Here is a 115343-nt window from a genome sequence, read left to right as displayed (position 1 = left end):
AGAAGCCGTTGTAGCGTGCAACGGCGCCGAGCACGACGAGCACGAAAAAGATGGACGTCAGATAGAAGGTGCCGATCAGGAACGCCAGGTTGGCGATCGCGCCGATACCGTATTTGCCGATCGTAAAGGCCATGGCACCGAAGGCACCGATGGGAGCGAACTTCATCAGCAGCGCAACCATGCGGAAGATCGGCGTGGTCAGTGCCTGCAGGAAGTCGGTAACCGGGCGGCCGCGTTCGCCGGCGGCACCGAGCGCGATACCGAAGACCACCGAGAAGAACAGCACCTGGAGAATATCGCCCTTGGCAAAGGCGCCGACGATCGTATCCGGGATGATGTTCATCAGGAAGCCGACGACCGAGGCATCATGGGCCTGCGCCGCATAATTGGTAACGGCCTTGGTATCCAGGGTTGCAGGATTGATGTGCATGCCAGCGCCCGGCTGCACGACGTTGGCAACGATGAGGCCGACGATAAGCGCCAAAGTCGAGAAGGTCAGGAAGTAGATGAACGCCTTGCCGACGACACGACCGAACTTCTTCAGGTCCGACATACCGGCGATACCGGTCGTGACCGTGAGGAAAATAACGGGCGCAATGACCATGCGCACCAGCTTGATGAAGGCATCGCCGAGCGGCTGCAGCGATGTGCCGAGCTGCGGATAATAATGGCCGAGCAGGATGCCAGCAGCAATGGCGGTCAGAACCTGCACATAAAGATGCCGGTAAAAGGGAAGTTTCGCGCGCGTTTCGGCGGCGGCGATGGGAGCAATCATGATGTCCTCCTTTAAGCCCAACCGATTTCTCGGCCCTCCGGGCGACGACTAGAATTCAACAGCCTCCGACTGTTAGGCTTTTCACTGCAACGAGCGTGCCAAATGGGAGGACCAGAAGTAACTATTTGATTTTTCAAGATTTAAGAACCCGCCGCGATAACACCCCTCACAACATGTGCGAAAATCCGCACATCCCGAATTGCGGCGCGCGCGAAATCGTGCACAATATGAGGAATGCTGCAGCGCCCGACCACGGAACGATTTCTGACGCCAGAGCAACTGGGCCGCCGCTCCCGCCGGGTCTGGTTTGTCTTTGCGTTCTTGTGCGCAGCCGTCATCGCAGCCGCCTTGTACGGCGCCAGCTTCTACGGCCGCCTCTCCGCCATCGAGACTTTGCAGAGGCAAGGACATACGGATGCGAACCTCAAAGTGGCTCTCTTGCGGGCGGTGCTTGAGCGACCCCGTGCGCTGCCCCTATTGTTGGCCGACGATCAGCAGGTGCGCGATGCGCTTGCCGGGCGACAGGCCGATGATGTCGCCGCCCTTGACCGCAAACTGGAAAGCCTGGTCTCTGGAACGAGCGCCGCGGTTCTCTATGTCACCGGCCGAGATGGCGTCGCGATGGCCTCCAGCAACTGGCGAGAGCCGCTGAGCTTCGTCGGCAACGACTATTCGTTCCGAGACTACTTCCGCAAAGCCATGGAGACGGGAACTGCGGAACACTACGCGCTTGGCAACGTCAGCAATCGTCCCGGCCTCTATATCTCCCGGCGCGTCGGTGACGCCGATTCCGCGCTCGGCGTCGTCGTGGTCAAGATGGAGTTCGACCAGCTGGAGGCTGATTGGAGCGAGACCGGACGCCCGGCCTATGTCACCGACGAGCGTGGCGTCGTCCTGATTACCAGCCTGCCCTCCTGGCGTTTCATGACGACAGCACCATTTTCGCGTGAAGAGGCCGCGACCATCCGCAAGAGCCTGCAATTCGGCGCAGCGCCCCTTTCGCCGCTGCCGATCAGCCGTCCGCAAGCAGTAGGGCCGGATGCGGCCATTGTACGCGCCGTTTTGCCCGGCAGCAGCGCCGCCGAGTATCTGCGGCTGACGACCACGATCCCATCGACACCCTGGCAGCTCGGCTACCTGATCCCGACCGATCAGGCGGTCGCATCGTCCGTAAGGGAGACACGCTTTCTCACCTTGACCGTCCTGCTGCCGATCCTGGCGTTCGCCGCTTTTCTCCTGCGCCGCCGCGACGTCTCCGCCATGCAGATCGCCGTCAGCAGGATCGCCCGCGAGGAGTTGGAGCGGCGCGTTCTGGAGCGCACCGAGGATCTCAGTCGCGCCCGCGACCGTCTGGAAGCGGAAATTGCCGACCATCGTGCAACGGAGGCGAAGCTCCAGGGCGTGCAACAGGATCTCGTGCAGGCCAACCGTCTCGCCATTCTCGGCCAGGTCGCAGCCGGCGTCGCCCATGAGATCAACCAGCCGGTCGCGACGATCCGCGCTTACGCGGAGAATGCACATATCTTCCTCGACAGGCAGCAGACCGCGCCGGTCAAGGACAATCTGTCCGCCATCGCGGCGCTGACGGAGCGCATCGGCGCCATCACCGAAGAGCTCAAGGCATTTGGCCGCAAGGGCAGGACCGCGCCGGAGCCGGTGGACCTCAGAAGCGCGATCGAAGGTGCGGTCATATTGCTGCGAAGCCGGTTCGCCGGCCATCTCGATGCTCTGAAGATCGAGCTGCCGCCGGTGGGGCTCACCGTCGTCGGCACGCGGATCCGGCTGGAGCAAGTCCTGATCAACCTCTTTCAGAATGCCCTGGAAGCCCTCGAGGGCCAGGATCGGGCAAAAGTCGAGGTCTCGGTGCATGAGACATCCGATGATGTCGAAATTGTCGTCTCTGACAACGGCCCTGGCATTCCAGCGGCAATCCTCGACTCGCTGTTTACGCCGTTCAATACCTCGAAGGAAAAGGGTCTGGGCCTCGGCCTCGTCATTTCCAAGGATATCGTCGTCGACTATGGCGGCCACATCGAGGTCGAAAGCAACGCTGACGGCACCCGTTTCACCATCCATTTGCGCAGGGCCACGACATGAACGACAGTTCCCCGGTCTTTCTCATCGACGATGACAAGGATCTGTTGAAAGCGACGAAACAGACGCTTGAGCTCGCGGGCTTTGCCGTTTCCGCTTTCGCAGCAGCAGGCGATGCTCTCGCCGCACTCGATCCCGGCTTCGCCGGGGTCGTCGTTTCCGATATCCGCATGCCGCAGATGGATGGGCAGGAGCTCTTCGCCCGCATCAGGGAGCGCGACGCCGATCTCCCGGTTATTCTGGTGACCGGCCACGGCGACATTCCGATGGCGGTGCAGGCGATCCAGGACGGCGCCTACGATTTCATCGCCAAACCCTTCGCCACGGACCGGCTGGTGCAGAGCGTGCGGCGCGCGGCCGAAAAGCGCCGGCTCGTGCTGGAAAACCGCTCGCTCCGTCTCGCCGCCGAGCAGGCGCAGGGCGATCTGCCGCTGATCGGCCAGACCCCGGCCATCGAGCGCCTGCGCCATACATTGCGGCAGATTGCCGATACGGATGTCGATGTGCTCGTGACAGGCGAAACGGGGAGCGGCAAGGAAGTCGTGGCAAGCCTGCTGCATCGCTGGAGCCGCCGCGCGAAGGGCAACTTCGTCGCGCTCAATTGCGGTGCCTTGCCCGAAACCGTGATCGAGAGCGAACTCTTCGGCCACGAGCCGGGCGCATTCACCGGCGCGCAGAAGAAGCGCGTCGGGCGTATCGAGCACGCAAGCTCGGGAACGCTGTTTCTCGATGAGATCGAGAGCATGCCGCCGGCGATACAGGTGCAGATGCTGCGTGTGCTTGAAATGCGCGAGGTGACCCCGCTCGGCACGAACGAGGTGCGCCCCGTCGACCTACGCGTGGTGGCGGCGGCGAAAGTCGATCTCGGTGATCCCAGCCAGCGCGGTGATTTTCGCGAGGATCTCTATTATCGCCTCAACGTCGTCACCCTCTCCATTCCGCCACTGCGCGAGCGGCGTGACGATATCCCCCTGCTGTTCGGCTATTTCGCGGAGCGTGCCGCCAGCCGCTTCAAACGCGATGCGCCGGCCATTTCCGCCGCCGTGCGCCGCCATTTGCAGCAGCACGATTGGCCGGGAAACGTTCGCGAACTGGCGCATTTCGCGGAACGTTTCGTGCTCGGTCTCGAGACGACGGCAATGCCGAAATCGGGCGACGCGCCTGCCACGGATTCCGGACTATCGCTGCCCACCCGGGTCGAGCGCTATGAGGCGGAACTCATTCGCGAGACGCTGTCGCAAAACAATGGCGACGTCCGCCGCACCATCGAAGCGCTCGGCATCCCCAGAAAGACCTTCTACGACAAGCTGCAGCGGCACGGCATCGTCAGGGGCGAATTCGCCGGCTTTGACGGGGATGACCGGCGGAGCTCATAGGCCGCCTGGCGGATGACAGGCTATGCGCTTGCGACCCGCATCGGCGCAACATCGCGCTTACCCGATTGCCGGGCCGCCATGTCGGCCGTTCGATCGAGAACCGTCATCGCCTCGGCAATCAAGCCGGCAAGCGCTTCGGTACTTTCGCAGGCCGCGACGATCAGCGGCGCACTCAGGCAGATTCTAAGCGCACTTGCCGGCATATCGCCAAAATCGGCACAACGAACGGGTTGACCGAGGCGCACCGCCGCCAACCCGCCCTGTTCGACGGCCAAGCCCTTGTAGACATCAGCGGTTTCCGTTGCCGTCAACAGGCCTTCATGGTGAGGATGGCACAGGTAGAAGGAGAAAATCGAAGGGATCTCATCCCAACGAAGAACTGACGTTTCCCCCCACAGATGGCTCCGATCCAACGGCCGGCTGTCCAGGAGTTCGAAGGCAGGATCGCTCCTGAGCCGGATGGTTACCGCTCCGGCGAAGGCGGAGAGAATCGCAATCACCTTCTCCTCGGGAAGACCGGCAAAGCGTTCGAGCTCGAACAGGGCCGCCTTCCAGCGCAACAATAGACCGAAATTGGCGCGATCCGGCAGCGATTCGCGTGCTGCCCAGCCTTCCGGCCACTCCGCCTTGCCGCAATAGTCGGCAAGTGCCGCCGGCACGGTGCGATGCCTGAAACGCTCCGAGATTGCCGGCGGGCACAATAGCGCGCCGCTGAAAATCGGCCCGGCCAGGAATTTCGAACCCGTCACCGCCACCATGAAATCACGGGCGAGATAGGCACGAATCGTTGCCGCCGACAGCCGGAACTGGCAGGCATCGATCATGATGTCGAGCACGGCGCCGAAACGCTCCTTCAGGCGCAGGACCGTTTCCAGGCTCGGCGCCAGCAAGCTGGTTTTCGACACGTCCGTCACGACAAGCAGGCACCGGAGGCCGGCCGCGCGGGCAAGCTCGATCAGCCCCCGCAGTTCCTCCTCGACCTCCTCGTCCGTGCGCAGGGAGCCGTCCTTGTTGCGGACGGCTACGGTCGTATTCCGCGTCGCCTCGCCGAGCTGCAGCTCCTCGCCCTTGGCGACGGCCCGTTCACTGCTGACACGGTTCATGAAATGCCGTCCGGACGAGGCAGTCATCACGCCGCTGCCCGTTTCGTTGCCCATCAGCGTGATCGTCATCAGCGCGCGGTCATCCTCGCGCGCCAGAAGTGCCGCGGCAAAGAGATGGATGTCAGTGCCCGAAGTCGCCAATATTGCATCGACGCGCGCCTGCCCCGCAGCCTGATTGAGGTCGAGCAGACGCAGCAGATCATGGCGAACCCTGCCAATCTCGCGCTCATAGATCTCCGTGGCCGAAGCACTTTCCATTTCGCGCAGCAGGTCGGCATAGTAGGCGCCGACCGTGGAAAACGCTGCGGCAGAAATGGTCGAGGCCGTTGACGAGCCGAAGGCGAGGTCGCGCGGACGAGGCGACGGGCCATGGCCATACATATTGAGGCCGGTAGCCTCATCGCAATCCAACCGCTCGTCGCCGCCCGAGATCAGACTTCTTAGAAGAGCCTCCTCTCCTTTGCCGGATCGCTGCAACGGCGCGCCTGCGGCCACGTTCCTGTCCAGGGCACGGTCGTCAACGATTTGCGGCATGGAGAAGCATTCCTCTGGCATCCTGTTCGGAACGCTTTGCATGGGTGCATCGCGCTCAAGTCTGCCGACAGAACCCTGCCAGCAGCCGCACATTAGGCCAAACAAGATGGAGCGAGGCTGACTTGCCGGGCATAATCACCCGGCATTCAGGACCGAACAAAACAAAAAACTCGCGGCTTTTGGGCCGCGAGCTCATGACGATCGAAAGTAAATGGAATGTCAGCCGGCGGGCGCGATCTTGTCCTGCGTCTTCGTGTCGAAATCGCTGGCGTCATGGCGCTCGCGCAGCTGTTCGGAAGGATCGCCGGACATGCGGTTGACCATGCGTCCGCGCTTGACGGTCGGTCGTGCGAATATCTGCTCCGCCCAACGCTGGACGTTCTTGTAATCCTGCACCTGCAGGAATTCGGCTGCTCCGTACTGCCAGCCCTTGGCCAGGCCGCCATACCATGGCCAGATTGCCATATCCGCGATCGTGTATTCGCTGCCGGCAATATATTCGCTTTCGGCCAGACGACGGTCGAGCACATCGAGTTCGCGCTTCACTTCCATGGCGAAACGATCGATCGCATATTCGATCTTCGTCGGAGCATAGGCGTAGAAATGGCCGAAACCGCCGCCGAGATAGGGCGCGCTGCCCATCTGCCAAAACAGCCAGGAGAAACATTCGGCTCGAGCCGGCTGTTCGGTCGGCAGGAAGGCGCCGAACTTTTCGGCGAGATAGGTCAGGATCGACGCCGATTCGAAGACGCGGATCGGCTTGGGGCCACTGCGGTCGAGCAAGGCGGGGATCTTCGAATTGGGATTGACCTCCACGAAACCGCTGCCGAACTGGTCGCCCTCGCCGATCTTGATCAGCCAGGCATCATATTCAGCGCCGCTATGACCAAGCGCCAGCAGCTCTTCGAGCATGATGGTGACCTTCACGCCATTCGGCGTTCCGAGCGAATAAAGCTGGAGGGGATGACGACCCACCGGCAATTCCTTTTCGTGGGTCGGCCCCGCGATCGGACGGTTGATATTGGCGAACTGGCCGCCATTCGCCTTGTTCCAGGTCCAGACTTTCGGCGGCGTGTATTCGGCAGAACCGGTCATGGGCATCCTCTCGTTTTCAGTGAATCGAATTGAGCGTGGTCATCGATGTAGCGCGCTACTTCTGTCGCACATAGTAGCGGCTGTTCATTTTTACGAGAGGAGCACGAGCTGCTTTTTGGATGGCCCTGGATAAAACGAAAAAAGCCTGCCGCGGGAGGAGGTGCGGCAGGCTTTCGACAATAAATGAACAGCGCACGGGAGGAGTAGTGGCGCTGTTCGCGCAGACGACCTTGGGAGGAGGAGTAGGGCGCCTGCAAAGCGAAGGGATGCGGGAGGAGGTGCATCGCTTCGATGAAAATCATAATACCTGGCTTTTGCTCACTTCATAGGCATTTATTTGCAAGGCAGTTATGCGCTATGCGAAAAGCGGAAAGCTCGACCGCATAACATTTCGGCATACAAAACAGTGACAGCCGTCATGCGGACAAAACAAAAGCGCCTGCTCGGGAGGAAGCAGGCGCTGGCAACATGCAGATTGCAGATCAGCGTTTCGAGCCGTTAGCCCGCGATGGCTGCACGGGCAACATTGCGGATTTCGCCGCGATCGATACCCAGGTCATGCAGTTCGCGCGTGGACATGCGGCCCAATTCGGCGACCGTCTGACGGTACTTGCGCCAGTTGTTGAAAGAGCGTGCTACGTTCATGATGATCCCCTTTCCTCGGGCATTCGAAGCTGAGCTGCCGTCCTTGGCGCTCCATTCGCTTCGATGAGAAACATATAGTGGAAGCCCCTCGCCTTTTGCAGCGCCAAGGCTTCACTGCACCCATGCATGAAGTGCATGGGTTGATGCAGAACCCGCAAGGCTGTTCCGGCACGGCCCCCAATGTCTTTGCGATTTATTGATGACAGGGCAGCCTTTGTCTGCGAAAACAACGGCATTGAGAGACAGGGGCGTCTGCTATCCGGCAGGCTGAGAAGCACCCTTTGAACCTGAACCAGATCATGCTGGCGGAGGGAGTCGCTCGGGGTTCTGCAACATCCTATGCCGCCCCTCGCGTCTCGCCCGCCCGAAAGGGGCGATATGCAAGACCAAACCACTGCCGGCACTCTGTTCGGCGCCATGCGAGCGAATCCGCCGCTGGTGCAGTGCATCACCAATTTCGTGGCGATGAACATCGCCGCCAACGTGATGCTTGCCGCCGGCGCATCGCCGGCCATGGTCCATGCCGAGGAAGAAGCGGCCGAGTTCGCCGCCATCTCCGCCGCGCTGACGATCAATATCGGCACGCTGTCGGCCGAATGGCTTGTCGGCATGCTGTCGGCCGCACAATCGGCAAGACAGGCCGGCAGGCCCTGGGTGCTCGATCCGGTCGCTCACTATGCGACCGCATTCCGGCGCAGGGCAGTCGCGCAATTGCTGGACCTGCAGCCGACGGTCATTCGCGGCAACGCGTCCGAGATCATCGCGCTCGCCGGAGGCGTCAGTCGCGGCCAGGGCGTCGATAGCCGCGATCCCGTCGAGTTGGCCGAGCAATCGGCCAGGCAACTCGCCGAACGGCATGGATGCGTGGTTGCCGTGACCGGTGTCACCGATTTCGTGACAGATGGCCACAAGGCGCGACGCATAGAAGGCGGATCGCCGCTGATGCCGCAGGTCACGGCCCTCGGCTGCTCGTTGACCTGCCTGGTCGGGGCCTTTGTGGCGACTGCGCCCGATAATCCCTTCGATGCGACGGCGGCGGCCCTTGCCGTTTTTGCCGTTGCCGGGGAACAGGCGGGAACCGTCGCCGATGGGCCTGGCTCCTTTTCCTGGCGCTTCCTCGACGCGCTGGCCGCCCTCGATGCGGAAGCGCTCACCGCCAAAGCGAGGATCATGCTCGCATGAAAAACTTCGACCTTTCGCTTTATCTCGTTCTCGATCCGATACTCTGTGCGGATTTCGGCATGGTCGAGACAGCCCGTGCGGCGGTCGCCGGCGGTGCGACCATCGTGCAACTGCGTGACAAGCATGCTTCAACCGCAGCCATGATCGATACCGGCCTTGCCCTCAAGCGGGCGCTGGCCGGAAGCAAGGCCCGCCTCATCGTCAACGACGATGTCGAGGCCGCCATCGCCATCGGCGCCGATGGCCTGCATATCGGGCAGGAAGATCTGGATGCCGACACCGCCCGCCGTATGATTGGGCCGGAGATGATCCTCGGTCTCTCGGTGGAGACGGAAGCTCTGGCCTCGGCCGTCGATGCCGAGATCGTCGACTATGTTGGCGTCGGCCCCGTCTTTGCCACGCCGACCAAGCCCGACCACAAGCAGCCGATCGGCTTTGACGGCCTTGCCCGCATCATCAGGCTCTGCCCGGTTCCTGTCGTCGCCATCGGCGGTCTCAAGGCCGAACACACAGCCGATGTCCTGTCGGCCGGAGCGGACGGACTGGCCGTCGTCTCGGCAATCTGCGGGAAGGCCGATCCCATAGCCGCCACGGCCCTTATCGCCGAAGCCGTCAAGGAGGCGCGCAGATGATCCGCAACGTCCTCTCCATCGCCGGCTCCGATCCTTCCGGCGGCGCCGGTATCCAGGCCGATCTCAAGGCCTTTTCGGCACGCGGCGTCTATGGAATGGCTGTCCTGACGGCATTGACTGCCCAGAACACGCAAGGCGTTTCCGGCGTCCATCCGGTGCCACCGCAATTTGTCGCCGATCAGATCGAAACCATCTTTGCCGATATACGCGTCGATGCCGTCAAGATCGGCATGATCGCGAATGCTGGGATCGCCGAAGCCGTTGCCGACATTCTGGCGCGACATCGCGATGTTCCCATCGTGCTCGACCCGGTGATGATCGCCAAGGGCGGTGCCGCCCTGCTTGCAGCGGATGCCGTTGACGTGCTCACCCGACGGCTGTTGCCGCTGGCGACGGTGCTGACGCCGAACCTGCCGGAGGCGGCTGCCCTGCTGCATGAAGCCGAGGCGAAAAGCCGCGAAGACATGGCGCGTCAGGCGCACGCTCTCGCCGATCTCGGCACGGCGGCAGTCCTCGTGAAGGGCGGCCATCTCGAAGGTGATGAAAGTCCGGACATATTGGCAAGCGCTGACACCCTCACCTGGTTCGAAGCCGAGCGGTTACCAACGAAGAACACGCATGGAACCGGCTGCACGCTGTCCAGCGCAATTGCGGCCGAGATCGCTAAGGGCTTGCCGCTGCCGCAAGCCGTTGCCTCCGCCAAACGGTACCTCGCAGGCGCGGTTACAGCCGCAGGGCAGCTTTCGGTCGGCAGCGGCCATGGCCCTGTCCAGCATTTCTACGCACTTTGGTCTGACATGGAAGGAATATCGAAGTGAACCTGCCCCTCAACGAACAAGTCGTCATCGTCTCCGGCGCCGGACGCGGTTTCGGCGCCGCGATCGCAGCAGCCTTCGCCCGCGAAGGCGCCAAAGTTGCCGTCAACTACCGCACCAGCCGGGAGCCGGCGGAGGTGCTTGCAGCACGGCTTGGCGACCACGCAAAGGCGTTTCGAGCCGACATCCGCAGCCTCGACGAAACAAAACAACTCGTGGCAGACGTGACGGCCCATTTCGGAGCCCCGACCACGATCGTCCACAATGCGCTCGCCGATTTCAGCTTCAATGGCGACGCGCGTTCGAAGTTGGACGCACTGAGTTGGGCCGAAATGGCAACGCAGCTCGAAACCGCTCTGCAGGGTGCACTCAACCTGATACAGGCTGCGCGGCCGGCGATGGTGGCGGCGGGCTTTGGCCGCATCGTCACGATCGGCACCAACCTCTTCCAGAATCCGGTCGTGCCCTATCACGATTACACGGCGGCCAAGGGGGCGTTGTTGTCGCTGACGCGGACGGCCGCCGCCGAACTTGGCCCGCTCGGAATTACCGTCAACATGGTCTCCGGCGGCCTGCTGCGCACCACGGATGCCAGCAGCGCCACGCCCGAAGCGGTCTTCGACATCATCGCAGCGAACACGCCGCTGCGCCGTGTCACTACGCCTGAGGATGCTGCCGACACGGTTCTATTCTTCGCAAGCCCTTGGGCGCGCGCCGTCACCGGACAGAACCTGATCGTCGATGGCGGGCTCGTCTTCGGATAATGATCCGCAGCAAAGCGGCGCGCCGGCCGGCGATCAGAACTCCACTTCCAGTTCGATGATCTCGTCCGGCTCAGCCACGGCCCCTTCGGTCCACTCCCGCATCAGCGGCCAGGCAAGCACTGTCTCGACATAGGCGGCCAGCCTCGGTTCCAGCTCCACTGCATAGGTGCGGAAGCGCGTGCAGACCGGCGCATACATCGCATCGGCGACGGTCGGCGCCTTTCCGAACAACCAGGGACCGCCGCTTGCGTCGAGGCAGTCGGTCCAGATCGTCTTCACCCGCTCCACATCGGGGCGTGCGCCCGAAAATATCTTGAAGCTCGCATGCCGCGCCTTGAGATTCATCGGCAGGGCCGAGCGCAGATTATGGAAGCCGGAGTGCATCTCGCCCGAGACGGAGCGGCAGAGGGCACGGGCAACCCGCTCAGTGGGCCATAGCCCCGCCTTCGGAGCGATTTCGCTCAGATAGTCCGCGATCGCCAGCGTGTCCCACACGGTGACATCCTCATGGGTCAGTCGCGGCACGAGAACCGATGGCGATAGAAGAAGAAGCTCCTGGCGGGCCTCATCGTTCATTTCCACCAGCATTTCGGTGAAATCCAGGCCGGCCATGCGGCATAGCAGCCAGCCACGCAGCGACCAGGAGGAATAGTTCTTCGAGGAAATCGTCAGTGTCGCCTGCGTCATCGCGATCCAATCCGTGCCGGACAAATAATGGTCTGCCATAACAATCTTCTCGCATAGCGCGGCATATTGCACTAGCTTTTTTGCACTGCCGCATTTCTCTGGCAGTGCGGGAGACGTCGGCCATGCTCTATCAAGCCTATCAATTCCAGGATGATCTCATTGCGCCCCTGCGCGATCTGGCGCGGCGCCTGCAAATATTCTCCGCGCCGATGTTCTGGGGACCGGCGGGCGAGATGGGGCAGCACTTTTCTGCCGCGCTGGAAATGATCTCCCGCTACGAGATCACCCACAAGCGGCCCGACTTTGCTATCGACGTCGTCAGGGTGGGAAATCGCGACGTACCCATCACCATTGAAACCACGCTCGATCTGCCCTTCGGCAAGCTTCTGCGCTTTGCCGCCGATATCGATACACCGCGACCGAGGATCCTCGTGGTCGCGCCGCTTTCCGGGCATTTCTCCACGCTCCTGCGCGGCACGGTGAAAACCCTGCTTCGCGACCACGATGTCTACATAACCGACTGGGCGAACGCCCGCGATGTGCCCGTCTCCGCCGGACTTTTCGGCATGGACGATTATGTAGACTACATCATCCGCTTCCTGGAGAAGATCGGCCCGGGCGGGCACGTCCTTGCCGTGTGTCAACCCTGCGTGCAGGTACTGGCGGCGGTTGCCGTCATGTCGGAAGACGGGCATCCGGCGACGCCTCGGACCATGACCTTGATGGCCGGTCCGATCGATCCGCGCGAAAGCCCGACCGAGGTCAACGAGCTTGCCGTGTCCAAGTCGCTCGCCTGGTTCGAAAATTCGCTCATCAGCAATGTGCCGTGGCGCTATTCGGGCGGCGGCCGACGTGTCTATCCTGGCTTCGTGCAGCTCGTTGCCTTCATGGCCATGAACATGCAGCGCCATCAGGACGCCCATCGCAAGCTCTACGAGCATCTGGCCAAGGGCGAGACGGCCGAGGCCGCCAAGATCAAGACCTTTTATGACGAGTATTTTGCCGTACTCGACATGACCGAGGAATTCTATATCGAGACCATCGACCGGGTGTTCCAGAAAGCCGAGCTGGCGACGGGAGATTTTACCTATCGTGGCCAAAAGGTCGATCCCGGCATGATCCGCAAGACGGCTCTTTTAACGGTCGAGGGCGGACGCGACGACATCTGCGCCCTCGGCCAGACCTCGGCCGCACACGATCTCTGTCGATCGCTGCGGCCGCATCTGAAACGGCACCATCTTCAGGCCAATGTCGGACACTACGGTGTATTCAACGGCCGCCGCTGGGAAACGGAAATCTATCCCATCGTCCGGAACATGATCCTCGCGATGGAATAGCGCAGCCGCTCAAGCCCAACCCAGGGTCAGAACGCCGAAGAGAATGACGACGCCCAGCACGATGCGGTAGATCACGAAGGGCCAGGTGGAGAAGCGTTCCAGGAAGCGCATCAAGCCCCAGATCGCCACGAAGGACGAGATGCTGCCGACAATAAGCCCGACGAGCAGCACCGACCACGCCTCCATTGGAATATGAGCCTTGTAGAGCGTGAACAGCTCCTTCAGCCCGGCAAGAGCGATGGCGGGAAGTCCGAGCAGGAATGAAAACCGCGCCGCTTCGTCGCGCTTCAGGCCAAGGAAGAGTGCGCCTGTCAGCGTGGAGCCCGAACGAGAGACCCCTGGAACGAGGGCGCCGACCTGAGTGATGCCGACGAACAGGGCATCCATCAGGGTCATCTGTTCCATGTCCTTCGTATGTCGGCTGTAGAGTTCCGCGACGGCCAGAAGAATGCCCATGACGAGACAGGCGAGACCGATGACCCAGAGGCTGCGAAACGACGTGCCGCAGGCATTGAGCGAAGACGATAGCAGCAGGCCGGCAATGACGATCGGGATGGTGGCGATGATGATGGCAATCGCAAGCCGCATCGCGGGCGAGCGCCAATCTCTCTGCCTGATGGCATCGAGCGATCCGAAGGTGACATAGCGGACATCGCTCCAGAAATAGGAGATGATCGCCGCCAGCGCGGCAAGCTGCATCGCCGCCGAGAACGCCGAGCCCGGATCCTGCCAGCCAAGCAAGGCCGGCACCAGGCGCATGTGGGCCGTCGAGGAGACCGGCAGCAGCTCCGTCAGCCCCTGCACGACGCCCAGAAAAGCTATTTTGGCATAACCCAGGGCGACGAAGCCCGTGTCCACGCCCTGCGTACAAACATCAGCCACGTTTCGATATCCTCAGCTCTTAAGTGGGGGGCTTAGCGCCGGAAGGGCGCGATGAACTTTGCTGCGAAACAGTTTTCCGACGCGTTATCGGTGGCACATGTCGAATGCATTACCGATCTCGCGCTCAGAATCGAGGCGACGATAGTCGGGCAGGCTGAACCCTATCTGAAATTATCAGCTTTATTTTCCAAAGTCTGATGGAATTCTAGCTATCGTCCTCGGGCAGCGACTGCATGTAGCGGATGATGCCATAAAACACGATGCAAAGGACGACGGCGCCGATCACATGATGAAGACCATGCAGAATGTTGTGATGATGCCTGACCAGCAGGGAAAGCAGATTATAAAAAGCTATGGCGAGCACCGTCATGACGGGAGCCAGGACAAGCGCCATGTTCCGATGAATAAAATTGATCATCACACACCTCTTCTACATTTCGGCAGATACTACGAAGATTGAGGAAAAATTGCGACAAATATACGGGCCCACACGAACCGTAAATGGCGGGCGTCCTGAAGAAAAAGCGCCTATTTGGTATAAAGGGCGCGCGACCGCTCCAGATGCTTCAATACCGCCGCCTCCGCGCCATCCGCATCGTTTTCGGCGAGCCGTCCAAGGATTTCCTCGTGCTCGACCAGGGTGAACTTTTCCTTGCCCGTCCAGATCAGCATGTCCGTATGGTAGGTCTTCAGCCAGGCCAGCATGGCTTCGCTGACGGCTGCGAAAATCGGGTTGCCGGAAATCTGCGCGATGCGCGTATGAAACTGCATGTCGGCTGAAATGAACTCCTCGGCATGACCGAGAAAGGCGCGCTGCCGTTCGATGATCTCCTGGAGATCGGCAATATCCTTTTCGGTTGCGCGCACCGCTGCCTCGCGCGCCATGCCGCGCTCGAAGAAAATGCGGGCGCTCTTCAAATGCTCCAGCGAATCCGTCGATTGCGACAGCATGATTTTCGCCGTCAGATCGACCTGCCGGAAGAGTGACTTGGCGGTGAGTTGCAGCACTTTTGCCCGCTCACCATGGGAAATGTTCACCAATCCCATATTGGCAAGTGCCTGCATCGCCTCGCGGATCGCCGGACGCCCAACACCGAAACGCTCCATAAGGACGCGCTCGGATGGCATTTCGTCGCCCGGCTTGAGTTCTCCCGATGTAATCAACCGTTCGAGCCGATCAAATACTTCGTCGGACAGCTTTCGACGTACAATTTGTTCTACTGGCTGGCCCATGGAACCCCGCTTGCTCAAAGCTTTTCTTTCCTTATGCATTTTTGCCTGCCGTCGAGAAAGCCCATACGGAACAACCTGCCGGCTAACGAGCAAAAAAATCGTTGCAGAAGTTGGGATACTCATTATACCACTTCACCAGTTTACGCCACGCGAAAATCGTCGGCGAAAGGAGCAGTCAGTCCCTATGACCATCACCATCACCTACCGTATCGAAACGTCAGGCAGCATCGAGGCGATGGCCCGCAAGATTGCCAGCGATCAATCGACCGGCACGTTCGTGGCGGTGCCTGGCGAGACAGAAGAGCTCAAATCGCGGGTGGCCGCCCGCGTCACGGCGATCCGCCCGCTTGCCGACGCCGAGCGACCGACATGGCCGGAAGCTGCCGAAGGTCACGGCCGCATCCGCCGTGCCGATGTCGATATCGCCTTTCCGCTCGATGCGATCGGCACCGATCTTTCGGCGTTGATGACCATCACCATCGGCGGCGTCTACTCGATCAAGGGCATGACCGGCATCCGCGTCGTCGACATGAAGCTGCCGCAAGCCTTTCGCGACGCTCATCCAGGCCCGCAATTCGGCGTTGCCGGCAGCCTGCGGCTGACCGGCGTCAGCGGTCGTCCGATCATCGGCACCATCGTCAAGCCGGCACTCGGCCTGCGGCCGAAGGAAACGGCTGACCTGGTCGGCGAATTGATCGGCTCGGGCGTCGATTTCATCAAGGACGACGAGAAGCTGATGAGCCCCGCCTACTCGCCGCTAAAAGAGCGCGTCGAGGCGATCATGCCGCTCATCCTCGATCACGAGCAGAAGACCGGCAAGAAGGTGATGTACGCCTTCGGCATTTCGCACGCCGATCCCGACGAGATGATGCGCAACCATGATCTCGTGCTGAAGGCCGGCGGCAATTGCGCCGTTGTCAACATCAATTCCATCGGCTTCGGCGGCATGAGCTTCCTGCGCAAGCGCTCCGGCCTGGTGCTGCACGCGCATCGCAACGGCTGGGACGTCTTGACCCGGCACCCCGGCGCCGGCATGGATTTCAAGGTCTATCAGCAGTTCTGGCGTCTGCTTGGCGTCGACCAGTTCCAGATCAATGGCATCAGGGTCAAATATTGGGAGCCCGACGACAGTTTCGTCGAATCCTTCAAGGCCATCAGCACGCCGCTCTTCGATCCATCCGACTGTCCGCTCCCCGTGGCGGGTTCCGGTCAGTGGGGAGGCCAGGCTCCGGAGACCTATCGGCGCACCGGCCGGACCACGGATCTTCTCTATCTTTGCGGCGGTGGCATTGTCAGCCATCCGTTCGGGCCTGCGGCCGGCGTTAGGGCCATCCAGCAGGCCTGGCAGGCAGCTGTTGCTGACATCCCGCTTGATGATTACGCCAAGAACCATCCGGAGCTTGCCGCCTCGATCGCAAAATTCAGTGACGGCAAGGACGCCTGACAGCAATGCCCAATCTTCTTCTCAGCTATTATGGCGACGACTTCACCGGTTCGACCGATGTCATGGAGGCGCTTGCTTCCAACGGTGTCCCGACCGTGCTGTTTCTCGGCATTCCGAGCGCAGCCATGCTGGAGCGTTTCAAGGATTGCCGCGCCATCGGTGTCGCAGGCACCAGCCGCAGCGAGACGCCGGAATGGATGGACGAGCATCTGACGCCGGCGTTCGCATGGCTGAAAAGCCAGGGCGCGGGGATCTGCCACTACAAGGTCTGCTCAACCTTCGATTCCAGTCCGAAGGTCGGGAATATCGGCAGGGCGATCGAGATCGGAAAGATGCTCTTCAACCAGCCTGTCGTACCGGTCATCGTTGGCGCGCCGCAGCTCAAACGCTATACAGCCTTCGGTCACCTCTTTGCCGCCTATCAAGGCCGGGTCTTCCGCATCGACCGCCATCCGGTGATGAGCCGGCATCCGGTCACGCCGATGGACGAGGCCGATCTTACCGTGCATCTGAGCAAGCAGACCTCCCTCCCCGTCAGCCTTGCTGATCTCGCGACCATCGTGGCGGCAGACGCGGACGAGCGGATCGACAGGCTTGTAAAGGGAGATGACGGCATCCTCCTCATGGATGTTGACAGCACGGAAACGCAGGCAGCCGCAGGCCGTCAGCTATGGCGCCTTAAAAACAAGGGCGGCTCCTTCGTCGCCGGCTCCTCAGGCGTCGAATATGCCCTTCTGAACGCCTGGCGCGACGAAGGATTGATCGGACCGAAGCCGGACTTCCAGCAGCCTGGCAAAGTCGAACGTCTCGCGGTCGTCTCCGGCAGCGTATCGCCGACGACCGAACGCCAGATCCGCCGCGCGGTGGCCGACGGCTTCGACGGTATCGGCGTCGATCCGCTGGAACTGGTCGGCGAAGACGCCGAACGCGCCCTGGAGAAGGCAGCCAATGCCGGCATTGCGAGCCTGAAGGAAGGCCGCAGCGTCATTCTCCATACGGCACTTGGCCCCTCGGCCGACCGGGGTGGCGATATCGATCGAATTCCCGGCGCGCGGCACCGCCTCGGGCAGGCCCTCGGCATTCTTCTACGGCGGCTGATCGAACAGGAAGGTCTCGGCCGTGCCGTCATCGCCGGCGGCGATACGTCAAGCCACGCATTGCAAGAACTGCGCGTCGATGCACTGACCACCTTGCTGCCATTGCCGCAGACGCCGGGATCGCCGCTCTGCACGGCGCACGGCAACCACGCACCGACCAACGGTCTGCAGATCGCGCTCAAGGGCGGCCAAGTCGGAACCGATGATTACTTTGCGCAGATCCGCGATGGGAGAAGCTCGTAGCCCGCATGCCATTTTTTGACTTAGCCAATGGCATACTCATTGACTCATCATACCACTTACGATACCACGCCTTGAAAGCAAACGAGGTATTATCATGACTGCAATTGCTCTTTTCGGTGCTGGCGGCAAAATGGGCTACCGGCTCGCCAAGAATCTGAAAGGCTCGCGTTTCGACGTGCGCCACGTCGAGGTCGGCGACGCCGGCAAAGCGCGGCTGAAGAATGACCTTGCCATCGATTGCGTACCGGCGGACGTAGCACTCGACGGCGCCGATGTGGTCATTCTTGCAGTTCCGGATACGGCGATCGGCAAGGTCGCCGCCGGCATCGTCGACAAGCTCAAGCCCGGAACGATGGTCGTCGCTCTCGACGCCGCCGCCCCCTTTGCGGGCCATCTGCCGCAGCGCGAGGATCTCACCTATTTCGTCACCCATCCATGCCACCCGCCGATCTTCAACGACGAGACGGACATGCAGGCCAAGAAGGACCATTTCGGTGGCCTGTTTGCCAAGCAGCACATCGTCTCGGCCCTGATGCAGGGGCCGGAGACCGCCTATGCGCTCGGCGAGGAAATCGCCAAGGTCATCTGGGCACCCGTCATGCGCTCGCACCGCGTGACCGTCGAGCAGATGGCGATGCTGGAACCGGGCCTTTCCGAGACGGTTTGCGCCTCGCTGCTCGTCGTCATGCGTCAGGCCATGGATGAATGTGTTTCCCGCGGCGTTCCGGCGGAAGCCGCCCGCGACTTCCTGCTCGGCCATATGAATGTGCTTGGCGCAGTCATCTTCAAGGAAGTCGACGGCGTCTTCTCCGATGCCTGCAACAAGGCAATCGAGTTCGGCATCCCCGCCCTGATGCGCGACGACTGGAAGAAGGTTTTCGAACCGCAGGAGATCGCCGAAAGCATCCGGCGCATCACCTGAGGAGATCCTGGGGAGGGCGTCAGTCCTCCCTTCATCACCTTGTCGGGAACGGTGTTTGTTTCGTATTTGGGAGGAGACCATGAAACTGAGTGACATTCATGCGAATGGCACAGGCTGGCTGAAATGACAGAGCTCGGGGGCGCGTTGATCGGTTGCGGCTTCTTCGCGGTCAATCAGATGCACGCATGGCGAGACGTCAAAGGTGCTCATATCGTTGCGATCTGCGATCGCGATCCGGAGCGACTGAAGATCGTCGGCGAGCAGTTCGGCATCGAACGGCGCTATACGGATGCGGCCGCGCTCTTTGCCGACGGTGGCTTCGATTTCGTCGATATCGCGACGACGGTGCAGAGCCACCGTACCCTGGTCGAAATGGCAGCCGCGCACAAGATCCCGGCAATCTGCCAGAAACCCTTCGCAAAGACGCTTGATGATGCCAAGGCGATGGTCGATGCCTGCTCCCGAGCCGGTATCCCCCTCATGGTGCATGAGAATTTCCGCTGGCAGACACCCATTCAGGCCGTGAAGAACGTCCTGCTATCGGGCACGATCGGTGAGCCCTTCTGGGGCCGCTTTTCCTTCCGCTCAGGCTACGATGTCTTTTCCGGCCAACCCTATCTCGCCGAAGGCGAGCGTTTCATCATCGAGGATCTCGGCATCCATACGCTGGATATCGCCCGCTTCATTCTCGGCGATGTCACTTCGCTCACAGCCCGCACGAAGCGGGTCAATCCGAAGATTAGGGGTGAGGATGTCGCGACCATCCTGTTAGACCACGAAAGCGGTGCGACATCGATCGTCGATGTCAGCTATGCTACCAGGCTCGCAATCGAACCCTTCCCGGAAACGCTGATCGAGCTCGACGGCCCGAAGGGAACGATCCGGCTTTCGCAAGGCTATCGCCTCGAAGTCAACGGCCCCGACGGCATGACCGTCTCTGATTCTTCGCCGCGGCTTTTATCCTGGGCTTCGCGCCCCTGGCACAACATCCAGGAGAGCGTGCTGGCGATCCAGCAGCACTGGGCCGACCGTCTGGCGGATGGCAGCGAGACCTCCACATCCGGGGCCGATAATCTCAAGACTTTCGCGCTTGTCGAGGCGGCCTATGAGAGTGCCGCCAGCGGTCGCGCCGTCGATATCCAGGCAATGCTGCGATGACGACCGGGATCGACCCGTTTCAGCTCTATGGAACGCGCGAGACGGACACGCCGCCGGTGCGGCTGACTGCCGGCAGGCTGGCTGTCGACTTCAAGGACGGCAATCTGCGTACCATCAAGTACGACGGCGCTGAAGTGCTGCGCGCGGTTTCCTATCTTGTCCGCGACCGCGATTGGGGCACTTACGCCCCGTCTATCAGCGACCTACAAATTGATCAGCGTCTGGACGCCTTCGCCGTCAGCTATGTCGCGCGCTGTGCCGGACCTGGCGACACGGAGCTTGCAATTGATGTGCGGATCACCGCTCAGGCGGGTGAACCTCTGATCTTCGAGGCCGAAGCCCTTTCTCGAACCGGCTTCGCGACGAACCGCTGCGGCTTCTGCATTCTCCATCCGATCGTCGGCGTCGCAGGCATGCCGGTTTCGATCGAGCATGTCGATGGCCCCAGCGAGGAGACGCAGTTTCCCGATCTCATCGCGCCGTGGCAGCCTTTCAAAGACATGCGCGCGATCACACACCGCGTGACCCCAAGCGTGACGGCAGAATGCCGCATGGAGGGCGACATCTTTGAAATGGAGGATCAGCGCAACTGGTCGGATGCGTCCTACAAGACTTATGTCCGTCCCCTCGCCTTGCCTTGGCCCTATCGCATATCGGTGGGTGAGCCCATTCGGCAGCGGATCGTTCTCAGTATCCGCGATAGGGGGCACCCATCGATCGCTCCAACATCGCGTTCCGCGGAAAATGGCTCCATCACACTTTCGAGCGGTAGCAGAAGCGGCGTCATGCCACCGATCGGGCTTATCATCACGCCGCAGGAAGCGAAGGCAACGCTTGCGGCCCGCGACAGGCTTGCCGAGATCGGCCCGCAGGAACTGCTGTTCCATTTCGATCCAGACGCCGGCCATGGTGCCGATGCCTTCAAATCCTTCGCTGCCGTCGCCGCGCTTCATTCCGGCGGCTCGACGCTGGAAATTGCATTACCCTGTCGACAAACACCGCTTGCCGAAGCAACGCAGATCGCGAGCCGGATGCAAGCGGCAGGTTTCAATCCCGATGCGATCGTCATTTCTCCTTCCGTCGACCGGCAATCGACACCACCGGGCAGCGAATGGCCGGAATGCCCACCGCTGGAAGAGGTCTATGCCGCCGCACATGCAGCCTTTCCCGGCATGCGTCTCGGCGGCGGCATGCTGAGCTATTTCACCGAGCTCAATCGCAAGCGGGTTCCAGCCGGTCCGCTCGATTTCATTACGCATTGCACCAATCCGATCGTGCATGCGGCTGATGATCTCAGCGTCATGCAGACGCTTGAAGCATTGCCGTTCATTACCCGCTCCGTGCGCGCCATCTACGGCAACAAGCCCTATCGCATCGGCCCTTCGACCATACCCATGCGCCAGAACCCCTATGGCAGCCGCACGATGGACAATCCGGATGGCGGACGCATCGCCATGGCCAACACCGATCCCCGGCACAGCGCCCGTTTCGGCGAAGCCTTCGCTTTCGGCTATGCCGCCCGCGTGCTCGATGTCGGATTGGAATGCCTGACGCTCTCCGCACTGACCGGACCTTTCGGCCTCATCGCCGGCAAGAGCGAACCGTCCCCGGCCGGCGCCACCCGCCCGATCTTCAACTCGGTCGCGACGCTGGCCCGCCTTGCCGGCAGCCAATGGCGCGAATGCATATCGTCCGAGCCGACCTCAGTGCTTGCTTTCGTCACCGCGCGAACCGGTGAGCGGCGGCAACTGCATCTGGTCAACGTCACCCCCGCACCGCGCCGGATCGAACTTGGACCCTTCCGTTCCGTTGACCAGCCCAAAAGCGATGCCCTCACGCTCGGAGCCTACGCGGTCACTTCGGCGACTTTGACGGATTGACGTGAACCCGCAGACGCGCATGTTAGTCCCAACAATCGCAGTGATTTGGGAGGACCGGCGTGAAGACGAAGAAACTGATCAACGAGGGTGCGGCCGCCGTCGACGAGATGCTGGCCGGCATTCTGGCAGCCCATCCCCGCCACCTTCGCGCTCTGGAAGGGTCGCCCCGTTCGATCGTCGCCAAGCATGGGCCGCGGCCCGGCAAGGTCGGCATGGTCATTGGCGGCGGCTCGGGACATGAGCCGAGCTTCCTTGGTTTCGTCGGCAAGGGACTTGCCGATGCAGCCGCGATCGGCAACGTCTTTGCCTCGCCGCCGCCCGACCCCATCATCGAATGCGCCAAGGCCGTCGACGGCGGCGTCGGCGTGCTGTTCCTCTATGGCAACTATGCCGGCGACGTCATGAATTTCGACATGGCGGCCGAGATGGTTGCCATGGATGATGTGGAGGTACGCACCGTCGTCACGACCGATGATATTGCTTCTGCCCCGCCGGAGCAGAAGGAGCGCCGGCGCGGTGTCGCCGGCAACGTCTTCGTCTTCAAGGCGGCAGGTGCGGCTTGCGATATGATGTATGGCTTCGACGAGGTCGAACGCGTTGCGCGATGGGCCAATGAGCGGACTTTTACGATGGGTGTCGCGCTTTCTCCCTGCTCCCTGCCGCAGACCCGGAAACCCAATTTCGAACTCGGGGCCGATGAAATGGAGATCGGCATGGGCATTCACGGCGAGCCGGGCGTTGCGCGCGGCCCGCTGAAGCCGGCGGATGAAGTAACGAGCGAGCTGGTTGGTAAGATCCTTCACGAAATGAAGCCCGCCCGCGGCGACCGCGTTGCCGTGCTCATCAATTCGCTGGGCTCGACGCCCCTCATGGAGCTCTACATCCTGATGCGCAAGGTGAAGATGATGCTCGATGAAGCGGGCCTAGTCATCCATTTGTCGCTGGTCGGCAATTACTGCACCTCGCTGGAAATGGCCGGCGCCTCGATCACGCTGATGCATCTCGATGACGAACTCCAGCGACTGATCGATCACCCCTGCGATTGCGCCATGTTCCGCTCCGGTGAGGCCCTGCAATGACGACTGTGACGGTTGAGGATCTGAAAGCGCTGTTTACCCGCATCGCCGAAGCGATGACGCGCGAAAAGGATCGCCTGTGCGAGCTGGACGGCTTAATCGGCGACGCCGACCATGGTATCGCCATGGAACTCGGATTTGCCGCTGCCGCCAAGGCAGTTTCAGGGCTGGATGCAACGACGGCCGATCCGACGCTCGTGTTCAACACGGCCGCCAAATCCTTTCTCAATGCTGTCGGCGCCTCTTCCGGACCGCTCTACGCAACCGCGCTGATGCGCGCCGGCGCATCAGCGAAGGGAAAGTCATCGCTGAACGACGACGATATGGTCGAGATCTTCACGGCTTTCGCCAAGGGGATTCAGGACAGAGGCAAGGCGGAGGTCGGCGAAAAGACGATGGTCGACGCATGGGCGCCTGCCGCGATAGCCTGCCGAGCCGCGCGTGACCGAGGCCAGCCGCTTGCCGCTTGCCTGACCGCCGCCTTGGAGGCTGGGAAAGCGGGAGCCGACGCAACCAAGGAGATGATCGCCGCCAAAGGCCGCTCGTCCCGGCTTGGCGATCGCGCCTTGGGACACATGGATCCTGGAGCCGCTTCGGCGGTGGTGATCATAGCGTGCCTTCATATTCATTTCACGTCATAATGATGATGAGCTCATCATACCAGTTGACATGCTGATATCTATTTGCCAAAACCGCCCTCAGCTTAGCTCGGAGGAGGATTGAAGATGGCTATCAGTTGGAAATATGCGCGTTGGTTCGGCGCGGCTACGATTGCCGCGGCAGCTCTGGTGGGGACCAATGCCGCCGCGGAAGACCTGACGCTGTGGACGCTGAACTTCGACAATGGCGGCGCCAACACCGCCCTCAAGAAGGTGGCAAGCGACTTCGAAGCCGCCAATCCCGGCACTCATATCCAGATCGTCCAGCGTGGGGTCGATGAACACAAGACCGCCCTTCGCGTGGCGGCCGGTTCCAGCAAGGGTCCGGATATCTATTTCAGCTGGGCCGGTCTCGGTCTTGGCGGCGAATATGTGAAGGCCGGCCTGTCGCTGCCGCTGGACAAATATTACACCCAGTACAAGTGGAGCGACGAACTGCTTCCTTCGGCGGCCGCCTTTGCCGACCTCTATCCGGGCGGCAAGCATGGCGTTCCCTTCACCTTCAAGGGTGAGGCCATCTACTACAACAAGAAGCTCTTCCAAAAGGCCGGTATCACTCAGGAGCCGAAGACCTACGAAGAGCTGCTCGCCGACGCGGAGAAGCTCAAGGCTGCCGGAATTCCTGCCTTCACCTTCGGCGGCTCCGTCAACTGGCATGTGATGCGCCTGATGGACGTACTGCTCGAAACCAAATGCGGCGCCGACAAGCATGACGCGCTAATGGCCATGAAGACCGACTGGAACAAGGAGCCTTGCGCCACCGACGCCTTCACCGAATTCGCCAAATGGACCAGCGATTATACGCTGAAACCCTTCATGGGGATCAGCAACCAGCAGTCTTACACGCTGTTTGTCGCCGGCCGCGCCGCGATGATGCTGGAAGGCGACTGGCTTGTCAGCCAGCTGAGCGGCAGCGGCGTCAATCTCGACGATTACGGCGTCGTGCCGTTCCCGACGAACACCAACCGGCTCTACGGCTTTGCCGAATACAACTACGTCAGCACCAAAAGCAAAAGCCCGGACCTTGCCGCCAAGTTCCTCGACTACTTCCTGTCGACCAAGGTCCAGCAGGATCTCGTCGGGCAGGTCAGCTCGATCTCGGTCAACAAGAACGTTCAGTATGCCAACCAAAAGCCGCTCGAAGCAAAATGGCTGGATATCTTCAAGACCTACGGCAAGGTCTACATGAACGGCGACCAGGCCTTCCCGCTCGATGTCACGACGGAGTATTTCCGGGTGATCAACGATGTCGCGGCCGGCAACATCAAGCCGGCGGATGCGGCCAAGCAGCTGCAGACCTTCATCTCGGGCCGCACCTAATCTTCGAGGGAGGCCGCCGCCCCGATCACCGATCGCGGCGGACGGCTTCCCTCACCTTCGTGCCATGCGCCAGCCGTCGCCGGGAGCAATCAGAATGTCACTCCGAAACCGAACCCATGATCCCCGCGTCCAGGCGCTGATCCTGCTCGCTCCGGCCATGCTGATCTATGTGATCTTCGCACTGTATCCGATGCTGAACGTGGTGGTTCTGAGCTTCCAGAAGTGGAACGGGCTTGCCCCGCAACGCCCCTTCGTCGGTCTTGCAAATTATCAATATATCTTCACGCAGGATCCCGTCTTCTGGGTCGCCTTCAGGAACACGGTTATCTGGACGATCATGTGCGTGATCTTCCCGCCGATGGTGGGGCTTCTGCTGGCGCTCAGCCTCAACCAGAAGCTCTTCGCCCGCAACACATTTCGCGCCATCTTCTATTTGCCCGTCATCATCGCGCCGATCGCGGTCGCGACCATGTGGAAGTGGATGTATGATCCGTTCTTCGGCCTCTTCACCGAGATCCTGACCTCGTTGGGGCTGCAGAGCTGGATACAGGACTGGCTCGGAGACAAGAGCGTTGCGCTCTACTCCGTCTTCGTCGCTTATCTCTGGCAGTCGGTCGGTTTCTCCATGGTCCTGTTTCTCGCCGGCCTGCAGAACGTCTCGCAGACGCTGGTCGAAGCTGCACGCATCGACGGCGCAGGTCGTTGGAACATCTTCAGATACGTCACGCTTCCCGCACTTCGCACGACGATCACCATCGTGCTGGTGCTGTCCGTAATCTCATCGCTCAAGGCTTTCGACATCGTTTATGGCCTGACCGGCGGTGGACCGGCGCAATCTACACAGATGCTGGCGCTCTGGGCTTTCACGCAGGCGATGCAGATCTTCGATTTTGGCCGCGGCGCTGCGATCTCCGTCGTCCTGCTGCTGATCACCATCGCCGTCGTCATCCCCTATCTGCGCTGGACGCAAAAGCATGAGGAGGCCGAGCAATGACGGCAACATCGGCGACCTCCATGTCCGACGGCTTCGAGACCGTTGCTGTCGCAAAGCCCAAACGTGACCCTATCCTGATCGCGTTATGGATCACGCTGCTCGTCGTCGCGCTGATCTGGCTGGCGCCCTTCATTTTCATCCTCTTCACCTCGCTGAAGACGCAAGCAGCGGTTACCAGCACGGGGGCTTTCATGCCGCCGACCAATCCTGCCTTCGAGAATTATTCGAACGCCTGGGGACGCGGCAATTTCGCCGGCGCCTTCCTCAACAGCGCCATCATCACCGTCATCAAGGTGCCGCTCGGCCTCATCCTGTCGGCCATGGCGGCCTATGCTCTCGCCAAGATCCGCTTGCGATTTAGCAAACTGTTGCTGCTTCTCGTCGTCTTCGGGACCATGATCCCCTTTCAAGTCATGCTGGCGCCGCTGTTCACGCTCGTCAATTCGCTTGGCCTGATCGACACCTATCCCGGCGTCATCCTCCCCTATATCGCCTTTGGCGTGCCCTATCAGGTCTTCATCCTGCACGGCTTCTTCAAAGGCATCCCGAAGGAGCTGTCCGAGGCCGCACTGATCGATGGCGCCAGCCACTTCACCATTTTCCGCCGGATATTTCTGCCGGTCTGCCTGCCAGTGCTCGCGGCCCTGCTGATCCTGGATTTCGTCTCGACATGGAATGAATTCGCCATGGCGCTGGTGCTGCTGCAGGACCAGCACATGTGGACGCTGCCGCTCGGGCTCATGTCCTTCCAGGGGCAGTTCTCCAACGATTACGGGCAGTTGAACGCGGCAATCGTCATGACCGTGCTGCCGGCAACCATCGTTTATCTGATCTTCCAGCGCTACTTCGTCTCCGGGCTCACCTCCGGCGCGGTCAAGGGCTGAACGGTCAAATCATCCATACATATCGAGGAGAACATCATGTCCAACGCGTCCGTCGAAAAATGGGGTGTCTTCGAGGCGGCCTTCAACGGCCCTTCGGGCGGCAATCCCTATCTCGATGTGGCATTCGATGCCGTCTTCAGCCAGCACAGCCGCGAGATCCGCGTGCCGGGCTTCTATGACGGCGACGGCGTCTATCGCGTTCGCTTCATGCCGGACAATGAAGGCGAATGGTCGTTCCGCACGCGTTCGAAGAGTACAGAACTCGATGGCAAGACCGGCTCGTTCGTCGCCACCAAGCCTTCGGAGGGCAATCATGGCCCGGTGCGCGTGCGCAACAAATTCCATTTCGCCTATGCCGACGGCAAGCCTTTCCTGTCCTTCGGTACCACCTGCTATGCCTGGACGCACCAGCCGCTCGACATGCAGGCGCAAACGCTCGAGACCTTGAAGCAGGCCCGTTTCAACAAGATCCGCATGGGTGTGTTCCCCAAGGACTATCCCTACAACGTCAACGAACCGCTTTACCCCTGCTTCGAAAAGGGTACTGATGGCAAAGAAGATTTCGACAGGCCTAACCCGGTCCTCTTCCGCCATTTCGAAAAGCAAGTCGGAGCCCTGTGCGATCTCGGCATCGAAGCCGACATCATCATGTTCCATCCCTATGACCGCTGGGGCTATGCCGACATGTCGGCCGAGCAGGATTTCCGCTACGTCGCCTATCTCGCCGCCCGTCTTGCCGCCTATCGGAATGTCTGGTGGGCGCTTGCCAACGAATATGATTTCCTTCTCGACACCAAGCCGATGTCGCAGTGGGACCGCTACTTCCACATTCTCGAAGAGAACGATCCCTACGGTCACCTGAAATCTATCCACAACGGCGAGCAGACGATGAATTTCGATCATCGCAAGCCTTGGGTCACGCATACCTGCATCCAGAACTGGGATGTGAAGCGGACCCAGGAATGGCGCGACGCCTACGGCAAGCCCGTCGTCAACGACGAGCCGGAGTATGAAGGCAACATCATCCAGTCCTGGGGCAATCTGACCGCGCAGGAACTGGTCCATCGCTTCTGGATCACCATGACACGCGGCGGCTATGCCGGCCACGGCGAAACCTATTCGCATCCGGAAGACCTCATCTGGTGGGCCAAGGGCGGCGAGCTTCGCGGCGAGGCATGGAAGCGCATCGGCTTCCTGCGCGAGCTGCTGGAACAGGACGTCGTCAACGGCCTCGAGCCGATGGCGGGTGCCGGCGAATGGCCATGGACGCGCGTCTCCGGCGCTCGTGATGGCGATGTCAGCTACATCTATCTCGGTGAACACCAGCCGATCATCTGGTCGACGGGCCTGCCGAAGGACGGCACGGACTATGACGTCGACATCATCGACACATGGGAAATGACGATCAGGCCGGCCAAGAAGGTGGAGGCGCCGATCCCTCACCCGACACGGCACGGCGCGATCGTGCGCGGCGGCAAGGCGGATGCGGCTTTCGGCGTGGAATTACCGGGCAAGCCTTGTCAGGCGCTGCGTATCCGGAAGAAGCATTGATCCAAGGGAAGAATTTCATGTCCGGATTGACCATCAAGAACGTCAGGAAGTCCTACGGCGCCGTCAATATCATCCATGGCGTCGATGTCGAAATCTCGGACGGCGAATTCGTCATTCTTGTCGGGCCGTCGGGCTGTGGCAAGTCGACGCTGCTGCGCATGATCGCGGGACTCGAAGATATTACCGGCGGCGAGATCTCGATCGGCGGACGGGTCGTCAACGACCTGCCGCCGAAGGATCGCGACATCGCCATGGTGTTCCAGAACTACGCGCTCTACCCGCAGATGACGGTCGCGGAGAACATGGGCTTTGCGCTGCAGCTTGCCGGCGCCAAGCGCGCCGAGATCGACCGGAAGGTCGGCGAGGCCGCGAATATCCTCGGGTTGCAGCCGCTGCTGGGTCGCAAGCCGGCACATCTTTCCGGCGGTCAGCGCCAGCGCGTCGCCATGGGCCGCGCCATCGTGCGCGATCCGAAGGTCTTCCTCTTCGACGAACCGCTCTCCAATCTCGATGCCAAGCTGCGCGTGAAGATGCGCGCCGAGATCAAGGCCCTGCATCAACGCCTGAAGACAACGATCGTCTATGTCACGCACGACCAGATCGAAGCGATGACCATGGCCGACAAGATCGTCGTGCTGCAAGGCGGCAAGGTGGAACAGGTCGGCTCGCCGCTGGAGCTTTACGATCGTCCGAAAAATGTTTTTGTCGCGGGTTTTCTCGGCTCGCCGGCGATGAACTTCCTCGAAGGCCGGATCACCGGCGGCGCGACGCCGGCGCTCACCCTGCCGTCCGGAACCCGCATCCCGCTGGCGCACGTCCCGGCCCAGGCAGACGCCCGAGACATCATCCTCGGCATCCGTCCGGAAGACATAGCCTTTGCGAGCGATGAGGGCATCGCCGCGACCGTGAGCGTGATCGAGCCGACCGGTTCCGAGACCCATGTCGCGCTTGAGCTGGAAGGCAGGGAAATCACGTGGGTGATGAGGGAACGCGCCGAGCTTACGCCCGGCCAAGTCGTGCAGATTTCCCTGAAGTCGCCGAACCTTCACTTCTTCGACAAGGTCACCCAGCAGCGCTTGTGAACTATCTGGGCCACTGCGCGCGCATCATCGCGACGTGCGCTTGCGGGCGTCGCTCATGACCAGGAAGACCCGTTTGATGAACGCATCGCCGTCGAATTGCCGCGCAGCGCCCTCGGCAACATGTTCGGGGCGATCGAATATGAAGGCTTCGAGATTGACGACGGGCAATTTCAATCTGGTTCGCACCTCGCCGATCATTGCCGTATGCGTGATCACCAGCTGACAACCGTTCGGCTCGAACCATTCCTGGATACCGGTCGCCGGCATGGACGCCACCGTCAGCCCCTGCTCCGACAGAACAGAACCGATGCGGGAAGCAACCTGCTGATTATCCAGACAGATCAGCACATCGGTTTGGGACTGGGACGACGAATAGTCTGAAAGCATCGGGCGGCCTCTCGTTCAAGCTGAGGCGAATATACCGATTCGGATGTAACGCGGTATTATAAGTTGTTACATTTTGTTGCAGGACAGTGGCTGCCCTGAAAAGCGGTGTTTGTCCGCGAAAAATTACGCGGCAAATTTTAAAAATATGCCGCAACATAACCACACACACGCGATCCCGGAAGGCTGGTTTCCTACGCTCATCGAGATGGAAACAAAAAGGGCCTGCTTTGCGAGAGAACCGCGATGAGGAATCAAGCTGTGCCACAGGCGTGCGCGGCACGCTGATGGGTACGCGCCGCTTTCTCACCAGACGCCTCTGCATCTATGGGTCAGCTGTCTTGCCTGCAATGCCGCCTTCAGCCTCATCGGGGCCGGCCCCCGTCAGTTCATAATCTTCAATCTGCTGACATTGCCGGCATTTTCGGCGAGATCTTTTCAAGACACGTCCCTTCGGGCCGCTGAAAGCCGTCCGTCTCGCCACAAAGCGAGCCAATCAGCGGCAGCCTGTAGACCGCTGATCGGATATCTGATGGACTTGCTCGTCGCATGCTACGCCATGACCGTGTTCGTCGACAATCTGGCGACGGGATCGAGTGTGCTCGGCAGCTTGCGCTGATGCCAGAGAATGCGGCCGGGCTATCTGGAAAAACGCTCCGGCCGGAAATCGGCCAGAAGCGGGTGGCGCTTGCCGGTCGCGATCTCGTCGGCAAGCAACTCGCCGGCAATCAGGCCGAGGGTCGCGCCGCTATGGCTGAAGGCGACGAAATAGCCCGGCAGCGCCTGCAGCTCTCCGAAGACCGGCTCGCCGTCGCCGGGAATGGGCTTGGGGCCGACGCCGTAATCGCCGATTTCGAGCTTAGGATTGCCCTCCAGCACCTTGGAGGCTTCCTGCAGCAGACCTTCGAGCGTCGAGAACTTGATGTCGTAACTGCCGTCCGCATTCACGATGACTTCCTCCTCGGACCATGCAGAATCCAGCGCGAAAGCACCATCCGGCGTGGGCCGGATGGCAACGCGGGGCGTATTGAGCACGGCCTTCAGCGCGTGATCGATCGGCTTCGTCCTGACCAGAAGCGCAATCGGCGTCCCATCGCCGATATGCTGGCCGGCCTCCGCGACGATCGCCGGCACCGCGCCGCCTGCAGCAAGCAGCACCGCATCGGCCTGCCAGCGGGTTCCGTTCGATGTGGTGACACCGCGGACACGGCCGTCCTCGACGTCGATCGTCGCGCGACCGGCATCGGTGACGATTTCGCCGCCCAGCGCCACAAATTCCTCGGCGAGAACGCCGATCAGCAACGGCAGATCGACCCAACCCTCGCCCGGATTGAAGATTGCGCCCTGCGGTGTCACCGAGCGCGCATCGACGCCCGGCGTCGTCCCGGCGATGTTTTCGGGGGCAAGCAATTGCGCGTGATAGCCAAGGTCACGCTCATAGTCGAAGACCGCGGCGATCTCGTTACCGGCATCGTCGGCATCCCAGGTCAGGCCGCCGTCGAAGCGCAGCCATGCGGCATCCGGATATTTGGCAGAAAGCGTGCGATAGCGATCGATACCGGCAAGACGCAGCCGATGATAGGCGTCGGAGCGACGACGCGACGAGTTGAGCCAGGCAAGCGAGCGGCCTGATGCACCGTTTGCCAGCGGGCCGTCGTTGATGATGGTCGTGCGAATACCGAGCCGCGCAAGATGAACCGCTGTTGAAACCCCGAAGATACCGCCGCCGACGACAATGACTTTCGAAGGACGAGTGGGAGCATGCATGTTGAGTAACCTTGTCTACAATGGATGTTGCGATCGAAAGGCTGCCGAAATTCTCGCCAGCCCTGCTTGTCAGAGAACCTCGGCGAGGAAGCGCTTCAGCCGCTCGCTTCGGGGATTGTCGAAGATCTGCCCAGGCGGGCCTGCCTCGACGATGCGGCCCTCGTCCATGAACACGACCTGATCGGCGACCTTGCGGGCAAATCCCATCTCGTGCGTGACGACAGCCATCGTCATGCCCTGACGTCCGAGATTGGCCATCAGATCGAGAACGCCCTTGACCAGTTCCGGATCGAGCGCGCTCGTGACCTCATCGAAGAGAATAACCTCGGGATCCATGGCGAGTGCGCGAGCGATCGCAACGCGCTGCTGCTGGCCGCCAGATAGGCTCGCCGGCCGGTGATCCTTGCGTCCGGCGAGACCGACCTCCGTGAGACGCATCTCGGCGATCCGACGTGCCTCGCCTTTCGGCATCCTCTTGATCTTGGTCAGCGACAGCATGACGTTTTCAAGCGCGGTATGATCGGGAAACAGATTGAAATGCTGGAACACCATGCCGACGCGACGACGCAGGCTTTCCGGCTTCATCGCCAGGATGCTTTCGCCGTCCAGCAGGATGTTGCCCCCCTTGGGTTCGACAAGCCTGTTAAGGCATCGCAGCAGTGTCGATTTGCCGGAGCCCGACGGGCCGATAATGCAAGTCACCGTGCCCTTGGCGATATCGAGGTCGACGCCCTTCAAGACATCGAGATCGCCATAGGACATGCTGAGATCGCTGACCTTGACGGCTCCCCCCGTGAAACGCGCCGCACCGGCACCGTTTGCGGGCTGCGTACCCGACGCTGCCGCCAGTTCAGTGACTTCGACAAGCCCGCTGGCGGCACCCGAGCCCTGACCCTGCCGCCCGAGGCGCAAACGCGCATCGATATAGTTGACAAGATGGGTGAGCGGGACGGTGATCACCAAATAGAAGACGCCTGCAAGTAGCAGCGGCGAGAGATTTCCGGTCACGACTGCCTGGTCCTGGCCGACGCGGAAGATCTCGCGCTCCGCCGCCAATAGCCCAAGAAAGTAGACCAGGCTCGAATCCTTAACGTTGCCGATGAACTGGTTGACGAGGGCCGGCAGGACGCGCCGCACGCCCTGCGGAATGATGATCAGCCGCATCCCTTGCCCGTAGCTCATGCTGAGCGCTCGGCAGGCCTCCATCTGGCCGCGTTCGACGCTTTGAATGCCGGAACGGAAAATCTCGCCGATATAGGCGCCTGCAATCAGGCTGAGCGCGATGATCCCTAACGGAAATGGCGATGGGCCGAAGAGGGCGCGGCCCATGCGTGCGAAGCCCTGACCGATGATCAGGATCGTCACGATTGCCGGCAGGCCGCGAAAGATGTCTGTATAAATGCGCGCCGGCAGGCGCAGCCATCGCGATTGCGAGATGCCCATCACCGCCAGCACCATCCCGATGACGACTCCGAGCACTGTGGAGGCCGCCGCCAGGATCAGCGTGTTCTTCAAACCGACGGTGATCATGCTCGGCAGGACTTCCGCCATCGCATCCCAATCAAGGAAGCTGCGGCGGAGATTTTCTAGCCAGTCCATTCAATTCCCCATGAAATTCTCGAGAGCAGGCGGATGCTCCGCCCGGCAGGCCGGGCGGAGCGCGGCCTTACTTCTTGGGAAGATACTGGTCCGGCATCGGCGAACCCGGGAACCACTTTTCGTAAAGCGTCTTCCAGGTGCCGTCCTGCATCGCGTCATGCAGCCCCTTGTTGAGCGCCACACGGAAGGCATCATTGCCCTTCTTGACGACGAAACCTGCCGGCGCGTCGAAGGACGGAATGTTCACGGCGATCTTCAGCGCGGGATAGCGTTCGCCATATTGCTTGGCGGCTTCATAATCGAGGAAATGCGCAGCGACGGTGCCGTTGTTGAGTGCCGCGACCGCCGAATTATTGTCCGGGAACTTGACCAGGTCCGTTCCGGTAAAATTCTTCGTTGCATAGATCTCCTGCAAGGTGCCCTGCACGACGCCGAGGCGCTTGCCCTTGAGGCCGTCGGCGTCCTTGATCGCGGCGTCGGAGGTCAGAACCGAAAGATAGCCGGCGAGGTAACCGTCGGAGAAATCCACCGTCTTCTTGCGTGCCTCGGTGGTTCCGATCGCCGCGACGGCGACGTCGAAACGCTCATTGGCAACCGATGGCAGCAGGGCCGAAAACTCCTGACCGGTGAAGGTCACCTTGTCCTTCGGAAAGCCCATGCGCGAGACGACGTTGAGGAACAGTTCGATATCGAAGCCGCTGAACTGACCGTCGGCCGTGGTAAAGGCATAGGGCTTGGAGTCGCCCATGGTGCCGACGCTGATGACGTTCGGATCGATGAGATTATAGGGATTGTCGGCCGCGACAGCCGGGCCGACGCTTGCCGCGACGAGATAGGCCAGCACGCCCGCGCGCAAGGGCGCCGCGATGGCTGAGAAGATGCCAGATATTTTCATGTTCGTTCTCCGCTCTGAAAGGATGCTCTTATCGGCATTCATGCATGCTCCGCCCACATCCCTGATCGACTATCAAAAGGGATATCTGGACAAGAGACCGGTCTCAAATATAAAGAGACCGGTCTCACCAGATATTTGTTAACTTGAGATTGACCTCCCGTCAACAACTCTTGTAGTCGTCATCCCATGGAAGAACCGCTTGCTTCGAAACGCTCCGTTACCGTCGCCGATGTCGCCAGGGCGGCGAAGGTCTCGAAGGCCACCGCAGCGCGTGTTCTGGGCGGCTACGGCGTAGTCAGCGACAAGATTCGCGCGCAGGTGACGGCGGCGGCCGCAGCGCTTGAGTATCGCCCCAACGAACTCGCCCGCAGCATGACGACGGGCAAATCCGGCATCATCGGCGTGGTCGTCGGCGATATCGAGAACGCCTTCTTCAGCCTCGCCGTGCGCGGCATCAGCGACGTCGCCCGAATGGCCGGCTTCAATGTCATCATCGCAAATTCCGGAGAAGAGCTGGAGGCGGAGAAATCGGCGGTGGATCTGCTGATCGGCAAGCGCGTCGATGGCCTCATCGTCACGCCGGCGCGATGCGACCGAATGGAACACCTGCGGGACATACGCCGCGTCGGAGTGCCGCTTGTGCTGTTTGACCGAAGCATTCCGGAGCTTGGCGTCGACTCCGTGACCGGCGATGACTTCGACGCGGCCGCCACCGCCACACGCTACCTGCTCGACGCCGGGCATCGCCATATCGCTTATATATCGGCCATGGACGCCGCTGACGAGCGGCTTACCGACAGCCGCGAACTTTCCAACTCCGCAGTGCGCGAGCGCGTGGAAGGGGTGCTGAAAGCGCAGGCTGCCGCGGGAATTGAAGACCCGCAGCGCTATGTGCGGCTCGGCGCCACCGATCAGGCGCGTACGGATGCAGTCGTCAAACACCTGTTGCAAGAAATGCCGGTGCCGACCGCGCTCGTCGCATCCGACAGTCTCGTCGGCCTCAGGGTATTCAAGTCGCTGCAAGCCCTCGGACTGTCCATACCCGCCGATATCTCGATGATTTCCTTCCTGGATGCCGATTGGACGACCGTCACCACGCCGCCAATCACCGTCGTCGACCAGCCGGTCTACGAGATGGGCAAGAAGGCAGCCGAAAGGCTGATTTCAAGACTGAACGGCAGGGATATGCCGGTCGAGCGCACTGCCGTCAAAACGAGCCTGATCAAGCGCGGATCGGTGGCCTCGCCGCCTCACAGCAGCGAGCAATAGCGCAGCGCATCATAAATGGCGGCATGGATATTGCGGCTCGCGATCGCATCGCCGATACGGATCAGGTCGAATGCACCCGCTTCGTTTTTCGCCGGCAGCGGCGCACGACGCGCAATCAAGGCCGGATAGTCGATTGCGCCGAGGTTGCGCGACAGCGGCTTCAGCTCAAGGTAAAGTTCGTCATTGGCGACGGTGCCATGCTCGACCACGACCTGGGAAACACGGCGCTCCCACAGCGTCTGTTCGGAAAAATCGGACCCCAGAACCGCAACCAGCGCATTGCCGTCGCGGCGCACCGATTTCAGCCGCGTATTGATGGTGACCCGGACATTTTTCTCGGCGAAGGTCTTCGCATAGGGCACATGGTTCATGCCGCCCATTTCCGGCGCGAAGAAACGCTCTGGCGAGACAAGCTCCAGTTCGGCGCCGCTATTGGCGATGACCTCGGCGGCCGACATGCCCGGATGCCCGCCATTGTCGTCGTAGAGCAGGACCTGCCCCTCGGGCTTCACGGCGCCGGCCAGAATGTCCCATGAAGACGTGACAAGGCCATCGCCACCGTCGAGTTCGGGCGACTGTGCAATGCCACCTGTCGCCACGACGACGAGATCGGGCTCGAATGCCATCACCTCATCCGCCCCGGCATAGACGTCGTAATGGATCGTGACGCCGAGCCGCTCCAATTCGGACAGCCGCCAATCGATGATCCCGATCATCTCCTTGCGGCGCGGATTGCGGGTGAGGAGATTGACCTGACCGCCGGCCTTCCCGCTTGCTTCGAGTACATCAACCGTATGGCCGCGCTCGGCGAGGACACGAGCCGCCTCCAGACCGGCTGGGCCGGCACCGATGACAACGGCCTTCCGCGACACCGCTGCCCGTTCGATCTGATGCGGCATCTCGGCCTCGCGGCCGGTCGCCGCATTGTGAATACAGAGCGCTTCGCCGCCTTCATAGATGCGATCGAGACAGTAGGTCGCGCCGACGCAAGGGCGGATGCGGGCTTCCTGCCCCGACATCACCTTGTTGACGATATGCGGGTCGGCAATATGGGCGCGTGTCATGCCGACCATATCGAGCTTGCCCTCCGCAATTGCATGGCGGGCCGTCGCGACATCGCCGATGCGGGCAGCGTGAAAGACCGGGAACTTGGTCGCCGCCCTCACCTCGCCGGCAAAATCCAGATGCGGCGCCGACGCCATTCCCTGGATAGGGATGACGTTGTTGAGCGCTGCGTCGCTGTCGATATGCCCGCGAATGATGTTGAGAAAATCGATGTTGCCGGAGGTGGCGAGACGCCGCGCGATCTCGACGCCCTCCTCCCGTGACAGTCCCTTCTCCCAATCCTCATCGGCCACAAGCCGGATACCGACGATGAAATCCTGTCCGACCGCCTTGCGGATCGCCTTGGTCATCATCATCGAAAAGCGCATGCGGTTTTCAAGCGAACCGCCGAACTCGTCCTCGCGCCTGTTCGTCGCCGGCGACCAGAAGCCGTCGGTCAGATGGCCGTAGGCCTCGATCTCGATGCCATCGAGGCCGGCAGCCTGCATGCGCTGGGCGGCGGCGGCGAAATCGGCGATGATCCGCTCAATATCCCAGTCTTCGGCAGCCTTTGGAAAGGCGCGATGCGCCGGCTCGCGGATCGGCGACGGCGCCAGCACCGGCAGCCAGTCTCCCTTGTTCCAACCGGTGCGGCGACCGAGATGGGTCAACTGGATCATCACGGCCGCACCGAATTCATGACAGTCGTCGGCAAGCTTCTTCAGCCATGGAACGATCTCGTCGCGATAAGCATGGAGATTGCCGAATGCCGGCGGCGAATCCGGCGAGACGACTGCGGAACCCGCCGTCATGGTCAGCGCGATGCCGCCCTTTGCTTTCTCCCGATGATAGAGCCTGTATCGATCCGTCGGCATCCCGTCTTCCGAATAAGCCGGCTCATGCGCCGTCGACATGATGCGGTTCTTCAGCGTGAGGTGCTTGAGTTGATAGGGCCGGAGCAAGGGATCGTTGGAGGTCATATCACTTTCATCGCTTTTGTGAAATCGAGGCTCAAGCTGCTATCTTTGCCGAGACGAGGGCCGATGGCTATAGCCTATTCGGCGGGCACACGAGCACGGCGCCCATGTCGCAGATCGACAGCCGTGTGCCAGACGATCGTCGCGAAGATGATCGCCCCGCCGATGAATGTGGCAACGGGCGGCGTCTCGGAGAAGAAAAGCCAGACCCAGAAAGGGGTCAGCACGATCTCCATCGAACTGATGAGGGCCGCATCGGCCGCGGGCATACGCCTAGACCCGAAAAGGAAGAGGACGAAGGCGAGTGCGAAATTCGTCGCCCCGAAGGCGGCCAGCAAAAGCCAGTTATAAACGTCCAGCGAGCTTGTCGAGGCGAAAGGCACGAAGATCAAGAATGTCAGGAGCCCGCCGACAACGCTCGACGGCAGGATCGGAATGCTGCGATCCATGCGCGGGATGACGATGATAAGGGCGAAAGTGATTGTCATGCCGAGCGCCAGCAGATCGCCGACACCGGTACCGCCACCGATCGAGGAGGCGACGATGACGGCAACACCGATCAGGCAGACGCCGCCGGCAATCAACGTCCGCTTCGCCACGCGCTCCTTCAGCATGATCCAGCTGAGAAACGCGGCGATAAATGGCGCCGTCGCATAGATCATGGTCACATTTGCGACCGTGGTCATGTAAAGCGCGCCGATGAAGCAGGCCTGACTTATCATCTGGCAGGCGAGCATCGCCAGGCCGGCCGGATGAAAGATCGAGGCCCATTGGCGCCGTGAAAACCCACCTTCGAGGAAAAAGCTGGGAATCAGCAGGAACAGGCCGCCAAACAACGATCGCCAGGCGATCGCCGTCCAAATGTCCGTGGTGAGAAGGCGTGCGTAGATGCCGCTGCAGCTCCACGCAAGCATTGCCGTAGCCACGAGTACAACGCCCCTCTCATAATCGCTGGCAAAAGCGGAGCGGGTCGGGAACTGGAATGTCATGTAATGGACTCAGAAAGGAAACCGAAGGAACGCCTCCTGTGTGCGCCGATATTTGACATCAGGCAAACGAATAGTAGAGATAGTAGCTATCAGAAATATTTGTGATCTCCGATGCACGACCCTATCGAAAGCGATTTGCTCCGAACCTTCCTCGTCATCAGCGAGACATCGAATTTTTCCGTGGCCGCGCAGCGTATCGGCCGCACGCAATCGGCCGTCAGCGCTCAGATCAAGCGCCTGGAGGAAACGATCGGCGAAACGTTGTTTGACAGAAATGCGCGAGGAGCGGTCCTGACCCGAGCGGGCAATCAGCTGCTTCCCTATGCCCAGAGGGTCATCGAGCTTCTGAACGAAGCGGCCGCGACCATCCGCACCAAGCCACTTGATGGACCAGTGCGGATCGGAATTCCGGAAGAGTATAGCCAGACCATTCTGCCTGCGGCACTTGCCGCCTTTGCCGTCAGACATCCGGCTGTCGAAGTGACCGTTTCCTGCGACTATACCGCCCGAAACCTTGCAGCCCTGGAGAAGGACGAACTTGATCTGGCTGTCGTCTTCGACTGGAGCAATCAGACGACGGGCGAAATTCTCTGCATCGATCCCACCGTCTGGGTAACCTCACTGGTACATCGCCTGCACGAAGCGACACCGCTGCCAATTGCAGTCTACCGGAATTCGACGTGGTGTCGCGATTTCGCTCTGCGATCCCTAGAGCAAACGGGGCTGCGCTATCGCATCGCCTTCGTCGCCGACACGAGTTCGGGCCTGAAGAATGCCGTCTTGGCCGGCCTTGCCGTTTCGACGCTGTCGCGCAGCAATATTCCGCATGGATGCAGGGAGCTGACGAGCGAAGACGGCTTTCCTCCCGTCGATTCCTCGCGCGTCGTGCTTCGCCGCAATCCCTATCATTCGAGCGAGGCAATCCAGGAGCTTGCCGAGAGGGTGCGCGAAGCCTTTCAGCCTATGTCGGCTCTGCCGCAGCCGTGATACGGCCGCGCAGCCTGTGGCGCGTACCGGATGGGCTTTCGGAAAAGCTCGCCCTGTAGCTGCGGGAGAATGCCGAGGCCGAATTGAAGCCGGTTGCTGCCGCGATCTCGGCAAAGGAATCCTTCGTCTCGATCACTTTGCGTCGCGCCGCGTTTAGTCGAAGTGCCAGATAGTGCACATGCGGCGGCGCGCCGATGCTGTCCTGGAAAAGCGCCTGCAGATGGCGTGCGCTGATGCCGACGCGGCGGGCCAGGCGCGCCAGAACCAACGGCTGCTCGATATGGTCTTCCATCAGGCGGATGGCCTGTGCGACCCGCGGATCACGCATGCGCAGACCCGCGGTCGATGGAGAAAGCTCTGCCGCGCCTTGTGTGGAAGCCGGCTCATAGATGAACAGGCGGCTGACCTCGAGCGCCAGCGAATAGCCCTGCCGTCGACGGATGATTTCGAGCATCAGATCGACGGTCGGCAAAGAGCCGGCCGTGGTGATACGCTTGCCGTCGATCACGAAGCGGTCCTTGACGGCCTTCACCTGCGGATAGGCAAGCGCGAAATCGTCGAAATCTTCCCAATGGACGGCGGCAGAGACATTGTCGAGAAGGCTCGCCTCGGCCAGCAGCCAGCTGCCGGATTCGATGCCCGCGATCATCGAACGATGGCGCGCGGTTTGCGACAATTGCATCTTCAGCGCCTGCGTGGCGCTGCGCCGCCAATTATAGCTGGCAAGCACGAAGAGCGGCGCCGTATCCGACATCGGCTTGAAACCGCCGGATGCCGGCACCGGAATGAGGCTTGTTGTTTCAACCGGCGAGCCGTCCAGCGTCAGCAGGCGCCAACGATAGATCTCTGCCCCGGAAATGCGATTGGCCCCGCGTAGCGGCTCGATCACCGAAGCGATCAGGATCAGGTTCGTTTCCGGCAGGACCAGCAGATCGATGTCGAGTGGCGTATCGGACGGGGTCAGCATAACCATTATCTCAAATTTCCGATAATGTATCGATAGATTCCGATAATGCAAAGCATGAAGATGTCGCATGCCGCGTAATGCTCTCAATACGAGGGAGAACAAAATGCCTCTTGCGATGAACCGAGATGTCTTCATCACCTGTGCCGTGACAGGCTCCGGCGATACGGTTTCGAAATCCAGCCATGTTCCGATCACCCCCAAGCAGATCGCGGATTCGGCAATCGACGCCGCCAAGGCTGGCGCCGCAATCGTTCACTGCCATGTCCGCGATCCGGAAACCGGCGCTGCCAGCCGCCGCAACGATCTCTACAAGGAGGTCACCGACCGGATCCGCTCGGCGGACGTCGACGTGGTGCTGAACCTGACTGCCGGCATGGGCGGCGACCTGATTTTCGGCGATGTCGAAAGCCCCCTGCCTCTGAATCCCAAGGGCACCGATATGGCAGGCGCAGCCGAACGTGTCAGCCATGTCGCCGAATGCCTGCCCGAAATCTGCACGCTCGATTGCGGCACCATGAACTTCAGCCTCGGCGACTATGTTATGACCAATACGCCCTCCATGCTGAGGGCCATGGCGAAGAAGATGACCGATCTCGGCGTGCGCCCCGAGATCGAGGCCTTCGACACCGGTCATCTCTGGTTTGCCAAACAGCTTGCCGAGGAGGGTCTTATTGAGGACCCGGTCCTCATCCAGCTCTGCATGGGCATCCCTTGGGGGGCGCCCGACGACCTCAACACCTTCATGGCGATGGTCAACAACGTTCCCACCAGCTGGACCTTCTCGGCCTTTTCCATCGGTCGTAACGCCATGGCCTACCCTGCGGCTGCTATCCTTGCCGGCGGCAACGTCCGCGTCGGCCTCGAAGACAATCTCTATGCCGGAAAAGGCATGCTCGCCACGAACGCACAGCTCGTCGAAAAGGCAGTGCAGGTGGTCGAAGGCATGGGCGCGCGCATCATCGGCCCCGAAGATGTCCGCAAGAAGCTGAAACTGACGAAGCGCTGAGGCTGCGATGACCAAGATCAACAAGGCAGCCTGCATCGGCGGCGGCGTCATCGGCGGCGGATGGATCGCCCGCTTTCTGCTGGCCGGCATCGACGTCGATGTCTACGATCCGCATCCCGAGGCAAGCCGCATCGTCGGCGAAGTGCTTGATAACGCCGAAAAAGCCTATGCGATGCTGACGGGCGCCCCTCTTCCGCCGCGCGGCAAACTGACGTTCCGCGAGACGCTGGAAGCGGCCGTCGCCGGTGCCGACTGGATCCAGGAAAGCGTGCCCGAGCGGCTGGACCTGAAGCGGAACGTGCTGACGCAGATCGACGCGGCGGCACGGCCGGATGCGTTGATCGGCTCCTCTACTTCGGGGCTGTTGCCGACCGATCTGCAGCGCGACATGCGTCATCCCGAGCGCCTCTTCGTCGCCCATCCGTATAATCCGGTCTATCTGCTGCCGCTGGTCGAGATCGTCGGCGGCGAAAAGACGAGTGCTGCGACGATCCAGGCCGCGATGGACAGGCTGCCGCCGATCGGCATGAAGGGTGTGCATATCGCCAAGGAGATCGAGGCTTTCGTCGGCGACCGCCTGTTGGAAGCTCTGTGGCGCGAGGCGCTCTGGCTGATCAAGGACGATATCTGCACCGTCGAGACGCTGGACGACGTCATCCGTTACTCCTTCGGCCTGCGCTGGGCGCAGATGGGCCTGTTCCAGACTTATCGCATCGCCGGCGGCGAAGCCGGCATGCGGCACTTCCTCGCGCAGTTCGGCCCGGCCCTGCAATGGAACTGGACCAAGCTGATGGATGTCGTCGATCTCGACGACGCCCTCGTCGAGAAGATCGGCCAGCAGTCGGACGAGCAGGCGAACGGATTGTCGATCCGCGAGCTGGAGCGCATCCGTGACGAAAACCTCGTCGGCATTCTGCAGAGCCTGAAAGGCGGCCACGGCGGCAAGGGCTGGGGCGCCGGCAAGCTGCTCAAGGATTTCGAACAGAGCCTCTGGGCGGCAGGCGGCGGCGAGAAGACGCCGCCTGACGTGGCAAGGCCGCTGCGCCTGATCGACACCAAGGTCAGCCCGGCATGGGTCGACTATAACGGCCACATGACCGAGCATCGCTATCTGCAGGTATTCGGCGACACGTCGGACGCGCTTCTGCGCCTGATCGGCGTCGATTTCGACTATGTCGAACGCGGCCACAGCTACTATACGGTGGAAACCCATATCCGCCATATCGGCGAGGCCAAGCTCGGACAGGCCATCCATTCGACCTGCCAGGTCCTCGCATCGGACGAGAAGCGGCTGCATGTTTTCCATAGGCTACACGACACGGCGAGCGGCGATGTGATCGCCACCGCGGAACACATGCTCCTGCATGTGGATGCCAAGGCGGGCAAGGCTGTTGCCGCACCGGAGGAGGTGCTGGTGAGACTAAGGCCGATCGCCGCCGCGCATGCAGCACTGCCAATGCCGGAGGGAGCCGGCCGCCATGTGGGACAAAAACGCTAGGAGGAAGCGATCGTGAATTTCGGACTCAGCGAAGAACAGGAAATGATCGTCAAGACGGTCCGGGACTTCGTGGAGACGGAGATCTATCCGCATGAGAACGAGGTCGAGCGCACCGGCATCGTGCCGCCGGATGTTGCCGAGGATATCAAACGCAAATGCATCGAGCTCGGCTTCTATGCCTGCGGCTTTCCCGAGGAGATCGGCGGCGCCGGCCTCGATCATCTGACCTTCACTCTTGTCGAGCGCGAGCTCGGCCGCGGTTCGATGGCACTGACGGTTTTCTTCGGCCGCCCCTCCGGCATCCTGATGGCTTGCGAGGGCGAGCAGCGGGAGCGCTATCTCCTGCCGGCGGTGCGTGGCGAACGGATCGACGCTCTCGCCATCACCGAACCGGACGCCGGCTCAGACATGCGCGGCATGAAATGCGCGGCACGACAGGATGGCGATGATTTCATCCTCAACGGCACCAAGCATTTCATATCGCATGCCGATGTCGCCGATTTCGTCATCGTCTTTGCCGCCACCGGCGAGGAAGAGACCTCGAAAGGCGTCAAGAAGAAGATCACGGCCTTTCTGGTCGACCGCGGCACGCCGGGCTTTGATATCGTGAAGGGTTATGACTCGGTCTCCCATCGCGGCTACCACAATGCCATTCTGAACTTTACCAATTGCCGTCTGCCGAAATCGCAGGTGCTCGGTGAGGTGCATCGCGGCTTCGATCTCGCCAATCAATGGCTGTACGGAACGCGGCTGACGGTTGCGGCGACCTGCGTCGGGCGGGCTCGCCGCGTCTTCGACCTGGCGCTGCCCTATGCCGCCGAGCGCAAGCAATTTGGCAAGCCGATCGGCGCCAATCAGGGTGTATCGTTCAAACTCGCCGACATGATCACCGAGATCGACGCCGCCGACCTCCTGACGCTGTCCGCCGCCTGGAAGCTGGATGCCGGCATCCCAGCCAATCGCGAGATCGCCTCGGCAAAGCTCTATGCTTCCGAGATGTTGGCTCGCGTCACCGATGAAGCCATCCAGATCTTCGGCGGCATGGGGCTGATGGACGACCTGCCGCTCGCTCGCTTCTGGCGAGACGCCCGCGTCGAGCGCATCTGGGACGGAACCTCGGAAATCCAGCGGCACATCATCAGCCGCGACCTGCTTCGGCCGTTCGGAGCATGACGACATGACGCCACGCCCGCTCGACCGCCTCATCAGACCCAGAACGATCGCCGTCTTCGGCGGTCGCGAGGCGCGACGGGTCATCGAGCAGTGCGACCTGATGGGATTTGCCGGCGACATCTGGCCGGTGCATCCGACGCTGGAAAGCGTGCTTGGACGCCGCTGCTATCGCTCTGTGGAGGAGCTGCCGGATGGGCCGGATGCCGCCTTCGTCGGCGTCAACAGGATGCTGACCGTCGAGATCGTGCGAGCCCTCTCGGCGCGAGGTGGGGGCGGCGCGGTCTGTTACGCCTCCGGCTTCAGCGAGGCGGTTTCGGAGCTGGCGGATGGAGCGGAGTTGCAGCAAGCCCTCGTCGAAGCCGCCCGCGACATGCCGATCGTCGGTCCCAATTGCTATGGCATGATCAACGGCCTCGACGGCGCCCTGCTCTGGCCTGATCAGCATGGCATCGTGCGCAGCGAGCGCGGCGTTGCGATCCTCACCCAATCCTCCAACATCGCCATCAATCTCAGCATGCAACGGCGCGGCTTGCCCATCAGCTACCTGATGACGGCCGGCAACCAGGCGCAGATCGGGCTATCGGATCTTGCCCATGCCGTTCTCGACGACCCGCGCGTGACGGCAGTCGGCCTGCATATCGAGGGCTTCGGAAATATTCGTGCGCTTGAGGCTCTTGCCGCCCGCGCCCGAGAGCTGAAAAAACCGGTCGTCGCCCTGAAGGTCGGCAAATCCGAACAGGCGCAACGCGCCGCAATCTCGCATACGGCCTCGCTTGCAGGCAGCGATGCCGTTGCAGACGCCGTTTTCCATCGCCTCGGCATCGGTCGGGTGACAACGCTGCCGGAGCTTATCGAAACACTGAAGCTCCTGCATGTCGCAGGCCCGCTCGAAAGCGATGCGATCTCCTCGATGAGCTGTTCAGGCGGCGAGGCATCCCTGATGGCTGACGCAGCCGTCGGCCGGAACGTGGAATTTCGCGCCCTGAAACCCGGGCAGCTGCCGGCCTTGCGCGCGAGCCTCGGCGAGATGGTGACACTCTCGAACCCGCTCGACTATCACACCTTCGTCTGGGGCGATCTCTCCCGCCAGACGGATGCCTTCACCGCCATGTTCGAAGGCGGTTATGCCCTCAATCTGGTCGTGCTCGATTTTCCCCGGGAAGATCGCTGCGACGGTTCGGACTGGATGACGACCGTTTCTGCTGTCGCCGCTGCCGCCAAGCGAAGCGGCGCCCGGGCCGGCGTCCTCGCGACCTTGCCGGAAAATCTGCCGGAACCGATCGCCAAGCAGCTCATCGAAACCGGCATCGTGCCGCTCTGCGGCATCAGCGAAGCACTGGCGGCCGCCGATGTCGCGAGCGGGATCGCCAGAGTTTGGAAGAAGCCACGGCCATTGCCGTTGCTGGACCAGCCCGCAGACGCGGGCGAGATCGAAACCTTGAGCGAAGCGGCCGCGAAGGCGGAGCTTGCCGCTGCCGGCCTTACGGTTCCGCTCGGAAGAACGGCCGCTACAGCAAATGAGGCAGCCGAAACTGCGCAGCAAATTGGCTTCCCCGTCGCACTCAAGGCGCTCGGCATAGAGCACAAGTCCGAAGCGGGTGCCGTCAAGCTCAACCTATGGGATAAGAATGCAGTCAAAGATGCGGCCGAAGGCATGGCTCCCATCGCCCGCGGATATCTGGTCGAGCGGATGATCGAGCGCCCTGTCGCCGAGCTCATTGTCGGTGCGGTGCGCGATCCCGTCGTCGGCCTGACCTTGACGGTCGGCGCGGGCGGAATCCTCGTGGAATTGCTTGAAGATTCCGTTGTCCTGCCGCTTCCGGTGACGAAAGCGGAGGTTTTGGACAGGATTTCACGGCTGAAGGTCCGCAAGCTCATCGAAGGCTATCGTGGCAGTGCGGCAAGCAGTCTCGAAATCGTTGCCGACGCCGTCGTATCAGCGGCAGAATATGTCGTAAAGAACGCCGCGCTGCTCGAAGAACTGGACATTAATCCCTTGATGGTCTTGGGTGAATCACGCGGCGTCGTTGCCGCGGATGCCCTCATCCGGCGAAGGAGGTAGCAGAAGTTGCAAGACCCCATTCGCACCCGATGCGACGACGGTATCCTCGAGGTCGTCATCGACCGGCCGAAGGCGAATGCCATCGACCTGGCGACCAGCCGTACCATGGGGCTCATCTTCCGCGACTTCCGCGACAATCCGGATCTGCGCGTCGCCATCGTTTCGGGCGCCGGCGAAAAATTCTTTTCAGCCGGCTGGGATTTGAAGGCTGCCGCTGATGGTGACGCTGTCGACGGAGACTATGGTGTCGGCGGCTTTGGAGGCCTGCAGGAGCTGCGCGATCTCAACAAGCCGGTCATCTGTGCCGTCAACGGCATCTGTTGCGGCGGTGGCCTGGAGATCGCGCTTTCCGCCGATCTGATCATCGCGGCCGCTCACGCAACCTTCGCGCTGCCGGAAATCCGCTCCGGCACTGTCGCCGATGCCGCATCGATCAAATTGCCGAAGCGCATTCCCTATCACATCGCCATGGATATGCTGTTCACCGGCCGCTGGCTCAATGTCGAAGAGGCGCATCGCTGGGGTTTCGTCAACGAGATCGTCTTGGCCGACAAGCTGATGGACAGGGCTTGGGAACTTGCCCGTCTGCTTGCAAGCGGGCCGCCGCTCGTCTATGCGGCCATAAAGGAAATAGTTCGCGAAGCGGAGGGAACGACGTTTCAGACTGCCATGAACAAGATCACCAAACGGCAGTTTGCGACCGTCGACGCCCTCTATTCAAGCGAGGATCAATTGGAAGGCGCAAGGGCTTTCGCGGAGAAGCGGGCCCCCATCTGGAAAGGAAAGTGAAAAGCGGCGGCAACCGCAGCATTTTCCCGCATGATCGCGGGCAACAGGCTTCACGCGGAAGAGGAAACCGTGACGTGAAGTGCGCTGCCCGGGAATTCTGTCAACTCGGCAAAAAGAAGGAACAGGGGAATGAACGACTATACGAAATATCTGGCAAGCCGCGTGACTTCGGGCGGGCTCAGCCGCCGCGAATTCATGGGACGAGCAATGGCAGCCGGCGTAACCTTGGCACTCGCCGACCAGCTCTTTACCGAAAGTGCGATGGCGGCCGAGCCGAAGCGCGGCGGGCATCTGAAGCTCGGCCTCGAAGGCGGAGCTGCGACCGATTCCAAGGACCCGGCGAAATTCCTGTCTCAAGTCATGTTCTGCGTCGGCCGTTGCTGGGGCGACATGCTGGTGGAATCCCACCCGCTGACCGGCGCCGCCGTTCCGTCGCTTGCCGAATCCTGGGAGCCGTCGAAGGATGCCGCTACCTGGACCTTCAAGATCCGCAAGGGCGTGAAGTTCCACAACGGCAAGGATCTGACGATCGACGACGTCGTCGCCACCCTCAAGCGTCATACCGATGCGAAGTCGGAGTCGGGCGCGCTCGGCGTCATGAAGTCGATCAAGGAGATCAAGGCCGACGGCGGCAACCTCGTGTTGACGCTGACGGAAGGCAACGCCGACATGCCGTTGCTTCTCACCGACTATCATCTCGTCATCCAGCCGAATGGCGGCTATGACGATCCCCTCGCCTCGATCGGCACCGGCCCCTACAAGATGGTCAGCTTCGAACCCGGAGTGCGCGCCACGTTCGAGCGGAACAAGGACGACTGGCGCACCGACCGCGGCTATGTCGATTCAATCGAAATCATCGGCATGAACGATGCGACGGCACGCATCGCCGCCCTCTCCTCCGGCCAGGTGCACTACATCAACCGCGTCGACCCTAAGACGGTTGACCTGTTGAAGCGCGCACCGAATGTCGAGATCCTGGCGACGGCCGGCCGCGGCCACTACGTGTTCATCATGCATTGCACCACGGCGCCGTTCGACAACAACGACCTGCGTCTCGCGCTCAAATACGCCATGGACCGCGAAACCATGGTCAAGAAGATCCTCGGCGGCTATGGCAAGGTCGGCAACGATTTCCCGATCAACAACACTTATGCCCTGTTCCCCGAAGGCATCGAGCAGCGCACATACGACCCAGACAAGGCCTCCTTCCACTACAAGAAGTCCGGCCATAGCGGCTCGGTGCTGCTGCGCACCTCCGAAGTCGCTTTCCCGGGCGCCGTCGATGCAGCCGTCCTCTATCAGGAAAGCTGCAAGAAGGCGGGGATCGAGATCGAGGTCAAGCGCGAGCCGGGCGACGGCTATTGGACCAACGTCTGGAACGTCCAGCCCTTCTCCACATCCTATTGGGGCGGCCGCCCGACACAGGACCAGATGTATTCCACCGCCTACCTGTCGACCGCCGACTGGAACGATACCCGCTTTAAGCGCCCGGACTTCGACAAGCTTCTGCTTCAGGCCCGCTCCGAACTGGACGAAGCCAAGCGCAAGGAGCTCTACCGTGCCATGGCGATGATGGTGCGCGACGAAGGTGGTGTGATCCTGCCGATGTTCAACGATTTCGTGAACGCCTCCACCAAGAAGGTGAAGGGCTACGTCCACGATATCGGCAACGACATGTCGAACGGCTACGTCGCGACCCGCGTCTGGCTGGACACCTGATGCCCGAAGCCGGGCGACAACGCCCTCATCTCTGACGAAGCCGGGACCGCGGACACTCTTCGCGGTCCTCCCGACGTTTAGAGCAACTCCAGGAAAAGTGCGCAGCGGTTTTCCATCCGGAATTGCGTAAGACAACAAGAGCGCGAGGCATCGGCCATGTCCAATCCATCCCCCGGAACCGTTCTGCCCGGGCTGAGGTTCAAGCAGCGTTTTCCGTTGCTGTCCCTGATCATCGAGCGCTGCCTGCTCAGCATCGTCCTGCTGTTTGCGGTCTCCATCCTGATCTTCGGCGGGCTGGAAGCCCTGCCGGGCGATTTCGCGACCACCTATCTCGGCCAGTCGGCAACGCCGCAGGCGGTTGCCAACATTCGCGCCGATCTCGGCCTCAACCGGCCTGTCGTCACTCGCTATGTGGAATGGCTCGGCAACGCCGTGCAGGGCGACTTCGGCACCTCCTGGGCCAGCAAGAACTCCGTCAGTGAGCAGATTGGCAAGCGGCTCGGCAATTCGCTGTTTCTGGCCGGTTTCGCCGCGCTGATCTCGGTGCCGCTCGCCGTCGGCCTCGGCATGCTGGCGGTGCATTTCAGGAACCGCATGCCCGACAAGATCATCAATGTCGTTTCGCTGGCGGCGATCTCCCTGCCGGAATTCTTCATCGGCTACCTCCTTATCCTGTTCTTTGCCGTAAAATTCGGCGTGGCGACCTTTCCCGCCACCGTCTATGAAGGCATGGGCCTCATGGACCGGCTGCAGGCGATCGCCCTGCCGACGGCGACGCTGGTGCTCGTGGTGCTTGCTCACATGATGCGCATGACCCGCGCCGCCATCCTTTCGGTCATGTCGTCGGCCTATATGGAAACGGCTGAGCTCAAGGGGTTGTCTGCCTTCCGCGCCATCGTCAAGCACGCGGCCCCCAACGCGCTGGCCCCGATCATCAACGTCATCGCGCTGAACCTTGCCTATCTCATCGTCGGCGTCGTCGTCGTCGAGGTGGTCTTCGTCTATCCCGGCATGGGCCAGTACATGGTCGATGCGGTCACCGTGCGCGATATGCCTGTCGTCCAGGCCTGCGGGCTGATCTTTGCCGCCGTCTACATCCTCCTCAACATGACCGCCGATATTCTGGCGATCGTCGCCAACCCGCGCCTGAGGCATCCACGATGAGATTGAGAGAGATCCCCATCACCGCCTGGATCGGCATAGCCGGTATTCTGCTCGCCTTCTTCTGCGCGATTTTCGCGCCCTGGATCGCCCCCTATGGCGAGACCGAAGTCGTCGGCAATGTCTGGCAGGCCGCCGACGCGCAATATTTCTTCGGCCTCGACAATCTCGGCCGCGATATCCTGTCGCGTCTGATCTATGGCACACGCACGACGCTGTTCGTCGCGCTGACGGCGACGATCATCTCCTTCTCGCTCGGCATCGTCCTGAGCTTCACCGCCGCCGTCTCGCGCGGATTGATCGACACGATCTTCTCGCGCTTCAACGACCTGATGATGTCGATCCCGACGCTGATCTTCGCGCTCGTGGTGCTGGCGGTGCTGCCGCAGAACCTGATCGTGCTGATCCTCGTCATGGCCATCCTCGATTCCACCCGCGTCTATCGTCTCGGCCGTGCCGTGGCGCTCGATGTCGCGGTCATGGAGTTCGTCGAGGCCGCCAAGCTGCGCGGCGAAGGCAGGATCTGGATCATCTTCCGCGAGATCCTGCCGAACACGCTTTCGCCGCTGCTGGCGGAATTCGGCCTGCGCTTTGCCTTCTCGATCCTGTTCCTTTCCACCCTGTCCTTCCTCGGCCTCGGTATCCAGCCGCCGTCCGCCGACTGGGGCGGCATGGTCAAGGACAACAAGGACGGCATCATCTTCGGCATCTCTGCCGCTCTCGTACCGGGCTCCGCCATCGCGGCGCTCGCGGTCTGTGTCAATCTGGTGGTCGACTGGCTCTTGAAGCGCACCTCCAGCCTCAAGGGAGGGCGTGGCGATGCCTGAGCTTCTTTCCGTTCGCGATCTCAAGATCGAGGCAACCAGCTATCCGCCGGGCGAGCCACCGAAACGCGTGACCATCGTCGACGGCGTGTCCTTCGATCTCAAGAAGGGCAAGGTGCTCGGCCTGATCGGCGAATCCGGCGCCGGCAAGTCCACCATCGGTCTCTCCGCGCTGGCCTATGGTCGCGGCGGCGCCGAGATCACCGGCGGCCAGGTGCTGCTCGACGGCGTCGACATCCTGCCGCTCGGCAAATCCGGCATCCGCAAGATCCGCGGTGCCCGCGTCTGTTATGTCGCGCAATCGGCAGCGGCCGCCTTCAATCCGGCGCACAGGCTGGGCGATCAGGTGATTGAAGCCACCGTCAAACACCGGCTGATGACGAAGGACGAGGCCAGGAAGCGCGCGCTTTACCTCTTCCGTGTGCTTGGCCTGCCCAATCCGGAAACATTCGGCGAGCGCTATCCGCATCAGGTCTCCGGCGGCCAGCTTCAGCGCGCCATGACGGCCATGGCGCTTTGCTCCAACCCCGAACTGATCGTCTTCGACGAACCCACAACCGCGCTCGACGTGACGACGCAGATCGACGTGCTGGCAGCGATCAAGCACGCTATCGAGGAAACACATACGGCGGCGCTCTATATCACCCACGATCTCGCCGTCGTCGCCCAGATCTCCGACGACATCATGGTGCTGCGATACGGCAAGCAAGTGGAGTACGGCAGCGTGCAGCAGATCATCGAGGCGCCGCGACAGGACTATACCCGCGCCCTCGTCAACGTTCGCCAGATAGCGAGAGAGGAAACCGCCGATCAATCGGGAGCGCTTCTGAAAATCGAGAATATCAACGCGCAATATTCGAACGGTTTCAAGGTATTGCACGATGTTTCTCTACATGTACCAAAAGGTCAGACACTGGCTGTTGTCGGTGAATCCGGATCGGGGAAATCGACGCTCGCCCGCGTCATCACCGGCCTGCTGCCCCCGAGCGACGGACGGATTTCCTTCGACGGCAAGCCGCTGACACCAGCCTTGAAAAACCGCTCCCGCGAGGAATTGCGGCGGATACAGCTGATCTACCAGATGGCCGACACCGCCATGAATCCCCGCCAGACCGTGCGCGACATCATCGGCCGCCCGCTGACCTTTTATGACGGTCTGCACGGCGCGGCGAAGACGGCGCGCGTGAAGGAACTGCTCGACCAGATTGAGATGGGCACCGGTTTCGTCGACCGTTACCCGGCCGAGCTTTCCGGCGGCCAGAAGCAGCGCGTCGCAATCGCCCGTGCGCTTGCCGCCAAGCCCGAGCTCATCCTTTGCGACGAGCCGACCTCGGCGCTCGATCCACTCGTTGCCGATGGAATTCTGAAGCTGCTCTTGAGGTTGCAGAAGGAAGCCCAGCTCTCCTACATCTTCATCACGCATGATATCGCCATCGTGCGCGCCATCGCCGACAGCGTCGCTGTCATGCATCGCGGCAAGCTCGTTCGCTTCGGACCGAAATCACAGGCGCTGTCGCCGCCTTTCGACGATTACACGGACCTGCTGCTGAAATCCGTGCCCGAGATGGAAATCGGCTGGTTGGAGCGTGTCTTGACGACGCGAAAAATGGAGAGCGCCGGAAATTGAATGCTCGACATCTCAAGGCCTCCGCCCAATCTTAATCCTGCCTGCAATACCGGAATGAAACGCATGACCGACCGCAGCTTCGCCACCATCGAAAACCACTGGATCACCCTCAAGGACGGCACGCGCCTGGCGGCGCGCATCTGGATGCCGGACAATGCGGAAAACGATCCCGTGCCCGCCGTCTTCGAATTCCTGCCCTATCGCAAACGGGACGGAACGAGCCCTCGGGATGAATCGACCTACCCGGTTTTTGCGGCCGCCGGGATTGCAGGCGTGCGCGTCGATATAAGAGGCTCCGGCGAATCCGACGGCGTGATCGATGGCGAATATACCGAGCTCGAGCTTGCCAATGCCTGCGAACTGATCGCCTGGATCGCCGAACAACCCTGGTCCAACGGATCGGTCGGCATGATGGGCATTTCCTGGGGCGGCTTCAACTGCCTGCAGGTCGCCGCCTTGAAACCGCCGGCACTGAAGGCCGTCATATCGATCGCCTCCACCGTCGATCGCTACAACGACGACATCCACTACAAGAACGGCTGCCATCTCTCCGCGCAGCTCTCCTGGGCCGCGACTATGCTCGGCTATCAATCGCGTTCGCCCGATCCGGCCATCGTCGGCGAGCGCTGGCGGGAGATGTGGTTGGAGCGCCTGGAACACGAACCCTTCTTCATGGAGGAATGGCTTCAGCATCAACGCCGCGACGACTTCTGGCGGCATGGCTCCATCTGCGAGAATTTCGCGAAGTTCGATGTTCCGGCTATCGTCATTGCCGGCTGGGCGGACGGCTATCGCAATACGCCGTTGTTGGCTGTCGAAGGCCTCGGAAATAAGGCGAAGGCGCTGATCGGGCCGTGGGTCCACAAATATCCGCATTTCGCCTGGCCGAAGCCACGCGCCGATTTTCACGGCGAGGCCATCGCCTGGTGGAACCGCTGGCTGCGCGGCGACCAGAATGGAGCAGAAAGCATACCGCCAGTTCGCGCCTATATTCTCGATGCCATAAAACCCGCAACACGCCGCGATTTCGACCCTGGTTTCTGGATCGCCAAGTCCGAATGGCAAAAGCCTGATATGCAGTGCTTCTATGTCGAGCAGTTCGGCACGCTGATGGAAGGCATGCCGATCCCACATGCGCCGGAACATCCCATCTATCTGCGCTCGCCGCTCGACACGGGCACCGCCTCGGGCGAATGGTTCACCCTGAAGCCGGACGTGGAAATGGCGATCGATCAGCGTCTCGACGATGCCGGCTCGCTCACCTTCCAGACGGCGCCGCTTGTAGAGGATCACGATTATCTGGGACGCCCGGTACTGGCGTTGACGCTTCGATGCGACGCGGAAACGGCAAATCTCTGCGCAAGACTTGTCGATATCCATCCGGACGGCACGGCGACGCGCGTCTCCTTTGGCGTGCTCAATCTCGCCCATCGCAACAGCAATGCCGAGCCCGAACCACTGAGCAAGGGCGAGCGCACCAGGGTCACGCTGACGCTCGATGCCTGCGGCTACCGCTTCCGCAAGGGTCATCGCATCCGCCTGTCTCTGTCGACGGCCTACTGGCCGATGGTCCTGCCGCCGCCGGAAGATCCGGGTCTGACGATCGACCTCGCCTCCATCGGCCTCGGCCTGCCAAAGCTGGGGGCGCACGACGTCATCGACTTGAAGCAGCCCGATAATCCGGATCCGCTGCCGAAATACATCGAACATGCGCCGGCTTCGACGAAACGGCGGGTGATGCGCGACCTTTCGGCAGGTAAAACTCACTATGAAATTCATGAGGATACCGGACTTTTTGAACATCCCGGTACAGGTCTTTCCACGCGGCAGCTACGTGAAGAAGTGTGGTCGATCGCACCGGACGATCCGCTGTCGATGAAGGGCATTTCGACCTGGACATGCGACATGCAACGCCCCGACTGGTTCGTTAGGACGATCGCGACATCGGCGATATCCTGCACGGCAACGGACTGGATCGTCAGCGCTTCCGTCACCGCCTATGAAGGCGAGACGCAGATTTTCCGCAAAGTGTTCGAGGAGAAGCGCGTCCCGCGCGACCTGATGTAAATCAGCGCGTGCCTGCGAACCGGCTTGCCGCGGCGCATATGGCGGCAAAGCCGTCGCGGGCGCCGTCGCTCATATGTCTCGCCCGCAGCCAGGCATGCACCATCTGCGGCTCCTCGCGGAACCAGACCTCGACGCCCGCCTGCGCCAGCCTTGCCGCATAATTGCGGCCGTCGTCGCGCAACGGATCGAAATGCGCCACCGTGATGAAGGCGGGGGGAAGGCCGGCAACCGATTGCGAGGCAAGCGGCTCGGCAACGGGATTGCCTGATGGAGCCTGCAAGACGCTGCGGTAGTAGCCGACATCGGCGGTCGTCAGCCCCGGCGCGTCCGCCATCTCCTGGTAGGAACCGGAGACGAGATCGCCGCCGAGCGCGGGATAGATGAGGATCTGACCCGCAATCCCCGAAAGACCGTCGGCCTTCGCGCGGATGGCCAATCCAGCCGCGAGATTGCCGCCGGCGCTGTCACCGATCAGCACGACGGTCTTTCCCTCGGCAAGCAATTGCCCGAGAACGCTGAAGCAATCATCCGTCTGCGTCGGCCACCGATGCTCCGGCGCCAGACGATAGTCGACGGAGATAAGCTCTGCTCCGGCATGGTCGGCAATCTCGGCGCAAATCGCGTGGTGGCTTTCGAGCGAGCCGACGACGAAGCCGCCGCCGTGAAGATAGAGCAGGCAGGTTGCGGTGCGGATGTCGGCCGGAAGGTAGCGCCTGATCGGAATCGTTCCCGACACAAGCTCATCGCGCATGCGCATGCCATCAGGCAATGGTCGGTCGAAGCGAGCGCAGAGCGCGTCATACCATTGGCGTTGCTGTCCGATGGAAGCCGTCACTGCGTCCGGCGGATAAAAAGAATCGCAGATCTCCATGAACTGCAAGATACCCGCCTCGGTCGGCATCGGGCGCTGCGGAGAATCCATCTGAAATCCTCGTTCCGTTGGAATTGTCGAGCAATAGCACAATCCCGCCGCGGGCCGCTTATCCGCTTACGGCCAAAGCCGCCGCGACGGCGACATGCGGCTGGACGGCTCCACGGAAAGGCGAGCGATTGCACACAGCCCCTCATTGCCGGAAGATTCGTCAGAAACTGCACATTTTTCGCGCAAGTGCATGCACTATTGATTTCAGAAATTGCCGCTCAATCACATCACCAAATAAAATCAATGAGTTGTGATTTGGCACGCCACTTGCTTCGTTACCGTTGAGTTGGTGGCTAGGGTTCCGGCGCTCCATTGGGAGCGTGACTGGTCCGAGAGCTGCCACCGGTCGGGAGAGAAATCCCACCGGATGCACGGCGGGACAAAAGCCCGGGAGACCTCGTAAGCCAAGGGATTGGCGGCGCGATGGTCTTTGCCGATCCCTTTTGACGAAAAGCAAAAGGGGAATTTCTATGCAGACTTTTTCAAAGATCCTTTCCGTAACCGCTCTTTCGGTATCGCTGGCTCTCGGGCTCGGCTCCGCCGCCAGCGCAGCACCCAAGACCAGCTTCAAGGTCGCCTGGTCGATCTATGTCGGCTGGATGCCCTGGGGCTATGCCGCCGACCACGGCATCGTCAAGAAATGGGCCGACAAATACGGCATCAGCATCGACGTCACCCAGTTCAACGACTATGTCGAATCGATGAACCAGTACACGGCAGGCGCCTTCGATGCCGTGACGCTCACCAACATGGACGGCCTGTCGATCCCAGCGGCGGGCGGCGTCGACACGACTGCCGTCATCGTGGGCGACTTCTCCAACGGCAATGATGCCGTGATCCTCAAGGACAAGACAAGCCTTGCCGATATCAAGGGCCAGAACATCAATCTCGTCCAATATTCGGTCTCCCACTACCTGCTCGCCCGCGCGCTCGACAGCATCAAGCTGACCGAACGCGACGTGAAGGTGGTCAACACCTCGGACGCCGACATGGTCGCGGCCTACAAGACACCTGATGTCTCCGCCGTCGTGACCTGGAACCCCTTGGTCTCGACCATTCTTGAGGACCCCACCGCCAAGAAGGTGTTCGACAGTTCGCAGGTGCCGGGCGAGATCATCGACCTGATGGTCGCCAACAGCAACGTACTCAAGGACAACCCGAATTTCGGCAAGGCACTGGCCGGCATCTGGTATGAAACGGCGGCGCTGATGAAGGCCGACACGGCGGAAGGCAAGGCTGCCCGCGAGGCGATGGGCGCGGCCTCGGGCACGGATATCAAGGGCTTCGAGGCCCAGCTTGCAGCCACCAAGCTCTTCGACAAGCCCTCAGACGCCGTCGCCTTCACCGCATCGCCGAGCCTGCCGAAGACGATGGATCTCGTGCGCAACTTCCTGTTCCAGAAGGGCCTGCTCGGCAATGGCGCTGCTTCCGCCGATGTCATCGGCATCGAAATGCCCGATGGCAAGGTTCTCGGCGACAGCAAGAATGTCAAGTTGCGCTTCACCGAGAGCTACATGAAGGCAGCCGCCGACGCCTCGCTCTGAGCGAAAGATCCATCGGCGGCGCGATAGCGCCGCCCCGTTCCTTCATTCGCGGAGCATTGTTCATGCGTTGGATCAACACCAGGCCGAGCCCGGGCGCGCAGCTTGCCTTGACGCTGCTGCCCTTTGCGCTGCTGATCGTCGCCTATGCCATCGGTTCGGCCGCGCGGCTTGCCGAAAACGCCAACGACAAGCTGCTGCCCAATCTTGCCGGCTTTGCCGATGCGATCAACCGCATGGCCTTCATCGCCGACCCGCGCACGGGAGATTATCTGCTATGGTCCGATACGGGGGCGAGCCTCGTGCGGCTGCTATCCGGTCTCGGCATATCCACAGCGATCGCGCTTTGCTTGGGCATGCTCATCGGCATGTTGCCCTATCTCAGAGCCCTGCTCTCGCCTTTTGTCGCCGTCATCTCGATGGTGCCACCCTTGGCGCTTCTGCCGATCCTCTTCATCGCCATGGGCCTGGGAGAGACATCGAAGATCGCGCTGATCGTCATCGGCGTCACCCCGACGATGATACGCGATCTGGCACTGAAGGCGCTGGAATTGCCGCGCGAGCAGATCGTCAAGGCCGAAACGCTCGGCGGCTCCTCCTGGCAGATCGCTCTTCGCGTCGTGCTGCCGCAGATCCTGCCACGGCTGATCACCTGCCTAAAATTGCAGCTCGGCCCGGCCTGGTTGTTTCTGATCGCGGCTGAAGCGATCTCGTCGGATGCCGGCCTCGGCTACCGCATCTTCCTCGTTCGCCGATACCTGTCGATGGACGTGATCTTTCCCTATGTCGTCTGGATCACGCTGCTCGCCGTGCTCATGAACTATCTCCTCGATCGCATCCGCATTGCCGTCTTCCCGTGGTCGGAGCTGGAGAAGCAGGCATGAGCGCGCTCAGGATCGAAAAGGTCTGGAAGGAATATGGCGACCAGATCGTCCTTGAGGACGTGTCGCTGACCGTGGATTCGCGCGCCTTCGTCGCGCTGGTCGGCCCCTCCGGTTGCGGCAAGTCGACCTTTCTGCGCATGTTGCTGGGGCAGGAGCAGCCAACCAGGGGCAATATCCTTCTCGACGGCGTGGCGTTGCCGTCAGAGCCAGGTGCGGATCGCGGCGTGGTCTTTCAGCGCTATTCGGTCTTCCCGCATCTGACAGTGCTCGGCAATGTGCTGCTCGGAAAGGAACTCACCGCCGCCCGCTATAAGGCAAGGCTCCTTGGTGCAGCGCGCCGGAGCGCCCTCGATGAAGCTCGTCAGCTGATCGCCGAGGTTGGCTTGGCTGGCGCGGAGAACAAATATCCGGCCCAGCTTTCCGGCGGCATGCAGCAGCGCCTGGCACTTGCCCAGGCGCTCATCATGCGGCCGAAGGTCCTGTTGCTCGATGAGCCCTTCGGTGCGCTCGATCCCGGCATCCGCGCCGAAATCCATACGCTGATGAAGCGGCTGTGGCACGAGACGCAGATGACCGTCGTCATGGTGACCCATGACATGCGCGAAGCCTTCACGCTCGCCACCCGCGTCGTCGCCTTCGAGCGCCGCCGCGACCGGCCGGAAGAAAAGGAGCGCTACGGCGCGACCATCACCAAGGACATTTCCATCTGGCCGCCGCGCATCGCCGGCGCAGCCTCGATCTTCAGCCCCGACCGGGACGGCCCGGTCGCTTCCCCGGGGCACCGCCGGGACGACCTGGCACCACTGGGAGACATCTAGCCATGCAACACGTCAGACGTTCGCCGGAAGAAATCGCCGCCAATCGCGCACGCTATGAGGAACATCAAAGGAAAGGACTGGAGTTCGCGCCCAAGGCCTTGCCCGCGCCAAGCCCCCTTCCCGCCCCGCCTGTCGACGCAGTTCGCGTCATTCATCAGGAGGTCATACCGGGCGGCTGGTATTGGTCGACCCGCATCAAGCGCGGCGAGACGTTGCGCATCGCCCAGCAGCAGGGTTTCTCGACGGTAACGCTCGTCGCATGGAATGCGGCCGAAACAAGCGAGCGGCTGAACCTGCCCGACACCGTGAAAATGCAGTGGACCACCGCCCTTTCGAAAGGCCGGGTGATCTTCTCCGATATGGGCCGGGTGATGTTTTCCGTGATCGAGGATTCCTCCGGCGCTCATGATTGCCTTATGGGCGGCTCCACGGCCACGTCGAATCTCACGAAATATGGCGAGGGTACGCGCAACACCCGCGACAACCTCGTTTTGCTTGCGACCAAGGCCGGGCTTGAGCGGCGAGACATCCCGGCGGCGCTTTCGCTCTTTGCCCCCGTCCGCGTCGACCAGGACGGCAAGTTCCAATGGAGACCCGAGCTTCGTCATGAGGGCGACTACATCGAGCTTCGCGCCGAGATGGAAATCATCGTCGGCCTCTCCAATTGCCCGCATCCGCTCGACCCCAACCCCGACTACCGGCCCAATCCGGTAACGGTCACCCGCATCGCAGCAACCGAGCCACGCGCGGACGACATTTGCCGGACGGCAACCGCCGAAGCCGTGCGCGGCTTTGAAAACAACGCGCTGGCAGCGATCTGAGCGAGGAGCAATATCGTGACCCCATTCATCCAGACCGCATCCAGCCGCACCCTCGATAACGCCGCGCAGGATCACTTCATCCCGGCCGAAGCGCCCTTCTCAACCGTGATCCGCAAGGGCCAGACGCTGCGCATCGAGGATAGCTACGGCCAGCAGGCGATCGACACGCTATTCTACAACGCTGAAGACCACTCCGAGCGCTATTCCAGCCAGGACACGATGCGCGAGCAGGGTGCCGCCTATATCACCACAGGCACCCGGATCGTCTCCAATGAGGGGCGAGTGATGCTGACCATGAGCGCCGACAGTTGCGGGCGCCATGACACCTCGGCCGGCGCCTGCTCCTGCGAGAGCAACACGGTGCGCTTCGGCCATGGCACGAAGTATCTCCATGCCTGCCGCGACAATTTCGTTCTGGAGGTCTCCAAGCACGGCATGAGCAAGCGCGACGTCGTGCCCAACATCAATTTCTTCATGAACGTGCCGATCGAACCATCCGGCGAGATGACGATCGTCGACGGTATTTCCGCGCCTGGTGACTATGTCGAGCTGAAGGCCGAGATGGACGTGCTGCTCGTCATCTCCAACTGCCCGCAGATCAACAATCCCTGCAACGGTTTCGATCCGACGCCGATCCGGGTTCTCGTCTGGGACGGTGAGGCCTGAGATGTTCAAAAAGATATTGATCGCCAACCGAGGCGAAATCGCCGTCCGGATCATCCGGACATTGAAACGCATGGGCATCGCCTCCGTCGTCGTCTATTCCGACGCCGACCGGTTTTCCAAGGCATCGCTGATGGCCGACGAGGCCGTAAGGCTCGGTGCGGCAACCGCCTCCGAGAGCTATCTTAATGTCGATGCCGTCATCGCCGCCTGCAAAGCGACTGGCGCCGAGGCCGTCCATCCTGGCTACGGTTTCCTGTCGGAAAACATCGGTTTTGCCGAGCGGCTGGCCGCGGAGGGCATCGTCTTCATCGGCCCAACGCCGGAAAACATTGCCGCCTTCGGCCTGAAGCACACGGCGCGCGAGCTGGCGCGTGCCAGCGGCGTACCCCTGCTTCCGGGCAGCGGTCTTGTCGACACGAGCGAGGCGGCGCTAGCGGCCGCCGCGGAGATTGGCTACTCGGTCATGCTGAAATCGACAGCAGGCGGCGGCGGCATCGGCATGCAGCTCTGCGAGGATGCCGATAGTCTGAAGGCGGCTTTCGAAAGCGTGCAGCGCACGGCCAAGGCAAGTTTCGGCGACGCGCGCGTCTATCTCGAACGCTTCGTTTCCAAGGCCCGTCACGTCGAGGTGCAGATCTTCGGCGATGGCGAGGGACGGGTGATCGCGCTCGGCGAGCGCGACTGCTCGCTGCAGCGCCGGAACCAGAAGGTGATCGAGGAAACCCCCGCCCCCGGTCTTTCGCCCGCGGTGCGAGAGCGTCTGCACGCCGCGGCCGTGGCGCTGGGCACCTCCGCGCGCTACCAATCCGCCGGGACGGTGGAATTCATCTACGATCCGCTGCGCGAGGAATTCTACTTCCTCGAGGTCAATACCCGCCTGCAGGTCGAGCATCCGATCACGGAAGCCGTATACGGCGTCGATCTCGTCGAATGGATGATTCGCCAGGCGGCCGGCGAGGATGTGATCACCGGCAACGACCATCTGACTCCAAGCGGCGCTGCGATCGAGGCTCGCATCTATGCCGAGATGCCGCATGCCGGCTTCCGGCCCAGTGCCGGTCTGCTGACGGAAGTCGCCTTCCCGGCGAGTGCGCGCGTGGATGCCTGGATCGAGACCGGCACGGAAGTTACGCCCTTCTATGACCCAATGCTCGCCAAGGTGATCGTCACGGCCGAAGACCGACCTGCCGCGATCGAGAAGTTGAAGCACGCGCTTGCGGAAAGCGCCATCGCCGGCATTGAGACCAATCTCGACTATCTCAAGGCGATTGCGGGATCGGATCTGCTCTCAAGCGGCGATGTGGCGACGACTGCGCTCAAGGATTTCGCCTTCGTGCCCGACATCATAGAAGTTGTTGCGCCGGGCGCGCAGTCGAGCATACAGGAGCTACCCGGCCGGCTCGGCCTCTGGCATGTCGGCGTGCCGCCGAGCGGCCCGATGGACGAGCGCTCGTTCCGCCATGCCAATCGGCTCGTCGGCAACGCCGATGAGACGGCGGCGCTGGAACTCACCGTATCCGGCCCGATACTCAAGATCTTCTCGGACATCACCATTGCTCTCGCAGGCGCGCGCATGCCGATGAGCCTCGACGGCCTCCCTCTGCCGCATGACGAAGCCGTCACCATCAAGGCGGGACAAACGCTTGTGATCGGCGCGATAGAGGGTGCCGGCCAGCGCTCCTATCTCGCGGTTGCGGGCGGCTTAGCAGCCCCTGTCACCCTCGGTTCGAGAGCGACCTTCGGCCTCGGGAAATTCGGCGGCCACGCCATTGGCACGCTCCAGACCGGCCATGTGCTGCGGCTGGCCCGCGCACCGCAACTGCCCGCCAAAGCAGCTGAGGCACCGGCGCCGCTGACCCGCAACTGGCAGGTCGGCGTTCTCTATGGCCCACATGGCGCGCCGGACTTCTTTCTGGAAGACGACATCGAGACGCTGTTCTCGACCGAATACGAGGTGCATTTCAACAGCGCCCGCACCGGCGTGCGTCTGATCGGCCCAGCACCCAAATGGGCGCGCAGCGACGGTGGCGAAGCCGGCCTTCACCCCTCCAATCTCCATGATAATGCCTATGCTGTGGGAGCCATCGACTTTACCGGCGACATGCCGATCATTCTCGGACCCGATGGCCCGAGCCTCGGTGGCTTCGTCTGCCCTGCCGTCATCGCCCGCGACGAGCAATGGAAAATGGGTCAGTTCAAGCCCGGCGATAAAATCCGGTTTCATCCGACCGAGCGTGCGCAAGATCCTGTCGCCGGTCCCATGGTGCGGCGCATTGGTGATGAAGCTGGATCGGCGATCGTCGGCCAGAACGAGCATGGACCGGTTCCCGTCGTCTATCGCCGCCAAGGCGACGACAATCTGCTGGTCGAATATGGCGCGATGACCCTCGATATCGCGCTGCGCCTGCGGATACACCTGCTGATGCAGGCGATCATCGAGGTCCGTTTACCTGGGATCATCGACCTGACACCCGGCATCCGATCGCTGCAGATCCATTATGACGGCACCACGCTCACGCGAACGCGCCTGCTGGGCCTGCTTGCCGAGATCGAGGCGGCCCTCCCGGCAGCGCAGGAGGTCAAAGTCCCGAGCCGCATCGTGCATCTGCCGCTCTCCTGGAACGATCCGGATGCCGAACTCGCCATGCGCAAATATCAAGAACTTGTGCGGCCAAACGCGCCCTGGTGCCCATCGAATATCGAGTTCATCCGCCGGATCAACGGCTTGCCCGACGAGCAGGCCGTGCGCGACATCGTCTTCGATGCCAGCTATCTGGTGCTCGGCCTCGGCGACGTCTATCTCGGCGCACCGGTCGCGACCCCAATCGACCCGCGCCATCGGCTGGTGACGACGAAGTACAATCCGGCCCGCACCTGGACGCCGGAGAATGCCGTCGGCATAGGCGGCGCCTATATGTGCATCTATGGCATGGAGGGCCCGGGTGGCTATCAGCTTTTCGGCCGCACCATCCAGGTCTGGAACAGCTGGCGGCAGACACCGGTCTTTGCCCGAGGCAAGCCGTGGTTGCTGAACTTCTTCGACCAGATCCGCTTCTTTCCCGTCAGCCATGAGGAACTGGCGGAGGCACGTGCCGCCTTCCCGCATGGAGGCTATCCCGTCAAGATCGAGGAGACGGAATTTTCCTACGGTGCCTATGAAGCAGGCCTTGCCCGCGACGCAGCCACCATCGGCGCTTTTAAATCCAGGCAGCAGGCCGCCTTCGAAGCGGAACGCCAGCGCTGGAAGGAACTCGGCCTCGACAGTTTCACCGTCGACGAGGGAGCCGGCCCCGGATTGGGCGGCGACATACCTGAAGGCTGTTTCGGCATCGAAAGTGCCGTACCCGGCAACGTCTGGAAAATACTCGTCGAAGAGGGTCAGCCGGTTGCCGCCGGCGATACATTGGCCATCATCGAATCCATGAAAATGGAAATCAACGTCACCGCACATGCCGCCGGGCGCGTCCGCGATCTGCGCGCCGGCCCGGGGCACAACGTCAAAGCCGGCGATGTGCTCGTCATTCTGGAGGAAATCTGATGCTTCCCACCATTCTCGATCTCGCTTCGCTGAAAGCGGCCTATGCGGCAGGCCTGTCACCGCTCGACCTGGTGGAGGAGATCATCGCCAGACGGAAAGCGTCGGACGATCCGGCGATCTTCATCACCATGACGCCGGATGACGATCTGCGCGCGGCAGCCTGCGAGCTGTTGGCAAGAGTGCCCGAGCCGAACAGCCTGCCGCTCTGGGGCGTTCCCTTCGCGGTCAAGGACAACATCGACGTCGCAGGTCTGCCGACAACAGCCGCCTGCCCGGCCTTTGCCTATCATCCTGAAGAGGATGCGACCACGGTCGCCCGGCTGAAGGCCGCCGGCGCCATCGTCATCGGCAAGACCAATCTCGACCAATTCGCGACCGGCCTTAACGGCACGCGTTCGCCCTATGGCGCACCGCGTTCCGTATTCGACCGCAACTACGTTTCCGGCGGCTCCAGTTCCGGTTCGGCCGTCGCCGTCGCGGCTGGACTGGCGAGCTTTTCCCTTGGCACCGATACGGCAGGCTCGGGCCGCGTCCCCGCCGCCTTCAACAATCTCGTCGGCATCAAGCCGACGCCGGGACTGGTGCCCAATGTCGGCGTGGTGCCCGCCTGCCGCAGCGTCGATGTCGTCACCGTCTTTGCGGCGACAGTGGGAGACGGCACTACCGTGCGCAGGATCATGGAAGGCTATGACGCTCGCGATCCGTTCTCGCGGCGGGCCGCGCCGGCAAACCTGCCATCATCACGCCCGCGCATCGGCGTGCTCGACGGCGTGGAGCGCGAATTCTATGGCAACAAGGATGTCGAAGCTCTCTATGACGCCGCCATCGAGCGGGCTAAATCGCTGGGTGCAGAGATCGTACCCTTCGACTATGCGCCTTTCCGGCAAGCGGCCGAATTGCTCTACAACGGCCCCTGGGTCGCCGAGCGGCTGGCGGCGGTGAAGGATTTTCTGGAGACGAATGCCGGTGATTTCGATCCGACTGTGCGGACCATCATCGAAGGGGCAAAGGCCTATGACGCGGTCGCTGCCTTCGAAGGCCGGTACCGGTTGGAAGCCTTGCGACAGAAGACGAAGGTGGAATGGGAGAAGGTGGACTTCCTGATGCTGCCGACCTCGCCCACCACCTACACCGTCGAGGAGATGCGGGCCGATCCGATCGTCAAGAATGGCCACTTCGGTCGCTATACCAACTTCGCCAATCTGCTCGACTGCGCGGCGATCGCCATACCTGCCGGCTTTGACGCCAAGGACCATCTGCCCGCGGGCGTGATGCTCGTCGGCCCCGCCTTCACCGACGAAGCATTGGCGCCCTTCGCCGACGCCATGCATCGCGTCCTGAACGCTGGAATGGGCAAGGACCGCACGGCCGCGCTGCCCGCTGCAAGCCGCGTAGCCCCAGCTGCCGAAGACCTCGTTCCAATCGTGGTCGTCGGCGCGCATCTGACCGGCATGCCGCTCAACCATGAACTGACCCGGCCGGGCGGATGTAAGTTGAAAACCTGCCGGACGGATGGCAGCTACCGGCTCTTTGCGCTCCCCGGCACCGTCCCGCCAAAGCCGGGACTGGTGCGCGATCCGGGTTTTGCCGGCAAGGGTGTGGAAGTTGAGGTCTGGGCTCTGCCGCCTGCGGCATTCGCCCGGTTCGTCCAGAATATTCCGGCACCGCTGGGCGTCGGCAAGATCACGCTCGACGACGGAAGTTCCATCTCGGGGTTTCTCTGCGAGGTCCATGCCGTGGCCGACGCCCGAGATATCACCGAATTCGGCGGCTGGCGCGGCTATGTAAGCGCCGCTGACCCGGCATCTTGAGGAGGCAAGTCAAATGCCGGAATTGCTGATGAAGGCGTTGCGAACCATCCTCGAAGGTTTGATAGCGAGAACCGGTGCTATCGGTGGCAGCCGTCCTGACAGGCACGACCTCCAATCACAAAAAACTCGTGTTAGCGACTCCTGACTGATCTCGGCCACCGTGGATGACGAGTCGTCCACGGTGGCATCTACGATGCCATCAACGAGCGGATGCTCCGATCAGCCGATTGCAGCAGTTCGAAAGCGGCATAGCGACGTTCGTGCAGCACCTTGATGGCGCCGTGCGCCGGCGAGAACAATTTCGCCAGCCGTGACATGGCCGCCATCGCTTCCGCGAGCGAGCCATAATGTCCACCGGCCGTAGCGCCCAGCATGGCCGCCCCGAGAAGAACAGGCTCTTCAGTGTCGGCAACAGCGACAGGTGTGTTGGCTGTATCGGCCAGAAGCTGTCGCACAAGGCCGCTCTGGGCGGCACCGCCGCTCGCGACGATGAGATTGCACGCGATGCCATCCAGAGACAGCTTTTCGAGCAGCTGCCGCAGGCCGTAGCCGATGCCGCAAAGGCCGGCGACATAAAGCGCGACCAGATCGTCGATGCCGGTCTCCAGCGCCAGACCCGAGATGACGGCACGGGCGTCAGGATCAGCGAAGGGTGAGCGGTTGCCGAGGAATTCCGGCACCACCTGTATGGATTTGGCGAGCACGACCGCGTCAGACGCATTCTTGCAGGCTTCGCCTGCCTGACGATCGAGCCAGGCGACCAGCGAGAGGCCCTCCGCCTCGGCCCTCGCCCGCGCTTCGTCGGCTGCGGGATGCATGGTGACGAGATGGTCGATGGCGGCTCCAGCCGCCGACTGCCCGCCTTCCGTCAACCACAGGCCCGGCACCATAGCCGAATAATAGGGGCCCCAGACACCATCGACGAAAACCGCCGCCTCGCTTGAGGCCATCGAGCAGGCTGATGTGCCGAAGATGTAGGCGAGCCTGTTGCTGATATCGGCATTCCCCTTGGCGTCTTGGCCACCTAAGGTGCCGACGCCGCCGGCATGAGCGTCGATCAGGGATGCGCCGACGGGCGTGCCGGCTGCAAGGCCCAGATCACGGGCCGCAGCTTCGCTCAGACCGTTCCCCAGGGGAGTGCCGGGCTCGACGATGTCAGTGCCTATTCTGGCAAAATCCTCGTCAGCCAGTTCTCCGACGCCGATATCCCTGAAATATTGGGCGTCCCAGCGCTTTTCATGCGCGAGATAGGTCCATTTGCAGGTGACCGTGCAGATTGATCTCGTCAGTGAGCCCGTCGCGCGCCAGGTCAGATAATCGGCAAGATCGAAAAAATGATCGGCTGCTGCGAAAGATTGCGGCAGGTTTCGCTTGAGCCAGAGGAGCTTGGGGGTCTCCATCTCGGGCGAGATGCGGCCGCCGACATAGCGCAGCACGGCATGATTGCCGGCATTGATTTCCTCAGCTTCGCGGGCGGCGCGATGATCCATCCAGACGATGATATTGCGAGCGGGATCGCCGGACGGACCGACGGCCACCGGCGCGCCATCCGCCCTGACCGCGACAAGTGAGCAAGTCGCGTCGAAGCCGATGCCGGCAACATCGGTTGCCACTATGCCAGCAGTCGCGACAGCTTCCCTGACGCTGTCGCAAACGGCCTTCCAGATCTGCTCGCTCGACTGCTCGACGATGCTGCCGGCCTCGTGCCAGATGGTGATCTGGCGTTTGGCCGAGGCGAGCAGATGTCCCCGCGCGTCGAAGACGCCGGCGCGGGCGCTGCCGGTTCCGACGTCGATGCCGATGAAATAAGGTGCCGTCATCAGAGATCCGTACTTAAAGGCAGGATCACCAGATCCCGAATGACAATGTTACGTGGCCTCGATAGCATGAAGAGGACGGCTTCCGCCACTTCGGTCGCTTCCATAAGGCCGCCGGCGGCGATCGTCTCGTCCAGCTTCGCCTTCGGCCAATCGCTAATCAGCGCGGTCACCACGGGCCCTGGCGCGACTGCGCCGACACGGATGCCATGCTTGGCGACCTGGCGGCGTACGGTATGGACGAATGCCTGAACCGCATGTTTCGAGGCCGTATAGATCGGCTCCCAGACCACCGGCACCAGGCCGGCAATAGAACTGGTCATGATGATGTCGCCGGTCTTCCGCTCGACCATATGCGGCAGCACCATCCGGACGGAACGGAAGGCCGCGTTGATATTGAGATCCAGCATCCGATCCCAGGCATCGGGATCACCATCCACGACCTCGCCGCCAATATAGGCGCCGGCATTGGCGTGGAAGATGTCGAGTTTGCCGAATTTCTCCAGAATCTGCGGCATCATGGTGGCCACACTTGCAGGGTTCAGAAGGTCGATGACCACGGGATGGGCATTCGGTCCCAGGTCGGCGCAGAGGCTTTTCAGAGTATCCTCGGCTCTGTCGATGAGGGCGACGCTGGCGCCCTCGTTCAAAAGCGATTTGGCGCATTCCAGCCCGATCCCGGAGGCGGCCCCGGTGATGGCGGCGATTTTACCGGCAAAATCCTGTCTCATATCAATCCTTACTTTGTGATGAAATCAGCCACGACCATGCGAGGCGCGAGACCGGCGAGCCAGAGAGTCGACGATGACAGCGATGGCAAGGACTGCGCCGGTGATCATGTAGCGAAGCGCCGACGACAGATCGAGCATCGTAAGACCGCTCGCGATCGACTGGATGACGATGATGCCCAGTAGCGCCGAATAGGCGTTGCCACGGCCGCCGAAGAGGCTGGTGCCGCCAATGACGGCTGCGGCGATCGCATTCAGGTTAACGTCTCCGGTGCCGGCCTGCTGGCTGGCCGAGGCCAGACGCGCCGCGGCCAGCACACCGCCGAGGGCTGCAAACATGGCGCAGAGCACGAAGGCGCTCGTATAGATCATCCGCACGTTGATGCCGGCACGCCGCGCAGCCTCCCGGTTGCCGCCGACCGCTGACATCGACCGGCCCCATTGCGTGCGCGTCAGCGCGTAGTCCATCAAGATGACCAGCACCACGAACAAGGCGAACATCCAGGGAATGCCGCGATCCCGATTGAGGTAGAAGGCGACGAATTCAAGAGCCACGGTGATGGCGACGGCTTTGGCAACGAGGCCGCCGGCGGAAGGAGCCGACAAGTTCGCCTGCTTGCGGCGACGAACTACGGCGAAGCCGGAAAACAGCATCACCACGCCGGGGATGAGCGCAAACAGATAGGCGAGCGGACGCGGAATGACCAGGAGTTGGCCAAAGTTCACGATCGCCGAACCATAGGGCAGATTGATGGAGCCGGTGGCGCCGAGCAAATAGAGCTGCATGCCGAGTACGGCGAGCAATCCCGCCAGCGTCGAAACGAAGCTTGGCATGCCCAAACGGTTGAAGAGCAAAGCGTAGATCGTGCCGATCACACCACCGAAGACAAGCGCGGCGAGGATGGCGAGTACCACCGGCCAGCCTTCATTGACCCAGAGCATGCCGACCATGGCCGAGGCGAAGCCGCTGATCGATCCCACCGAAAGATCGATCTCGCCGACCATCAGCACACAGACGATGCCGAGCGAGATGATGCCGACCGTCGACGCGTCGAACAGCAGATTGGCGAGATTGTTGCTGGAGAGGAATGTCGGGTTGAGCGCGCCGAATACCGTCCAGATGATGACGAGGCCGACGACGACTGGCAGGGAGCCGAGATCGCCTGACCGTACCTTGTCGATGGACGAACGGATCGTGGCGGCGATGCCTGTTTCATGGCTGACGCGAACGTCGCTTCGGTCGAGCAACACGGCCGGCTGCTTCATGTCCTGGTTCATAGCTGGCCCCCTTCTCTTTGTTCCTGTTGGGCCTGACGCCGCCCGGCGCGCCGCGACACGGCATTTTCAGTTGCGCCGGTGATGGCGCTGACAAGTTCCTGGTTCGAGGTGTCGGGATAGAAGATGCCGTTGTTGCGGCCGAGGCGCAGCACGACGATACGGTCGGCCACGGCGCGCACGTCCTCCATGTTGTGGCTGATCATGAGCACGCCGAGCCCCTTGTCGCGGACGCGTTCGATCAGGTTCAGCACCTCCGCTGTTTGCGCCACGCCGAGCGCGGCTGTGGGCTCGTCCAGCATGATGAGCTTCGGCTCGAGCAACAGCGAGCGGGCGATGGCCACCGTCTGCCGTTGGCCGCCGGAAAGCGAGGCGATGGGAATGCGCACGCTCGGGATGCGCGCAGCAAGCTCATTGAGGAGTGTCCAGGCACGCACCTCCATCGCGGTCTCGTCGAGCTTCAGCGGGCTGAGCTCCCGGCCGAGGAAGATGTTCGCCACGACATCGAGGTTCTCGCACAGCGCCAGATCCTGAAAGACCGTGGCGATGCCGAGATCGAGGGCTGTGGCGGGATCGCTGAGCGTGACCGGCTTGCCTGCGAATGTGATCGTGCCGGCGCTCGGCTGGTGAACGCCGGCAAGGATTTTCACGAGCGTCGATTTGCCCGCGCCGTTATCGCCGACAAGCGCCACGACCTCGCCGGCATGTACATCGAGGTTAATGTCAGTCAGTGCCGAGACGGCGCCGAAATGTTTGGAGACACCTTGCAGGCTGAGCACCAGCTCGCCTGTCGGGGCTCTTTGACCGGAAGCGTCAATCATGTTTCGCCACTCTCTCGGTTTGCAGTGATGGTCGGTTCATTTCCGGCCGCCGAAGCGGCCGGAGCATATCGATGCGCTATAGTCAGCTGCCGATACCGAGCTTCTTGCAGCCATCCGCGTAGCGATCGGTGCAGAGCTGGTCGGGCGTCTGGATCGGCTTGCCGTTGACGGCCTTGTCGATAATTTCAGCCTTGAGATTGTCGGCCGTAACCAATACCGGCGTGAAGAGCTTCGTCGGCGTGTCGAAGAGTTTCGTGTCCGCCTTCGGCGTTTCGCCTGAGAGCAATTCTATCGCGACATTGGCAGCAGCCGCGGCGACGATCTCGCTCGGCTTGGAGATCGTGTTGTACTGATCGCCGGAAATGATGAGCTGCAGGCCGGCGATGGTGGCGTCATTGCCCGTGACCGGCGGCACCGGATCGAAGCCTGCTGCCTTGAAGGCCGCCACCGCAGCGCCGCCCGTGCCATCATTGGCCGCGACCACGCCGAGGATCTTCTTGCCAAAGCGGGTGATCTGGCCACTTGCCCATTGCTGTGCCTTCGGCGGCGCCCATTCCGGCGTGTCGAATTCGGCGAGCACGGGATAGCCGCCCTCGGCAAGACCGGCATGGATGCCCTTCTTGATGAGGCCGGCCGCCGCATCGGTCGGCGAACCGTTGATCTCGAGCAGGCCGCCGTCACCGGCCTTGACGTTCTTGGCCTTCAGGTGATCGACGAGCGATTTCGCGATCATCTTGCCGATCTCTTCGTTGTTGAAGGACACATAGTAATCGGCAGGGGTCGACGGGATCGGGCGGTCATAGGCGACGACGCGAACGCCCTGGCTCTGGGCCATCTTGACCAGCGAGGCAGCGGCGGTGGAGTCGACCGGGTCGAGCACGATTGCCTTGGCACCCTGCGAAATCGCCGAGTTGAATTGCTGCTGCTGGCGCGAAGCATCGCCATTGGCATTCTGGTAGATGACCTTGCAGCCGGCGCAGAGCTTCTTCATCTCCGCCTGGAAACCGGGAAAGTCATGCTCTTCGTAACGCGTCGAACTCTGGTCTGGCATCAGGAAGGCGACGGTTGCGTCGGTCACCTTGGCGGATTGCGCGAATGCGGACGTGCCGCTCAGAAGACCAACCGTGAGCGCGGCTGCGCCAGCGATTTTCAGTGCGAGATGGTTCATTGGAAATTCTCCGTTCCAAATGGTAATGGTTTCCCTCGATCATCGCGGCCCTAAGCACGCGATGCTCTTGTTCGACGTCCCCTGGCGACGGTCGTCCGACCGTGGCAGCGGCTATTTTTCGGACAAACGATCTCCTTCGGGCGACAGAGGTGCCCGTTCGCTTGGCCTGAATTGTTGTCTCTCCTCCCTGTCCTCCCCTTGGTTAGGCGGCCTCCACCGCACGAGCATGCTGTGCCAACAGTGATCTGAACCGTGAGGGCGCCATGCCCTTCTGATCCAGAAAACGGCGATTGAAATTCGAGATATTGTTGAAGCCGGCGGCAAAGCAGATGTCGGTGATCGACATATCCGCCTTGCTCATCAGCAGGTGACAGGCGAAGTTGACCCGCAGTCGGTTGACATATTGCACCAGCGCCATGCCGGTGTGGCGGCGAAAGCTGCGCGAAAAAGCGCTCGGGCTCTGGCCCGTCAACTCGGCGAGGTCACATTCGCTGAATGGCTCGGTCAGATGCGCATTGATATAGGACAGCGCCTGATTGACGCCCGCAGACATGAAGCCAGACGGATCCGGCTGGTAACCGGCGCTGGCAAGCGAGCGCGTATCCGAGGCACTGCTCATGGCGTCGAGAATGTTCATGAAAAGCTCGATACGGCGGATGCCGGTCGCCTCAACCAACTCACCAAGGATTGGGCCGACGATTGCGGCGGTCTCGGGCGTGAAGAGCGCACCACGGCGACTCGTTTCCAATATGCCTGCGCAAGCGGACAGTTCCGGGAAGACCCTGCTCGCATCGGCAAAGAAGGATTCGGAAAATTGCAGGACGCGGCAGCGCAGAGGAAGGGTGACGCCGACCGGGACGTCGCTCACCCAATTATGCGGTAGGTTCGGCCCCGTCAGCACCAGATTGCCCGGCTCGAACTCGCCGATGAAATCGCCGACAAAGTATTGCCCGGTGGTCGCCACGACATGATGGATTTCATACTCGGGGTGAAAATGCCAGCGAACCGTGCGGTACGGATAGCCATGCTCCCAGGCCTTGAAGGACTCGCCGCTGCCGATCGCAACAACTTCCAAATCGGGGTTCATCAGCCAGCCTCCTTTCGCCCGCCCGTGCTCAATCCGGTTGCGGGGCCTCCTCCCAGAGGCCATCACGTGTGGTAAATCTACGCCTCGTATTCGCCCCCCGCTACTACGCCCTGAACGCTCGGCCGATACTTTTTTGACATGAATGGCCCCTTCGTTGGCCAAATGTGCAGTGCAGTATGACAAACCGCAATGCGAGGGGCGTGGCGATATTATGAAGCGACTTCAATCCAGATCATCGCGGATGCATGCCTTGAATTGTCCCGGCACGACTTCGCGCAACTCGGGCACTGTTGCTGCACATGCATCAAGAGCATGCGGACAACGCGTTCGGAAGACGCAGCCGCTGGGCGGGTTTGCCGGGCTGGGAATGTCGCCCTTCAGGATCTGGCGGTCGCGCCGGGCATCCGGATCGGGGGACGGAATGGCTGATAGGAGCGCGCGCGTATAGGGATGGCTGGGGCGGGCATAGAGATCGGCGCCCGCGGCGATCTCCATGATCCGCCCGAGATAGAGTACGATGACCCGATCGCAGACATATTCGACGACGGCGAGATCATGCGAGATGAACAGCATGGTCAGGCCGAGCCGCTGCTGCAGGCCGCGCAACAGATTGATCACCTGGGCCTGGATAGAGACATCCAGCGCCGAGACGGGTTCGTCGGCCACGAGAAACTCCGGTCCGAGCGCAAGCGCGCGTGCGATGCCGATCCTCTGTCGCTGGCCGCCGGAAAACTCATGCGCATAGCGATTGATCGCCTCTGCCGGCAGATCCACCTGCTCGAGCGCTGCCCGCGCCCTGTCGAGCCGATCCAGGCGATGGCCGATACGCTGTATCTTCAGGCCTTCGGTCAGGATCTCGCCGATCGTCATGCGTGGCGACAGGCTGGCGAAGGGATCCTGGAAGATATACTGCATGCGTGGCCGCATGCGTCGCAACGCTCCCGCACGAAGACCGGTGATCTCGGTGCCATCGAAACGGACACTGCCGGCGGTGGGCTCGACGAGCCTGAGGACGGAGCGCCCTATCGTCGTCTTGCCGCTACCAGATTCACCCACGAGCCCCACGACCTCCCCCTTGCCGATATCGAAGGAGATATCGCGAAGGACGGCAAGCTTTGCGCCTCGGGAGACATAGTCCTTGGCAAGGCGGCGCACGGAGAGAAGCGGTTCGGTCATCTAGATCTCCCGCCAGCGGATACAGCGGCTCGCATGCCCGGCACCAACGGTCTCCAGAGCCGGCACTGCTTCGGCGCAGGCGGCAATGGCGTGAGAACAGCGCGGTGCGAAGGCGCAGCCTGCAGGCATCCTGGTCAGTCCCGGCACGATACCCGGAATGGCGGCCAGCTGTTCGCCGGCTTGCCGCATCCGCGTTGCCTCGCCGAGGCGCGGCATGGAGGCAAGCAGCCCCTGCGTATAAGGATGCCTTGGATCGCGAAACACTGTTCCGACCGGTCCTTCCTCGACAATCCGGCCGGCATACATGACGGCGACGCGATGGGCGATTTCGGCCACCACACCGAGATTGTGGGTGACGAAAAGGATCGCCATGCCGCGCTCCCGTTGCAGCCGCTGCATGAGTTCGAGGATCTGCGCCTGGATCGTGACGTCGAGAGCCGTTGTCGGCTCGTCTGCGATCAGCAGCACCGGGTCGCAGGCGAGCGCCATGGCGATGGTCGCCCGCTGCCGCATGCCGCCGGAAAGCTCATGCGGATACTGCCGCACCCGCCGCTCCGCATCGGGGATGCCGACGCTCTCCAACAGCGCGACAGCCTTGCGCATCGCCGTCCTGCGGTCAGCCTTGCGATAGATGCGGATCGGTTCGGCGATCTGGTCGCCGATGGTCAGCACCGGGTTGAGGCTCGACATCGGCTCCTGAAACACCATGCCGATATCATCGCCGCGTATCGCGCCCATATGCCTGTCGTCCAGGGTGGCGAGATCGCTGACGACGCCTTGCTTGTTCCGCAACCTGATACTTCCGGCGGCAATGACGCCGACATTGCGCGTCAGCAGCCGCATGACTGAAAGACTGGTGACCGACTTGCCGGAACCGGATTCCCCGACCAGCGCCAGGGTCTCTCCAGCGCCAATGGTCAGGTCGACATCCCGCACCGCCGTCAACTCGCCGCCGCGGGTACGGAAGACGGTCCTCAGCCCCTTGATGTCGAGAACGGGTTCGGCGGCCGGCGTCATCATATCTGGAGCAGCCCCGTTTCCCGCAGGATCCCATCGATCCTGGCCGCCTCTTCCGCATTGAGCGGTGCGCGCGGACGCGGCATGATGGCGGTATCGATGATGCCGAGGCTTTTCATCGCTGCCTTGAAAGCGCCGATGCCGGACGCGCCGCCGCTGACGCGGCCCTGCGCCACCCAGACAATCTCGAACAGGCGGCAAAGCCGCTCCTGTTCGCGCCGCGCCGCGACCCAATCGCCTCGCTGTGCCGCATCCCAGAGGCGGACGTAGCCATGCGGATCGACATTGGCGATACCGGGAACCACACCATGCGCTCCCATCAGCAAGGCATTGTCGACGACGATCTCGGAGCCGGTCATCAGGAAGACGTCCTTGTGATCGGCGAGATCGAGGAGCGCGTAGCGGAAGTTGCCGTCGTCGCCGCTGGAATCCTTCAGCCCGATGATGGTGCCTTCCTTGGCAAGGGTCACCACCGTCTGGCGCAGCAGCTTCACATGCACGCAGACGGGAATGTCATAGGCGACAAGCGGCACGTCGACGGCATCGCGGATATAGCGGAAATGGTCGAGGATCTCGGATTGGCTGGTGACCGTGTAAAACGGCGCCGTCACGACGACGGCATCCGCCCCGGCAGCCCTGGCGATCTGCGAATGGGCGATCACGCGGTCGGTGGTCGCGTCGATAGTGCCGACCAGCAACGGAACGCGGCCATTCACGACCTTGGCCGAATGTTCGATGATCTCCCGCCGTGTCTTCTCGTCATGGAAGACGACTTCGCTCGTCGAGCCCAGCACGAAGACGCCATGGCAACCGGCCTCGATCAGATGCTCCAGAACCCGCGTATAGGATTTGTAATCCACCGTGAAATCATCATTCAGCGGCGTTACGACGGGGGGCACCACACCCTTGAATTTGCTCATTGTCTCTTTCTTTCCTGGTTCAATGAAGCTCGGCGCGCGGATCGAAGGCATCCCTCAATCCATCACCGATGAAATTGATGGCAAGGACGGCAAGAATCAGCGCGGCGCCGGGAAACAGCCATTGCCAGGGATATTGTTCGAGGACGGCGGTGGAGCGGGCGGCATTCAGCATGTTGCCCCAGCTTGCTGCCGGCGGGGCAATGCCAAGCCCGAGAAAGGAGAGCCCCGCCTCCAGCAGGATCGCATTGGCAACCTGGGTCGTCGCGTAAACCACGAGAATATCGATACAGTTCGGCATGCCATGGCGCAGCAGAAGGTGCGGCAGCCCGGCGCCCATGCCGCGCGCGGCCGTCACGAAATCGCGTTCGCGCAATTCGAGCAGCCTTGAGCGCACCATGCGCGCAAGCAGCGGCCAGGACAGCAGCGATATGACCGTGATCGTCGGCAGGATGCCGGTGCCGGTGATGGAGGCGAGCACCAGCAGGAAGATCACCGGCGGCAGGGTCATGACCAGATCGACGAAGCGCATGCTGAGCGCATCGGCCCAACGACCGGCAAAGGCCGAAATGGAACCGAACAGGAAGCCGATCAGCGCCGAAATCAAAGTGGAACCCGCAGCCACCATCAGCGAAATACGACCGCCTTCGAGGACTCTCGCAAAGACATCGCGTCCGACACCATCGGTTCCGAACCAATGCGTCGCATTGGGTGCGGAATTCATCGCCAGAAGGTCGATGTCGTTCGGCTGGAACCGCCACCACAGCGGATAAGACAGAATGAACACCAGCATCGGCGCGGCGATGCAGACGCCAAACAGCGCCGCTCCGTTCAGCCGGAAGCGGTCGAATGCGCGGGCCAGAGGGCCGTGACTTGGTCGTTCGGTTCGCGCCAGCATCGCTCATCCCACCTTGATGCGCGGATCGACCACCGCATAGGCGATGTCGGTCAGCAGATTGACGACGATGACACAGGCGCCGATGACCAGCGTTGCTCCCATGATCACAGGGTAATCACGGGTCGTGACCGCATCGACGAGCAGCAGGCCCATGCCGGGCCAGTTGAAGACGCTCTCGATGAAGATCGCCCCGCCGATGGCAAGCCCAATGGTCGAGCCGATGACAGTGACAACAGGCAGCAAAGCGTTGCGCAGAGCGTGCTTGACGATAACCCAGAACTCGATCACGCCCTTGGCGCGCGCCGTGCGCACATAATCCTGGTTGAGCACTTCCAGCAGCGAGGCGCGCATGTAGCGCATGATCAAAGCCGCCTGGGCGACCGCCAGAAGTGCCGACGGCAGGATGAGATGCCGGAGCAGGTCGGCAAGAGAGAAATCCACGCCCGGCGTCGACATGCCCCCGGATGGCAGCCAGCCGAGACGCACGGCAAAGATATAGAGGCCGAGAAGCGCGCTCAGGAAGGCCGGGCTCGATATGCCAGCCAGCGCCAGGACGGAGAGCGAAACGTCGGTTACGGAATTGCGCCTGACGGCGCCGATGACGCCAGCGGCAATGCCGGCGACGATCGCCATGATAAGGGCGGAGCCCATCAGCAGGAGAGTCGGCCCTATGCGCGACAGCACCAGCGTCAGCACCGGCTGATCCAGCCGCTTGATCGAATAGCCGAAATTGCCGTGCAAGGCCTGCTGCAGCCACCCGATATATTGCACCGGCAAGGGCTGATCCAACCCAAGTCTATCGCGCAGATCGGCCATGGCAGCCGGAGACAGCGGCGTGCTCGGGTCGATATAGGCATCGATGGGATCGCCTGGTGTCAGCCGCAGCAGCACGAAGACCAGCATGCTCAGTGCAATGAGCATGCCGATACCGATCGCCAGACGCTTGAGACAGTAACGAAGCATATCGAATCCGCGCTTGAAAGGAGCCAGCCGCAGCCCGCGACCGGCCGAAAGCCTATTCGGAGAGTTTCCACGCTTCCGGATGGGCCACATACGGACCACCGCCGGGCGCGGGCGTCCAGATGAAGTCCTTTACCTTCGATGAAACGACACCATAGCGGTTCGCCACCCACATGGTCGCCCAGGGCAGATCCTTGTTCATGACCTTGCAGACATCCTGATAGCGCTGGTGGCGCTTGGCGACGTCCGTCTCGGCAATGGCGGCGTCGAGTGCCTTGGTCAGATCCGGCATGCGGGCGCGCACGACATTGGCGCCCGCCGGCGGGATCTGTTTTTCGTTGAGCCCGGTATTGATGTTGCTCGGGTCGGGGCCATTCTGCAAACCCGCATAGACAAGCTGGAACTGTGATGCATCAGCGTCAGGCTTGAGCACCAGACCGTTATAGGTCGGCGCATCGACCGCGCGCGGCACGACGTTGATCCCGACCTGCGCGAGCATCGCCTGCACCGCCGCCAGCACGTTTGTGGCAAGCGGGGTGTTGTAATAGGTCAGCAACGTAACCGGCTTGTCGCCGTTGATCTTGTCCCACCCGGCCTCATCCAACAGCTGCTTGGCTTTGGCAGGATCGTAGGGATAGGCCTCGATACCTTCCGGGACCAGCTGACCCGCCACATAGGCGCAATTGGCCGGCTTTGCCGCGCCGCCATAGAGGCTCTTGATGATCGCATCGCGGTTGAGGGCATACATGACGGCCTGGCGGACACGGAGATCCTTCCACAGCGGCGAGTCCTGGTTGAAGCCCAGATAGTTGACGACGAAGGAAGCTCCCTCGATCACCCGAAAGGATTTATCGTCCTTGAAGGTCGGCACATCGTTGGAATCGATGTAGGTGAACTGGATTTCGCCGGCGCGCAGCGCCGAGATCGCCGAAGCAGGATTGGCGAAATAGCGATTGATCAAACGATCGAGGACGGGCTTGCCGCCGCGATAGTCCGGATTTGCGGTCAGCTCGACATATTGATCCTGTACATATTTGACGAATTTGAACGGACCTGTCCCAATCGGCGAGGTCGACCACCAGGTGCTTTTCGCAAGCTGATCAGCGGGTACGGCCGCAAGCGCATGCTCCGGCAGCACCATTATCTTCGTCAGCGTGTCCAGGAGACTGGCGGAGGGAGCGGAAAGCTTGACGACCAAGGCATGATCGTCAGGCGTCTCGATCGCGGATAAAACCTTCAGGCGAGCTGCGAAGATCGAACCCGTCTTGGCATTGGCAGCAAGCTCGATGGTGAATTTGGCGTCCTTGGCCGTGAAGGCCTTACCGTCGTGCCATTTGGCATCCGCAAGCTTGAACGTATAGGTGAGCTGATCCGGGCTTACCTCATAGGAAGAGGCAAGCACGCCGACGATCTTCTCCAGCTTTTCGTCATAGCTGATCAGCGGCTCGAAATAGATGCTGAGCCAGGTTAAGCCGGCGGTCGCAGCCAGCGGATTGAAATTGCCTTGAAAGCCGCCGGGGCCAACATCGAATCCACCAGACAATGTCGCGGCAGTTGCGGGCGCGGCCACACCACCTAAGACCGGCACGCCGGTGATCGACATCATCGCTCCCAGCGCGATTGCCGGCAGACAAAAAAGCTCCCTCATCATAATCCTCCTCCCTAGTTTTGGGTCGCTAACCCTTCTTGTTGTTGGCTATCACCTTCGAAATCCCCTCATAGTGGCGGTCGAGGCGCATGCGCACCTCCTTCAAATTCTTCGCTTCGACGGCATCGACGATCGCCTCATGGTCCCTCCACGTGGCCATGGGATCGGCATTGTCGAGGTCGAAAAAATTGGATGCCTTGTAAAAAGCGAGCCAGAACACGTCGATCAGGCGGACGAAGGTCTCGTTGCCCTGGCAGCGAAACAGCAGCCGATGAAACAGCTGGTCGTCCTCGGCGAAGGGTTCGCCGCGCTCGGCATGAATGCGCATGCGGTCGACGGTGGCGCGCAGTTCGGCCAGATCCTCCGGCCCGATCATCTCAAGCGTCTTGCCGATGAGGCCGACTTCGAGTGTGCGGCGAATTTCCAGCACCTCCTCCATATGGCGCAGCGCATTGCCGAGCCCATAGGCGAGATTGTCCAGCAGCGGCCCAAAGGAAAACGCCCTGACGAAGATGCCGATGCCGCGGCGCGTCTCGAGCACACCCAGGGATTCTAGCGCCTTGATGCCCTCGCGCAGGGAATTGCGGCTGACGCCGAGCTGCGTCGCCAGTTCGCCTTCGGCCGGCAACGGCGTGCCCGGTTCCAGACCGTTGTCGGCGATATAGCTGCGCAGGCTTTCCTGCACCGAAACATGCAGCAACGGCGCGCGCATCAAAGGCTGAATGACTTTGCCGACCATGAAACGGGCCCCCGAGGTATCGGCATTGATCCTATGAACTTGTAGGATATCCGTCAAGCGGATGAGTGCATGCACGAAGAGGCCGGATGGCGGCTGCCTGAATTCGCCTCCAAAGCAAAAAGGCCGGGCTATTAACCCGGCATCTTCCGCACCATTCGTTTCAGGGGATTATCCGATGGTCTAAGAACGCAGCGAGTCGAAATGCTGCATCATGCGCTCCGCATCGGGGCGAATGCCTGTGAACAGTTCGAAAGCCTTGACCGCCTGGAACACCGCCATGCCGCCGCCATCGAGAACCCGGCATCCCTTCTGTCTGGCAAGTTTCACCAGTTCCGTTTCGATAGGGAAATAGACGATCTCCGCGACCCAGAAGCGATCCGAAACAAGATGGGCCTCGAGCGGCAGGCCAGGGTGGGCGCCCATGCCCGTCGGTGTCGCATGCACGAGACCATCCGCCCCATTCAAGGCTTCAGCGAGGTTGTGACCGACGGAGAAGGAACAGGTGGCATGAGCCGCCTGCAACTGATCGGCAAGCGCATGCGCGCGGGACGGGTCCAGATCGAAGATCTCGATCGAGCGCGCGCCCATTTGTGCCACCGCATGCGCGACGGCAACCCCGGCGCCGCCCGCTCCCAACTGCACGACACGATCAAGCGAGACATCGCCAAGCCCACGACGAAAGCTCTCCGCAAAGCCCCACCAATCCGTATTGTGCCCGATCCTGCGCCCACCACGAAAGACGATCGTATTGATCGACCGCAGCGCCTGGGCATCCGGCGACAGTTCATCGACCAGCGCGACGGCAGCCTGTTTGCAGGGATGCGTGATATTCAGGCCGGCGAAACCCGCTGCCTCCGCCTCATCGATCAGGGCCGGCAGATCCGACACGGAAAGACCCCGTGCCTCAAGATCGATCAGATCGTATTGATAGGAAAGGCCACAATGCTCGCCTTCGCGCATATGCATGGCCGGCGTCAGCGAGCGGCCGATGCCCGCGCCTATCAGGCCGACATGAAGTTGACGCGGAATGATGGCTGCTTGAGTGTTCAATCTATCCTCCCGAGCGGCGAGTCAAAGGAATATCTCGGTCCACAATCAAAATGTACGAACTAGTACGTAAAGTCAATGAACGCCACAGAAATCCTATTCCGGGGCAACGTCGGTCGATATCTTCCGACGGTTTAGATTCTCAAGTAATCTCTGAGGAAGGTGTCTTTAAGAAAGCCAAGATTGCATCGACTATCAATGCCTTGTGCCGATTCTTTAATTCATCGGAAGATAGGTCGCGTTCGAAGATCGCCCCGAAGGTATGGCGGTTCGACACGCGGAAAAAGCATTGTGCACTGATCATCATATGCAGATCGACCGGGTCCACCCGGCGCGAAAAGCTGCCGTCGGCATAGCCGCGCGCCAGGATTTCGGTGATGATGTCGATCACGGCGATATTCATCTGCGACAGCACGACCGAGCGTTTCATGTGCTCGGCACGATGAATGTTCTCGATACTGACGAGGCGCACGAAATCGGGATTCTGATCGTCGTGATCGAAGGTGCTTTCGATCAGTTGGGCCATGGCCTGAACGGGCGGCATGTTCTGCAGATCGAGTTCGCTCTCCAGCGTGCGGATCTTGGTGTACGCCTGCTCGAGAACGGCGAGATAGAGCCCTTCCTTGCTGCCGAAATAATAATAGATCATCCGCTTGGAGGTCTTGGTGCGCTCGGCGATCTCGTCAACGCGAGCGCCGGAAAAGCCTGCAGCAACAAACTCTTCCGTCGCGATCTTCAGAATATTTTCCTTGGTCGCGTCGGGATCGTTCTTTCGCGTAAGGCGCTCGATCTTGGCCGCTTGCGCTTTGGTCATGCCTTGCTCGTCTTCCTGGGTTCATCGATGCCCGCCATTGAAGATCAAAGCTTTAACACAGCCTCAACGCGAATGGGGAGAGCCTAACGCTTCGGCAGACCAATCGGTCGCAGATGCCGCCTCAGCGCTGCGATGCGGAAGATGGCGTTCGCCGCGCCATAGCCGCGATAGCCGCTGCGCTGGACGATCTCGAAGAAGAAGCCTTCGCCATAGGTCGGGCTGTAGAGCTGGAAATATTCGCCATGCTCGTCGCGATCGTAGAGAATATTATGTGCCTTCAGGCGCTCGGTGAAATCCGGGTCGAGGCCGAACCTGGCTTCCAGATCGTCGTAGTAATTCGGCGAGATCGCCAATGTCACGAAGCCGTTGGCCGAAAGGGCCGATGCCGTCGCGAAGATGTCGTCGGTCGCAAAGGCCAGATGCTGAATGCCCGAGCCGAATGTCTCGGCGATGAAATGGCCGGCCAGCGTATTGCGGTTCTCCGCACCGTTCAGCGTGATCCGCAACGTACCCGGGTCGTTTTCGACGACCTGGCTTCGAACGACACCGGCCGGGTCGATGATGTCGACCATCGGCGTCTTATGCGCATCGAGTATCGCCGTATAGAACAGCAACCAGGTCAGCAGCTCATCATACTTCATGCTCTGCGCGACATGGTCGATGCCCGTCAGGCCGACCGGCTGTAGATCGGCGCCGTCATCGACGGGGTCGAACTCGATCTCCCAGATCCGCCCGAGCGGGCTCTGGCGATCGAGGAAATAGAGGATGCCGCCGCCGATCCCGCGTATGGCAGGCATTTCGATCTCGCCGGGATCCAGCGACTGCTCGAAACGCTCGGCGCCGAGCGCAACGGCACGCGCAAGGGCTGCCTGCGCGTCGCCGACCCATAGGCCCATCGCATAGGCCGATTGCCCGTGCAGCGCATAGGAAGCGCCGGCGAATCCGCCTTGATCCGCATTGACGACCAGATTGATGCCTCCCTGCCTGAAGACATCGACGCGCTTGGTCTTATGGCGGCCGACATGCCGGAAGCCCAGCCCGCGCAGGCGATCGGAAAGGGCCGATATCTCGGCTTCATCGACGGTGAATTCGATGAACGCCACGCCCTCGACTTCGGCACGCGGCGGCATGGGCGCCAGCGTCAGGTTGCTGCCGCTTACGGCGCGGCGGACCTGATCGCCCAGATAGACAAGCGAGCGCCTGCCGTCGACGGCAATGGCCGTCGGCGAGCCGCCGCGGAACTGGTCGTTGAAAATCTCGAGCGAGAGATAGCCGTCATAGCCGGTCGCCGCTACCGCATTCATGAAATCGAGGACGGGCAGATCGCCCTCGCCCGGCATGTTGCGGAAATGACGGCTCCAATAAAGAAGATCCATGTCGATCAGCGGTGCGTCTGCAAGCTGGATGATGAAGATCTTTTCCTTCGGGATCGACCGGATCGAATTGACGTCGATCTTGCGCGAAAGCGTGTGGAAGCTATCGAGGATGAGGCCGATATTTGGGTGATCGGCACGTCGGACGATTTCCCAGGCATCGCGGTGATCGTGAATGTGCCGCCCCCAGGCAAGCGCCTCGTATCCGACGCGAAGACCGCGCTTTGCCGCCCGCTCCCCAAGCTCGAAAAAGTCGGCGGCAGCACGGTCGATGCCGCCAAGCGCCGCCGAAGAGACGTTCGAGCAAACAAGCACAAGATCGGTGCCCATTTCCTGCATGAGATCGAATTTGCGCTCGGCACGATCGAAAGTGCGGCTGCGCAACGGCTCGGGCATGCCCTCGAAATCGCGGAACGGCTGAAAGAGCGTGATCTCCAAGCCATAATCCCTAACCATCTGGCCGACCTGGCGCGGCGATTCATCGAAGGCAAGGAAGTCGTTCTCGAAGATTTCGACACCGTCGAAACCGGCCTTGGCGATGGCGTGCAGCTTCTCTTTGAGATCGCCGCTGATCGAAACGGTCGCGATCGAGGTTTTCATTGTGTCATCCCATCCATTTGGCGATTTCCAACAAATTCATCCGCGATCGCGTGCCCCCGCTGCTGCTATGAGGTGCCAGCACAACGCACCGGCACCCGTTCATAGTCAGAGGGCGCGGTCGGCATGCGGCGTCGTAGCCGCGTATCGGCCTATATCCCTGCCGAGCTGGTCGATCGGTGTCCGATAGGTCTCTGTCGCCGTTGCCGCGGAAACGGCGGCAATGAGAGCGGTGATCGAGGTAAATGCTGCGACCGGCACCCAGCCCATCGGCCCGGCGCCCATTAAGGCGGCACTGATCGCAGGGGCGAAGCCGCCGAGCGCAAAACCGATCTGGGTGCCGACCGCCATGCCGGACAGACGCACGCGGGTGTCAAACATTTCCGCATAGAGCGCCGGCCAGATGCCGTTGGAGGCGCTGTAGACCACGCCCGAGAGCAGAATGCCGAGGACGAAGACGAGCGTGAGGTTGTTCTGGCTGATCGCCCAGATATAGGGCCAGATCAGAATTGCGCAGCCGACGGCGCCGAAGATGAAGATGGGCTTTCGGCCGATGCGGTCGGCCAAGGTCGCCCACAGCGGGATCGCACCAAGCGCCACGAGATTGGCGAGCACCAGCACGGTCAGCATGGTGGAGCGGTCGATATGCATGGTGTTGACTGCATAGGATAGGGTGAAGACGCTGAAGATCGTGCTGACGACCGAAATCAATGCGGCAAAGATGATGCGCAGGACATCGGCCCAATAGTTCGTCATCAGGGCGACCAGCGGCAGCTTGGCAACCTCGCCCTTCTTAGTCTCTTCAATGAAGGCGGGAGTCTCGGCCAGCGTGCGGCGAACCCAGAAACCGACGATGACGACGACGAAGCTCAGGAAGAAGGGAATGCGCCAGCCCCATGACAAGAGCGCGGCTTCGTCAAGCCTCCCCAGCGGTATGAAGACGAGAGTTGCAAGGATCAATCCGGCCTGCGTGCCGCTCAGCGTGAAGCTGGTGAAAAAGGCACGCCGATGCTCCGGCGCGTGCTCGAGCGTCATCGAGCTGGCTCCGGCCTGCTCGCCGGCGGCGGAGATGCCCTGCAGCAGTCGCGCCAGAACCAGAAGCATCGGTGCCAATATGCCGGCTTGATGATAGGTCGGCAGGCAGCCGATGATGAAGGTCGAAAATCCCATGAGCAACAGCGTGAAGGTGAGCACCTTCTTGCGGCCGAACTTGTCGCCGACATGACCCAGGATAACGGCACCCAGCGGGCGCATGATATAGGCAACGCCGAAGGTGGCGAACGAGGCGATTGCCGCCGTCTGCGGATCTTCCGCAGAAAAGAATATCTTTGGAAAGATCAGCGCCGCCGCCGTCCCATAAACGAAGAAATCGTAATATTCGACAGCACTTCCAAGCCAGCTCGCCAAGGCGGCGCGCTTCGGCGTTTTATGTTCGACTGGTGTTTTCATCATCGTTCCTCCCCAGAACATTTCCGTTTCGAAGACATGCCGCATCCCTGAGCGCAAGCTTCGGCCGGCACCCTCCCGCGTGACATCCAAGATTGTCTTGGCAGCCATGGACGCCACCCATGGCAGCGTTCGTCACTCCTCACGACAAATAATGTACGAACTAGTTCGTTTTGTAAAGTACCGCTGTTTGAAGCTGCTTGCCGGCCTATTTTTCCAGATTGATCCATGCAGGCTCCGCCCTTTTAATCGGGTAGGTTCCGGCATCGGAATAGCCGTCTATGCATATGATGTTAATCGCTTTTGGGGCGATACATAGGCGCGCGGTAAACGCAACGCACTATGGTCGCAGAGACACTTACGGGCGGTCTCTCCGGTTGGCTGACGATGATGTATCCCGGCTCTCGATTGGAGCGGCCCGAAACTTATTTCACACTCTGAGGTGCATCCGTAGCAGGCAGACGAACGAGCTTGCCTTCCTCCGCCTTGTAGAAATATTGGCTCGCGATCAACCAACCCTTCAAGGGCCGTAGCGGTGGAATGCAGGTCGCCAGCATAAAGGGGCCGGTCACCAGAAACTGAACCCAGATCGGTGCGGAATAGGCGACCTCCAGCCAAACACCAAGAAGTACGCTCGGAATGCAGGCGAAGCAGATGACGAAGAAGGCTGGCCCATCGGCCGGGTCGGCAAAGGAGTAGTCGAGCCCGCACGCCTCGCACTCCTTGCGCAGAGTCAGGAACCCGTCGAACAGACGTCCCTGACCGCAACGCGGGCAACGGCATCTCAGTCCGGTCTGCAGCGGCTTCAGCGGGGGATATTCGGTATCCATGGCAATCTCGCTTTCAAACGGTAAGTCAGCATTATGATGCATTCAATTTTGATTATTGCATGCATACAATGTAATTACAATGAAAGAGAATTGTTTGTCCATTCGTCAGAATGACGCAGCGTAAATAGAGCGGAAGCGGGCGCAGAGGATCGCGTGTGCCGCCCGCAGTCGCGAGCCGCCTGTCCATCGCAGCGTTCGGGAAGCTGAGCGAACTCAGAAAAATGAGGCTGCCATCTCCGGCGGGCCTTCCAGGGCATGCGCCATGAAATCCAGCGCGCCTTGCAATCTTTCGCGTGAAATCGGGCCGCCGAGGCAGACCCGCACGGCCTCGGGCGCTGTTCCGTCGACCGTAAAGACATCGCTCGCCACGACGCCGATGCCGGAGTTGCGCATGTGGCTGCCGAACGTGGAGCGCGTCCAGCCGTTGGTCAGCGGCAGCCATATATTGAAGCTTATCGGATCGGCATTGTAGCTGCCGGCCGGCAGAATATTGGCCACCATCGCCTGGCGCGCAGCCGATTCCGCGCGAATGAAGCGCAGAATGCCATCGGCGGTGCCGTCCTCTATCCAGCGGGTTGCGAGCGCCACATTCAGCGGTGAGGCCATGACATTGTTGGTTCGCATGGCGCTGACGAAGGGCCATATGGCTTTCGTATCCGGCGCAACGACATAGGCGAGGCGAAGCCCCGCACCGATGCATTTTGCCAATCCGCCGATGTGCCAGGCCAGATCCGGCGCGATGGCCGCGATCGGCGGGGGACCATGCAGCGGAATGAAGCCGTAGGCGTCATCCTCGATGACCGGCACGTGGTATTCGCGAGCAATCGCCGCAATCGCCTCGCGGCGTTTCTCCGGAATGGTCAACGTCAACGGATTTTGCAGCGTCGGATTGAGATAGAGCGCCTTCGGCTGCAGCCGTTCGCAGGCCTCGGCGAAGGCGTCCGGCAGGATTCCCTCTTCATCCATCGGAAGGCCCGCGAGATTAAGCCGGAGCTGGGCGGCAATCGAACGCATGCCCGGATACGTAATCCTTTCTGACAGCACCGCCTCTCCGGGCTTGGCAAGCAGACCGAATATGGCGAGCAGGGCCGGATGCGCTCCTGGCGTTACGAAGATGCGCTCCTGCGACGGCACAAGCCCGCGGCGGCTGAGCCAGGCGGCAGCCGCTTCCTTGTCCATGCTCGAGCCGCCGAAACCCTGATAACGCAGCAGTGAAATGAGATTGGTCGCCACCGCGGACATGCCTTCGCGCATGCGGGCAACGAGGTCCGGATCGTTCGGCTCCGGCGGCAGGTTCATCGAGAAGTCGACCATCGAGGTGCGGCGCGGATCGGGCGCCGCATCTGACACGAAGCCACGGCGCTCCTTGTCGGCGCCACCGGTCACGAATGTGCCGCGACCCACATGGGAATCCACCAACCCGCGCTTCTGCGCCTCGACATAGCCTCGCGCCACCGTCGTGAAATCGATATTGAGGCGCTTCGCAAGCTCGCGCTGTGGCGGCAGCCTGTCGCCCACCACCAGAACGCCGCTACGCAGATCCATTTCGATCAGGTCGGCAATGGCGATATATCGGGGATTTGAGGAGCGGCTGAGATCGGGATGCCAGTTCTTCATTTCATGCTCCGCGATGATGATCGGACGGGGAAAGAAATCCAACCGACATTGATCGTATATTGTTGCATGCGGCTCACGTCACGCGAAAACATCGCGTCCACTTTGTGGGCGACGAATGACCAAATGCCGCAGCTGGCATGTCGACGCCACGCTCCGTTCAGCGAGAGAACCATACAATTGAATGCACCAAAAACTAGATTGATGGTATTTCCGCACAGTAGGTTTGCGAAAACGCCGCTCAGACGGCGGCAGTCCCGGGGCAGCCCGGCGCGAGCCGGGATGCCATTCCTGCTTGGCCGGACAACGATTTGGCGTTGCCTTGATAGTCATTGCCCCTTTTGGGAGGCTTTCTCTTTCGCCTGATCGTCGACGAGTTCATACCACATGGCATTGAGGACAGCGAAAGCGGCGGCCAGAGGAAAGCCGAGAAGCCAGGCGAAGTACCACATGCGGATTCTCCTTGAAGGTTAGTAGGCGTGACCGCCCTTGTCGTTCACCGTCTTCTCGTCGACCTTGCCCCACAGCACCCGATAGACCCAGGCAGTGTAGAAAAGGATGATCGGCAGGAAGATGCCCGTGACGACGAGCATGATGAACAGGGTCAGGTGACTGGACGAAGCATCCCAGACCGTCAGGCTGGAGCGCGGATCGAGCGACGACGGCAGGAGGAAGGGAAACATCGACAGACCCACCGTCGAGATGATGCCGAGGATGGCAAGCTTGCTGAACAACAGCACGGTCACTTCACGCCGGGCCAGCATGGCAAGCAGGGCGGCGGCCGCGCCGACGAAACCGAGAACCGGCGCGATCATCATCCACGGATGCGTACCGTAGTTGACAAGCCACGCCCCTGGACTGTGCTCGACGGTCTTGAGCAGCGGATTGGAAGGGCCGGCCGCATCGATGGCGCTGGAAATGCGATAGCCGTCGATCCCCGCCCAGAGAAACAGGCCGCCCAGCGCAAAGAGAACGATCACGGCCACAGCCGCCAGACTGCCATAGCGACGAGCACGCTCCGCAACGACACCGTCCGTCTTGACCTGAAGCCAGGCTGCACCGTGCATGGTGAGCATGGAGACAGAGAGAAGGCCGCAGAGCAGCGCATAAGGGTTCAGAAGCGCGAAGAACGACCCTTCATAGTAGATGCGCATGTCGTCATCGAAGCGGAAGGGCACGCCCTGCAGCACGTTGCCGACCGCCACGCCGAAGATCAGCGAGGGAACGAAGCCGCCGATGAACAGCGCCCAGTCCCAACCGGCCTTCCAACGGGCGCTTTCGCGCTTCGACCGGTATTTAAAGGCGACCGGCCGCAGGATCAACGCAAACAGGATGGCGAACATGGCAAGATAGAAGCCGGAGAAGGACACCGCATAGAGCGGCGGCCAGGCGGCGAAGATGGCGCCGCCGCCGAGGATCAGCCAAACCTGGTTGCCTTCCCAGGTCGGGCCGATCGAGTTGATGGCAATGCGCCGCTCCGTATCCGTCCTGGCGACGAAGGGAAGAAGCGTACCGACGCCGAGGTCGAAACCGTCGGTCACGGCAAAGCCGATCAGCAAGACGCCGAGGAGCAGCCACCAGATGATGCGCAGGGTCTCGTAGTCGATTAATTCATGAAGGATCATGGCAGGTCACCCCGCAGCCGGAACGAGGTTTTCGGAAATCAACTTGGCCTCCGGCACCTCGTCCGGTTCCGGGCCCTTGCGGATCGCCTTGATCATCAGCGTCATCTCGATGACAATGAGGACGGTATAGATCGCCGCGAAGCCGAGAATGGTCAGAAGCACGGTGCCGGCGCCGAGATTGGAGACGGCAGCAGCCGTCGGCAGCACGCCTTCGATGATCCATGGCTGGCGGCCGAATTCGGCAACCACCCAGCCCAATTCGATGGCGACCCAGGGCAGCGGGATGGCGAAGACGGCAATCCGCAGCAGCAGCGGATAGCGGTCGAGCTTGCGCCGGGCCGACAGCCAGAAGAACACCGTCATCAGCAGGATGAAGAACATGCCGAGACCGACCATGATGCGGAAGGACCAGAACAGCGTCGGCACATGCGGAATGGTGTCACGAGCCGCCTGCGCGATCTGCGCGTCAGTCGCCTGCCGGGGATCGTCGACATAGCGCTTCAAGAGCAGCGCATAGCCGAGCTGATGACCGATATCCGCGAAGGAGGAACGTGCCTGCTCGGCGGCCGGGTCCTGTACTGCCGTACCGGCGGCCACCGGCTTTGCCGCGCGGATCTTCATCAGCGCGTCATAGGCCTTGATGCCGTCGCGGATGCGGGTCTCCGCTTGCTTCTCGAGCGTGTCGATGCCGGAGATCTCCGTCGTCAGCGACCGCGTGCCGATCAGGCCCATGACCCAGGGAATATGCACGGCATAATGGGTCTCGCGCGCTTCCTGGTCCGGAAAACCGAAGGCGGTGAAGGCAGCCGGCGCCGGCTCGGTCGTCCACATGCCCTCGATCGCCGCGAGCTTCATCTTCTGATGTTCGGTCGTCAGATAACCGCTCTCGTCGCCAAGGACGACCACCGACAGTGCCGAGGCGAGACCGAAGGAGGCCGCGACCGTCATCGAGCGCTTGGCGATCTCGATATGCCGGCCTTTCAGCATGTACCAGGCCGAGACGCCAAGCACGAAGACCGAGGCACAGACGTAGCCTGCCGAAACGGTGTGGACGAATTTCGCCTGGGCGACCGGATTGAAGACGACATCGAAGAAGCTGGTGATCTCCATGCGCATGGTCTGCGGATTGAGCGCCGACCCAACAGGGTTCTGCATCCAGCCATTGGCGATCAGGATCCACAGTGCCGAGAAGTTCGAGCCGAGCGCGACAGCCCAGGTGGCCACCAGATGGCCGACCTTCGACAGCTTGTCCCAGCCGAAGAAGAACAGGCCGACAAAGGTCGCCTCCAGGAAGAAAGCCATCAGGCCTTCGATCGCCAGCGGTGCCCCGAAAATATCGCCGACATAATAGCTGTAGTAACTCCAGTTCATGCCGAACTGGAATTCCATCACGATGCCTGTGGCGACACCGAGCACGAAATTGATGCCGAACAGCGTCCCCCAGAACTTCGTCATCTGCCGCCAGATCTGCCGCCCGGTCATGACATAGGTCGTTTCCATGATGGCAAGCAGCACGGACAGGCCGAGTGTCAGCGGCACGAACAAGAAGTGATACAGCGCCGTCATGGCAAACTGCAGACGCGATAGCGCCACGATATCAAGTTCCATAGTCTTTCTCCCACCCCCTACGGTGTGTCTGACAGGAATGCGGCGCCATCCGACGCGCCGCGGGCATGCTACTTTGCCCCTCAGTCCGGCCGGAGCCGGTCGAGGAGCATGTCGAATTCCGGTGTGCCGCGCAGCGCTGTGGCGGCGATACGACCGCCGTCCAGGAGCACGATGCGATCGGCGATATCGGCCTCGCGGCGGATGTGCGTGGCAATGACAAGGCTGCGCGCGGCGGCCGCCGAAACCAGCCGTACAAGCACCGCGCGAGCCGTGCCGGCATCGAGGCCTTCCGTCGGCTCATCGAGCAGCCACAGGGGCGTGTCGCGCAACAAAAGCCTTGCAAGCGCCAGCCGGCGCGATTGTCCGCCGGACAGGCCGCTGCCGCCTTCGCCGAGACGGCTCGAAAGGCCGCGCGGCAAGGCTTCGATATCCTCGAGCAAACCGGCGGTGGCGAGCGCGCGGCGCAGCCGGCTATCGTCCGCATGCGGATCCGCCAGCCGCAGATTGTCGCGCACCGTGTCCTGAAACAGCTCGCTGCGCTGTGTCAGCGTCGCCGCCGGCAGAGAGGCAACCGTGCCATTGGTTGCAGCGATCTCGCCTGCGAGCAGCGCCAGCAATGTCGACTTGCCGACACCGCTCGGGCCGACGATGGCCAACCGTTCACCGACCGCCAGCGACAGGGATAGATCGCGCAGGACCGGCAGCGCCGTGCCTTGATGCCCGACGACGACACCTGCCATCTGGAAGGCATGCTCCGCGTCCGGCCCGATAATCCCCGGCGCAGCAGAAACCGGCGCCAGCCGGGGCGCAATGCGTTTGGCGGCAAGCAACGTCCGCCCGAGTTCAAGGGCACCACGACGCATGGCCGCAAAGGGCTCCGTGGCGGCGAAAGCGACCAGCAGTGCGAAAGCGGCGGCAGGCGTTCCAATCGTTCCCTGCTTGGCAAGCAGGGCGACGGTCAGGAGCGTTGCTGTCAAAAGTAATGTGGAGGCCAGCGAAAAGCCTGCAGCGACAGCGGTGTCGATCCGGTTGAGGGCATCGTCGGCCTGCGCCAGCCGTTGATCGGCCACGGCAATGGCCACCCGTTGCGCCTGCAACCGCCCGACCATTGCAAGGTCCGTCTGGCCGGCGACGAGATCGATGCTCCGGGCGCGCAAGGCTTCCATGGCATGGACGCGACGCCGCCCCGGCTTCAACGCAAACTGTCCCGCCGCGAGCGAAAGGCCAAGACAGATGGCAACAAGCCACAGTCCCGCCAGGCCACCAAACAGCGGATCGATGAAACAGAGCGCGATCATGACCGCGAAAGCGGCAAGGACGGCAACGCCGGCCGGCACCAGCACGCGCAGATAGAGCGAATCGAGCGCATCGACATCGTTCGTCAAGCGGAAGAGCAGCTTTGCCGGCCGGCGCATCATCGCTGCGGCGGCAGCCGGCTGCGCCCAGCCGCGAAACAGCCGCTCACGCAGCGCTGCGAGCACCTTGAGCGTCGCATCATGCGTCACGATTCTCTCGCCATAGCGAGCCGCCGTGCGGCCGATCGCAAGCAGGCGTATGCCGGCGGAAGGCGCAAAGACGTCGAAGACCATGGCGCTGGTGACCGTCAGGCCGGCAAAGGCCGAGGCGGTGATGAACCAGCCGGATAGTCCGAGCAGCGCAGTACCGGCAAGCGTTGCCAGTGCCGACAGGCCGGCGCCGAGACCAAGGCTCGCGCCGCGCTCGACCGAGAACAGCCTGATGACCGGAAGAAGGATAGAGAGAGAGCGTCTCATGCAGCCACCCTCCGCGCCGGTGCCTCCAGACGAACGACACGGCCGAGACGTCCTGCCAGCACCGGATCATGTGTGGCGACGATCAGCACACGGCCCTTGGCAAGCGCAAGCAGCGCATCCGTCACGGCAGCCGCCGTTTGCGCATCGAGATGGGCAGTCGGCTCGTCGGCAAGGATGATGTCGGCGTGTTCGCCGACCATCATCCGGGCAAGCGCCAGCCTCAATGCCTCGCCGCCGGAAAGACCGAGACCGCCCTCTCCGACCGCTGCAACCCTCTCGGCAGTAAAGACCTCGTCGAGCGCCACATTCCGGAGGGCATTTGCAACCGCATGACCATCGATGCCGGTTCGTCCCAGCGCAATATTCCCTATGACACTACCAGCGAACACATGAGGCGACTGCCCGATCCACGCCATTCGCCGGCGCAAGCCATCCGCCGTATCATCCCGCAGCGGAATGCCGCCGACACGAATCACGCCGGCTTCATGCGGCGCCAGGCCGGCAATCAGCGACAGAATGGTCGTCTTGCCGGAGCCGCTGGCGCCCCATAGAGCGATATGTTCGCCTGGAGCGACGGAGAGATCGAAATGATCGATGACAGCCCTCCGCTCCGCACCATGGCGGAAGACCAGACCTTGGATCTCGACCGAGGCAGGGCCGGTGGATATGCACGGCTTCGCATCGCTGCCGCCGAGAATCGTTTGTTGCGACGATGCCAGATCCTTCAGCGCCGCAAGGGCCGCTTCTCCGGCTGCCCGGTCGTGCCAGACTGCCGACAATTCACGCAACGGCTCGAAGAAGGCGGGTGCGAGCAGAAGAATGAAGAGCCCCTGCGTCAATGTCAGGCGACCATCCCAAGTGCCGATGTCGATCGAGCCGAGTAGGCTGAAGCCGACATAGACGGCCATCGCTGCAACGCCGAGAGCGGAGAAAAATTCCAATACCGCCGACGACAGGAAGGCGATTCTCAACACCGCCATGGTGCGAACCCGCAACGACTCCGCGTCCCCACGCAATCGCAGCGCCGTCGCATCGACAGCACCGAGAGCGCGAATGGTGGCAAGTCCGCGCAGCCGGTCGAGCAGAAAAGCGTTGATGCCGCCGGTCTCGGCGAGCTGTTTCTCGCTGGCGGCTTTGGCACGCCAGCCGATCAACGCCATGAAGATCGGGATCAGCGGTGCGCAGAGAGCGAGGATCACGGCCGCTACCCAGGAAATCGGCAGGATGCAGACGAACATGACGAGCGGCACCACGCTTGCCTTCAAGCGTGCGGGACGAAATCGCTGGAGATAAGGAACAATCGCTTCGGCCTGCTCACCCAGCATGCTCGCCGCCAGACCGGATGCGGGCCTGGCGCTATCCAGGGGCGAGCGGAGTGCGAGTGCTGCCGTTGCAGCCGAACGATGCGCGGTCAGCTCCCGGCGTGCCGCCTGGAAAGCCAGCCGCCCGCCAGCCGCATCCAGGGCGGCACGCAGGATGCCAAGGCCCAAGACGATGGCAGCGGGTATCGTCAGATCCGACACCCCACCACCTTCGCTGATCGCTCCCACGCCAACGGCGAGCATGGCGGCCTGCCCTATCCACACCAGAGAAGATAAGCAGAGCAAAGCCGACGCAAAGCCCAAACCGGCGAGCCGTTCCGCGGACCGGCGGGCGGCTGCACCACGAGCATCGGCGCTTGCAGACATGCTTGGGCCACCAGCCTCTCGTCTTTCCAACATTCCATCGCCGGTAGAGGAAACACTCACGCTAGCCTGCCCTTTCCAATTCCATGCCCTCAAGAAGGGCCAATCGCCGAACCCGGAACACACTTGCTGCAACCGATGATATCGTAGCCCAACTAATATGACTGGCTTTCCGCTCCTTGTCAGCGCCAGAATAGCGACGCCGGCTCGCCGATGGGTTGCTGCCATGGCAAGTTGTTCGCGAAATAGTACTAGTGCATTTTTTGCACTGCACAAAAGCGCAGGATGTCGCAGGGCACCGCCACAAAGAGGGCAGATTGACGCAGAACGAGGCATTTCGACTATTCGTACAGGCTGTTCAACGCGATTTCCTTCAATCCCAAAGCGCGGCTGTGTATTGCTCCGCATCATTCCCGATACAAGACTTGACGGGCGCCGTCGTTATCGATGTGTTGGGTACGGATCGGTTTGCGCAAGCGAGAGTTGACGGAGAACTTGCGGGCCGGCTTAGGCGACCGCCCGGTATCGACGCATTTTATGGAGATTGAGATGTATGCGAAAATCATTTGTGCGATAGGGCTCGGATCACGCGAGCGCGCCGAACGTTTGTTGCGCACGTCTCAGGCTCTCCTGACGCCGGGCGGCGAGTTGACCATCGTGCATGTCATCGAACGCTCTCCTTCCGGAGACGAGAGCCCGGATAAATGGGCGGTCTCCGTCATCGGGGAAGCCGAGGAAAAGCTCAATGCACTCTGTAAGCGTCTCGGTATAATCGCCTCCATCGACGTACGCATGGGGACTGCATCGAAAACCTTGTTAATCGTCGCCAAGGAGAAGAAGGCTGATTTGATCGTCCTGGCAACTCATGCGTCCGATATCCTCGACCGCATATTCGGTTCAACGGTCGAGTACGTCACCCGGCACGCCGAATGTTCCGTTCTCATCGATCGAGCCGAGAAATCCGACCATAGCGCAACAACAAAGGGCAAAGGGAAGCAGACGTAGCGCTCCGTCGCGCCACATGATTCTGACCGCTTCTGTTGAGCGACGCCATAGTGACCGCTTGCGCTGCCGTTCAACAGTGTTACATACCCGCTCCCGTCACCTATCCAAGACGATCTATATGACCGAAGCCGCCATCACCTGGAGCATCGCCGGCCTGACCGCCATAGGGGTCGTCACACGTCCGTTCCGATGGCCGGAAGCGGTCTGGGCCGTGTTCGGCGCGGCGCTCCTGCTTGCCTTCCGGCTTATCGGGCCGGCAGACGTGTGGGCCGGCGTGTCCAAGGGCTTCGATGTCTATCTGTTCCTGATCGGCATGATGCTCCTGTCGGAGCTTGCCCGGCGGGAAGGATTGTTCGATTGGGTGGCGGCGATCGCCACCTCGCATGCCAAAGGCTCGCCTCGGCGGCTGTTTCTGCTCGTCTATGTCGTTGGCGTTGTCGTGACCGTGTTTCTCTCGAACGATGCGACCGCCGTCGTCCTGACACCCGCCGTCTACGCGGCCTGCCGCGCGGCCCGGGTCAAGGACCCCATGCCCTACCTATTGATCTGCGCCTTCATCGCCAATGCCGCCAGCTTCGTGCTGCCTATCTCCAACCCGGCCAACCTCGTCATCTTCGCCGGTGGCGAGATGCCGCCCCTATCGCGGTGGATGCAGACCTTCATGTTGCCGTCGATCGTCTCGATCGTCGTGACCTTCGCCTGTCTCTACTGGACGCAAAGACGCGCATTGGCGGAGGACAGCATCGCACGCAGCGTCGAGGAACCCGCCCTTTCGCACAGCGCCCGGCTGGCCGGATGGGGACTTGTGGCGACAGCCGTTATTCTGATCGGGGCATCGGCAATGAACGTCGATCTCGGGATCCCGACATTCGCCGCCGGCGTCACCACGACCATCCTCGTCCTCGCGCTCACCCGGCAGAGCCCGGTCGAGACCATCCGCGGCATCAGCTGGAGCGTGCTGCCTCTCGTTGCGGGGCTGTTCGTGATCGTCGAGGCGGTCAATCATACCGGCTTGACCGCTCTTTTGTCCGGCAAGCTGGCTTCGCTTGCGGCTCAATCCCAGGGGCAGGCAGTCGGCGCGGCGGGCCTTGCCGTCGCGATCGTCTCCAATCTCGTCAACAACCTGCCGGCAGGCCTTTTCGCCGGCAGCGCAGTACAGGCGGCCCATGTTCCGGACGCCATAGCAGGTGCAGTATTGATCGGCGTCGATCTCGGTCCCAACCTGTCGGTGACCGGTTCGCTCGCCACGATCCTGTGGCTCGCTGCCCTGCGTCGCGAAGGCCTTCATATGGGCGCATGGGTCTTTCTGAAGCTCGGCATCGTCGTGATGTTTCCGGCACTGATCCTCTCGCTGGCAGCACTTTCGCTGATATGACGGGCAAAGAATCCCGGCGTCGTAGACGACCGGTCGATTATTTGTTACGCACGGATCATGACCACCAGAACGAAATCTGATCTGACGCGCAACCACATCCTCGCGATCGGGCGAGAACTGGTCCTGCGAAAGGGTTTTGGCGGCGTTGGCCTGAAGGAACTGCTCGAGCAAAGTGCAGTGCCGAAGGGATCGTTCTATTATTATTTTGCGTCCAAGGAAGCCTTCGGCTGCGCCCTGCTGAAGGAATATTGCACCGACTATGCAGAGCGGCTCGACGCTCTGTTCGGCTGGAAGGGCAATGGCCGTCAAAGGCTGATGCACTATTGGCGTGCATGGGTTTCCGACGATCATGCGGCCAGCCTCGCGGATCGCTGCCTCGTCGTGAAACTCGCAGCGGAGATCTCCGACCTTTCCGAAGGCATGCGTGTGATCCTGCTCGGCGGCGTCGAGGATCTCATCCGGCGCATTACCAAAACAATCACCGAGGGTCGCGACGATGGTTCCATCGCGCCTTCATGCGTCCCGGAAAAGATGGCCCGGTCGCTTTACAGCCTGTGGCTTGGTGCAGCGATCCTGGCCAAGCTTGGAAAGGACAAGACACCGCTCGACCAGGCAATGCTTGCCACCGAGCAAGCACTTTCCCTACCCGGCAGCCTTTGATCCAGGCCCGGACCAGCACATGAACATACAAGGAAAACAGAATGCGTAGTGCCATCCATGATGTCTTCGGCGATCCTACCACGGTCCTTCGCCTCGCCGACATGCCCCTTCCCGAACCTGCTGCGGGAAGCGTGCGGATTCGCACCATTCTGTCGCCCATTCACAATCATGACCTTTGGACCGTCCGCGGCGCCTACGGCTACAAGCCGGTCTTGCCCGCCATCGGCGGCAGCGAGGCGGTGGGTATCGTCGATGCTGTCGGCGCTGGCGTCGATGTGACGCTGGTCGGCAAGCGCGTCGTTGCGGCCGGTGTCCATGGAACCTGGGCCGAGCAATTCATCGCGCCCGCTGCAAGCCTCGTTCCCGTGCCCGATGTCATCACCGACGAGGCCGCCGCCCAACTCATTGCCATGCCATTCAGTGCTATTGCGCTTCTGGAGTTCCTCGATGTCGGCCGTGGCGATTGGATCATCCAGAATGCAGCGAACGGAGCAGTCGGCAAGACCCTGGCCATGCTGGCGCATAGTCGCGGCGTACACGCGGTCAATCTCGTCCGGCGGGATGCCGGCGTAGACGAGCTGGCCGCGTTCGGCATCGAGAATGCGGTCTCGACCGCCTCTCCGGATTGGAAGGCCAAGGTGCGCGCCATCATTGGCGACGCACCGATCCGTGCCGCCGTCGATTCCGTCGGAGGCGTGGCGAGCAACGACCTTGCCGACCTCTTGGGCGAGAACGGCCTCCTGGTTTCCTTCGGCACAGCAGCCGGCAAGCCGATGCAGATCGCATCCGGCGCCGTCATCTTCAAACAGCTGACGATCAAGGGGTTCTGGGGCAGCAAGATTAGCGCCGCCATGTCCGCCGACGAGCGCCGCCGGCTGATCGAAGAACTCATCGCGCGCGTCGCATCAGGTGATGTCAAGCTGCCGGTGGAAGCGGCCTATGATATCACGGAGATCGCCCAGGCGGTAAAGTCCTCGCTGACACCGGGCAAGGCAGGCAAGGTTCTATTGAAACCGTAGCTTTCAGGCAGCGCTCGCCGCCCGCCGGTTCCCGGATCGGCCACCGGCTCCTTGCACGAGCAACCATTCCCACTCCATGAGTCGCCCCTGGCCGCAAAGCGTTCGGTGAGATAGCCGGCGAGTAAATTCAAACACTTCGCCTCGAAACATGCGTCTCGTTGCGGAGCGTGTCCAGCTGCTGCACGCGCGCGGGTCAGTTGCAGCAGCGGCGCTGAGACTGCATAGCCGCACTCCATGCCGATAGATTGCCGCCGACAGCAAGCGGCCACCGCGAAAATTCCATAAAAATGCTCTTGTCCCTCTAGTTACTAGAGGATGTAGCAATGGTTCCACGACCCAATCTGGAACCCGAATATGACTTCGACAACACAACAGAGCCGCTATCGCGTCGATGGCATGGACTGCGCTTCCTGCGCTGCGAAGATCGACACGGCCGTTCGTCGCCTGCAGGGCGTTGAAGACGTTTCCGTATCGGTCACGGCAGGCACGATGACAGTCAAACATCAGGGCGATGACACTCTCGCGCCGGCAATTGCCAAGCGCGTGACGGGACTGGGTTACAAGATCATTCCGCTTCCTCAAAATAGCGCGCCTGCGGCCAAGGAAGACGAAAGCCATGCCTGCGGCTGTGGCCACGACCATCATGATCACCAGGCACAAGGCCATGATCACAAAGATCACAATCATGACCATGGCCACGGCGATCGTGGAACCGGAAGCCACGAGCATGCTCATCCGGGACACAGCCACGACGCACATGGGCACGCGGCGACCGTTGCCGGTCTCCATGGACACGATCATGGGCCGAACATCGGACCATGGTGGAAATCTGCAAAGGGCCGATTGACGATCGCCAGCGGCATCGCACTTGCCGTGGCCTGGGCCATTGGCAAACTCGTGCCTGGACTGGAGGGCTGGATCTTCACCGCCGCCATGCTTGTGGGCTTGTTGCCGATTGCCCGGCGCGCCTTCATGGCCGCGATGGTCGGAACGCCGTTCTCGATTGAGATGCTGATGACGATCGCGGCGATCGGCGCTGTTATCATCGGCGCCAGCGAGGAAGCAGCAACCGTTGTCTTCCTCTTCCTGATCGGCGAGCTGCTGGAAGGCGTTGCGGCCGGCAAGGCCCGTGCCAGCATTCAATCGCTGACGGAGCTGGTTCCCAAAACCGCCCTCGTCGAGGAGAACGGCAAGACCCGCGAAGTACAGGCGGAGAGCCTGTCCGTCGGTGCCGTCATCCTGGTACGCCCGGGGGACCGAATTCCCGCCGACGGCACGATCCTGTCTGGCGAAAGCGCCATCGACGAAGCGCCCGTCACCGGTGAGAGCACGCCCGTGCGCAAGGGGGCCGATGCGACCGTCTTTGCCGGTACCGTCAACGGCGATGCGGCGCTGCGCATTCGCGTCACGGCGGCCGCTGCCGACAACACGATCGCCCGCGTGGTCAAGCTGGTCGAGGAGGCGCAGGAATCGAAGGCGCCGACCGAGCGCTTCATCGACCGCTTCTCGCGCTATTACACGCCGGGCGTCGTCGTTGTCGGCGCGCTCGTCGCCGTCGTCCCGCCGCTTCTGCTGGGCGGCAACTGGGGCGAATGGGTCTACAAGGGCCTGGCCATCCTGCTGATCGGCTGCCCCTGCGCCCTCGTCATCTCGACGCCGGCGGCAATCGCGGCCTCGCTGTCATCAGGCGCCAGACGCGGTCTGCTCCTCAAGGGTGGCGCCGTGCTGGAGAATATCGGCAAGGTGACCGCAGTCGCCTTCGACAAGACAGGCACGCTGACGGAGGGCAAGCCCAAGGTCACGGATATCGTCGGCCTCGGCAGGGGCGACGCAGAGGTGCTGCGATTGGCGGCGGCTCTCGAAACCGGCTCGAACCATCCGCTCGCCCGGGCGATCCTCGATCGCGCCGCCGCGGACGGTACGGAAGTGCCGTCGGTCATCGATGCAAAGGCGATCGGCGGCAAGGGCGTGAGCGGCACGGTTGACGGCATCGAGGTCTTCCTCGGTTCGCCGCAGGCGGCCGCCGACAGAGTTTCCCTTGCCCCGGAACAATCGGCACGGATCGCCGAACTCAACGACGAGGGAAAGACCGTCTCCGTTCTGGTGGTCAGGGGCGTGGCCGCCGGCCTGCTGGCAATGCGCGACGAACCGCGGGCCGATGCCGCGGCGGGCCTGAAGGCACTTGCGGATGCCGGCATCAAGACGATCATGTTGACCGGCGATAACAGGCGCACTGCGCAGGCCATCGGCAAGACGCTCGGCATCGAGGTCAGGGCGGAGCTGCTGCCTGAAGACAAGCAGCGCATCGTCGGCGAGCTGAAACGCCAGGGCCTTAGGGTCGCCAAGGTCGGCGACGGCATCAATGACGCGCCTGCGCTCGCCGCCGCCGACGTCGGCATTGCCATGGGCGGCGGAACCGACGTCGCGCTCGAAACGGCCGACGCCGCCGTGTTGCATGGCCGCGTCGGCGACGTCATCGAGATGATCGACCTTTCGAAGCGGACGATGAGCAATATAGGCCAGAACATCACCATCGCTCTCGGCCTGAAGGGTGTTTTCCTAGTCACGACGATCGTCGGCGTCACCGGTCTCTGGCCGGCGATCCTCGCCGATACCGGAGCGACGGTGTTGGTCACCATGAACGCACTGCGCCTGCTCGGCGGGAAGCGGCGGCGGATCGAAGCCTGACACCCGTGGCGGATCACTCGCGGATATCAAGCAACTCGTCCCGAAACCCGCCCGTTCACAACAACCGTTTTGCCTAACGGATAGCGACACGCGCCCTCGGGCGCGCGTCGTTTCGCTCATGGGCAAAAATCTGCGCCGGGAGCGGCGGAAGCTCTCGAATGATATCCGCGCCCTTCTCGCCGACCATGATCGTGGGTGCATTGGTGTTGCAGGAGGGAACGCGCGGCATGACAGAGGAATCGCAGACCCGCAGCCCTTCCAATCCACGAACCTTCAGGTCAAGGCCGACAACGGCATCCGGACCGGTGCCCATCTTGCAGGTGCCGACCGGATGGTGGTCGGTCTTGGCATTGGCGCAGCCATAATCGAAAAGCTGTTCGTCGGTGACGACCTTCGGGCCTGGAAGGCGCTCGGCAAGCACGAACGGCTTGAGGGCCGCCTGCTGCATGATCTCGCGCGCAACCTTCAACCCCTCCAGCGACATCGCCCTGTCGTGAGGATCCGACCAGTAGTTCGGATCGATCAATGGAGCGGCGGCGGGGTCCGATGAGGAGAGCCGGACCGTCCCCCTGGATCGGGGATGAAGATAGGCTGAATTCAGCGTGACGCCGGCATTCTTGAGGCGCTCGACGCCCGCTTCGATCCCCGAGCCGAGGCCGAGGTGAAACTGGATGTCGGGAGAACGCGCCTCGGGATCGGCATACCAGAAGCCGCCTGTCTCGAAGAGGGAAGACGCCACGGGCCCCGTCCTGAACAGCATATATTCGAGCCCGGCCCACAGCGTCCTGTGGAGTTTTGCCACGCCGTCATAGGTATGGTCGCCGGTGCACTCCGCGATCACGAAGAGATCGAGATGATCCTGCAGGTTCCCGCCAACGCCCGGAAGGTCGTGCAGGACCTTCACGCCGACCGATCGCAAGTGATCGGCGGGGCCGATACCGGATTGCAGCAGCAGCTTGGGCGAGCCGATCGCACCTGAGGAAACGATGACCTCCCGCTCCGCCCGCACGATCTCCGACCCTTGTTGCGACGCGATTTCGACACCGACAGCCCGCGCCCCTTCGAGGACAATGCGTGCCACGCGCGCGCCGGTTCTGACCGTCAGGTTCTTCCGCTGCTTGATGGGTGAAAGATAGGCGAGCGAGGCGGAGGAGCGGCGGCGATTGCGCTGCGTCAGCTGATAGAAGCCGACGCCGGCCTGTTGGCGGCCGTTGAAATCATGGTTGTAGGGAATGCCGAGTTCCTGGCCGGCACGAATATAAGCATCACAAATCGGCAAGGCGGAAACCGGCATGGAGACGCCGAGCGGCCCGCCATAGGAGTGATAATCATCCGCAAAACGCTGATTGTCTTCGGCGCGCTTGAAATAGGGAAGGATGGAACGATAGTCCCAGCCTTCGCAGCCGTCCTCGCTGGCCCATAGATCGTAGTCCACCGCGTTGCCGCGCGTGTAGAGCTGTGCGTTGATCGACGAACCGCCGCCGATGACCTTGGCTTGCGTATAGCGAAGAACCCTGCCCTTCATGTGTTTCTGGGGTACCGTCTCCCAGCCCCAGCTGGCCACTCCCTTGGTCATCTTGGCAAAGCCTGCCGGCATATGGAAGAGCGGGTTCCAGTCTCCGCCTCCCGCCTCCAGCAGCAGCACGTTGACATCCGGGTCTTCGCTCAGCCGATTGGCCAGAACGCATCCCGCCGGTCCAGCGCCGGTAATGATATAGTCGAAACGCATATCTCAAATCCTGTCTACAAACGGGGAATGGACAGACCGCCATCCGCATCGATCACCGTGCCGGTGGCGAAAGCGAAGTCGCCGGAGGCGAGCGCGGCGCAGATCCTGCCGATGTCCTCTGCTTCGCCCCACCGTTTCATCGGCACCAGCCCGCCCTCGATCAGAGTGTCGTATTTGGAGCTGACGCCTGCGGTCATGTCCGTGCGGATGATGCCGGGGCGGACTTCGAAGACGGCGATGCCGGATTCGGCGAAACGCAAGGCGAGCCCTTGCGAAAAGGCGGCAAGCCCGGCCTTGCTGATGCAGTAATCCAGTCGTTCGGGTGAGCTCGCCTCCGCCGATACGGACGTGATGTTAATGATCGAGCGCGGGTGCGAGCGACTGCCTGACACCAGCATCGCCTTGACCACAGCCTGGGTGAAGAAAACGGTGCCCTTGAGATTGGTCGCCAGGATCGCATCGAAATTCTCGGGCAGCAGCTCGAGAAAATCGCCGCGCACGACCGCGGCCATGCCGGCATTGTTGACGAGGCAATCGATGCGGCCAAAGCGCCCCAGAATGGCGTGGACGGTTGCGTCATGCTTTCCGACATCGGACAGATCGGACTGAATGTAGAATGCATCACCGCCAAGAGCCTTGAGCCCGGTGATCACCTCGTCAGCGGTCTCCTCGGGTCCGATGCCGGTAATGACGATGCTGTAACCGGCCTTTGCGAGCGCGGTCGCTATGCCGAGGCCAATGCCCCTCCGTCCTCCGGTGATGACCGCGACCGGCCGTTCAACCTTGTCTGTCATGCGTTCAGGTCCTTGGATGCGATGTGATCGGCGACGCGCAGAGCCTGACTGGCAACTGTGAGCGCTGGGTTCACGGCTGCCGAGGTCGGCAGGAAGCTCGCGTCGACCACAAAGAGGTTCGGATGGTCATAGGCACGGCAATAGATGTCGAGCGGTGCGCTCGCCGGATCATTGCCGATCCGGACCGTGCCGCATTGATGGGACGGCGTACGCTTGTCGAAGGGACGCGAGAGCACGAGCGGAAAACCGATGGATTTCAGTATGTCCTTGAGCTTGGCGACCAGTGCGAGATGGGCGTCCCAGTTGGTGCGCTGCCATTGCAGGACGATGCGATCGCCATCGATCATGACACGGCTTTCCGGGTTCGGCATATCCTCGCTCATCGCATAGAAATCGATCGCCCGGTTCGTCATCTGTCCGAGCACCCACTCCGGCACCTTCGGCAGCGAACCCTTGAGTACCTTGGCGGAAATCCTGCCCAACAGCTGAACATTGCCGAGGGGCGGGCCGCCATTTCCGTCGGAGAGATAAAAATCATTGAAGCCGAAGGTCTTCTGGTAGACGGAGGTGTTGCGATAGGTCGGCGACACGCCGATCACCGCCGAGGAATTGTGGTTCATGAAGTTCCGTCCGACCTGGTCGGACGAATTCGCCAGCCCTTTCGGGTGCCGGTCATTGGCCGAGCGCAAGAGAAGCACCGCCGATTGCACCGCGCCGGCGGACAGGATGACGAGCTTGGGTGAAAGCCTGATCTGCTCACCGTTCATCTGGTAGACAACGCTGGCGATCCTGCCGTCCGCCGCAGCTTCGAGCCTTGTTACCCGCGCACCCGTCTGAAGGCGGACATTGCCGTGCTTCAGGGCAACGGCAAGGGCCACCGTTTCAGCATCCATCTTGCCGTCATGCGAATTCGGATGGGCATCCCAGGGCGTCTTGGCCTTGGCAAGCCAGGCCTCGAGATCGATGCCCAACGGCAGAGAATAGGGATGGAGGCCCTTTTCCTTCAGCCGCGCCCTGACGTCGGCGATTGGCGCCTCGTCGGGAACCGGCGGGAAATCATAGCCGAGCGAATGATTTGGTTCGGTCGGATCCTCGCCGAGGCGTCCCCGAACCTGATACATGCGCTCGGCGCGGCTGTACCAGGGTTCCAGCACGTCATAGGAGAACGGCCAGGCGGGAGACACACCCTCGCGATGCTGTATCTCCTCGAAGTCTTCCCTGCGGTAACGGACGAGGACCGCCCCATAGAACTTTGAATTGCCACCGACATTGTAATAGTTTCCCGGATTGAAGCCGGCGCCGCCGGCCTCGTACCAGGTCTCCTTCGGGCGAAAATGGCCCCGTTGAAAGATCGCCCTCTGGTCCCGGTTTTCGGGACGATCGGCGATATGATCGCCGACCTCGAGGATCAGGATCTCGGCTCCCGTCGCCGCCAGTCCGGCCGCGACCGTCGAGCCACCGACGCCCGAACCTATGATGACGATGTCAGGTGTTTTGCTCATGTCGATATCTCTGATGCCGTCTCACGCAATCCGCATCTGGCTTTGCGGATCGAAGAAAACAGCCTTGTCGAGATTGAAGGCGAGGCGTGCGTGCTGGCCTGCCTGGATGCGTGCATCCGCACGCAGCCGGGCGACGACCTCCTTGCCGCCGAGCTTGATGACGGCGAATGTGTCGGAGCCCGCCGGCTCGACCACCTCGATCAGGCAATCATTTTCGGCCACCGTCTTCGCATTGCGATCGGCGCCGTCCGGATCGGTCAGCGCCTCGGGGCGAATGCCGAAGACGATCGCACGTCCGGCATGCGCCTCCAGCTGCTCGCGGCCCGCAGCGATCGGCAGTCTGATCGGCTCGCCATCCGCGCGCGCAAGCGAGACGGAAAGCCCGGTGTTTCCCTTCTCGATCGTTCCGGAAAGCAGGTTCATGGCGGGCGATCCCATGAAGTCGGCGACGAACATATTGGCCGGATTGTTGTAGATTTCCGCCGGCGAGCCGAACTGCTGCAGAACGCCGTCCTTGAGAACGGCGATCTTTGTCGCCAGCGTCATGGCTTCGATCTGGTCATGCGTCACATAAACGATGGTCGTCTTCATCCGCGCGTGCAGGCGCTTGATCTCCGTGCGCATATCGACGCGAAGCTTGGCATCGAGATTGGACAGCGGCTCGTCGAAGAGGAACAGCTTGGGATCGCGCACCAGGGCGCGGCCCATGGCGACACGCTGGCGCTGGCCGCCCGAGAGCTGGCTCGGCTTCCGATCGAGCAGATGACTGATCTGCAGGACCTTGGCGACCTCGTCGATCGCCTTCTTGCGCTCTTCGGCGGGCACGCCGCGCATCTCCATGCCGAAGGCGATGTTGCCGGCCACCGTCATGTTCGGATAGAGCGCATAGCTCTGGAACACCATGGCGATGTCGCGCTTGGAGGGATGCAGACCGGCGATGGAACGCCCGTCGACGCGGATGTCACCCTCGCTGATCGCCTCCAGGCCGGCGATGGTATTGAGCAGCGTGGACTTGCCGCAACCGGACGGTCCCACGAGAACCAGAAAGCCACCCTTCTCAAGCTCGAGGTCGATGCCTTTCAGGATATCGAGTGCGCCATAGCGCTTCTTCAGTCCGGAAATTTCAAGAAAAGCCATAGCGATTATCCTTTGACAGCGCCCGCCATCAGACCGCGCACGAAGTAGCGGCCAGCGAGTATGTAGACGATGAGCGTGGGGACGGCGGCAATCATGGCGGCGGCCATGTTGACGTTGTATTCGACCACGCCGGTCGAGGTGTTGACGACATTGTTGAGCGCCACCGTCATCGGCATGGAATCACCGGTTCCCGCATAGGCCGAGGCGAACAGGAAGTCGTTCCAGATGTTGGTGAACTGGTAGATGACCGTCACGACGATGATCGGCAGGGAATTCGGCAGCATGATGCGGCGGAAGATCTGGAAGAAGCTCGCGCCATCGACCTGCGCTGCCCGCACCAGTTCGGTCGGGAAGGCTTCATAGTAGTTCCGGAAGAACAGCGTGGTGAAGCCGAGACCGTAGACGACGTGAACGAAGACCAGGTTGACCGTCGAATTGCCGAAGCCGAAGCTGAAACCCGTCGCATCCTGCAGCGTCACGCCGAAGCGCCCGAGAGCGCCGAGGATCGTCGCCATCGGCAGCAGCACCGACTGGAACGGGATGAAGCAGGCAAACAGCATCAAGCCGAACACCAGCGTATGGCCCGGAAAGCGCCACTTGGTCAGCACGTAGCCGTTCAAGGCGCCGAAGATCGTCGAGATCGCCACCGCCGGCACGACCATCTTGATGGAATTCCAGAAATAGCCCTTGATGCCGGCGCAGGTGAGGCCGACGCAGGCTTCGCCCCATGCCTTCAGCCATGGGTCGAAGGTGGGAGACTGCGGCAGGGCCAGCATGTTGCCGTTCTGGATCTCGTCCATGGTCTTGAACGAGGTGACCAGCATCACGAAGAGCGGCGCGAGATAGAAGAGAGCAAAGAGCAGCAGCAGGCCGTAGATCACGACACGGCCGATCCATCGGCCGCGATTGCCGCCATGCGCCAGCCCGACGGCAGGAGAAACAACGGAGCTCATCGCGCCTTCTCCTTCAGTTCGGAGTAGAGATAGGGAACGATGATCGCCGAGATGGTCATCAGCATGATCACGGCGCTGGCCGAACCAACGGCCATTTCATTGCGCTTGAAGGTATATTCATACATGAAGTTGGAGGGCAGCCAGGCCGAGCCGCCGGGGCCGCCCGATGTCAGCGCCACCACAAGGTCGTAGGATTTGATCGCCATGTGCGCGAGCACGATGAAAGCGGACAGGAATACCGGCCTTAGCAGCGGAATGATGATGCGACGGTAGAGCTGGAAGGGCGAGGCGCCATCGATCTGCGCCGCCTTCATGATCTCGCTGTCGATGCCGCGCAGACCGGCGAGGAACATCGCCATGATGAAGCCGGACGCCTGCCAGACACCGGCGATGACGACGGTGTAGATGACGAAATCCTTGTTCTTGATCCAGTCGAAATGGAAGCTCGTCCAGCCGAACTGATGCAAGGTCTGCTCGAGGCCTAGACCCGGGTCCAGGAACCATTTCCAGGCAACACCCGTCACGATGAAGGAAAGCGCCATCGGATAAAGAAAGATCGGCCTGAGCACGCCCTCGCCGCGGATCTTCTGATCGAGCAGGATCGCCAGCAGCAGGCCAAGCGCCAGGCAGATGAAGATATAGAGGAAGCCGAAGATCCCCATATTGACGATCGAGGTATACCAGGACGAGGGCGGATCGCTTTCGAACGTCCAGCGCCAGAGCCGCTGATAGGCGCGCGGGCCGGTCAACGCATAGGACGGAAAGGTCTTGGAGTTGGTGAAGGACAGATAGACGGTCCAGAGAATGAAGCCGTAGACGAAGACAAGCGTGATCGCGAAGCTCGGCGCAAGAACGATCTTCGGCAGGGCATCTTGCAGGCGCGCGCGTAGAGAAACCGCGGGCCGCCGCGCCGACACCGGTTCCGTGGTAGCAACTGAGCTCATGAGGTCCATCTCCTCCCAATGATATGCTCGCTATCGGAGGCTTCCCCGCCAGGGCGGGGAAGCCGTTCTCGACCCGATCAGCGGGCGTCGTCGATCGCCTGAACGAGCTGCTTGACGGCCTCGTCAGACGTCTTGATCTGGCCGTGGACGAACTTTGAGACCACGTCCTTGTAGGCATTGGCGATCGCCGGCGGAGCGCCGTAACCCTGGGCCAGCGAGCCGAACAGCGTGCCGCCTTCGTTGGCGGCCTTCAGGTCGGCGATGCCCTTCTTGCCGCAGGCGTCGAAGGCGGTGTCCGGAACGTCGGTGCGGGCGGGAACCGATCCCTTGACGACGTTGAAGGCCGACTGGAAGCTCTTCGACAGCGTTGCGGTCGCAAGTGCTACCTGAGCGGCCTTGCGGTCGGCAGGAACGTTGAACATGCCGAACATGTCGGAGTTGTAGATCACGCTGCCTTCCGTGCCAGGGAAGCGGTAGCACAGGTAGTCTGTCCCCGGGGTTTTCTTGGCGGCGACGAATTCGCCCTTGGCCCAATCGCCCATGACCTGAACGAGCGCGTCACCCTTTATGACCATCGCGGTCGCAAGGTTCCAGTCACGGCCGGAGAAGTTCGGGTCGACGTATTTGACGATCGTGGCGAGGTTGTCGAAGGACTTCTTCATCGTGTCGGACTTCAGCGAGGCCTCGTCGAGGTCGTTGAAGGCCTTCTTGTAGAATTCCGGGCCGCCGGTCGAAAGGACGATCGAGTCGAACATCGTCGCTTCCTGCCAGTTCTGGCCGCCGAGCGCGAGCGGAACGACGCCGGCCGCCTTTGCCTTGTCCAGAAGCGCGATCAACTCGGCAAAGGTCTTCGGCTGCTTACCGCCGATCTTGTCCATGACAGCCTTGTTGATCCAGAGCCAGTTGACGGAGTGAACGTTGACCGGAGCTGCGACCCACTTGCCGTTATAGACGGCGAACTTCTGCAGAGCCTTCGGAACCGACTTGTCCCAGCCTTCCTTCTTGGCCGTCGCGGTCAGGTCGCCCATGACGCCTTCCTGGGCGTAGTCGAGCACGGTATAGCCCAGCATCTGCGAAGCCGTCGGATAGTTTCCGGCAGCAACCATGGCCTTGAGTGCCGTCATGGCCGCGTCACCGCCGCCGCCGGCGACCGGAACATCCTTCCAGGCATATCCCTCCTTGGAAAGATCCTGCTTGAGCACGTTCAGCGCCGCAGCCTCGCCGCCGGATGTCCACCAGTGCAGCATCTGCACCTCTTTTACATCAGCGGCGCGAGCGGACGCGCCGGCACCCGCGACTGCAAGTGCGATCATTGCAGTCGTCGTCAAAAACTTACGCATTTAAAACCTCCCAGTTTTGCAATTTTTAGATGCGAGACCCATTCTCGCATCTATTCCCCGCCCTCCTCAGGCGTAGTCTTCCGCTGGCTAGGCCAGCTTTTCCTTCTGCGGCATCCACCAGCTGGTGCGGCTGCCGACGTGCATGTTGAGTGTCTTGGTCTCCGTATAATCCTCCACCGCGTGGCGGCCGAGCTCGCGCCCGAGCCCGGACTGCTTGTAGCCGCCGAACGGAAGCTCAGGGGTACCATCCATGAACGTGTTCATCCAGACGGTTCCTGCACGGACTCTTCTGCCGATTGTCAGGCAAGTATCGAAGTCACGGCTCCAGACGCCGGCCGACAGGCCGTAGTCGATCGAATTCGCGATTTCTATCGCCTCGGCGGTCGTCTCGAAGGTCAGTACCGACAGAACGGGTCCGAAGACTTCCTCGCGCGCAACCGCCATATCCGGCGTCACACCGGACAGGATTGTCGGCGCCATGAATTGCCCCATGCCAAGGTCGAGAGTGCCGCCGCCGTGCGCCACGTCCGCACCGCCGTCCCTTGCCTTGGCGACGTAACCGGCAATCTTGTCAAAGTGTTGCGGCGTTATGATCGCGCCCACTTGCGTGCTGGGATCCAGCGGATCGCCGACCCTCACATTCTGCGTGAGATTGGCGACGCGCTTGACGACTTCGGATGCAATGCTCTTGTGCAGGATCAGTCGAGAGCCGGCATTGCAGCATTCGCCGGCATTGAAATAGGCGCCGAAAACGGCGGCATCGATGAAGGCGTCCAGATCGGCGTCCGGGAAGACGATCTGCGGGTTCTTGCCGCCGAGCTCGAGCGAAACCTTCTTCAACGTCTGTGCCGCATTGGTCATGGTGAGCTTGCCGACGCCGGTGGAACCGGTGAAGGACACCATGTCAACGTCGGGATGGGATGTCATGACGGCGCCGACCTCGGGGCCGGTTCCTGTGACGATATTGACCACGCCGTCCGGCACGCCCGCCTCCTGCAGGATCTCGCCGAGGACAAGCGTCGAGCCCGACGTCAGTTCGGATGGCTTGACAACTGTCGTGCAGCCGGCCGCCAGGGCGAAGGGAAGCTTCTGACCGACGATCAGGAACGGGAAGTTCCAGGGGGTGATGATGGAGACGACGCCGATCGCCTCGCGCAGAACGACACCGAGTGTTCCCTCGCCGAGCGTATTGTAGCTTTCGCCATGCAGATCGCGCGCGAGTGCCGCCGCATAGCGCCAGATATCAACGGAGCCGGCGATCTCGCCGCGCACCTGGCTGATCGGTTTGCCGGCCTCTATCGCATCGAGATAGGCAAGCTCTTCTGACCGCGCCGCGATAAGATCGGCGGCCCTCAGAAGAACAGCTGATCGCTCGGAGGCCGTCATTCGCGGCCAGGGACCATTGTCGAACGCCTTGCGGGCGGCCGCGATCGCCCGTTCGGCGTCCGCCTTGCTGCCGGCCGGAAAGCGGCTGACCACGACGCCGTGGCTCGGGGCGATGCGCTCGATCGGCCTGGCATCGCCTGCCTGCCACCGGCCGTCGATCAGCATTTTGAAATCCCGCGCCTCATGAGAGCTCAGCGCCTTTGGCTTCACCGGAATCGTCATCACCATTCTCCCTTGAACTGTGCCGGGCGCTTTTCGCTGAAGGAAGCGACGCCCTCTTTCAGATCGCCTGTCTTGGCGGCGAGTATAGACCCCAGCGCCTCGACGGCGGTGCCGTTGTCCTCGCCGTTTGCCGAAGCGACCAGCAGCTTCACGATTTCCAATGCAGCAGGTCCGCGCGCGGCCACGCGCTGCGCATAATCCTTGGCCGCGGCGACAGCGTTGCCGCTCGGGGTGACCGCATCGACGACGCCCAGATTACGCGCCTCCTCGGCCGTGAAGATTTCTCCACCGAGCGCCATACGGCGAACGACTTGTGCGCCGAAGCGTTTGACGAGGCGCTGCGTGCCGGACCAGCCCGGCACCATGCCGAGGCCCGTCTCGGGCAATCCGATCTTGATGTGCTCCTCGGCGATCCTGATATCCGCCACGCCGGCAAGCTCCAGGCCGCCGCCAAGGGCATGGCCGTTAAGAGCCGCGATCAGCGGAACGCGAAGGGTCGCCAGTCTTTCGAAAACGCGATGGCCGTATCGAACCCAGGCGTGTCCGAACTCCTGCGGTTCCATTCCGCCCCAGGCCTTGATGTCGCCGCCCGCCGAGAAGCCCTTGCCCTCGCCCGTCAAAATCGCGACCCGAACGGCGCCGTTTGCCTCGACTTCATCGGCAGCATTGCCGAGTGCCTTCAACATATCCAGATCGAGAGCATTGAGCTTTTCCGGCCGCGAGACCGTCATGACTGCGATGTGCCCGTCTATCTCGACCTTCACCGTGCCGCTAGCCATGGAACGTCCCCTCCAGAACGCGGGCGTCTTTCTTCGGCAGGGAAAGGCCGATATTGCCTTCCGCAAAGAGTCCGGCGTCCATCACCTTGAGATCCGCTGCCACGGTGAGCGGGAATTCGGATTGCTCGAGAATATGTGTCTGCAGATCGATGCCCGGCGCGATCTCGGTCAGTACGATGCCGGCCGACGTCAGCTTCATCACGCAGCGTTCGGTGACATAGGTAATGTCCTGACCCTGCTCGACTGCCCGCTTGCCGGAGAAGGTGACATGCTCGACTTCGTTCACCAATTTCTTGAGCTTGCCTTCCTTCTCGATGACCAGCCTGCCGTTGGCGACCGCGATCTTGGCGCCCGCATTGAACATGCCGGAGAAGACGATTTTCCTGGCGCGGGCGGTGATATCGACAAAGCCGCCGGCTCCGGCCGTCACATGCGGCCGGAAGGACAGTTTCGAAACGTTGACGGATCCGTCCCGGCCGATCTCGAGGAAGGACAGGAGCGAAGCGTCGAAACCGGCGCCCTGGAAATAGGTGAACTGATAGGGGGACGGCATATAGGCATCGGCGTTGGATGCGCAGCCGAAAGCAAAATCGAGGAGCGGAACGCCACCGACGGCACCTTGCTCGATGACCCAGGTGACCGCCCCATGCAGCCCCTCTTCCAGCAGGATGCGCGGCACATTTGCCGAGATGCCGAAGCCGAGATTGACGCAACTACCGGCCTGCAGTTCCTGCGCCACGCGTCGCGCGATTACCTTCTGGATGTTGAATTCAGGAACGCGGAACGTGTCGAGCGGACGAAAAATCTCGCCTGAGATCGCCGGATCGTACAAGGTCTGGGTCGTCTGCTTCTGCTCGGGATCGACGATCACATAGTCGACCAGCATTCCGGGAACGCGAACATCATGCGGCTTCAGCGAACCTTCCTTGGTGATCCGCTTGACCTGGGCAATGACGATGCCGCCATTGTTGCGTGCGGCAAGCGCCTGGTCCAGACCACCCAGATAGGCGCCCTCGTGCTCGTAGGTGAGATTGCCGCGCTCGTCCGCCGTCGTCGCGCGAATGATCGCGACCTGCGGAACGATAGCAGGAAAATACAGCCATTCATCGCCTTCGAAGGACACGCGCTTGACAACCGGCTCTTCGCTCGCGGCGGCATTCATCGCGCAGCCCTGACGCTTGGGATCGACGAAGGTCTCGATTCCCACCTTGGTCAAGACTCCGGGACGCTTGGCGGCGGCTTCCCGATGCATATCGAAGAGGATGCCCGACGGGATATTGTAGGCGGGAATTTGGTTATCCGTGATCATCTGCCAGATGAGCGGCGGTTCGGCGGTGGACGGTCCGGACGGATAGGAGCCGCCGATGATGCGCTTGAGCAGGCCTTTCTTGGCGATATGGTCGACACCCCTAATGCCGCTCATGTCGCCTGCCGCGATCGGATGCAGCGTCGTGAGATTGCGCGGATGCCCCGTCTCATCGAAGCGCTCGCCGATCGCCTTCAGCATCAGATCGGGGCAGCCAAGACCGCTTGACGATGAGACCGAGACGATGGCTCCATCGGGGATCAGGGCGGCGGCTTCGGCCGGAGTAATGTGTTTGCTCATATGCATAATCTAGAGTCCGGTTTTTATCTTGACGGCCGCGCCGCCTCTTGCGGCCTCGACGACGGCGAGGCCGGTTGCAAGCGACCAGATTCCATCCTCGGCTGTAGCGGCAGGACGCCCCTTCCCCGCCACGGCGGCGTGGAAGGCTTCGAGCGCGGTCTGGTAGAGGTTCTTGTCGGTCGTCGGCAGTTCCTGCTCGCCCTCGGCGGTCCGCAATATCACGGTGCCGATCGGCCGCTGCGTCATGACGTTGCGAGCGATGAGCGATCCCTCGGTTCCATGCACCTCGAAGCCGGTGTCGGCATATTTCACCGTAAAGGCATCATGGAACTGGGCGATGACACCGTCCTCGAAGCGCATCACGCCCATGACGGCATCTTCCAGCCCTTCCCTGCCCATTCCGCCCGACTGTGAGAAAGCCGTGACCTCAACCGGGTTACGCCCGAGGACAAAGCGCAGCGTATCGGCATCGTGAACCGTGATGTCGAGGATCACGCCACCGCCGGCGGCCGGCTTCTCGATCCTCCAGCCCTGAAGATGCGGCGGCAGATAGACGGCGTGGAACACCCGAGCCGCCAGCGGCTTGCCGATCTTGCCGGAGGCGATGGCATCCCTCATCGCGATATGGGTCGATGCATTGCGAAGATGATGATTGGTCGCCAGAACGACGCCGGCATCCTTCGCCGCCTTTGCCATAGCATGCGCATCGTCAAGCGACATTGCCAGCGGCTTCTCGCAAAGCACATGCTTGCCGGCGCGAGCCGCGGCAATCGCCTGGTCGCGGTGCAGCTCGTTGGTGGTCGAAATATAGACGGCATCGATCTGCGGATCCGACACAAGCTCCGAGACCTGCGAAACCGACCGGCCGATACCGTTTTCAGCAGCGTAGGCTCGTGCGCGCTCCGGGCTCGAACTCATGACTGACACCACCTCGCCGCCAGCAGCGCGGATGGCGCCGATGACCCATTCGCGGGCGATGGTGCTTGCGCCGATAAGACCCCAACGAACAGTCATGCCAACTCCTCCCTTGATTTTCTCTGCGCGGCACCGCAGCTCTCGCGAACGACGAGACGGACGGCCGCGGTCACGTTCTCCGCCTCCACCTTTCCCGCATTGATCTGCTTGAGAAGAAGCTGAGCCGCACGCCTGCCCATGCCCTGCGGATCGACTGAAATCGTCGTCAGCGCGGGCACTGCAGTCTGCGCCTCGATCACATCGTCGAAACCGACGACGGCGAAGTCACGGCCGGGCTCCATGCCACGCGCGCGAAGCCCGTCGCAGACGCCGAAAGCGACCGCATCATTGAAGCAGACAGCCGCGGTCGGCGGATTGCCCATCGCCATGGTGCGAGCAATCGCATCCGCACCGCCGGCCCTCGATGGGGCCGATGAGACAATCAGTTCGTCGTCAAAACCGAGACCGACTTCCACCACTGCATCCCGGTAACCGGTCAAGCGCTCGGCGAAAACGGCCGTATTGGGAAAGCCGCCCAGGAAGGAAATCCGCCTATGGCCAAGCGAGGCCAGATGCCGGACTGCCGCCGCCGTTCCTTCGTGATTGTCGGATACGATCGAGGAAACCTTGGCGCCGGGCAGGCTGCGCACCGCGACGACGACCGGGATGCCGGCTGCGACCAACGGCTTGAAATCGGCTGCTTCCGTTGCACGGGCCGGCGAAACGATCAGGCCGGAAATGCCATGCTCGCGCATGGACGCAATGACCTCGCGCTGGCGATCGATGCTTTCGCTCGTATTCGACAGAAACTGCACGAAACCCGCGGATTGAACGACCATATCGACTCCCACTGCCAGCTCCGCGAAGAAACTGTTGGTGAGGTCGTTGACGACGACACCGATGATCTTCGACTTCGCGCCCGTCTGCCGGAGCGTGGCGGCGCCACGATTGTAGACGTAGCCGAGCTCCCGCATCGCGGCACTGACCTTCACCCGCGTGCCCTCATTGACCAGAGGGGACCCCTGAAGCACCAGCGAGACGGTCGACTTTGAAACGCCGGCAGCCTTCGCGATGTCTATGACGGTAACCCGTCCCCCGGCCATATAATCCTCCCTGCTAATTCTCTAAGCAATTAATTGGAACGTTCCAATTATGTCAAGAGCGTTTTTCCAAATTCAGATCAATAGCCGCCACATCTTTTCTGCCATTTCGTAGATACCCATTGTTTTAAATAGGTATTTCTGTCTACTTCGCAGCAGCAATCGCCAGCGCTAGTATTTTTCGGCAAATTAGCAGATCCCCAAAATAGCCTCTTGCAA

The 115343-nt window shown here is 61.6% G+C and carries 96 protein-coding genes and 2 riboswitches (1 of these 98 cut by a window edge); of the genes, 44 read left to right on the top strand and 52 right to left on the bottom strand.

What is annotated here, in order from left to right:
- Positions 1-775 carry the 5' portion of a dicarboxylate/amino acid:cation symporter gene (locus tag AB8B29_RS23035; RefSeq protein ID WP_037197446.1) on the bottom strand. The gene continues 554 nt to the left of window position 1, outside the view, so 775 of the gene's 1329 nt are visible here — the first part of the coding sequence; the start codon lies at positions 773-775; its stop codon lies beyond the left edge, outside the window.
- Between the two features lie 234 nt (positions 776-1009).
- On the opposite strand from AB8B29_RS23035, the gene AB8B29_RS23030 reads away from it, so the two are divergent.
- A complete protein-coding gene (locus tag AB8B29_RS23030; RefSeq protein WP_047640806.1) occupies positions 1010-2872 on the top strand; it encodes a sensor histidine kinase in 1863 nt (620 codons plus the stop codon).
- Complete coding sequence (locus AB8B29_RS23025; RefSeq protein ID WP_037197444.1) at positions 2869-4245, top strand: sigma-54-dependent transcriptional regulator; 1377 nt, start codon at positions 2869-2871, stop codon at positions 4243-4245. The genes AB8B29_RS23030 and AB8B29_RS23025 overlap by 4 nt, the downstream gene beginning before the upstream one ends.
- A 20-nt stretch (positions 4246-4265) precedes the next feature.
- Here AB8B29_RS23025 and AB8B29_RS23020 read toward each other — a convergent pair whose 3' ends face one another.
- The 3 genes from AB8B29_RS23020 to AB8B29_RS23010 form a co-directional block, all read right to left on the bottom strand.
- Complete coding sequence (locus AB8B29_RS23020; protein ID WP_047640819.1) at positions 4266-5882, bottom strand: hypothetical protein; 1617 nt, start codon at positions 5880-5882, stop codon at positions 4266-4268.
- 219 nt (positions 5883-6101) lie between these two features.
- Positions 6102-6977, bottom strand: coding sequence for a glutathione-dependent disulfide-bond oxidoreductase (yghU, locus tag AB8B29_RS23015; RefSeq protein ID WP_037197562.1), 876 nt, complete (start codon positions 6975-6977; stop codon positions 6102-6104).
- Positions 6978-7475: 498 nt separating this feature from the next.
- Positions 7476-7622: a DUF1127 domain-containing protein gene (locus AB8B29_RS23010; protein WP_077468184.1), complete on the bottom strand. Its 147-nt coding sequence runs from the start codon at positions 7620-7622 to the stop codon at positions 7476-7478.
- 234 nt (positions 7623-7856) lie between these two features.
- Positions 7857-7953, top strand: a riboswitch (TPP riboswitch).
- Between the two features lie 47 nt (positions 7954-8000).
- Here AB8B29_RS23010 and thiM point away from each other — a divergent pair.
- From thiM to AB8B29_RS22990, 4 genes are read left to right on the top strand one after another with little or no spacing between them, the layout of a single operon-like run.
- On the top strand, positions 8001-8804 hold the full coding sequence (thiM, locus tag AB8B29_RS23005) for a hydroxyethylthiazole kinase (RefSeq protein WP_047640820.1): 804 nt from the start codon (positions 8001-8003) through the stop codon (positions 8802-8804).
- Positions 8801-9436, top strand: coding sequence for a thiamine phosphate synthase (thiE, locus tag AB8B29_RS23000; protein WP_047640808.1), 636 nt, complete (start codon positions 8801-8803; stop codon positions 9434-9436). The genes thiM and thiE overlap by 4 nt, the downstream gene beginning before the upstream one ends.
- On the top strand, positions 9433-10254 hold the full coding sequence (gene thiD / locus AB8B29_RS22995; RefSeq protein WP_047640809.1) for a bifunctional hydroxymethylpyrimidine kinase/phosphomethylpyrimidine kinase: 822 nt from the start codon (positions 9433-9435) through the stop codon (positions 10252-10254). Before thiE ends, thiD begins: the two co-directional genes overlap by 4 nt.
- Positions 10251-11015: a 3-oxoacyl-ACP reductase gene (locus AB8B29_RS22990; protein WP_047640811.1), complete on the top strand. Its 765-nt coding sequence runs from the start codon at positions 10251-10253 to the stop codon at positions 11013-11015. Before thiD ends, AB8B29_RS22990 begins: the two co-directional genes overlap by 4 nt.
- Before the next feature lie 33 nt (positions 11016-11048).
- Here AB8B29_RS22990 and AB8B29_RS22985 read toward each other — a convergent pair whose 3' ends face one another.
- Positions 11049-11702 (bottom strand): glutathione S-transferase, encoded by a 654-nt coding sequence (locus AB8B29_RS22985; RefSeq protein ID WP_037197561.1) that lies wholly within the window; start codon positions 11700-11702, stop codon positions 11049-11051.
- Positions 11703-11824: 122 nt separating this feature from the next.
- Between AB8B29_RS22985 and AB8B29_RS22980 the strand changes: the two genes are divergently transcribed.
- Complete coding sequence (locus AB8B29_RS22980) at positions 11825-13039, top strand: polyhydroxyalkanoate depolymerase (protein WP_439006722.1); 1215 nt, start codon at positions 11825-11827, stop codon at positions 13037-13039.
- Between the two features lie 9 nt (positions 13040-13048).
- Here AB8B29_RS22980 and AB8B29_RS22975 read toward each other — a convergent pair whose 3' ends face one another.
- A complete protein-coding gene (locus AB8B29_RS22975) occupies positions 13049-13921 on the bottom strand; it encodes an undecaprenyl-diphosphate phosphatase (RefSeq protein WP_037197435.1) in 873 nt (290 codons plus the stop codon).
- Between the two features lie 51 nt (positions 13922-13972).
- Here AB8B29_RS22975 and AB8B29_RS22970 point away from each other — a divergent pair, with 51 nt between their 5' ends.
- Complete coding sequence (locus AB8B29_RS22970; protein ID WP_156143649.1) at positions 13973-14119, top strand: hypothetical protein; 147 nt, start codon at positions 13973-13975, stop codon at positions 14117-14119.
- 7 nt (positions 14120-14126) lie between these two features.
- Here AB8B29_RS22970 and AB8B29_RS22965 read toward each other — a convergent pair whose 3' ends face one another.
- Positions 14127-14339: a hypothetical protein gene (locus AB8B29_RS22965; protein WP_037197434.1), complete on the bottom strand. Its 213-nt coding sequence runs from the start codon at positions 14337-14339 to the stop codon at positions 14127-14129.
- 110 nt (positions 14340-14449) lie between these two features.
- Entirely contained in the window at positions 14450-15154 is a 705-nt protein-coding gene (locus AB8B29_RS22960) for a transcriptional regulator NanR (RefSeq protein WP_037197433.1), read from the bottom strand.
- Positions 15155-15338: 184 nt separating this feature from the next.
- Here AB8B29_RS22960 and oiaX point away from each other — a divergent pair, with 184 nt between their 5' ends.
- From oiaX to AB8B29_RS22900, 12 genes are all read left to right on the top strand, one after another.
- Entirely contained in the window at positions 15339-16598 is a 1260-nt protein-coding gene (oiaX, locus tag AB8B29_RS22955; RefSeq protein WP_047560253.1) for a 3-oxo-isoapionate-4-phosphate decarboxylase OiaX, read from the top strand.
- A gap of 5 nt (positions 16599-16603) precedes the next feature.
- The gene (locus AB8B29_RS22950) at positions 16604-17938 is read left to right on the top strand and encodes a four-carbon acid sugar kinase family protein (protein WP_113119417.1); all 1335 of its coding nucleotides are present in this window, start codon (positions 16604-16606) and stop codon (positions 17936-17938) included.
- A 94-nt stretch (positions 17939-18032) separates the two neighbouring features.
- Entirely contained in the window at positions 18033-18860 is an 828-nt protein-coding gene (locus AB8B29_RS22945; RefSeq protein ID WP_145676073.1) for a phosphogluconate dehydrogenase C-terminal domain-containing protein, read from the top strand.
- A 123-nt stretch (positions 18861-18983) separates the two neighbouring features.
- Positions 18984-20018, top strand: coding sequence for a Gfo/Idh/MocA family protein (locus AB8B29_RS22940; protein ID WP_439006721.1), 1035 nt, complete (start codon positions 18984-18986; stop codon positions 20016-20018).
- The gene (gene apnL, locus AB8B29_RS22935; protein WP_037197428.1) at positions 20015-21898 is read left to right on the top strand and encodes a D-apionate lactonase; all 1884 of its coding nucleotides are present in this window, start codon (positions 20015-20017) and stop codon (positions 21896-21898) included. Before AB8B29_RS22940 ends, apnL begins: the two co-directional genes overlap by 4 nt.
- Before the next feature lie 59 nt (positions 21899-21957).
- Positions 21958-22977, top strand: a complete 1020-nt coding sequence (locus AB8B29_RS22930) for a dihydroxyacetone kinase subunit DhaK (protein WP_439006720.1) — start codon at positions 21958-21960, stop codon at positions 22975-22977.
- Entirely contained in the window at positions 22974-23615 is a 642-nt protein-coding gene (gene dhaL / locus AB8B29_RS22925) for a dihydroxyacetone kinase subunit DhaL (protein WP_037197427.1), read from the top strand. The genes AB8B29_RS22930 and dhaL overlap by 4 nt, the downstream gene beginning before the upstream one ends.
- Positions 23616-23699: 84 nt before the next feature.
- Entirely contained in the window at positions 23700-24953 is a 1254-nt protein-coding gene (locus AB8B29_RS22920; protein WP_037197425.1) for an ABC transporter substrate-binding protein, read from the top strand.
- A 94-nt stretch (positions 24954-25047) separates the two neighbouring features.
- Entirely contained in the window at positions 25048-25947 is a 900-nt protein-coding gene (locus AB8B29_RS22915; RefSeq protein ID WP_037197423.1) for a carbohydrate ABC transporter permease, read from the top strand.
- A gap of 20 nt (positions 25948-25967) precedes the next feature.
- Positions 25968-26831: a carbohydrate ABC transporter permease gene (locus AB8B29_RS22910; RefSeq protein ID WP_197072761.1), complete on the top strand. Its 864-nt coding sequence runs from the start codon at positions 25968-25970 to the stop codon at positions 26829-26831.
- Between the two features lie 36 nt (positions 26832-26867).
- Positions 26868-28382, top strand: coding sequence for a DUF5060 domain-containing protein (locus tag AB8B29_RS22905; RefSeq protein ID WP_037197421.1), 1515 nt, complete (start codon positions 26868-26870; stop codon positions 28380-28382).
- Positions 28383-28399: 17 nt separating this feature from the next.
- Entirely contained in the window at positions 28400-29464 is a 1065-nt protein-coding gene (locus tag AB8B29_RS22900) for an ABC transporter ATP-binding protein (protein ID WP_037197420.1), read from the top strand.
- A gap of 24 nt (positions 29465-29488) precedes the next feature.
- On the opposite strand, the gene AB8B29_RS22895 is transcribed toward AB8B29_RS22900, so the two are convergent.
- The 4 genes from AB8B29_RS22895 to AB8B29_RS22880 all read right to left on the bottom strand — a co-directional run bounded on the left by AB8B29_RS22895 (position 29489) and on the right by AB8B29_RS22880 (position 34109).
- A complete protein-coding gene (locus AB8B29_RS22895) occupies positions 29489-29851 on the bottom strand; it encodes a hypothetical protein (protein WP_037197418.1) in 363 nt (120 codons plus the stop codon).
- A gap of 636 nt (positions 29852-30487) precedes the next feature.
- On the bottom strand, positions 30488-31615 hold the full coding sequence (locus AB8B29_RS22890; RefSeq protein WP_037197416.1) for an NAD(P)/FAD-dependent oxidoreductase: 1128 nt from the start codon (positions 31613-31615) through the stop codon (positions 30488-30490).
- A 69-nt stretch (positions 31616-31684) separates the two neighbouring features.
- Entirely contained in the window at positions 31685-33214 is a 1530-nt protein-coding gene (locus tag AB8B29_RS22885) for an amino acid ABC transporter permease/ATP-binding protein (protein WP_037197415.1), read from the bottom strand.
- Positions 33215-33281: 67 nt separating this feature from the next.
- Complete coding sequence (locus AB8B29_RS22880; protein WP_047561427.1) at positions 33282-34109, bottom strand: ABC transporter substrate-binding protein; 828 nt, start codon at positions 34107-34109, stop codon at positions 33282-33284.
- 186 nt (positions 34110-34295) lie between these two features.
- Here AB8B29_RS22880 and AB8B29_RS22875 point away from each other — a divergent pair, with 186 nt between their 5' ends.
- Positions 34296-35378 carry a LacI family DNA-binding transcriptional regulator gene (locus AB8B29_RS22875; protein WP_037197411.1) on the top strand — a complete coding sequence of 361 codons (1083 nt, stop codon included), beginning with the start codon at positions 34296-34298 and terminating at the stop codon, positions 35376-35378.
- On the opposite strand, the gene AB8B29_RS22870 is transcribed toward AB8B29_RS22875, so the two are convergent.
- Both AB8B29_RS22870 and AB8B29_RS22865 read right to left on the bottom strand, forming a co-directional pair.
- On the bottom strand, positions 35360-37402 hold the full coding sequence (locus AB8B29_RS22870; protein WP_037197410.1) for an NADH:flavin oxidoreductase: 2043 nt from the start codon (positions 37400-37402) through the stop codon (positions 35360-35362). The two genes, AB8B29_RS22875 and AB8B29_RS22870, sit on opposite strands and share 19 nt — an antisense overlap.
- Positions 37403-37476: 74 nt before the next feature.
- Complete coding sequence (locus AB8B29_RS22865; RefSeq protein ID WP_037197408.1) at positions 37477-38388, bottom strand: DMT family transporter; 912 nt, start codon at positions 38386-38388, stop codon at positions 37477-37479.
- Between the two features lie 111 nt (positions 38389-38499).
- Here AB8B29_RS22865 and AB8B29_RS22860 point away from each other — a divergent pair, with 111 nt between their 5' ends.
- The gene (locus AB8B29_RS22860; protein ID WP_037197405.1) at positions 38500-39375 is read left to right on the top strand and encodes a LysR substrate-binding domain-containing protein; all 876 of its coding nucleotides are present in this window, start codon (positions 38500-38502) and stop codon (positions 39373-39375) included.
- Here AB8B29_RS22860 and AB8B29_RS22855 read toward each other — a convergent pair.
- On the bottom strand, positions 39350-40342 hold the full coding sequence (locus AB8B29_RS22855; RefSeq protein WP_439006912.1) for a GlxA family transcriptional regulator: 993 nt from the start codon (positions 40340-40342) through the stop codon (positions 39350-39352). The two genes, AB8B29_RS22860 and AB8B29_RS22855, sit on opposite strands and share 26 nt — an antisense overlap.
- A 103-nt stretch (positions 40343-40445) precedes the next feature.
- On the opposite strand from AB8B29_RS22855, the gene AB8B29_RS22850 reads away from it, so the two are divergent.
- The 10 genes from AB8B29_RS22850 to AB8B29_RS22805 all read left to right on the top strand — a co-directional run bounded on the left by AB8B29_RS22850 (position 40446) and on the right by AB8B29_RS22805 (position 54268).
- Positions 40446-41348, top strand: coding sequence for a 3-keto-5-aminohexanoate cleavage protein (locus AB8B29_RS22850; protein ID WP_037197404.1), 903 nt, complete (start codon positions 40446-40448; stop codon positions 41346-41348).
- 7 nt (positions 41349-41355) lie between these two features.
- Positions 41356-42846: a carnitine 3-dehydrogenase gene (locus AB8B29_RS22845; protein WP_037197402.1), complete on the top strand. Its 1491-nt coding sequence runs from the start codon at positions 41356-41358 to the stop codon at positions 42844-42846.
- A gap of 12 nt (positions 42847-42858) precedes the next feature.
- The gene (locus AB8B29_RS22840) at positions 42859-44019 is read left to right on the top strand and encodes an acyl-CoA dehydrogenase family protein (RefSeq protein WP_037197400.1); all 1161 of its coding nucleotides are present in this window, start codon (positions 42859-42861) and stop codon (positions 44017-44019) included.
- 4 nt (positions 44020-44023) lie between these two features.
- The gene (locus AB8B29_RS22835) at positions 44024-46081 is read left to right on the top strand and encodes an acetate--CoA ligase family protein (RefSeq protein WP_037197399.1); all 2058 of its coding nucleotides are present in this window, start codon (positions 44024-44026) and stop codon (positions 46079-46081) included.
- Positions 46082-46087: 6 nt separating this feature from the next.
- Complete coding sequence (locus AB8B29_RS22830; RefSeq protein WP_037197398.1) at positions 46088-46870, top strand: carnitinyl-CoA dehydratase; 783 nt, start codon at positions 46088-46090, stop codon at positions 46868-46870.
- Between the two features lie 129 nt (positions 46871-46999).
- The gene (locus AB8B29_RS22825; protein WP_037197397.1) at positions 47000-48589 is read left to right on the top strand and encodes an ABC transporter substrate-binding protein; all 1590 of its coding nucleotides are present in this window, start codon (positions 47000-47002) and stop codon (positions 48587-48589) included.
- Between the two features lie 156 nt (positions 48590-48745).
- Positions 48746-49753, top strand: coding sequence for an ABC transporter permease (locus AB8B29_RS22820; protein WP_037197396.1), 1008 nt, complete (start codon positions 48746-48748; stop codon positions 49751-49753).
- Complete coding sequence (locus AB8B29_RS22815) at positions 49750-50577, top strand: ABC transporter permease (protein WP_037197394.1); 828 nt, start codon at positions 49750-49752, stop codon at positions 50575-50577. The genes AB8B29_RS22820 and AB8B29_RS22815 overlap by 4 nt, the downstream gene beginning before the upstream one ends.
- Positions 50570-52201, top strand: coding sequence for an ABC transporter ATP-binding protein (locus tag AB8B29_RS22810; RefSeq protein WP_037197392.1), 1632 nt, complete (start codon positions 50570-50572; stop codon positions 52199-52201). The genes AB8B29_RS22815 and AB8B29_RS22810 overlap by 8 nt, the downstream gene beginning before the upstream one ends.
- A gap of 63 nt (positions 52202-52264) precedes the next feature.
- Positions 52265-54268: a CocE/NonD family hydrolase gene (locus tag AB8B29_RS22805; RefSeq protein WP_037197559.1), complete on the top strand. Its 2004-nt coding sequence runs from the start codon at positions 52265-52267 to the stop codon at positions 54266-54268.
- 1 nt (position 54269) lies between these two features.
- Here AB8B29_RS22805 and AB8B29_RS22800 read toward each other — a convergent pair whose 3' ends face one another.
- Positions 54270-55190, bottom strand: a complete 921-nt coding sequence (locus AB8B29_RS22800; RefSeq protein WP_037197390.1) for an alpha/beta hydrolase — start codon at positions 55188-55190, stop codon at positions 54270-54272.
- Between the two features lie 282 nt (positions 55191-55472).
- Positions 55473-55586: riboswitch (guanidine-I (ykkC/yxkD leader) on the top strand.
- A gap of 74 nt (positions 55587-55660) precedes the next feature.
- Here AB8B29_RS22800 and AB8B29_RS22795 point away from each other — a divergent pair.
- The 7 genes from AB8B29_RS22795 to atzF all read left to right on the top strand — a co-directional run bounded on the left by AB8B29_RS22795 (position 55661) and on the right by atzF (position 65269).
- Positions 55661-56734 (top strand): putative urea ABC transporter substrate-binding protein, encoded by a 1074-nt coding sequence (locus AB8B29_RS22795; RefSeq protein WP_037197389.1) that lies wholly within the window; start codon positions 55661-55663, stop codon positions 56732-56734.
- Between the two features lie 62 nt (positions 56735-56796).
- The gene (locus tag AB8B29_RS22790; protein ID WP_037197388.1) at positions 56797-57615 is read left to right on the top strand and encodes an ABC transporter permease; all 819 of its coding nucleotides are present in this window, start codon (positions 56797-56799) and stop codon (positions 57613-57615) included.
- The gene (locus AB8B29_RS22785; RefSeq protein WP_037197386.1) at positions 57612-58433 is read left to right on the top strand and encodes an ABC transporter ATP-binding protein; all 822 of its coding nucleotides are present in this window, start codon (positions 57612-57614) and stop codon (positions 58431-58433) included. The genes AB8B29_RS22790 and AB8B29_RS22785 overlap by 4 nt, the downstream gene beginning before the upstream one ends.
- A gap of 2 nt (positions 58434-58435) precedes the next feature.
- Complete coding sequence (locus AB8B29_RS22780) at positions 58436-59254, top strand: urea amidolyase associated protein UAAP1 (RefSeq protein WP_037197385.1); 819 nt, start codon at positions 58436-58438, stop codon at positions 59252-59254.
- Positions 59255-59269: 15 nt separating this feature from the next.
- Entirely contained in the window at positions 59270-59920 is a 651-nt protein-coding gene (locus tag AB8B29_RS22775) for an urea amidolyase associated protein UAAP2 (RefSeq protein ID WP_037197384.1), read from the top strand.
- A 1-nt stretch (position 59921) separates the two neighbouring features.
- Entirely contained in the window at positions 59922-63458 is a 3537-nt protein-coding gene (gene uca, locus AB8B29_RS22770; protein WP_092576690.1) for an urea carboxylase, read from the top strand.
- On the top strand, positions 63458-65269 hold the full coding sequence (gene atzF / locus AB8B29_RS22765; protein ID WP_037197382.1) for an allophanate hydrolase: 1812 nt from the start codon (positions 63458-63460) through the stop codon (positions 65267-65269). The genes uca and atzF overlap by 1 nt, the downstream gene beginning before the upstream one ends.
- A 188-nt stretch (positions 65270-65457) precedes the next feature.
- On the opposite strand, the gene AB8B29_RS22760 is transcribed toward atzF, so the two are convergent.
- The 24 genes from AB8B29_RS22760 to cydD form a co-directional block, all read right to left on the bottom strand.
- A complete protein-coding gene (locus tag AB8B29_RS22760) occupies positions 65458-67089 on the bottom strand; it encodes an FGGY-family carbohydrate kinase (RefSeq protein ID WP_037197381.1) in 1632 nt (543 codons plus the stop codon).
- Positions 67089-67817 (bottom strand): SDR family oxidoreductase, encoded by a 729-nt coding sequence (locus AB8B29_RS22755; RefSeq protein WP_037197379.1) that lies wholly within the window; start codon positions 67815-67817, stop codon positions 67089-67091. The genes AB8B29_RS22760 and AB8B29_RS22755 overlap by 1 nt, the downstream gene beginning before the upstream one ends.
- A gap of 24 nt (positions 67818-67841) precedes the next feature.
- Positions 67842-69092 (bottom strand): sugar ABC transporter permease, encoded by a 1251-nt coding sequence (locus AB8B29_RS22750; RefSeq protein WP_037197378.1) that lies wholly within the window; start codon positions 69090-69092, stop codon positions 67842-67844.
- A complete protein-coding gene (locus tag AB8B29_RS22745) occupies positions 69089-69910 on the bottom strand; it encodes an ATP-binding cassette domain-containing protein (RefSeq protein ID WP_037197377.1) in 822 nt (273 codons plus the stop codon). Before AB8B29_RS22745 ends, AB8B29_RS22750 begins: the two co-directional genes overlap by 4 nt.
- 82 nt (positions 69911-69992) lie before the next feature.
- Entirely contained in the window at positions 69993-71078 is a 1086-nt protein-coding gene (locus AB8B29_RS22740) for an ABC transporter substrate-binding protein (protein WP_037197376.1), read from the bottom strand.
- Between the two features lie 202 nt (positions 71079-71280).
- Complete coding sequence (locus AB8B29_RS22735) at positions 71281-72165, bottom strand: AraC family transcriptional regulator (RefSeq protein ID WP_037197375.1); 885 nt, start codon at positions 72163-72165, stop codon at positions 71281-71283.
- Between the two features lie 222 nt (positions 72166-72387).
- The gene (locus AB8B29_RS22730; protein WP_037197374.1) at positions 72388-73341 is read right to left on the bottom strand and encodes an ABC transporter ATP-binding protein; all 954 of its coding nucleotides are present in this window, start codon (positions 73339-73341) and stop codon (positions 72388-72390) included.
- Positions 73342-74358 (bottom strand): ABC transporter ATP-binding protein, encoded by a 1017-nt coding sequence (locus tag AB8B29_RS22725; RefSeq protein WP_037197558.1) that lies wholly within the window; start codon positions 74356-74358, stop codon positions 73342-73344. It lies immediately after the preceding gene.
- Complete coding sequence (locus AB8B29_RS22720) at positions 74358-75278, bottom strand: dihydrodipicolinate synthase family protein (RefSeq protein ID WP_037197373.1); 921 nt, start codon at positions 75276-75278, stop codon at positions 74358-74360. Before AB8B29_RS22720 ends, AB8B29_RS22725 begins: the two co-directional genes overlap by 1 nt.
- A gap of 19 nt (positions 75279-75297) precedes the next feature.
- Complete coding sequence (locus AB8B29_RS22715; RefSeq protein ID WP_037197372.1) at positions 75298-76173, bottom strand: ABC transporter permease; 876 nt, start codon at positions 76171-76173, stop codon at positions 75298-75300.
- A gap of 3 nt (positions 76174-76176) precedes the next feature.
- On the bottom strand, positions 76177-77136 hold the full coding sequence (locus AB8B29_RS22710) for an ABC transporter permease (RefSeq protein WP_037197556.1): 960 nt from the start codon (positions 77134-77136) through the stop codon (positions 76177-76179).
- Between the two features lie 52 nt (positions 77137-77188).
- Positions 77189-78739: an ABC transporter substrate-binding protein gene (locus AB8B29_RS22705; protein WP_245297623.1), complete on the bottom strand. Its 1551-nt coding sequence runs from the start codon at positions 78737-78739 to the stop codon at positions 77189-77191.
- A 70-nt stretch (positions 78740-78809) separates the two neighbouring features.
- Positions 78810-79520 (bottom strand): FadR/GntR family transcriptional regulator, encoded by a 711-nt coding sequence (locus tag AB8B29_RS22700; RefSeq protein ID WP_037197553.1) that lies wholly within the window; start codon positions 79518-79520, stop codon positions 78810-78812.
- Positions 79521-79700: 180 nt separating this feature from the next.
- Positions 79701-80570, bottom strand: coding sequence for a shikimate dehydrogenase (locus AB8B29_RS22695; protein WP_037197371.1), 870 nt, complete (start codon positions 80568-80570; stop codon positions 79701-79703).
- A 139-nt stretch (positions 80571-80709) separates the two neighbouring features.
- On the bottom strand, positions 80710-81381 hold the full coding sequence (locus AB8B29_RS22690; protein WP_037197370.1) for a TetR family transcriptional regulator: 672 nt from the start codon (positions 81379-81381) through the stop codon (positions 80710-80712).
- An 83-nt stretch (positions 81382-81464) separates the two neighbouring features.
- A complete protein-coding gene (locus tag AB8B29_RS22685; protein WP_037197369.1) occupies positions 81465-83354 on the bottom strand; it encodes a sugar phosphate isomerase/epimerase and 4-hydroxyphenylpyruvate domain-containing protein in 1890 nt (629 codons plus the stop codon).
- Between the two features lie 105 nt (positions 83355-83459).
- Positions 83460-84800 carry an MFS transporter gene (locus AB8B29_RS22680; RefSeq protein WP_037197551.1) on the bottom strand — a complete coding sequence of 447 codons (1341 nt, stop codon included), beginning with the start codon at positions 84798-84800 and terminating at the stop codon, positions 83460-83462.
- A gap of 422 nt (positions 84801-85222) precedes the next feature.
- The gene (locus AB8B29_RS22675; protein ID WP_037197368.1) at positions 85223-85627 is read right to left on the bottom strand and encodes a DUF983 domain-containing protein; all 405 of its coding nucleotides are present in this window, start codon (positions 85625-85627) and stop codon (positions 85223-85225) included.
- Between the two features lie 213 nt (positions 85628-85840).
- Positions 85841-87244 carry a PLP-dependent aminotransferase family protein gene (locus tag AB8B29_RS22670; RefSeq protein ID WP_037197549.1) on the bottom strand — a complete coding sequence of 468 codons (1404 nt, stop codon included), beginning with the start codon at positions 87242-87244 and terminating at the stop codon, positions 85841-85843.
- Positions 87245-87570: 326 nt separating this feature from the next.
- Positions 87571-87693, bottom strand: a complete 123-nt coding sequence (gene cydX / locus AB8B29_RS22665; protein ID WP_037197367.1) for a cytochrome bd-I oxidase subunit CydX — start codon at positions 87691-87693, stop codon at positions 87571-87573.
- Between the two features lie 18 nt (positions 87694-87711).
- On the bottom strand, positions 87712-88866 hold the full coding sequence (cydB, locus tag AB8B29_RS22660) for a cytochrome d ubiquinol oxidase subunit II (RefSeq protein WP_047561420.1): 1155 nt from the start codon (positions 88864-88866) through the stop codon (positions 87712-87714).
- 6 nt (positions 88867-88872) lie between these two features.
- Positions 88873-90474 (bottom strand): cytochrome ubiquinol oxidase subunit I, encoded by a 1602-nt coding sequence (locus tag AB8B29_RS22655; protein WP_439006719.1) that lies wholly within the window; start codon positions 90472-90474, stop codon positions 88873-88875.
- A gap of 80 nt (positions 90475-90554) precedes the next feature.
- A complete protein-coding gene (locus AB8B29_RS22650; protein ID WP_037197731.1) occupies positions 90555-92246 on the bottom strand; it encodes an amino acid ABC transporter ATP-binding/permease protein in 1692 nt (563 codons plus the stop codon).
- Entirely contained in the window at positions 92243-93934 is a 1692-nt protein-coding gene (gene cydD / locus AB8B29_RS22645) for a thiol reductant ABC exporter subunit CydD (RefSeq protein WP_245297561.1), read from the bottom strand. Before cydD ends, AB8B29_RS22650 begins: the two co-directional genes overlap by 4 nt.
- A gap of 546 nt (positions 93935-94480) precedes the next feature.
- On the opposite strand from cydD, the gene AB8B29_RS22640 reads away from it, so the two are divergent.
- From AB8B29_RS22640 to AB8B29_RS22620, 5 genes are all read left to right on the top strand, one after another.
- On the top strand, positions 94481-94936 hold the full coding sequence (locus AB8B29_RS22640) for a universal stress protein (RefSeq protein ID WP_037197727.1): 456 nt from the start codon (positions 94481-94483) through the stop codon (positions 94934-94936).
- Between the two features lie 118 nt (positions 94937-95054).
- On the top strand, positions 95055-96311 hold the full coding sequence (locus AB8B29_RS22635; RefSeq protein ID WP_037197726.1) for an arsenic transporter: 1257 nt from the start codon (positions 95055-95057) through the stop codon (positions 96309-96311).
- Between the two features lie 57 nt (positions 96312-96368).
- The gene (locus AB8B29_RS22630) at positions 96369-96971 is read left to right on the top strand and encodes a TetR/AcrR family transcriptional regulator (RefSeq protein ID WP_037197724.1); all 603 of its coding nucleotides are present in this window, start codon (positions 96369-96371) and stop codon (positions 96969-96971) included.
- A gap of 41 nt (positions 96972-97012) precedes the next feature.
- The gene (locus tag AB8B29_RS22625; protein ID WP_037197723.1) at positions 97013-97990 is read left to right on the top strand and encodes a zinc-binding dehydrogenase; all 978 of its coding nucleotides are present in this window, start codon (positions 97013-97015) and stop codon (positions 97988-97990) included.
- 354 nt (positions 97991-98344) lie between these two features.
- Positions 98345-100678: a heavy metal translocating P-type ATPase gene (locus tag AB8B29_RS22620; RefSeq protein WP_113102458.1), complete on the top strand. Its 2334-nt coding sequence runs from the start codon at positions 98345-98347 to the stop codon at positions 100676-100678.
- A gap of 73 nt (positions 100679-100751) precedes the next feature.
- On the opposite strand, the gene AB8B29_RS22615 is transcribed toward AB8B29_RS22620, so the two are convergent.
- The 12 genes from AB8B29_RS22615 to AB8B29_RS22560 all read right to left on the bottom strand — a co-directional run bounded on the left by AB8B29_RS22615 (position 100752) and on the right by AB8B29_RS22560 (position 115127).
- Complete coding sequence (locus AB8B29_RS22615; protein WP_047559177.1) at positions 100752-102407, bottom strand: GMC family oxidoreductase; 1656 nt, start codon at positions 102405-102407, stop codon at positions 100752-100754.
- A 14-nt stretch (positions 102408-102421) separates the two neighbouring features.
- A complete protein-coding gene (locus tag AB8B29_RS22610; RefSeq protein ID WP_037197720.1) occupies positions 102422-103201 on the bottom strand; it encodes a 3-ketoacyl-ACP reductase in 780 nt (259 codons plus the stop codon).
- Positions 103198-104703, bottom strand: a complete 1506-nt coding sequence (locus AB8B29_RS22605; protein ID WP_037197719.1) for a GMC oxidoreductase — start codon at positions 104701-104703, stop codon at positions 103198-103200. Before AB8B29_RS22605 ends, AB8B29_RS22610 begins: the two co-directional genes overlap by 4 nt.
- Before the next feature lie 21 nt (positions 104704-104724).
- Positions 104725-105840 carry an ABC transporter ATP-binding protein gene (locus AB8B29_RS22600; protein ID WP_037197717.1) on the bottom strand — a complete coding sequence of 372 codons (1116 nt, stop codon included), beginning with the start codon at positions 105838-105840 and terminating at the stop codon, positions 104725-104727.
- Positions 105841-105845: 5 nt separating this feature from the next.
- On the bottom strand, positions 105846-106793 hold the full coding sequence (locus AB8B29_RS22595) for a carbohydrate ABC transporter permease (protein ID WP_037197716.1): 948 nt from the start codon (positions 106791-106793) through the stop codon (positions 105846-105848).
- Positions 106790-107737 carry a carbohydrate ABC transporter permease gene (locus tag AB8B29_RS22590; RefSeq protein ID WP_037197762.1) on the bottom strand — a complete coding sequence of 316 codons (948 nt, stop codon included), beginning with the start codon at positions 107735-107737 and terminating at the stop codon, positions 106790-106792. Before AB8B29_RS22590 ends, AB8B29_RS22595 begins: the two co-directional genes overlap by 4 nt.
- Before the next feature lie 77 nt (positions 107738-107814).
- The gene (locus AB8B29_RS22585) at positions 107815-109077 is read right to left on the bottom strand and encodes an ABC transporter substrate-binding protein (RefSeq protein WP_037197714.1); all 1263 of its coding nucleotides are present in this window, start codon (positions 109075-109077) and stop codon (positions 107815-107817) included.
- A gap of 87 nt (positions 109078-109164) precedes the next feature.
- Positions 109165-110685, bottom strand: coding sequence for an aldehyde dehydrogenase family protein (locus tag AB8B29_RS22580; protein WP_037197712.1), 1521 nt, complete (start codon positions 110683-110685; stop codon positions 109165-109167).
- Entirely contained in the window at positions 110685-111464 is a 780-nt protein-coding gene (locus tag AB8B29_RS22575) for an enoyl-CoA hydratase/isomerase family protein (RefSeq protein WP_037197711.1), read from the bottom strand. The genes AB8B29_RS22580 and AB8B29_RS22575 overlap by 1 nt, the downstream gene beginning before the upstream one ends.
- Positions 111457-113070: an acyl CoA:acetate/3-ketoacid CoA transferase gene (locus AB8B29_RS22570; RefSeq protein ID WP_037197761.1), complete on the bottom strand. Its 1614-nt coding sequence runs from the start codon at positions 113068-113070 to the stop codon at positions 111457-111459. Before AB8B29_RS22570 ends, AB8B29_RS22575 begins: the two co-directional genes overlap by 8 nt.
- 9 nt (positions 113071-113079) lie before the next feature.
- The gene (locus AB8B29_RS22565; protein ID WP_113134652.1) at positions 113080-114084 is read right to left on the bottom strand and encodes a Gfo/Idh/MocA family protein; all 1005 of its coding nucleotides are present in this window, start codon (positions 114082-114084) and stop codon (positions 113080-113082) included.
- Positions 114081-115127 (bottom strand): LacI family DNA-binding transcriptional regulator, encoded by a 1047-nt coding sequence (locus AB8B29_RS22560; protein ID WP_037197708.1) that lies wholly within the window; start codon positions 115125-115127, stop codon positions 114081-114083. Before AB8B29_RS22560 ends, AB8B29_RS22565 begins: the two co-directional genes overlap by 4 nt.
- Between the last annotated feature and the right edge of the window lie 216 nt (positions 115128-115343).

This window comes from Rhizobium sp. 11_C7_N12_5, assembly GCF_051811145.1.
GTDB lineage: Bacteria > Pseudomonadota > Alphaproteobacteria > Rhizobiales > Rhizobiaceae > Rhizobium > Rhizobium lusitanum.
This window is presented reverse-complemented; position numbering and strand designations above follow the sequence as displayed.

Excerpts from the sequence above, each read along its gene's own strand:
- AB8B29_RS22725 (WP_037197558.1), bottom strand. The coding sequence starts at position 74,358 with ATGACGCCGGCCGCCGAACCCGTTCTCGACATCAAGGGGCTGAGGACC.
- AB8B29_RS22625 (WP_037197723.1), top strand. The coding sequence starts at position 97,013 with ATGCGTAGTGCCATCCATGATGTCTTCGGCGATCCTACCACGGTCCTT.
- AB8B29_RS22885 (WP_037197415.1), bottom strand. The coding sequence starts at position 33,214 with ATGGACTGGCTAGAAAATCTCCGCCGCAGCTTCCTTGATTGGGATGCG.
- AB8B29_RS22700 (WP_037197553.1), bottom strand. The coding sequence starts at position 79,520 with ATGGTCGGCAAAGTCATTCAGCCTTTGATGCGCGCGCCGTTGCTGCAT.
- AB8B29_RS22750 (WP_037197378.1), bottom strand. The coding sequence starts at position 69,092 with ATGAACCAGGACATGAAGCAGCCGGCCGTGTTGCTCGACCGAAGCGAC.
- AB8B29_RS22585 (WP_037197714.1), bottom strand. The coding sequence starts at position 109,077 with ATGCGTAAGTTTTTGACGACGACTGCAATGATCGCACTTGCAGTCGCG.
- AB8B29_RS22570 (WP_037197761.1), bottom strand. The coding sequence starts at position 113,070 with ATGAGCAAACACATTACTCCGGCCGAAGCCGCCGCCCTGATCCCCGAT.
- AB8B29_RS22730 (WP_037197374.1), bottom strand. The coding sequence starts at position 73,341 with ATGACCGAACCGCTTCTCTCCGTGCGCCGCCTTGCCAAGGACTATGTC.
- AB8B29_RS22655 (WP_439006719.1), bottom strand. The coding sequence starts at position 90,474 with ATGGAACTTGATATCGTGGCGCTATCGCGTCTGCAGTTTGCCATGACG.
- AB8B29_RS22705 (WP_245297623.1), bottom strand. The coding sequence starts at position 78,739 with ATGATGTCGATCACCGGCGTGCCGGTCTTAGGTGGTGTGGCCGCGCCC.
- AB8B29_RS22715 (WP_037197372.1), bottom strand. The coding sequence starts at position 76,173 with ATGCTGGCGCGAACCGAACGACCAAGTCACGGCCCTCTGGCCCGCGCA.
- AB8B29_RS22960 (WP_037197433.1), bottom strand. The coding sequence starts at position 15,154 with ATGGGCCAGCCAGTAGAACAAATTGTACGTCGAAAGCTGTCCGACGAA.
- AB8B29_RS22980 (WP_439006722.1), top strand. The coding sequence starts at position 11,825 with ATGCTCTATCAAGCCTATCAATTCCAGGATGATCTCATTGCGCCCCTG.
- uca (WP_092576690.1), top strand. The coding sequence starts at position 59,922 with ATGTTCAAAAAGATATTGATCGCCAACCGAGGCGAAATCGCCGTCCGG.
- AB8B29_RS22870 (WP_037197410.1), bottom strand. The coding sequence starts at position 37,402 with ATGACCTCCAACGATCCCTTGCTCCGGCCCTATCAACTCAAGCACCTC.
- thiM (WP_047640820.1), top strand. The coding sequence starts at position 8,001 with ATGCAAGACCAAACCACTGCCGGCACTCTGTTCGGCGCCATGCGAGCG.
- cydB (WP_047561420.1), bottom strand. The coding sequence starts at position 88,866 with ATGATCCTTCATGAATTAATCGACTACGAGACCCTGCGCATCATCTGG.
- AB8B29_RS22590 (WP_037197762.1), bottom strand. The coding sequence starts at position 107,737 with ATGAGCTCAGTTGCTACCACGGAACCGGTGTCGGCGCGGCGGCCCGCG.
- AB8B29_RS22685 (WP_037197369.1), bottom strand. The coding sequence starts at position 83,354 with ATGAAAACCTCGATCGCGACCGTTTCGATCAGCGGCGATCTCAAAGAG.
- AB8B29_RS22820 (WP_037197396.1), top strand. The coding sequence starts at position 48,746 with ATGTCCAATCCATCCCCCGGAACCGTTCTGCCCGGGCTGAGGTTCAAG.
- AB8B29_RS22850 (WP_037197404.1), top strand. The coding sequence starts at position 40,446 with ATGCCTCTTGCGATGAACCGAGATGTCTTCATCACCTGTGCCGTGACA.
- yghU (WP_037197562.1), bottom strand. The coding sequence starts at position 6,977 with ATGACCGGTTCTGCCGAATACACGCCGCCGAAAGTCTGGACCTGGAAC.
- AB8B29_RS22910 (WP_197072761.1), top strand. The coding sequence starts at position 25,968 with ATGTCCGACGGCTTCGAGACCGTTGCTGTCGCAAAGCCCAAACGTGAC.
- AB8B29_RS22800 (WP_037197390.1), bottom strand. The coding sequence starts at position 55,190 with ATGGATTCTCCGCAGCGCCCGATGCCGACCGAGGCGGGTATCTTGCAG.
- AB8B29_RS22635 (WP_037197726.1), top strand. The coding sequence starts at position 95,055 with ATGACCGAAGCCGCCATCACCTGGAGCATCGCCGGCCTGACCGCCATA.
- AB8B29_RS22710 (WP_037197556.1), bottom strand. The coding sequence starts at position 77,136 with ATGCTTCGTTACTGTCTCAAGCGTCTGGCGATCGGTATCGGCATGCTC.
- AB8B29_RS22795 (WP_037197389.1), top strand. The coding sequence starts at position 55,661 with ATGCAGACTTTTTCAAAGATCCTTTCCGTAACCGCTCTTTCGGTATCG.
- AB8B29_RS22620 (WP_113102458.1), top strand. The coding sequence starts at position 98,345 with ATGACTTCGACAACACAACAGAGCCGCTATCGCGTCGATGGCATGGAC.
- AB8B29_RS22855 (WP_439006912.1), bottom strand. The coding sequence starts at position 40,342 with ATGCTGACCCCGTCCGATACGCCACTCGACATCGATCTGCTGGTCCTG.
- AB8B29_RS22890 (WP_037197416.1), bottom strand. The coding sequence starts at position 31,615 with ATGCATGCTCCCACTCGTCCTTCGAAAGTCATTGTCGTCGGCGGCGGT.
- AB8B29_RS22565 (WP_113134652.1), bottom strand. The coding sequence starts at position 114,084 with ATGACTGTTCGTTGGGGTCTTATCGGCGCAAGCACCATCGCCCGCGAA.
- AB8B29_RS23025 (WP_037197444.1), top strand. The coding sequence starts at position 2,869 with ATGAACGACAGTTCCCCGGTCTTTCTCATCGACGATGACAAGGATCTG.
- AB8B29_RS22720 (WP_037197373.1), bottom strand. The coding sequence starts at position 75,278 with ATGAGCAAATTCAAGGGTGTGGTGCCCCCCGTCGTAACGCCGCTGAAT.
- AB8B29_RS22615 (WP_047559177.1), bottom strand. The coding sequence starts at position 102,407 with ATGCGTTTCGACTATATCATTACCGGCGCTGGACCGGCGGGATGCGTT.
- AB8B29_RS22650 (WP_037197731.1), bottom strand. The coding sequence starts at position 92,246 with ATGAGACGCTCTCTCTCTATCCTTCTTCCGGTCATCAGGCTGTTCTCG.
- AB8B29_RS22880 (WP_047561427.1), bottom strand. The coding sequence starts at position 34,109 with ATGAAAATATCTGGCATCTTCTCAGCCATCGCGGCGCCCTTGCGCGCG.
- AB8B29_RS22815 (WP_037197394.1), top strand. The coding sequence starts at position 49,750 with ATGAGATTGAGAGAGATCCCCATCACCGCCTGGATCGGCATAGCCGGT.
- AB8B29_RS22785 (WP_037197386.1), top strand. The coding sequence starts at position 57,612 with ATGAGCGCGCTCAGGATCGAAAAGGTCTGGAAGGAATATGGCGACCAG.
- dhaL (WP_037197427.1), top strand. The coding sequence starts at position 22,974 with ATGACGACTGTGACGGTTGAGGATCTGAAAGCGCTGTTTACCCGCATC.
- AB8B29_RS22760 (WP_037197381.1), bottom strand. The coding sequence starts at position 67,089 with ATGACGGCACCTTATTTCATCGGCATCGACGTCGGAACCGGCAGCGCC.
- AB8B29_RS22580 (WP_037197712.1), bottom strand. The coding sequence starts at position 110,685 with ATGACGATTCCGGTGAAGCCAAAGGCGCTGAGCTCTCATGAGGCGCGG.
- AB8B29_RS22970 (WP_156143649.1), top strand. The coding sequence starts at position 13,973 with ATGAACTTTGCTGCGAAACAGTTTTCCGACGCGTTATCGGTGGCACAT.
- AB8B29_RS22680 (WP_037197551.1), bottom strand. The coding sequence starts at position 84,800 with ATGAAAACACCAGTCGAACATAAAACGCCGAAGCGCGCCGCCTTGGCG.
- AB8B29_RS22860 (WP_037197405.1), top strand. The coding sequence starts at position 38,500 with ATGCACGACCCTATCGAAAGCGATTTGCTCCGAACCTTCCTCGTCATC.
- AB8B29_RS22630 (WP_037197724.1), top strand. The coding sequence starts at position 96,369 with ATGACCACCAGAACGAAATCTGATCTGACGCGCAACCACATCCTCGCG.
- AB8B29_RS22895 (WP_037197418.1), bottom strand. The coding sequence starts at position 29,851 with ATGCTTTCAGACTATTCGTCGTCCCAGTCCCAAACCGATGTGCTGATC.
- AB8B29_RS22600 (WP_037197717.1), bottom strand. The coding sequence starts at position 105,840 with ATGGCTTTTCTTGAAATTTCCGGACTGAAGAAGCGCTATGGCGCACTC.
- AB8B29_RS22945 (WP_145676073.1), top strand. The coding sequence starts at position 18,033 with ATGACTGCAATTGCTCTTTTCGGTGCTGGCGGCAAAATGGGCTACCGG.
- AB8B29_RS22915 (WP_037197423.1), top strand. The coding sequence starts at position 25,048 with ATGTCACTCCGAAACCGAACCCATGATCCCCGCGTCCAGGCGCTGATC.
- AB8B29_RS23020 (WP_047640819.1), bottom strand. The coding sequence starts at position 5,882 with ATGCCGCAAATCGTTGACGACCGTGCCCTGGACAGGAACGTGGCCGCA.
- AB8B29_RS22740 (WP_037197376.1), bottom strand. The coding sequence starts at position 71,078 with ATGAACCATCTCGCACTGAAAATCGCTGGCGCAGCCGCGCTCACGGTT.
- AB8B29_RS22865 (WP_037197408.1), bottom strand. The coding sequence starts at position 38,388 with ATGACATTCCAGTTCCCGACCCGCTCCGCTTTTGCCAGCGATTATGAG.
- AB8B29_RS22920 (WP_037197425.1), top strand. The coding sequence starts at position 23,700 with ATGGCTATCAGTTGGAAATATGCGCGTTGGTTCGGCGCGGCTACGATT.
- AB8B29_RS22940 (WP_439006721.1), top strand. The coding sequence starts at position 18,984 with ATGACAGAGCTCGGGGGCGCGTTGATCGGTTGCGGCTTCTTCGCGGTC.
- cydX (WP_037197367.1), bottom strand. The coding sequence starts at position 87,693 with ATGTGGTACTTCGCCTGGCTTCTCGGCTTTCCTCTGGCCGCCGCTTTC.
- AB8B29_RS22575 (WP_037197711.1), bottom strand. The coding sequence starts at position 111,464 with ATGGCTAGCGGCACGGTGAAGGTCGAGATAGACGGGCACATCGCAGTC.
- AB8B29_RS22900 (WP_037197420.1), top strand. The coding sequence starts at position 28,400 with ATGTCCGGATTGACCATCAAGAACGTCAGGAAGTCCTACGGCGCCGTC.
- AB8B29_RS22810 (WP_037197392.1), top strand. The coding sequence starts at position 50,570 with ATGCCTGAGCTTCTTTCCGTTCGCGATCTCAAGATCGAGGCAACCAGC.
- apnL (WP_037197428.1), top strand. The coding sequence starts at position 20,015 with ATGACGACCGGGATCGACCCGTTTCAGCTCTATGGAACGCGCGAGACG.
- AB8B29_RS22835 (WP_037197399.1), top strand. The coding sequence starts at position 44,024 with ATGACGCCACGCCCGCTCGACCGCCTCATCAGACCCAGAACGATCGCC.
- AB8B29_RS22610 (WP_037197720.1), bottom strand. The coding sequence starts at position 103,201 with ATGACAGACAAGGTTGAACGGCCGGTCGCGGTCATCACCGGAGGACGG.
- oiaX (WP_047560253.1), top strand. The coding sequence starts at position 15,339 with ATGACCATCACCATCACCTACCGTATCGAAACGTCAGGCAGCATCGAG.
- AB8B29_RS22950 (WP_113119417.1), top strand. The coding sequence starts at position 16,604 with ATGCCCAATCTTCTTCTCAGCTATTATGGCGACGACTTCACCGGTTCG.
- AB8B29_RS23030 (WP_047640806.1), top strand. The coding sequence starts at position 1,010 with ATGCTGCAGCGCCCGACCACGGAACGATTTCTGACGCCAGAGCAACTG.
- AB8B29_RS22560 (WP_037197708.1), bottom strand. The coding sequence starts at position 115,127 with ATGGCCGGGGGACGGGTTACCGTCATAGACATCGCGAAGGCTGCCGGC.
- AB8B29_RS22875 (WP_037197411.1), top strand. The coding sequence starts at position 34,296 with ATGGAAGAACCGCTTGCTTCGAAACGCTCCGTTACCGTCGCCGATGTC.
- AB8B29_RS22640 (WP_037197727.1), top strand. The coding sequence starts at position 94,481 with ATGTATGCGAAAATCATTTGTGCGATAGGGCTCGGATCACGCGAGCGC.
- AB8B29_RS22790 (WP_037197388.1), top strand. The coding sequence starts at position 56,797 with ATGCGTTGGATCAACACCAGGCCGAGCCCGGGCGCGCAGCTTGCCTTG.
- AB8B29_RS23010 (WP_077468184.1), bottom strand. The coding sequence starts at position 7,622 with ATGAACGTAGCACGCTCTTTCAACAACTGGCGCAAGTACCGTCAGACG.
- AB8B29_RS22805 (WP_037197559.1), top strand. The coding sequence starts at position 52,265 with ATGACCGACCGCAGCTTCGCCACCATCGAAAACCACTGGATCACCCTC.
- AB8B29_RS22735 (WP_037197375.1), bottom strand. The coding sequence starts at position 72,165 with ATGAACCCCGATTTGGAAGTTGTTGCGATCGGCAGCGGCGAGTCCTTC.
- cydD (WP_245297561.1), bottom strand. The coding sequence starts at position 93,934 with ATGTCTGCAAGCGCCGATGCTCGTGGTGCAGCCGCCCGCCGGTCCGCG.
- AB8B29_RS22905 (WP_037197421.1), top strand. The coding sequence starts at position 26,868 with ATGTCCAACGCGTCCGTCGAAAAATGGGGTGTCTTCGAGGCGGCCTTC.
- AB8B29_RS22605 (WP_037197719.1), bottom strand. The coding sequence starts at position 104,703 with ATGAGCAAAACACCTGACATCGTCATCATAGGTTCGGGCGTCGGTGGC.
- AB8B29_RS22825 (WP_037197397.1), top strand. The coding sequence starts at position 47,000 with ATGAACGACTATACGAAATATCTGGCAAGCCGCGTGACTTCGGGCGGG.
- AB8B29_RS22985 (WP_037197561.1), bottom strand. The coding sequence starts at position 11,702 with ATGACGCAGGCGACACTGACGATTTCCTCGAAGAACTATTCCTCCTGG.
- AB8B29_RS22965 (WP_037197434.1), bottom strand. The coding sequence starts at position 14,339 with ATGATCAATTTTATTCATCGGAACATGGCGCTTGTCCTGGCTCCCGTC.
- AB8B29_RS22745 (WP_037197377.1), bottom strand. The coding sequence starts at position 69,910 with ATGATTGACGCTTCCGGTCAAAGAGCCCCGACAGGCGAGCTGGTGCTC.
- thiE (WP_047640808.1), top strand. The coding sequence starts at position 8,801 with ATGAAAAACTTCGACCTTTCGCTTTATCTCGTTCTCGATCCGATACTC.
- AB8B29_RS22755 (WP_037197379.1), bottom strand. The coding sequence starts at position 67,817 with ATGAGACAGGATTTTGCCGGTAAAATCGCCGCCATCACCGGGGCCGCC.
- thiD (WP_047640809.1), top strand. The coding sequence starts at position 9,433 with ATGATCCGCAACGTCCTCTCCATCGCCGGCTCCGATCCTTCCGGCGGC.
- AB8B29_RS22780 (WP_037197385.1), top strand. The coding sequence starts at position 58,436 with ATGCAACACGTCAGACGTTCGCCGGAAGAAATCGCCGCCAATCGCGCA.
- AB8B29_RS22670 (WP_037197549.1), bottom strand. The coding sequence starts at position 87,244 with ATGAAGAACTGGCATCCCGATCTCAGCCGCTCCTCAAATCCCCGATAT.
- AB8B29_RS22595 (WP_037197716.1), bottom strand. The coding sequence starts at position 106,793 with ATGAGCTCCGTTGTTTCTCCTGCCGTCGGGCTGGCGCATGGCGGCAAT.
- atzF (WP_037197382.1), top strand. The coding sequence starts at position 63,458 with ATGCTTCCCACCATTCTCGATCTCGCTTCGCTGAAAGCGGCCTATGCG.
- AB8B29_RS22845 (WP_037197402.1), top strand. The coding sequence starts at position 41,356 with ATGACCAAGATCAACAAGGCAGCCTGCATCGGCGGCGGCGTCATCGGC.
- AB8B29_RS22675 (WP_037197368.1), bottom strand. The coding sequence starts at position 85,627 with ATGGATACCGAATATCCCCCGCTGAAGCCGCTGCAGACCGGACTGAGA.
- AB8B29_RS22690 (WP_037197370.1), bottom strand. The coding sequence starts at position 81,381 with ATGACCAAAGCGCAAGCGGCCAAGATCGAGCGCCTTACGCGAAAGAAC.